We start from the raw sequence: 112059 nt of genomic DNA on the forward strand, positions 1-112059 counted from the left end.
AGTGCTCCGCTCTACGACGGCACCGTACTCGCCCGGGAGGGCGTGGTCCTCGTGACGGTCAACTACCGGCTCGGCGTCCAGGGTTTCCTCGACCTCCCCGGCGCGCCGCGCAACCGCGGGCTCCTCGACGTGGTCGCCGCGCTGCGTTGGGTACGGGAGAACATCGCGGCCTTCGGTGGGGACCCCGGGGCCGTCACCCTGTTCGGCCAGTCCGCAGGGGCCACGATCGTCTCCGCAGTGGCGGCCGCGCCCGAGGCCGATGGCTTGCTGCGGCGGGCGATCGTGCAGAGCGGTAGCGGGCTCGGCGCCTTCACCCCGGAGCAGGCCGCCCGGGTGACGCGGGCGGCGGCGCGGGAGTTGGGGGTCGAGGCGCATGCCGACGCCTTCGCCGCGGTGCCGGACGAGTCGCTCGTCGAGGTCGTCGATCGACTCGCCGGGATCGACTTGCGTACGCCGGGCGCGTACGACCCGCTGATGGGGCTGACCCCGTTCAGTGTGGTGCTGCCGGTGCAGCCCGCGCAGGCTCCGCCCGCCGCCGTCGACCTGCTTCTCGGGACGACGACGCAGGAGGGCAACCTCTATCCGGCCGCCGACGGCGAGGACGCGTTCGCCGAGGCCACGAGGGCGCACCCCGACCCGCACAGGCTCCTGGCCGCGTACCGGGCCGCCGCTCCACCCGGCACGACGGATGCCGAGCTGCGTTCGGCCGTGCTCGGCGACGCGCTGTTCGGCCGGGGGACATGGGCGCTGGCGGAGGCGTACGCGACCGCGGGGCGCCGCACCTTCCACTACGAGTTCGACGGGCGAGGCGCGATCGGTGCCGCGCACGCGGTGGAGGTCCCGTTCCTGTTCGGCCGGACGAACCTGCCCGAACTACGCGGCGCGCAAGGCCTGTTGGGGCTGGACCCGGTTCCGGGCGGCCTGGCGGAACGGCTCCGATCCGCGTGGGTGCGGTTCGCCCGTACCGGAGACCCGGGCTGGGACCCGTACGACACCGAACGCCGTACGACGATGCGGATCGCCGAGCAATGGGTCGCCCTGTCCGACCCGCGCGGAGCGGTACGCCGGGCGTGGACCAGCAGGGGCAACGCCGACTGACCTGCAGCTGCTCCTGCCCGCCCCTTCACGTTGTGATGGGCACCGTCGGATCCGAACTGGTACGGGAGTTGACCGGAACCACGACAGTGGACATCGTCGCGCTGCGATCGGGAGCCGTGGCTCAGCGCGGCCAGAGCTGGATCAGCCACTCCTCCGTGCCGTGGAAGAACATCTCGCCGGCCGCGTGCCGCTCCCGCGCGGCTTCGCGGCCCAGGCTCGCCGCGCGCAGCCGGTAGACGCCCGGGCCGCCGAGTTCGACCGGCTCGCCCGACGGGTAGCCGTCCCACTCGTTGAGCTGCACCTTCCCGTGCCGGAACAGCTCGAACTCCACCGTGTCCAGGGTGTCCCAGCTGCCCGGCGGCGCCGGCGGTTCGCCGGACCAGCTCTCCAACCGCACATGCGGGTGGAAGTCGGTGGTGGCGCACCGGAAGAGCGCGCCGCCGGGCCCGGCGAGCACCGTCCAGCGTTTCGGGGCGGTGCCGGCGGCCGCCTGCGGATCGGCACCGTCCTCCAGGCCGCGCAGGAAGAAGGTGAAGTACGAGATGCGGGGCTCGGCGGTGTTCGCGCCGAGGAGTTCGGCGGACGGGGGAGTGGCCGTCACCGGCTCACCTCCAGCGGTCAGCTGCGGATATGGACGTGGAACGCGTCGGAGTCGAGGATACGGTCGAGCTTGTAGAACTCGGCGATCCGTTCCCGGCCCTTCCTGTTGTCCTCCTCAGGAATGGGCTTGGCGGCGTAGTTCTGATGGGCTGGCTGCGCGCCCGCGCTCTGGTACGTCGACGCGAAGGGGTACTCGTCGCACTGCAGGCCGCGGGATCTCCTTGTCGTAGTAGTTGCGGGCCAGGGCCTGGCCGCTGGACGGCGCGCCGGGCACCTCCTTCGCCCCGTACACCGGCTTGGTGCGCTCGGGCCGGAACTGCGCGTCACGGATGTTGCGCGCGGTCTGGCGCACCTCGCGGTCCCGGATGCTGATGCTGCTCATCACCGGTACGACGACGTCGAACACGCACGCGCTGCTCCGCCCCGGAATGTAGGAGGCCGAGTCGCAGCGGAAGCCGCCGCGGCCGGTGGTCAGGGACTTGTGCCGGTCGCCCTGGATGCCGGTGAAGCGCTGGGTGATGTTGTAGTACGCCCGGTTCTCCGGCACGTCGCCCGAGTTCGGCGAGTTGAACCAGTGGTACGAGCCGCTGAGGTTCGCGCAGGCGATGCTGTGGCGGAGCTTGAGACCGGAGACGTCGCCCCTGACCTCGATCTTGTCGAGGAGCGTGCCGTAGTAGATCCGGCGCTGTCGTTCGTAGCCCTCACCGATGGTGGTGGCGCGGAACTTGAAGGAGCCAGCCGGAACGAACCTGCTGGAGCTACGTCACGGGCATGAACTCGGGCAGCGTGAGGGCCGAGTGGGCCGGGCGCCCCTCCGGGGAGGGCGGCATGGTGCTGAGCTGTCGCAGCATGGCGTTGCGCTGCTCCAGGGCCCGGGCGGTGGTGGGGAAGAGGGTGGCGTCGCCCTTGCCGACCTGGTCCTGGTTCGCGGTCACGAACCCGCGGGTGCTGTCTTCGTACGCGGCGAAGCCCGCGGTGTGGTCGCGGTCGGCCAGGGAAGCGGCGAGCATGTACGCACCGACGAGCGCCAGGCTGGAGCCCTGCCCGGTGAGGAACGACGGTGCGTACGCGGCGTCGCCCACCAGCGCGACCCTGCCGCTCGACCAGCGGGGCATACGGATCTGGCTGACCACGTCGAAGAACAGGTCGTCCGCGTCGCGCAGGGCGGCGACCATACCGGGGACCTCCCATCCCGCGTCGGCGAAGACCGCGGCGACCAGGTCCCGTTGGGCCTCCGGGTTCCGGAACGCGTCGAACGGCGGCTCCGGGTGGGCGAAGTTCAGGAAGGCGTGCACTTCGTCGTCGTCCCCCACGGCGTAGAGTGCCGCGGCTCTGCCCGGGGTGTTCCACAGCACGGTCTCGTGGGAGAGCCCGAAGGTGTTGCGCATCGTGAATCCGGCGAAGCAGTAGCCGAGGTACCGGTGGAACTGCTCTTCGGGGCCGAACAGGGCCTCCCGGGTACGTGAGTGCAGCCCGTCCGCACCGATCACCATGTCGAACGTACGCCTGCCGCCCCCGCGGAAGGCGACATCGACCCCATGGCCGCCCGACTGGTCGAGGGTGTCGATGGAGTCGTCGAACAAGAACTCCACGTCGTCACGGACCGCCGAGTGGAGAGCCTCGGTCAGATCCCCGCGCGGCACCTCCAGGTCCTCTCCCGCGACGCCGCCGGTGACGGTGTGCGGGTCGAGCGAGGCCACCTCGCCGCCGTCCGCGTCGAGGAAGGTCAGCCGGCGCAGGTCGATGTGCGCCTCCCGCAGCCGCGGCAGGATCCCCATCCTCCGGACGACCTCAAGTGCGGTGCCGCGCACGTCGATGGGGTAACCACCGCTCCGCGGTGCGCTCGCCTTCTCGACCACCGTGACCGCGAATCCGTGGCGGTTGAGCCAGAACGCGAGGGCGGGACCCGCGATGCCGGCCCCGGATATCAGGACCTTGCGCCTGGGCGTGGAACGGATGTCCCTCAACTGACGGATATCCCTCAACTGATCGGTGGGGGTCATTTCTTGGCTCCTTTGCTCATGGAACGGACGATAAGCAGGGACAGCGCCGCGACGACGCCGGCGATGAGGAAGCCGGCGACGAAGGCCGATTCGTCCGGGACCTTCGATCCGGAAGGGGTCCCCGAGGTAAGGAGCACGCCACCGAGCATCCCGCCCATGGCGGAGCCCAGCACGCGCGTCACCAGGATCAGGCTGGTGGCGATGCCGGTGTCACTTTCATCGACGGAAGAGACGATGCCGGTCACCATGGCCGTCACGCACAGGCCGTTGGCAAGCGCGATGAGCGCCTTGCCGGCGACGATGTGCCAGACCTCGGTGTGTGCGACTGACAGGGCGAGCATGGCGGTGGCCATGAGAACGACCGCGGTAGTGGCCACGGCACGCGAGCCGAAACGCCGCTCCCCGAGCCCACCGGCCGGCCCGGCCAGCGTCCCGGCCACGGCGCCGGGCAGGAGGATGAAGCCGATCATGGTGGCGTCGGCCCCGAAACCGTACCCGTCGCCGGACACGTCGAGCAGTTGCGGAATGAGGAAGACCCCCGTCGCGGTGCCGAGGCAGATCACGAACGTCAGCACACACGACTTCCAGATCACAGGCCGCGCCAGCATGCTCAGATCGATCAGCGGCGCGGCCGCACGACGTTCAACGGCTGTCCACCCGGCCACGAAGGCGGCCAGCAGCGCGAAGAGGGCGAGGAGCACGAGCGGCTGCGAGCCGGCGTCGGGCGCCACCGCGAGGGCGAGCATGAGCGTGACCAGTATCCCGCTCAAGAGAAGCATCCCCGGCCAGTCGATCCCGGCTCCGTCCGGCCGGCCCGGCTCATCAGTCGGCATCAGCCTGTTCACCAGCAGGGTGAACCCGATGACCGCGAACGTCGGCACCGCGAACATCCAGTGTCGGGAGAGCGCTTCCGCCACGGGCCCGGCCGCAAGGAGCCCCACCATCGAGCCACCCACGAACATCCCGCTGACCAGCCCGATGGCCACCTTCGACTCCCGCGCGGGGAGGTGTTTGCGCACCACGATGAACGACAGGGGCAGCGCGCCGATCATCGCCCCCTGCAGTACCTGGCCGAGCAGCAGCACGGGCAGGTTCGGCGCCACCGCGGAGACCAGGCCACCGACCGAGACCACCGCCATCAGCCGGACGAGGACCCGTTTTCCGCCGTAGCGGTCGCCGAGCTTGCCCGCGAGCGGTGTGACGAGCGCGCCGGTGATGGCGAGCACGATGTTGAGCACCGCCCCTGTGGACGGACTGATGTCCAGCTCGCGTTGCAGGAGCGGGAGCGTCGGCGCCACCACCGACTCCAGGGCCCCGGTGGCGACGGCCAGCATGCCGAGGGCCCAGATGGCGGCCTTTTCGACGCGGACCGGTGGAGCGAGCGTTGCGGTCATGGACGAGACGTCCTTTCCGGCATGGGCGGCGAGCAAGGACATGTGCCGAGTTCGATACTACACTACACCGTGCAGTGTAGGACGGTTAAGATGTGCCCATGCCGACCACGAAGACGCCGACCACCAAGACACTGCGCGAGGGGTCCACGCCGAAGCGGGCCGCCATCCTCACGGCGGCCCGGGAACTGTTCCTCGCCGACGGCTTCGACCGGTCGAGCGTCGACGCGGTCGCCGCCCGGGCCGAGGTGTCCAAGCGGACGGTCTACGACTACTTCGGCGACAAGCAGACGCTGCTGCGAGCAGTCGTCGACGCCGTCGGCCAATCACTGATCACCACGATCCGCCGCACCCTCGACGACACCCTCACCGACGTCACCGATGCCGCCGAACTCGAGGACGCCCTGGTCACGTTCTCCATGCGCATCGCGACCGACATGCTCGGCTCGGCGGAGTACGCGACGCTGCAACGACTGGTCCGTGCGGAATCCGGCAACCTGCCGCACCGGGGCTACAACGCCATGGCCGACACCCCCGACGAGGCGATCGCCGAGCGGTTCGCCGCCCTGGCCGCGGCCGGGCTGCTCGACGTCCCCGACCCCCGGCTCGCGGCCGACCAGTTCATCGCGCTGACCTTCGGCGTCGCCCTTGACAGGCTCGGTTCCGCGAACGCCGCGCAGGACACCCGCGTCCGGCCACTCGTCGTAGAGGGAGTGCGGACCTTTCTCCGGGCGTACCGGACCAGGTAACTGACGCCTGGGAGACCGCTACGCCCCGGCGTCGAAGGCCGGTTCACCCTCGATGAACGTCATTTTGACCTCGGTGGCGTGGACTTGAGTGACCGGCACTTCGAAGGGGTTCTGGCCGACGACGATGACGTCGGCGAGCATGCCCGGTTCGATGCGGCCGACGCGGTGCGCCATGCCCTCCTGGCGCGCGGAGTTGACCGTGAACAGGTCGAAGGCCTGTTCCAGCGTGATGGCTTGGGACGCGCCGAAGCTGTCGGAACCGCCCCCTGGCTGCTGCCGGGTGACGAGCGTTTCGATGGCGGACCACGGATTCACCGACGGCACGACGCACCAGTCCGACCCCGGCACGACCAGAGCGCGGGCTTCGAGCATCTCCCGTACCGGCCATACGCGTTCGACCGCTGCCGGGCCGACGGCGGCCGCGATGTCGGAGCAGATGGGGGAGGGCCGCCACAAGTAGGGAGAGACTTCGAACGTCGCGCCGATCCGCGCCGCGCGCTCGATGTCGGTCTTCGCCACGAACGTGCAGTGTCCTACGTTGTGCATGCACGGCCCGTGTCCATTGGCCGTGCGGGCGGCCTCGACGGCGTCAAGGGCAGCCCTGACCGCCGCATCGCCGGCCGCGTGGAACTTGACCGTGATGCCCATCCGATCGAACCGGGTCACCGCCTGATCGAGGACCGCAGGCGCGATGGCGAGCAGCCCGTGCCGGGCGGCCTCGTCGTCGCGTCCCTCCACCGTGCCCTGGTAGGGGTCGATCATCGCCGCCGTACGGCTGTCGGTCGGCACCCCGTCGAGGAAGACCTTCACGCAGTCGGGCGTGATGTGACCGCTCGCGTAGAGGTTCCGTGTCGCGATCACCTCTTCACACACAGGGTCGTTGGGGGACCACACGAGGCTGAGGCGCACGCGCTGCCTGACGGCTCCGCGCGCGGCGAGTCGGGTGTAGGCGCGCAGCTCGGCTCGCGGCCCGGCGGTGAACCCGACGGCGGCTTCGGTGAACGACGTGATGCCGTAGGAGAGCATTTCTCCGAGGGCCCACTCCAGGGCCGCCTCAACCTCTTCGTCGGACGGCTTGGGGGCCGAGGCGGCGAGCAGATCGGCGGCGGTCTCGCGCTGTATGCCGCTCGGGTTGCCCGCGCCGTCCCTCTCGAAGACGCCGCCCGCCGGGTCGGGTGTGCCGGGGCCGATTCCGGCGGCCCCGAGTGCCGCGCTGTTCGCCCATGAGCTGTGCCCGCTGGTGTCCTCAAGGAGGACCGGATTGACGGGGGCGACGGCGTCGAGCACGGTCCGATCCGGGACGGTGCCGAGCGCGGATGTGTCCCATTGCCCGCCGAGAACCCACGCGCCGGGGGCGGCCCGGGACACGTGCTCGGCCACGATGCGGAGGGTGTCGGCCAGGCTCGAACCCTGCGGGACCTTGCAGCGGCGTTCGCGGACTCCGGCGTAGATCGGGTGCACGTGCAGGTCGTGCAGGCCCGGTAGAACGGTGTCGCCGGCCAGCTCCACCACCCGCGTGTCCGGGCCGCGCCGACGCAGCACGTCCTCGCGGCCGCCGACCACGTCGATGACACCGGCGCGTACGGTGAGCCCCTCGACCCAGCCCGACGACGTCTTGACGTGCCCGCCCACCAGAACCGTGTCCGCGTACTGATCGGCCATGGCGCTCCCCCTCTCCACCGCCGCTTCTCCACATCCGGCTCGGCGACTCAGCGGCGGTTGATGAATCCGGCGTCGACGGGCAGCGTGACACCGGTGACGTAGCGGGCCTCGTCCGAGGCCAGCCACAGGATGGCGTTGGACACGTCGACCGGCTCAACTGTGTCCACCGGAAGGGCATTTGGCGCCCCCTCGGACAGCATCGGGTCCTGGGCGACGAACTCGACGACGGCGGGGTCGGTCACCATGCGGGTGGCCACGCCGGTGGGGTGCACGGAGTTCACCCTGATGCTGTGCGGGGCGAGGTTGTTGGCATACGTACGCATCAGACCGACCACACCGTGTTTGGAGGCGGCGTAGCCGAGGCCGCCGTTACTGGCCCCGCCGATGCCGACAAGCCCTGCGGTGGAGCTGACGATCACGATCGAGCCGCCCTGCTCGGCGGCGACCATCGACGGGACGGCCACTTCGACGGTGTGGAAGGTGCCGGTGAGGTTGACGTCGATGGCGTCGTGCCACGCCTGCACCCGGTCCTCCACAAGGAGCGGTGCGATCCCGGCGTTGGCCACGACGATGTCGATCTGCCCGAACTCGTCGAGCCCGGCGTCGTACGCCTCCTGGAGGGCGGCTCGATCGCGCACGTCCGTCTGCCGCGCCACGACACGGCGGCCCAGGGCCCGCACTTCCTCGACCGCGTCGCCCAGTTCCTCCGGTGTCGACTGCGGGTAGGGCACGGTGTCGACCGGCCGGCACATGTCCACGATGACCAGGTCGGCGCCTTCCTCCGCCATCCGTCGAACGTGGCTGCGGCCGAGTCCTCCGGCCGCGCCGGTGACGAAGGCCACCTTGCCGTCGAGTCGCCCCTTCATGGTTCCGGCGTACCGCAGGGATCAACGAACGTCATCACGCCGCAATGTTCCGGCGAGAACCGAGTGTGTTCGCCCTTCGCATCGTGGCTGATATCGCCGTCGACGCGTAACGTGAAGCGGCATGAAGATCCATGTCACCGCTGGGTGCTGTCGCGGACCGCTGTCGGTTGCGGCAAGGCGAGCCTCCGGCCTGCGACGGGACAGCTCGTCATGAAGATCCTCATCAGCGCCGACATGGAGGGCGCCACCGGAGTGACCTGGCCGGCCGATGTGCTGCCCGGTACGCCGCAGTGGGAGCGGTGCAGGGCGATGTTCACCTCGGACGTCAACGCCGCCGTGCTCGGCTTCTTCGACGGCGGGGCCGACGAGGTGCTCATCAACGAGGCCCACTGGACCATGCGCAATCTGCTGCTCGAGCAGCTGGACGAGCGGGCCCAGATGCTGACCGGGCGTCACAAGTCGCTCTCCATGGTCGAGGGCGTCCAGTACGACGACGTCGACGGCATAGCGTTCATCGGGTACCACGCGGGCGCGGGCATGGAGGGCGTGCTCGCGCACACCTACCTCGCCAACTCGATCACCGGCGTGTGGGTCAACGACGTACGCGCGAGCGAAGGGCTGCTCAACTCGCATGTGGTCGCCGAGTACGGCGTGCCCGTCGTGCTCGTCACCGGCGACGACCTGGCCTGTGAGGACGCGCTCGGCTATGCGCCGGGCGCGCTGAAGGTGGCCGTCAAGGACCATGTGTCGCGGTACGCCGCGGTCTGCCGGACGCCGGCGCGCACCGCCGCCGACATCCGGGCCGCGGCGAGGGAGGCGACGGCGCTCGCATCGCGCCACCAGCCGGTCCGGGGCGGCCCGTTCACCGTCGAGCTCGAGTTCGACGCCGAGCATCTGGCGATGGCGTCGACCGTCGTGCCGGGCGTGCGGCCAAGTGGCGAGCGGAAGGTCGCGTACACCAGCGAGACCATGTACGAGGGCATCCGCACCTTCAAGGCGGTCACGACGATCGCATCGGCAGCCGTGGAGGAGCAGTATGGCTGAGCAGCCGGCGGAGCAGCCGGGGGAGCAGGGGAGACCGCAGGTCGACGAGACGGCCCTCGACGAGGTCGTGCGGTTCACGTCCGATCTCATCCGCATAGACACCACCAACCGCGGCGGCGGCGACTGCCGGGAGCGGCCCGCCGCCGAGTACGCCGCCGAGTGTCTGGCCGGTGCCGGGCTCGAACCGACGCTCCTGGAGTGCTCACCGGGGCGTACGAACGTCGTCGCGCGGTTCGAGGGCACGGATCCGTCGGCCGACGCGCTCCTTGTCCACGGCCACTTGGACGTCGTGCCCGCGGAGGCCTCCGACTGGAGCGTGGCCCCGTTCTCCGGAGAGCTCCGCGACGGTGTTGTGTGGGGCCGGGGCGCCATCGACATGAAGAACATGGACGCGATGATCCTGTCCGTCGTGCGCGGCTGGGCCCGTGCGGGCGTGCGGCCCCGGCGGGACATCGTGATCGCGTTCACCGCGGACGAGGAGGCGAGCGCCGAGGACGGCTCGGGCTTCCTCGCCGACCGGCACGCTTCCCTCTTCGAGGGGTGCACGGAAGGCATCAGCGAGTCCGGTGCCTTCACCTTCCACGACGGGCGGGGCAACCAGCTCTACCCCATCGCGGCGGGGGAGCGCGGCACCGGCTGGCTCAAGCTCACCGCGCGCGGCAAGGCGGGCCACGGCTCGAAGGTGAACCACGCCAACGCGGTGACCAGGCTCGCGGAGGCGATCGCCCGCATCGGGGAGTACCGCTGGCCCGTGCGGCTCACGCCGACGGTCCGTGCGGCGCTGCTCGATCTGGCCGCGCTCTACGGAGTGGAGGCCGATCCGGACGCGCCCGGATTCGACGTGGACGCGCTCCTGGAGAAGATCGGCCCTGCCGCCTGCCTCGTCGAGCCGACGGTGCGGGGCAGCGCCAACCCGACGATGCTGCAGGCCGGTTACAAGGTCAATGTGATTCCGGGGGAAGCCGTCGCCTACGTGGACGGGCGATTCCTGCCAGGTGGCGAGGAAGAATTCGTCGCCACCCTTGACCGGCTCACCGGCACGGACGTCGACTGGGAGTTCCACCACAGAGAGGTGGCGCTGCAGGCGCCGGCGGACTCGTCGACGTACGCGAAGATGCGAGCCGCCGTGCAGGAGTTCGCGCCCGAAGGGCATGTGATGCCGTACTGCATGTCCGGCGGCACCGACGCCAAACAGTTCTCGCGCCTTGGGATCACCGGATACGGCTTCTCGCCGCTGAAGACCCCGGAGGGCTTCGACTACCAGGCCCTGTTCCACGGCGTGGACGAGCGGGTGCCGGTCGACGCCCTGCACTTCGGCGTCCGCGTTCTCGACCGCTATCTGCGAACGGCCTAGGGAACAAAGGGACATGGGGGAAGAGAGGGACATGAGAGAGACCCAGGCGTACGGATCGTGGCCGTCACCCATCGACGCCGCACTCGCGGCCGCCCACGACGGCTCTCCGGCCCAGGTGGGCTTCGTCGGGGCCGAGGCGTGGTGGACCGAGCCGCGGCCCGCGGAAGGCGGCAGGCGGGCGCTGGTGCGGCGGAGCACGGACGGGGTGGAGGAATCGGTACTGCCCGCTCCGTGGAACGTGCGCAGCCGGGTCATGGAGTACGGCGGGCAGGCCTGGGCGGGGGCCGAGGGCGCCGCGGGTCCGCTGCTCGTCTTCGCGAACTTCCCGGACCAGCGGCTGTACGCGTACGAGCCCGAACGCCCCGGCGACGGGCCGCGCCCGCTCACCCCGGTCTCCGACGTGGGCGGCGGGCTGCGCTACGTCGATCCGTGTGTGCACCTGGACCGGGGCGAAGTCTGGTGCGTCATGGAGGAGTTCACGGGCGAAGCGCCCACCGACGTACGCCGCGTCGCCGTCGCCGTGCCGCTCGACGGCTCGGCGGCACAGGACCGCGACGCGATCCGTGAACTCACCGACGAACGGCACCGGTTCATCACCGGGCCCCGGCTCTCGCCCGACGGCCGCCGCGTCGCGTGGATCGCCTGGGACCACCCCCGGATGCCGTGGGACGGCACGGAACTCCTGGTCGCCGACGTCCGCGCGGACGGCACGTTCGGCGCGCCGAGGGCGGTCGCCGGTGGCCCGCGGGAGTCGATCGCGCAGGTGGAGTGGAGCGTCGACGGGCAGCTTCTGTACGCCGGTGACCAGACCGGATGGTGGAACCTGTACCGCAAGGACCCGGCCGACGGCGGTCGCGGAACGCCCCTGTGTTCGCGCGACGAGGAGTTCGCGGGACCCCTGTGGCAGGTCGGCTCCGGCTGGTTCGCGCCGCTGGACAGCGGCCTTGTCGCCGTCGTGCACGGCAAGGGCGCCACCTCGCTCGGCGTGCTCGACCCGGAGACCGGCGAGGTCGTCGACGCGGCGGGCCCCTGGACCGAGTTCGCTTCGACCATCGCGGTGAGCGGCGCCCGGGTCGCCGGCGTCGCGGCGAGCCCCCGCAGCGCGTACGAGGTGGTGGAGCTGGACACGAGCACCGGCCGCGCCCGCGTCATCGGCGCCGCGCACGACGACCCGGTGGACACCGCGTACTACCCCGAGCCGCGCATCCGCACCTTCAGCGGCCCGGCAGGACGCGAGATCCACGCGCACATCTACCCGCCGCACCACCCCACCCGCATCGCCCCCGACGACGAACTGCCGCCCTACGTGGTGTGGGCGCACGGCGGCCCCACCGGCCGCTCGCCCCTCGTGCTCGACCTGGAGATCGCCTACTTCACCTCGCGCGGCATCGGCGTCGCCGAGGTCAACTACGGCGGCTCGACGGGCTACGGCCGCGCCTACCGCGAACGGCTGCGCGAGCAGTGGGGCGTGGTCGACGTCGAGGACTGCGCGGCCGTCGCGCTCGCCCTCGCCGACGAGGGCACGGCGGACAGGGACCGTCTCGCGATCCGCGGCGGCAGCGCGGGCGGCTGGACCACGGCGGCGTCGCTGACCACGACGGACGTGTACGCCTGCGGCACCATCATCTATCCGGTCCTGGACCTCACGGCGTGGGTCGACGGCGGGACGCACGACTTCGAGTCGCGCTACCTGGATTCGTTGATCGGGCCGTTCGACGAGGTGCGGGCACGGTACGTGGAACGCTCGCCCGCCGAGCACGCCGACCGGGTCACCGCGCCGTTCCTGCTGCTCCAGGGGCTCGACGACGTGATCTGCCCGCCCGCGCAGGCCGAGCGGTTCGTCGCCGAACTGGAGGGGCGCGGCGTGCCGTACGCATACATCGCCTTCGAGGGCGAGGGGCATGGATTCCGCCGCGCGGAGACGCTGGTCCGTGCCCTGGAGGCGGAACTCTCCCTGTACGCCCAGGTGTTCGGCCTGAACCTGACGGGGCCCGTCCCCACCCTGGAGCTCGTCAAGTGAAGCCGCTGACACGGCCCGCGCGTCTGATCCCCGGCGCGCGGGTCGCCGTCGTGGCCCCGAGCGGGCCGGTGGAGCAGGACCAGCTGGAGCGGGGGCTCGACATCCTGCGCGACTGGGACCTGGAACCGGTCATCGCGCCCCATGTCCTGGACCAACACCGGGAGTTCGGCTACCTGGCGGGCACCGACGTGGACCGGGCGCGGGACCTGGAGCGGGCGTGGTGCGACCCCACCGTGTCCGCGGTGTTCTGCGCGCGCGGTGGGTACGGCGCCGCGCGGATGGCGGACCTCGTCGACTGGACGGCGATGCGGGCCGCCGGACCCAAGGTGTTCGTCGGCTACAGCGACATCACCACGCTCCATGAGGCGTTCGCCGCGCGCCTCGGCCTCGCCACGCTGCACGGCCCGATGGTCGCGGTAGCCGACTTTCTCAAGAACACACGGGCCCAGGACCATCTGCGCGCGACGCTCTTCGAGCCGGAGAGCGTGCGGGTGATCGCCCCCGAAGGCGCGTCCGCGCTGGTGGCGGGGCGGGCCCGTGGTGTCACGCTCGGCGGCTGCGTGAGTCTGCTCGCCGCCGACCTGGGCACGGCCCACGGGCGGGCGTCCGCGCGCGGCGGGCTGCTCTGCGTGGAGGACACCGGCGAGGAGGCATACCGGCTCGACCGGATCCTCACGCAGTTGCTGCGGGCCGGGTGGCTGGAAGGCGTAGCCGGGATCGCGCTCGGATCCTGGGTGGACTGCGAGCCGGCGGGCGAAGTGCGGGCCCTCTTCGCCGACCGGCTCGGCGGGCTCGGCGTCCCGATCGTCGAAGACTTCGGATTCGGCCACTGCGAGGGCGCGTTGACGGTCCCGTTCGGGATTCCGGCCGAACTGGACGCGGCCGCGGGGACGCTGACGCTTGAGGTGCCTGCGCTGGTGTGAGGTCCGCCTGCCGGGCGCCGGTACTGGATCTCTGCCGAGATCCGGGGCGCTGGGCGTCCGTCAGGGTCTGCTGCCGGATCTCGGTCGGGGGCTGCGTGCCGACCCTCTGTCAGGGGCTGCGTGCCGACCCTCCGTCAAGATCCGCGCAGTGGGCCTTGGTCAGGGTTCGTGTGCCGGCCCTCTGTCAGGGGCCTCGTAGTGGACGCGCGTCAGGGCTTGCGTGCCGGGTCTCCGTCGAGATCCGCGTACTGGGTCTCCGTCAGGGTTCGCGTGCCGAGCCTCTGTCAGGGTCCTCGTGCTGGACGCGCGTCAGGGCTTGCGTGCCGGGCCTCCGTCAAGGTCCGCGTATTGGGCCTTCGTCAGGGGTCGCGTGCCGGCCCTCTGTCAGGGGCCTCGTACTGGACGCGCGTCAGGGCTCGCGTGCCGGGCCTCCGTCAAGATCCGCGCACTGGGTCTCCGTCAGGGTTCGCGTGCCGGCCCTCTGTCAGGGTCCGCGCACCGGACGCCCATTAGGGCTCGCGTGCTGACCCCCCGTCACATTCCGCGTGCCGACCCTCCGCCAAGACCTGCATACCGGGCCTTCGCCAAGACCTGCATACCGGGCCTTCGCCAAGGCCCCCGTACTGATTTCCGACAAGATCCGTCGAGAAACGCCCGTCACGAGCGTTGACCCCGGTGTGATGCGTGTCACAGCATGACCCTGGCCGGTTACTGACCGGTCGGTATTCGGCTGTCCTCAGCGTGGAGGTCTCGTGTCCCGTCGTACTGCACCGCTTCGTGCCGTCTCCCGGTCCCGCGCGCCGCTCGCCCTCGCCCTGGGTGCCGCGCTCGCCGTCGCGGCCCCCGCCCCGGCGAGCGCGACCGGAAAATACACCGTCACCGCACTGAAGTTCACGGTCGACGTGGGTGGCAGGAGATGCACCGTCGACGCCGATCTCTACCGGCCCGCCGGAGTGGACGCCGCGCACCCCGCGCCCGCCGTGCTCACCACCAACGGCTTCGGCGGCAGCAAGTCCGACGGGACCGCGGACAACGGCAAGGCCTTCGCCGAGCGCGGCTACGTCGGGCTCGTCTACTCCGGGCTCGGCTTCGGCAAGTCCGGGTGTCTGATCTCCCTCGACAACCCGAAGATTGACGGCAAGGCGGCCTCCGGGCTCATCGACTTCCTCGCGGGCAAGCGCGCCGCCGACGACGGCACGACCATCGACTACGTCACCAAGGACGCCGGGGCCGACCCCCGTGTCGGCATGATCGGCGGCTCCTACGGCGGGGCGATCCAGCTGGCGACGGCCGCCGTCGACCACCGGGTCGACGCTCTCGTACCGATGATCACCTGGAACGATCTGAGCTACTCGCTCGCCCCGAACAACGTCTCCGACCGCAGCGTCCCCGGCGCCGCCAAGTGGCAGTGGATGAACGGCTTCTATCTCATCGGCGAGGGCCAGCCGCTGCTCGTGCGGAGCCTGGACCGGTCCCGCGTCAACTCCGTGACCTGCCTGCACTTCGCCACGCAGGCCTGCGAGACGATCCGCACCCTCAACTCGGGCCGCTATCCGGCGGACAAGACGGCCGCAGTCCAGGAGTACGCGCGCAGCGTCTCGCCCGTCTCCTACCTGCCCCGGGTCAAGGCGCCCACCCTCCTCGTCCAGGGCCAGGCCGACAGCCTCTTCAACCTCAACGAGGCGCAGGCGACGTACGAGACGCTGAAGGCACAGGGCACCACGGCCAAGATGATCTGGCAGTCCTGGGGCCACAGCGGCGGCCTCACCGACCCGGCGTCCGGCGAACTCAACCTGTCCAAGGGCAACTTGGAGACCAGCTACGTCGGCAAGCGGATCCTGTCGTGGTTCGACCGCTACCTCCACCGGAAGAAGGGCGTCGACACCGGACCCGCCTTCGCCTACCACCAGGACTGGGTGTCGGGCGACAGCGGACCGAACGGCTCCTACGCCACCGCCCCGCAGGTGCCCGCGCTCAGCCGGCAGCTGTATCTGTCCGGCGACGGCAAGCTCGTCGACAACCGCGCGAAGGTCGCACGCGGCAGCCGCGAGTATCGGAACAGGCTGATCCCGACGAGTCACTCGGAGGGCTCCATCGCCGGGATGACCGGGCTTCCCGACCCCGCACCGCACGACACCAAGGGCACCCACCTCGACTGGACGAGCGAGCCGCTGACCGCCCCGGTGGACGTGGTGGGCGCCCCGAAGGCGACCCTCAAGGTCGCCTCGCCCCGGACGGAGAAGGTGCAGAACTCCGGCGACGCCGCCGACAAGCTGGTCCTCTTCGCGAAGCTGTACGACATCGCGCCCGACGGCAAGAAGACGCTGGTGCACCGGCTCGTGGCCCCCGTGCGCGTCCCGGACGTGACCAAGCCGTTCACCTTCTCGCTGCCGGGGATCGTGCACCGGTACGAAGCGGGCCACAAGCTGCGGTTCACCGTCGCGGCCAGCGACGATGCGTACGTCGGGAACAGGGGCGTCAAGCCGGTGACGGTCACCAGCACGCCCGAGGACACCGGGGTGCTCCAACTGCCCGTCGTCCGCTGAACCACGGACTCACCCGTACGGCCCATACCCCCACCCCGGAGCGGCACCCACCGCGCGCAAACCCTCCCCGGCGGCCCATGCTGGTCGCCAGGGGAGGGAGGCCGAAGCTCCGACGGAAGGGTCCACGCATGAGTCCCAGCACCTCCACGGGCGGCTCGAAGAAGAGCGGCTCGGATGGCGGAGCCCGTGGCGTCCGTGGCGTCATGACGCCCGCCAGGGTGGCCGTCCTCGCGCTCGCCGTCCTCGGCCTGATCTTCATCTTCGAGAACACCCGCCACACCAAGATCAGACTTCTGATCCCCGAAGTGACGATGCCCCTGTGGGTGGCACTGCTCGGGACGGGCCTGATCGGCGCCCTCTGCGGGGCGTACTTCATCCGGAGGCGCAAGTGATCGCAGGCTTCAAGCGCGTGGGAGTCGTCGCAGGCGCGGCGCTCGCGGCGGGCGTCATGACCGTGACGACGGCGGCCGCCGCGGGGCCGCCGATGCCGGACTTCCGGGGGAAGGGCCTCGTGCGGGTCTTCTCGGGCCTCGACTACCGCACCCGCGTCGACGTCCACGACACCAGCGGCCTCGACCGGCACGTGCTGTGGCCACCCAGCTGGAAGGTGTGCTCCCAGACCCCGGCCCCCGGCAGGGAGCTGACCGGGCAGCGGGTCACCATCGGCGTGGTGAAGAAGCACGAGAGCTGCCCGAAGTGAGTGGACCATCCATCTCGCCGAGGGGCCGCGCATCGGCATACGCCCCTACACCTACGCCGACGGCCCCGAATTCACCGCACGCGCGCGGGAGAGCCGCGAGCTGCACCGCCCCTGGCTGTTCCCGCCCGCTACCGACGAGGCCTGGGCCGCGTACGCGACGGCGCTGATCGAGGACGGCTCCAAGGCCGGGTTCCTGCTCTGCGAGCGTGCGGCCGGCGGCGCCGTCGCCGGGTTCGTCAACATCAACAACATCGTCGACGGCGGCTTCCGGTGCGGGGCGCTCGGCTACGGCGCCTTCGCGCACGCGGCGGGGCGCGGGCTGATGCGGGAGGGGCTCGGACTCGTCGTGCGGTACGCCTTCGACGTACTGAAACTGCACCGCCTGGAGATCAACGTCCAGCCCCGCAACGCCGCGTCCATCGCCCTCGCCCGCAGACCGCTGAGCGCTGGGCTTGATGCGGTGTAATCGCTGCGGGCGCTGTACCTGGCGCCTTTGCGTAATCCTGACCGGTGGAGACCCTGGTCGAGGCCGCCGTCAGCGTGTTCCATGGTGATCGTGACGACCACCGTGCGACGTGACGTGCTGACGCTGCCCGCCGCCCCCTTGGGCCCCGAGAACCCCCTGCCACCCCTGCGGTCGCTGCGCAGGGTGCACACGCTCGAAGAGCGGGGCAGAGAGGGGCTGCCGCCCGACATGGCACGGCAGTTGGGGTACGAGCCGCTGCGCGGCATCCTGCCGACCCGGGTGCTCGACGGGTACGGCCGTGAGCGCACCGAGACGACGCTCGACACGCTCGTCATCGAGAACGACCGGCTGCGCGCCACCGTCCTGCCGGGCCTCGGCGGCCGCGTCCACTCCCTCTTCCACAAGCCGACAGGCCGTGAACTCCTCTACCGCAACCCGGTGTTGCAGCCCGCCGACTTCGCGCTCAACGGCGCCTGGTTCTCCGGCGGCATCGAGTGGAACATCGGCGCCACCGGCCACACGACGCTGTCCTGCGCGCCCCTGCACGCCGCCCGCGTGACCGCGCCCGACGGCGGCGAGATGCTGCGTCTCTGGGAGTGGGAGCGCCTGCGCGACGTGCCCTTCCAGGTGGACCTGTGGCTGCCCGACGGCTCCGACTTCCTGCACGTCGGCGTGCGGATCCGCAATCCGCACGAGAAGCCGGTGCCGGTGTACTGGTGGTCCAACATCGCGGTGCCCCAGGAGCGCCGCGTCCTCGCTCCGGCCGACGAGGCCTGGCACTTCGGGTACGCGGGCGGCCTTCGCAAGGTGCCGGTGCCGGAGACCGACGGGGTGGACCGGACGTATCCGCCGCGCAGCGAGTACGCCTCCGACTACTTCTACGACGTACCGGAAGGGGCGCGGCGGTGGATAGCCGCGCTCGACGACGAAGGGCACGGGCTCGTCCAGACGTCGACCGATCTGCAGCGCGGCCGCAAGCTCTTCGTCTGGGGCACAGGCACCGGCGGGCGGCGCTGGCAGGAGTGGCTGTCCGAGCCGGGCACCGGCGGGTACGCGGAGATCCAGGCGGGCCTCGCGCGCACGCAGCTGGAGCACGTACGCCTGGACGCCGAGGCCGAGTTCGCCTGGCTGGAGTCGTACGGCCCGCTGTCGGCCGCGCCCGACGTGGTGCACGGCGACGACTGGCGGGCCGCGCGCGGCGAGGCCGAGCAGCGGCTCGACCGGGCGCTGCCTCGCGACGCGGTGGACGCGGCGTACGACGCCTGGCGGCCCTGCGCCGACGCCGAACCGGGCGAGATGCTCGCCACCGGGTCAGGATGGGGATCGCTCGAAGTCCTGCGCGCCGGCTACAAGTTGCCCGGCACGCCCTTCGACGAGTCCGGCCTCGGCCCCGAACAGGCCCCGTGGGTGGAGCTGCTGCACTCCGGCGCCGTCCCGGAGCCGCGCCGTGTCGCCCCGCCGGGACCGACCCTGGTCGCCCCGCACTGGCGGGACATGCTGGAGACGGCGCCCGCGCGGCCGGTCGCCGAGTATCACCTGGGCGTCGCCCAGTGGCATGCCGGTGACCTCGCCCAGGCGGTGCGCAGCTGGGAGCGCGGGCTCGAACTCGCCCCGTCCCGCTGGCCGTTGCTGCGCTGCCTCGCCGTCGCGGACCAGGAGTCGGGCCACATCGAAAGGGCCGCCGACCGGTACGCGGAGGCCTTCGACGACCTGTGCCAGGAGCGGCGCGACGACGGCGTCGTGTGGACGTCCGCGAGCGCCGCGCTCGGACGGGAGGCGATGGCTGTGCTGCTCGCGGCGGGGCGGCAAGGCGCGGCGCGCAGCATATGGGAACGTCTGCCCGCGGCCACCCGCGCCGAGGGCCGCTTCCGGCTCGTCGAGATCCAACTGCTCCTGGCCGAGGGCGAGAAGGCCGACGCGCGGGCGATATTCGACGAGGGCTTCGAGCCTGCCGATCTGCGCGAGGGCGCCGAGGTGCTCGGCGAGCTGTGGCGCGTGCTCACCGACGAGGAGCTGCCCGCGCGGTACGACTTCCGGATGCGGGCGTCGGCGTCGTCCGAGGAGTGAGAACCGGCCGTGCCGGGACCTGGGCAGCCCGGCACGGGCGGTGACTGACGGAGGCGTGCGGCCTCGCTACGCCAACTCGCCGTTCCTGGCCACCACTCGGCCCCCGTGCACGACCATGTCCCGCTGCGGCGCGCCTGCGCGCTCAACGACGTCCGCGACGCCTCTTCCTTGCTGCCCGCCACTGCACCGTCCTCCGTTCGGCCTGCCTGCCGTGGAGGATACGGCTCAGGTCGCGGCGCGCCGGTCCACGTACTCGAAGACCGCGCCGTCCGGGTGCATCGCGATGAGGTTGCGGCCCACCGGGGTCGGCACGGGGCCCGCGATGACACGGGCGCCGGACGCGTTCAGGACCGCGTACGCCTCGTCGACGTCCTGCACCGCGATGGTCGCGGAGACCTTCCGGAGGATCTCCAGCTCCCGCTCGGGTCCGCTCATCAGCAGAAAGCAGCCGACCGCCGCGACCGACACGCCCCCACGCTCGAAACGCTGCGCGGGGCCGCCCGCGAGACGTTCGTAGAAGGCGACCGAGGACTCCAGGTCCTCGACGCAGATACGCAGCGTGGCTCCCAGGATCTCCATACGGGCGAGCCTAGTTGGCCCCGCCCGCACGCGAGATCGTTTCCCGCGACTTTCCCGCCCTCACGCGACCCGGTATTCCTCCACGTCCTCCTCGTGCCGCAGTTCGAGGCCGTGGCCGACGCCGCCCTCCGGGCGCACGGTGCCGCCCGTCGGGTCGAGGGCCCCGTCGAAGAACATCGACTCGATCCGCACATGGTCGTGGAACCACTCGATGTGCCGCAGATTCGGTACGCAGGCGGCCGCCGCGGCATGCGCGTGCGGGGCGCCGTGGGCCGAGACCTCCAGGCCGTGGCCCTGCGCGAGGGCCGCGACGCGCAGCCACTCGGTGAGTCCGCCGCAGCGGGTCGCGTCCACCTGGAGGCAGTCGACGGAGGGGAGCATCCGTGCGAAGTACGGGAGGTGGTAGCCGTATTCACCGGCCGCCACGTCGCAGGGGAGCGCGTCCCGTACCAGGGCGAGTCCGTGCAGATCGTCCGACGGCACCGGTTCCTCGAAGAGGCCCACTCCGTGCTCGGCGAGCACCCGGCCGACCCGCACCGCCTGCTTGCGCGTGTAGCCGCCGCTCGCGTCGACGTACAACTCGGCCTGCGGGCCGATGACTTCACGCGCGGTGCGCACCCGCGCCACATCGCGGGCCGCCGCCCGCCCCCAGCTCTCACCGACCTTGATCTTGACGCGCGGGATGTGCTGGCCGTGCACCCAGCCGGTCAGCTGGGCCGCCAGATGCGTGTCGTGGTACGTCGTGAAGCCGCCGCTCCCATAGACGGGAACCTCGTCGCGGGCCGCGCCCAGGAGGCGTACGAGGGGGAGTTCGAGGAGGCGTGCCTTGAGGTCCCACAGGGCGATGTCGACCGCGGAGATCGCACACGAGGCGGCGCCGGGGCGGCCGGTGTTGCGGACCGCCTTGCTCATCGCGTCGTGCACCGCGGGGATGTCGACGGCGTCGAGCCCTGTGACGGCCGGCGCGAGCTGCTCGTCGAGCAGGGGCACGACGGCGGCGGGGGCGTAGGTCCAGCCCGTTCCCGTGGCGTCGCCCGCCGTCACCTCGACGATCACGATCGTCGTGGCTTCCCAGGCGAAGGTGCCGTCCTCCTCCGGGGCGTCCGCGGGCACGGAGTACGCGGACATGACGGGTCGTTCGATGGGCACTGAGTCCTTCATCGGGGGCGTCCTGGGTCGCGTGGGAGGGGTGGGGAATGGGGAGTGGGGACGGCGACGCCGCCGTTCAATGTGCGGGGCGGTACGGGTGCCCCCGGGCACGGCGGGCAAACGGGCCGGTGCGGGCCGTTCCTCGCGGTCCGGGCCCTCGCGGTCCGGGCGGATTTCGGCAGGTGGGCGATCGAAAAGCAGGCGGCGGCACGCAGGGGCACGCAGGAGGTCCCGCGGCCCCGGTCCCTCGCGGACCCATGGACCTGAACCGGCATCCGTCACGGAGCGGCCACCGCCTCGCGGCGATGCCCGGCAACCGCGTCCGCATGATGACGGCTTGCTCGTGGGCGCGCCCTGCCGCCGCGCCGGGCCGTCCTGCCGGGGCCGGTCCGCCGCCGGTCAGTGCCGCTTGCCGCGCGCGGTGCGGTGCGCCTCCCCGCGGAGCGGGCGGTGGTGCGGTGGCCTCGGTCAGCGGGTGCCGGACGGCCTCTCGGGCCGTGTGCCGGACTGCTCCTTGAACCAGGTGTTGGCCGCCGGCACGAACATCAGGACCAGCGCTCCGAGCACCGCGCTCAGATGCAGCACACGGCTCGCGCCGAACAGGGCGTCGACCACCCCCAGATCCCGGAAGGCGTCCAACGGTGAGTGCCCGTCGGCCAGCCACTGGACAGGGCCGACGACGAGGGACAGCGTGCCGAACCCGCCGAGTCCCACGGCGAGCACCCACCGCGCCCAGTTCCGGCCGCGCCGCAGCTGGACGGCGAGCAGGACGGCCACCGAGAACACGGTCATCCGCAGCAGCAGTCCGCCCGCCATCTCCCCGGCGGTCGTGTCCCCGTCGGCGATCAGACCGCCGACGGCGAGGACCATCTCGAAGACGCCCGCCGCGACCGCGGTGATCCACAGGGCGAAGGCGGTGTGGACGGGCGGGGGAGCGGACGGCTCGGCACCGCGCGCCGGCCGGGACCGCATCGGCTTCGGGTGCCCTGAATGCGTTTCGTACGCCATGGTGTGCCTCGCTCGCTTCCGTAGGACCGGGACCTCCCCCTGAATCCTTCCGGCGCAGGCGCCGCGAGGCACGCCCGTGAGCCCCCGTCCCGAGGTGTTGTCAGCACCCCTGCGAACCCTGCGGAAACCCCTATGACCAGCGGGCACGCACCCTTTCGGTACGGAGCGCGTCGTGCACGGCTACCACCGGTACCAGCGGGGCCTCGTCCCGCTGACGGTCGTGCCGCGCATCAGGAACCCGAGGAGCCAGATGACGAGCACGATGACGGCGATCCACCAGAGGGCCTGCACCGCGAATCCCGCCCCGAAGAGCAGCAGCGCCAGCAGCAGGACGAGCAGAATCGGAACCATGGTGTCTACCTCCTGCCGTCCGGGTATCCCCAACTGGCCGTCCTACGCGCCGTGTTGAGCCACCGGCACCCGGCGACAGGACCACGCCGCGGGCAGCCCTACTTCCGGCAGAGGATCTCCCCGTGCAGCACGGTGAACCAGCCGTCGTCCCGCTGACCCCACTCCCGCCACGCGTCGGCGATGGTCCGCAGCTCCCCGGCGTCGGCGTGCCCGGACTCCACCGCGCGGTCGGCGTACGACGATGCGACCGTGCGGTCCGCCCACAGGCCGCTCCACCAGTCGCGCTCCGGTGCCGAGGAGTAGCACCAGGTGCTCGCGGTCGCGGTGACGTCGACGAAACCGGCCTCCAGCGCCCAGGACTTGAGGCGCCGCCCCGCGTCCGGCTCCCCGCCGTTGGCGCGGGCCACCCGCCGGTACAGGTCGAGCCAGCCGTCCAGGACGGGGGACTGCGGATACCAGGTCATCGCCTCGTAGTCGGCGTCGCGGGCGGCGACGATGCCGCCCGGCGCGCAGACCCGCCGCATCTCGCTCAGGGCGCGCACCGGGTCGCCGACGTGCTGCAGCACCTGATGGGCGTGGACGACGCAGAACGAGTCGTCCGGGTACGGCAGGTCATGGATGTCGGCGACGGCGAACTCGACGTTCGTCAGGCCGCGCCCGGCGGCCGTCGCGCGTGCCTGGTCCAGGATGCCGGGCGCCCGGTCGACGCCCGTGACACGGCCGTCGGGGACGAGCTCGGCCAGATCGGCGGTGATGGTGCCGGGGCCGCAGCCGATGTCCAGGACCTTCATGTGCGGCTTGAGTGAACCGGCGAGATAGGCCGCCGAGTTGGCGACGGTCCGCCAGGTGTGGGAACGCAGTACGGACTCGTGGTGTCCGTGCGTGTAGACGGCGGTCTCCTCCGGGGTCTCCTCCGGCATGACGGGAACTCCTTCGCGTTCGCTGCCGCTTGCTGCGGTGGTCCGACCGTACGCCGCCATGTCGAATAATGAGACCCGTGTATCAGTATGTGGTCAGGGCCGGTTGGTGGGGCGGCGGCCGCAGGCAGGGAGCCCACCGGGAATTGATTTGCCCTCCCCGACCCCCGCCGCTGACAATGCGTGACCATGGGACATCTTGAGGCCGCGCACATCGAGTACTACCTGCCGGACGGGCGGGCGCTGCTCGGTGATGTCTCGTTCCGCGTGGGCGAGGGCGCCATCGTCGCCCTCGTCGGGGCGAACGGCGCGGGCAAGACCACCCTGCTGCGCCTGATCTCCGGAGAGCTTCAGCCGCACGGCGGCACCGTCACCGTCAGCGGCGGGCTCGGCGTGATGCCGCAGTTCGTGGGGTCGGTCCGGGACGAGACGACCGTGCGCGAGCTGCTCGTCTCCGTGTCCTCGCCCCGCATCCGCGAGGCCGCGAAGGCCGTGGACGTCGCCGAGCACGCGATCATGACCGTCGACGACGAGGCCGCCCAGCTCCAGTACGCACAGGCGCTCTCCGACTGGGCCGAAGTCCAGGGCTACGAGGCCGAGACGCTGTGGGACATGTGCACCACGGCCGCACTCGGCGTCCCCTACGACAAGGCCCAGTTCCGCGAGGTCCGCACGCTCTCCGGCGGCGAGCAGAAACGCCTCGTGCTCGAAGCGCTGCTGCGCGGCGGCGACGAGGTGCTGCTCCTCGACGAGCCGGACAACTACCTCGACGTACCCGGAAAGCGCTGGCTGGAGGAGCGGCTCAAGGAGACGCGCAAGACCGTCCTGTTCGTCTCGCACGACCGGGAGCTCCTCGCCCGCGCCGCCGAGAAGATCGTCAGCGTCGAACCGGGCCCCGCGGGCGCCGACGCCTGGGTGCACGGCGGCGGCTTCGCCACCTTCCACGAGGCGCGGCGCGAGCGGTTCGCGCGCTTCGAGGAGCTGCGCAGGCGCTGGGACGAGAAGCACGCCCAGCTGAAGAAGCTGGTCCTGAACCTGCGGCAGGCCGCGGCCGTCAGCCACGAGATGGCCTCGCGGTACGCCGCCGCGCAGACCAGGCTGCGCAAGTTCGAGGAGGCGGGGCCGCCGCCGGAGCCGCCGCGCGAGCAGGACATCACCATGCGGCTGCACGGCGGGCGCACCGGCATCCGGGCCATCACCTGCAAGGGCCTGGAGCTGACCGGCCTGATGAAACCCTTCGACCTGGAGGTCTTCTACGGCGAGCGGGTCGCCGTGCTCGGCTCGAACGGCTCAGGGAAGTCGCACTTCCTGCGGCTCCTCGCGGGGGGCGACGTCGCGCACGACGGCGAGTGGAAGCTCGGCGCGCGCGTCGTGGCGGGCCACTTCGCGCAGACCCACGCCCACCCCGAGCTCTTCGGCCGTACGCTCCTCGACATCCTGTGGCGCGAGCACGCCCAGGACAAGGGCCCCGCCATGTCGCGGCTGCGCAGGTACGAGCTGACCGGCCAGGCCGAGCAGCGCTTCGAGCGGCTCTCGGGCGGCCAGCAGGCGCGCTTCCAGATCCTGCTCCTGGAGCTCGAGGGCTCCACGGCGCTGCTGCTCGACGAGCCCACCGACAACCTCGACCTGGAATCGGCCGAGGCGCTCCAGGAGGGCCTTGAGGCATACGAGGGAACGGTGCTCGCGGTCACCCACGACCGCTGGTTCGCCCGCTCCTTCGACCGCTACCTGGTCTTCGGCAGCGATGGGCTCGTGCGCGAGACGCCTGAGCCGGTGTGGGATGAGCGGCGGGTGGAGCGCCAGCGCTGAGGGCGCCCGAAGGGGCGCGGGGCTGCGACATGTGCGGCTCCGCCGCGTGGGCGCGACCAGCCACGACGAAGCCGCAGACGAGTCGCAAGCGGTAGCGCCCCCGCGCCTCAGGAGGACAATGGCGGGTATGGCAGACACGACTGGCAAGGCCGCACACCCGCTCCTCGCCCGGCACGCCGCCGCCCTGGAACTCTTCACCGACCGGGTGCACGAGGTCGGGGCCGATCAGTGGGACGCGCCGACGCCGTGCACCGACTGGTCCGTGCGTGACCTCGTCAACCACCTCACCGCCGAGCAGCTGTGGGTGCCGTCGCTGGTCCGCGACGGCGCCACCATCGCCTCCGTCGGCGACGCCTTCGACGGCGACATGCTCGGCCCCGACCCGGTCGCCTCCTGGGACACCGCGGCCGCCGCCGCCCACGAGGCGTTCGCCGAGCCGGGCGCTTTCGACCGCACCGTCCACCTCTCCTTCGGCGAGACCTCCGCCGTCTTCTACTGCGGGCAGATGATCAGCGACCTCGTCGTGCACGCCTGGGACCTGTCCCGGGGAATCGGCGCGGACGAACGGCTCCCGGAGGACCTCGTCGCCTTCTCCGTACGCGAAATCACCCCGTACGCCGCCGACTTGGAGAAGAGCGGCCTCTTCGCCCCCGCGGTGGAACCGCCGGCGGAAGCCGATGTGCAGACCAAACTGCTGAGCCTGCTGGGCCGCCGGGTGTGAGGACGCCGACTCGTTCGGAGCACGGACGATCTTGCGGGGGCAAGGGTGGGCACGGGGGGCCGAGTTCGACGTCGGACAGCTCGGCGAGCTCACCCTCGGGGAGCTGAGCTGCGGCGCCGATGTACGGATGCGGCTCGGCGAACTCGGCTCGTACCACGTGAACATACTGCTCGGCGGGCAGATGCGCTTCCGGCAGGGCGGCGCCGCGGCCACCGTCGCGACGGCCGAGCGGGCCGGGGTGTTCCAGCCCGTCGGCGACACAGTGGTGGAGCGGTGGACCGGCGACTGCCGCGTCCTCGCGGTGAAGATGGACCGCGCCGCCCTCGAACAGTGCCTTGAACAGCTCCTCGGACGGTCCTTCCGCGCCCCGCTGACCTTCGCGCCCGAACTCGACACCACCCGTGGCCCGGGGCGCAGTTGGGCACGGCTCGTCGCGACCGTCGTGACGGACCTGCGCGACGACCCGGACACGCTCCTTGCGTCGCCGCTGGTCGCCGCGCCGCTGCAGGAGGCCGTCCTGAACGGGATGCTGCTCGCCGCCGATCACCCCTTCCGTGCCGAACTCGCCGCCCCGGCACAGCGGTTGCGCCCGGCCCCGGTCAAGCGCGCGATGGACGCCGTGCAGCAGCGCCCCGACCATCCCTTCACGCCCGCGGGACTCGCCGCCGAGGCGCGGGTCGGCGTGCGCTGGCTCCAGGAGGCGTTCCGCCGCTATGTGGGGATGTCGCCCATGGCGTACGTGCGGGACGTACGGCTGAACCGGGTGCACGACGAGCTGCGTGCGGCGGAGCCCGGCGCGGTGAACGTGAGCGACGTGGCGCACCGGTGGGGTTTCAGCCATCTGGGGCGGTTCGCCGAGCAGTACCGGGCCCGGTTCGGCGAGCTGCCGTCCCAGACGCTGCGCGGGTGAACGGCCGCTCGGGGGGTGCGTTATCCGGACAACGGACGCGCTCAGCGGATCGTGGCGGCGCCCGCACTGATTTATCGTTTCACCTGTCGCCGCCTTGCCCGGTCGCCGTCCGAGGGTCCATAGCCCGCCCCAAGGTCACGACCGTGACGGACCTCCGGCGATCCGGCCCGGCGTCACGCGCCGGGCCGGGCCCGTATGCCGCGGGTCCGGTCGCTCCCCCCGCGGGTTCGGTCGCTCCCCCCTGCGCCGCCCGTGCAGCCGGACCCGCACCATCCCCGCCCGCGCAGCCGGACCCGCACCCTACCCGGCCGGGCCGGGACCCCGCCCGGCCGGGTCAGACCGCGGGCGCCAGATCACCGAGGAACACCATCCCCACCGGCTGCCCGTCCTCCACGACCGGCAGTCTGCGCACGGCCATCTCGCGCATCAGGCTCACCGCCGCCGACACCGCGTCGTCCGGCGTGACCACCACCGGGTTCGGGGTGCACACGGCGTGCGCGCTGACCGTGAGCGGATCGGCGCCGTCGGCGACGGCGCGCAGCGCGATGTCGCGGTCGGTGAGCACACCAAGCACCTGGCCGTCCATGGCCACCAGGACATGCCCGATGTCCTGAGCGCGCATCACCTGCGCGGCTTCCACCAGCGAGGCGTCGGGGTGAACCGCCGCGACGCCCGGTGTCATGACGTCCCTGACGAAATCAGCCATGGCGAGCAGCCCTTCCCTGCGCGGATGCGTCGTTCCGCCCGCAGTACCCGCATGCGGCCGGTCCATTCGGGTTTGCCCGGCAGAAGTGGGGAGACCCGGCCGACGACACCCCCCACGGGCATGCCGGGGAAAGAAGGAATCATGGCGGTTCTCGCTGTGTTCATACCGGTGTTGATGCTGGGCATCGTCCTGGCGCTTGGCCGGTACGAGGAGTGGATGTTGCCGCCCGTCGAGAACGTCTCCGTCGGGAACGCCGCCGACACCGACGAGGCGGACGCCGTACGCCGCGCGTTGTGACGCGGCCGGGGCGGCGCCCACTCCCGCGGGGCGCCGCCCGCGGTGTTTGGCCCGCGGGGCGTGGGGCAGGCGAGAATCCACAGTGCTTCGGACCGGAGGCACGTCCGTGGGAGCGGCTCGCGCGCCCCGGGTGTGTCCCGACGCGGCTGCGCGCATCCCACGGTGACTCTTCAACCCAAGGCACCGACAAGGGAGTTGCGACGCATCATGCGATCCGACACACCGCAGGCGAAGGGCCACCCGCACGACGACGCCCCCGACACCGCGGCCGCCTTCCGCAGGCTCACCGAACTGCCGCACGGCCCCGAACGCGACGCGCTGCGCCAGGAGTTGGTCAGCGCCTGGCTCCCCATGGCCGAGCGGCTCGCAGGACGGTTCCGCAACCGCGGCGAATCCCTCGACGACCTGCGCCAGGTCGCGGCCCTCGGCCTGGTCAAGGCCGTCGACCGGTACGACCCGGAGCGCGGCAGCGCCTTCGAGAGCTATGCCGTACCGACCGTCACCGGTGAGATCAAGCGCCACTTCCGCGACCACATGTGGACGCTCCATGTGCCGCGCCGCGTACAGGACTTGCGCAACCGGGTGCGGTTCGCCCGGCAGGACCTGACCCAGACCGTCCGCGGACGCGCGCCGACCCTCGCCGAGATCGCCGAGCGGGCCCAGCTGTCCGAGGAGGACGCGGCCGCCGGACTCGAAGCGCTCGACAGCTTCACCGCGCTGTCCCTGGACGCCGAACTCCCGGGCGGCGAGGACGGATACGCGCTGCGGGACGCGCTCGGCGGACCCGACCCCGCCCTGGACGTCGTCGTCGACCGGGAGGCCGTCAAACCGCGCATCGCGGCGCTGCCGGAGCGCGAACGCGACATCCTCTACATGCGCTTCTTCGGCGACATGACGCAAAGCCGCATCGCGGAACAGCTCGGCATCTCCCAGATGCACGTCTCACGCCTGATCAGCCGTTGCTGCGACCGCCTGCGCGACCAGGTCATGCGCGACGCCGCCTGAGCGCTCCGCTGGAAGTCCGGTGAGGTGCCTTCGATCGTCTGCGGCGTCGTCGTGGCTGGTCGCTCCCCCAAGTTCTCGGCTTCGCTCGAACAGGGGGGACCCCCTTCGCGGCGGAGCCGCACATGTCGCAGCCCCGCGCCCCTTCGGGGCGCTCCTGAACCGCAGCGGACTTCGCTCGACCTGCTCAGGCGGAACGACGCAGGGCGAGAGCGATGTGACGTGACATCACATCGATGGCCTGCGCCTCCGCCATCGAGAAGGCGAGCCGCGCCCCGCTCCTGAAGAGCGTCAGGACGCCCTCCACCGGACCGTCCGTGCGCGCGCTCAGCGGCACGCACAGCAGGGACGTCACCTGGGCGCGTACGAGGACGGGGGCGCCGGACGCGTCCCGGCCGAAGGCGTCCGGGTCCTCCGGGCGGACCTGCAGCACGGGCGCCCCGCCGCGCGCCGCCTCGACCACCAGGGGGCACGCGGCGGGAGCCTGCGCCAGGACGTCGTCGACCGGGGCGCCGTTCGGCCCGAGCACGGTCGTACGCCGCTGGTGAGCGGCCCCTTCGTCGACGATCACCCAGTCGGCGAACCGCCCGTGCAGCACCGCGGCCGCCCGCCCCGGGACGGCCGCCCGGTCCCCGGCCGGGGCCGTCAGGAGCGTGGCGGTCATGGCGTCCGCGAGGTCGAAGAGGGCCGCGTGCCGGGTCGCCTCGCGCAGGTCGGGTGCGGCGCCCTGCAGGGCCGCATCCTGCGGGCGCGCGCCCATCGGATGCGTCTGCGGCTGGAGCACCACGAGGACCGCCGTGCGCGGCTCGGTGCCCGGCCGCAGCGCGGTGAGCGTCGCGCGGACCGGGGCGTGCGGCATCCGCTGGAGGTGGACGGTGAGGCTGCGGTCGCCCTCGCCGCGTGCGACCGCCGCGGTCTGCGAGCGGAACGCGACGCGGTCGGCGTGCAGCAGGAATCCGGTGAGCGGCCTGCCGGTCGCATAGCCCGCGCGTACGCCGGTGAAGCCGGTCGCCGCGAAGTTGAGCCGCCGGACCACCGATTCCCGGTCGACCAGCGCGACGGGCAGCGGGAGCCGTTGGAAGATCGCCCGAAGCAGCCGCTGTTCGTCGCGGTCGGGGGAGCGGCCGCCACCGAGGTGCCCGTCGGCCGCGAGCCGCTCGTAGGCGGGGCGCAACTGCTCGGCCACATGGTCGAGTTCGAAGATCGCCGCGTCGAGTACCGTGCCGAGGTCGCCTGCCGGGACGGAGCGGGCCGACTTCAACTCGGCCACACGGCGCACGAAATCCGCGAGCTCCTCGCCGAACTCATCCGTCTGGGACATGCGTCGAACGTAGTGGCTGCGGCGGTTTTCCGGAGGGGCGCGCGGGCAGTCGAAAAGGGAGAGAGAGGAGGAATCCGCCATGTCCCTCCTGCCCGAACCGGAACTGGAAGGACCGGAATCCGCTCTGCCCGGGCGCAGGCTCTCGGAGCTCGCAGAGCAGGCCGTGCGCTGTACGGCGGCATGTTGCGGGGCGGGTACGACGGTCGCCGACAGCGGTGGCGAGCAGCCCGGTGCGGTGACCCATCCCGACCTTGCCGGACTCGTCTCCGTCCAGTTGCGCTCCGGCGTCGGGCCCATACCGGCCGCGCGGGAGCGCGGGGCTCCGGTGGACTCCGGTGACCTCTTGTGGGACGAGCGGTGGCCCGAATATCGAGCCATGGCACTGGACTCCGGCGTACGCGCCAGTGTCACGCTGCCCTTCCACCGCTCGGGGCTCACGGTGACCCTGAGCCTGTTCAGCTTCCGGCCCGGCACGCTGGACGACGCGCGGCACGGGCCCACGCGGGCGCTCGGTGACCTCGCCACCGCGGGGCTCGTCCGCGACCGGCAGTATCGCGCGGCGCTGAGCGAGGTCGACCAACTGGGCGAGGCCCTGCGGACCCGGCCGGTGGTGGATCAGGCCTGCGGCATCGTGATGCACGTCCTCGACTGCGGGGCGGCTGACGCGTTCGACGTCCTCCGCAGGGTCTCGCAGGGCTCGAACCGGCGGGTGTCGGAGGTGGCGGCGGCGCTGGTGCGGACGCGGGGGCGGGGGGTGGAACGGAAACTGGAAGGGCTGGCTGCGGGCTGAGGTTCCGTTGCCCGTACCCCGCTCAAGACCGCCGCCCGATGGTCCCCGGCGCACCCCGTCCGGCGCAGCCGGAACTTTCGCGAAGGGGCAGGGTTGGGAAGGGAAATCTCACCCAGGCGGAGCCCACCGCCGGGCGAGGGACGGCGCCGCGCGCTCTGATGGACGTATGCGGACGGAAGCCGAGGGACATGGCCCAGTTCGGTACGGGCCGCCGCTGCCGGAGGCGGGGCTCCCCGTCCTGCCCGAGCTCGCCGCCGCGCTCGCGGCCGCCGCGGGCGACACCCACGCCGAACCTCCCGGCGGCGGCCCCGCCCTGCGGGACGCGGCAAGCGGTTACTGGGCCAGACGAGGCCTCGCCGCCGAGCGGGGCCACGTCGTCGCCGCCCCCGGCGCCCCGCCCCTCCTCCTCGCCCTGACCGCCGCACTCGGCCCCGGCGAGGTCCTGCTGCCCCGCCCCTGCCCCGCCTGGTGGGCCCCGCAGGCGCGGCTGCTCGACCGCGCGGTCTACCACGTGCCGACGCCCGCCGAGTGCGGCGGCGTCCCCGACCCGTACGCCCTCCTGGAGACCGTCCGCCGCATCCGCGACGAAGGCGGCACCCCACGCCTCCTGGTGCTTTCCGTCGCCGACGACCCGACCGCCACCGTGCCGCCCCCGGAAGTGCTGCACGAGGCCGTGGAAGCTGCCGTGGACGAGGGGCTGCACATCGTCAGCGACGAGACCTGGCGCGACACCCTGCACCGCCCGCACGACACCGTCCTCATCGGCCCCGCCGAGATGGCCCCCGACCGTGTGACGGTCCTGACCGACCTTTCGGGAGCGTTCCTGCCGCCCGCCCTGCCCGCCGCGATCGCCCGGTTCCCCGCCACCGCGCGCGGCAACGCGCTGTGCACCCGCACCCTCGACGTCCTCACCGCGCTCGGCGCGCTCCTCGCGGCGCCGGCCGCGGCGGCGGCGACGTACGCGATGGGCGAACCGGACGAGGTGTCCGAACGCCTCGTCCGCGCCAACCGCCTGCACGCGCGCGTGGCCGGCGCCGTGCTGCACCGGGTGGTCGTCGCGGGTGCGCTCGCCAGGCCCCCACGGGCGGGGCGTCACCTCTACGTGGACCTCGGCCCGCTGCGTTCCGCCCTCACCGCCCGCGGCGTCAGCGACTCGCAGGACCTGGAGGACTTCCTCGGCGAACGGCTCGGCATGCCCGCACCCGGCGGCCACCGCTTCGGCGACGACCTCGGGGCGCTCCGGGTACGGCTGTCCACCGGGCCGCTGCTCGGCTCGACCCAGCAGGAGCGCATGACGTCTCTCACCACACCGGACGCGCTGGAATTGCCGCATGTGGAACGGGCGTTGAGCATGTTGGGGTCGGCCTTCGACGATCTCCGCGCAGCCACACGGCGAATGGAGCCTCCTCGGTGACGCAACAGACGCAGCAGTCTGAGCAGACGCAGCAGGCAGAGCAGTCAAAGCAGGCAGGGCAGGCAGTACGGGTCACACAGAAGACGTGGGCGGCGGACGGGGCCGCCGCCGTTCCCGTCCCCGCCCCCGGCCCCCTCGCCCCGCCGCGCACCCCCGGCGGGGCGCGTCTGTGGCCGAAGTCGTTCGCGGACCGGCTGACCGCGCCGCTGCCGGGGCTGCGGGCCCTGGCCCGGTTCGCCCGCGAGGGCTCGCTGCGGCCCACCCCCGAAGGCCTCGCCGACATCCAGCGGCTGCCCTTCGAACCGGGGCCGCTGCCCCGCGTCGACACCCGCACCGTCGCCGTCACCTGGGTGGGGCACGCCAGTTGGGTCGTCCGGATCGGCGGGCTCACCGTCCTCACCGACCCCGTCTGGTCCCGCAAGATCCTCGGCACGCCGGCCCGCGTCACGCCCGCCGGCGTGGCCTGGAGCGCGCTGCCGCGCGTCGACGCGGTCGTCATCAGCCACAACCACTACGACCACCTGGACGCCCCGACCCTCGCCCGGCTGCCCAGGGACACCCCGGTGTTCGTGCCCGGCGGGCTCGGCCGCTGGTTCACCCGCCGCCGCTTCGGCCGGGTCACCGAGCTCGACTGGTGGGAGGCCGCCGAACTGGCCGGGGTGCGCTTCGACTTCGTGCCCGCGCACCACTGGTCCAAGCGGAGCCTCGTCGATACCTGCCGCACCCTCTGGGGCGGCTGGGTGCTCACCGACGCCGAAGGCCGGCGGATCTACTTCGCGGGCGACACCGGGTACGGGCACTGGTTCGAGCAGATCGGCACGCGGTATCCCGGAATCGACCTCGCGCTGCTTCCGATCGGCGCGTATCACCCCCGGTGGTGGCTCAAGGACGTCCACTGCGATCCGGAGGAGGCGGTGCGGGCAGCGGCCGATGTCGGCGCGCGGCGTCTTGCCCCGATGCACTGGGGGACGTTTCTGCTGTCCGGCGAGCCGGTGCTTGAGCCGCTGACGCGGGTGCGGGGGGCCTGGGAGGCCGCAGGGCGGGATCGTGCGGACCTGTGGGATCTGGCGGTGGGGGCGTCCCGTGTGCTTGATCGGGACCCCCGCTCTTAGCTTGCGGTGTACGCCTGCGGGTGCTTCGTGGCTTGTCGCGCAGTTCCCCGCGCCCCTTACGGGGCGCCTCGTCCGGGCCCGCAGTGCTCAAGCCGTCGAACGGCGCCGCGCCCTCCTCCACAGCCCCGGCGCCACGCTGATCAGCACCGTCACGCCGACCGCCACCGCCACGCCCTCCCACGGCTCCTTGAAGAGCGAGCCGCCGAGAATGCCGATCAGCTGGTACGTCACGGCCCAGGCCAGGCAGGCCGGCACGTCGCCGCGGGCGAACTCGCGCAGCGGCATCTTCGCCATCAGGCACGCCAGCATCACCGGGATCCGCCCCGCGGGGACGAGACGCGAGAGGACGAGGACGAGTACGCCGTGGGCGGCGAGCTTGGCCTGCGCCTGTTCGAGGCGGTCCTCGGGTGCGCGGTCGCGGATTGCCGCGAGCCAGCGCGAGCCGTTCTTCGACCGCATGCCGCGCTGGCCGAGCCAGTACAGGGCGAGGTCCCCGAGGAACGCGGCGAGCGCCGAGACCCCGAACACCATGAGGAGCGAGAACGGCGCCGTCTGGTGGAAGGCCACCACGGCGGCCGAGCTGACCAGGGCGCCCGTGGGCACCACGGGCACCAGCGCGCCGAGCACGATGAGCAGGAACAGCGACGGATAGCCCACCGCCTGCTGCGTCGACTCCGGCGGCACCTGCGCCGTCGCGGCGAGGATCACTGGGGCTCCCCCTTGGTGACCTCGGGCCGCACACTCTCGCCGTGCCCGAGCCGATGCACCGTCACCTCGGGCGCGAGCCGCTCCGCGTGGCGCACGAACTCCTCGCCCGGCGCGTGGAATTCATGCGGGCGCACGGCGTCCATGCCGATCGGCCAGTACGTTCCGTAGTGCACCGGCACCGCGCTGCGCGGCGCGATCCTGGCCAGCGCGACGGCCGCGCGCGCCGCGTCCAGATGGCCGTGGCCCAGATGCGGGCCCCAGCCGCCGACGGGCAGCAGCGCCACATCGACATCCCCCACCTCGTCGGCCATCGAGTCGAACAGACCGGTGTCCCCGGCGAAGTACGTCCGCGACTCACCGCCCACCACGAACCCGAGCGCGGGCGCACGGTGCGGTCCGACGGGCAGCCGCCGTCCGTCGTGCAGCGCGGACACAGCGCGGATGACGAGGTCGCCGATCCGCACCTCGTCGCCGGGCACGACCTCGACGAGGCGCAGGTGGGAGAGCTTGCGGGAGAGTCCGGGCACCGCGCCGGGGGCGCCGCGCGGCAGCAGGACGCGGGTGCCGGGCGCGATCCTCGCGAGGGAGGGCAGATGCAGATGGTCGGCGTGCAGATGGGAGAGGAGCACCGCGTCGGCGACGGCCGCTTCGGGGGGCGGCAGGGCGCCCCTGCGGCGGCGCAGATGGGCGAGGCGGCGGGCGAACAGCGGGTCCGTGAGCACGCGCAGGCCCGAGTCCTCGATCGTGCAGGTGGCGTGACCCCACCAGGTGATCTCCACCGGCACTCCGGTTCCTCCTCCGCGCGACTGTTTACGAGCCTACGGCCAGGAGTAGGGTCTTCGGCTGACGACAGCTGACGACAGAGGTGAGGGGGACGCGATGGGAGACACGGCAGGCGTGGGCGGCATGCGGGTCACGTCGATCGCGAGCCTGACGCCTCTGGAGGAGCTGGACGTCGACCCCTTCCTGGTGGACTCCCGCAGCCAGCACGCGATGTGCGCACGGTGGGCCGCCGCCCGCGGGTACGTCGTCACCCGCGAACTCGTCGTCCGCGGCCTGCCCGCCGACCACGCCGTCCTGTGGGCCGACATCGACGCGGGCCTCGTGGACCTCTTCGTCGTGCCCAGCCGGCGCGTCCTCGACCTCGCGCTGCGCTCCGCCGACGAGTTCACCGCGGAGTGCGGGCGGCGCGGGGTGCGGATCGAGACGGCGGGCCTCGCGGAGCCGGCGTACGACGCGGTGATGAAGGCGTGTGTCCACCGGCGGTTGTCCATGCCGACTGCGGGCTACGACGGCCGGTGAGCGCTCCGCGGGAGCCCCGCGCCCCTTCGGGGCGCCGCCCAACCGCCCCGCTGCGCAACCGCCCCGCTGGTCAGTGCCGTATGACACGCTGGTGTCCGGTTCTGTCATGAAACGTGAGGCGGCGCGGCGTGGGGAGAGGGCGATGGCGGGCGGTCGGGAGTGCGGTGTGGCGGTCCGTCGCCGTATGGGTCGTCAGTACGCTCACCATGCTCGCCCTTGCCGGCATCCTGCCCGACTTCCAGTTGCAGTCCGCGGACGGTGACAGCGCCACCCGCATCGCCGTCACCGCAGCCCTCGGCGCGGGTGCCTTCGGTCTGCTCTCCGCCCTTGTGTGGCCCGTCCTCGTGCGGGCGCTGCTGCTCGTCCCCGCCCTGGTGCTCGGTCTGCTCGCCTTCTTCCTCAACGGTTCGCTGCTGCTCCTTGCCCTGCGGCTGATCCCGGACGGCCGCGGTGAGGCCACCACCGAGACCGCCGTGGTCGTCGCCGCCGTCATGTCCGCCGTCGCCTCCGCCACCGGCGGTGCCCTCGCCGTCCGTGACGACGACGCCTACCGCCGGCGCCTCTACCGGCTCGCCGACCGCCGACGCCACCGTGTCGTCGAGGGGCTCACCGGGCCCACGGCGCCCGGCACCGTCTTCCTCCAGCTCGACGGGGTCGGCCACGACGTCCTGTGCGCCGCCGTCGAGAAGGGGCTCATGCCGACCGTCGCCGGCTGGCTGGGGCGGGACGGCGGGCGGGCCCGTCACCGGCTCACCCCCTGGCGCACCGACTGGTCGAGCCAGACCGGCGCAAGCCAGCTCGGCATCCTGCACGGCTCCAACGAAGACGTCCCCGCCTTCCGCTGGTACGAGAAGGACACGGGCGAGGTGATGGTCTCCAACCGCCCCGCGTCCGCCGCGGAACTGCAGCGCCGCGCCATCGAGCGCAGCGGCGACGGTGGGCTGCTCACCGTCGACGGGGCGAGCCGCGGCAACCTCTTCAGCGGCGGCGCGGAGCAGCTCGCGCTCGTGCTCTCCATGGCCGCCCGGCGCGGCAAGGAGAACCGCTCACGCTCCGGGTACTTCGCCTACTTCTCCGACCCCGCCAACGCGGTCCGCACCGCCCTGTCCTTCATCGCCGAGGTCTTCCGCGAGATCGCCGAGTCGACCGCGGCCCGGCTCAAGAGGCGCCGCCCGCGGGTGAACCGGGGCGGGCTCTATCCCTTCATCCGGGCCTTCGCGACCGTCGTCGAGCGTGACGTCGTGGTCGCCGCCGTCATAGGGGACATGCTCGCCGGGCGCAGGTCGGTCTACGCCGACCTCGTCGCGTACGACGAAGTGGCCCACCACTCCGGGCCCAACAGCGGCGACGCGGAGAAGGTCCTGCAGCGCCTCGACCGGTCCATCGCGCTGATCGCCAAGGTCGCCGAACACGCCCCGCGCGCCTACCGCATCGTGCTCCTCTCCGACCACGGCCAGAGCCCCGGCGAGACCTTCCGCGCCCGCTACGGCCTCACTCTCGGTGACCTGGTCAGGGCGGGCTGCGGGCTGCCCGTGCCGCGCAGGGCGCAGCGCACCCACAGCGGCGCCGAGGCCCGAGCTGCCGTGCGCGCCGCGCTGCGCCGCCCCGTCGAGGAGGGCGCGGGCGAGCACCTGCCCGCCCGCCGCGCCGAGCCCATCGTGCTCGCCTCCGGCAACCTCGGCCTTGTCTCCTTCCCCGACGTCCCACGTCGCATGACCCGCGAGGAGATCGACCTGCGCCACCCGGCGCTGCTTCCCACCCTCGCCAACCATCCGGGCATCGGCTTCGTCCTCGTACGCAGCGAAGGGCGGGGCCCCGTCGTGCTCGGCGCGCGCGGCAGCGAGGTGTACCTCGACGAGGAGCCGGACGACCTCGGGCCGCTCGCCGACTTCGGGCCCGGTGCCGCCGACGCCGTGCGCCGCACCGACGGCTTCCCGCACACCGCCGACATCATGGTCAACTCCTGGTACGACCCCCAGGAGGGCGAAGTGCTCGCGTTCGAGGAGCAGATCGGCTCGCACGGCGGACTCGGCGGCGCCCAGGGCCACCCCTTCCTGCTCTCGCCGCTCTCCCTGTCCGCGCCTCTGGAGGACGGCCGTGAACTCGTCGGGGCCGAGCGCGTCCACGACGTACTGCGACGCTGGCTTTCAGAGGCCCAAGGAGCGGAGATTCCGCTGGTGGGAGGGGTTGCAGGGGGTCCGGACGATTCCCGGCGCGAGGGCCCGGGAGGCACAGCTTTTGCGGCCACCGACGGTTCTGTACAGGACAAAACACACTGATTTTGAGCGCATCGCGTCGTGTCCGACCATGGGCTCGCGCCCGGCGATCCCGGGCCCCGGCACGACGAGAGGCACCACCCCATGCACGACACCGGAACCGCGGTCCTTTCGGCTCCGGCCCCCGACCAGGAAGAACAGCACGAGGAGCAGAGCAAGCACGCTCGGCGCTTCGGACTGCCGATCGCCACCTGCCTCGTCATGGGCAACATCATCGGCGGCGGCATCTTCCTGCTCCCGGCCTCCGTCGCTCCCTTCGGCACCATCAGCCTCGTCGCTTTCGCCGTCCTGACCGCGGGCGCCATCGCCCTCGCCCTCGTCTTCGGGCGGCTCGCCCGGCGCGATCCGCGGACCGGAGGACCGTACGTCTACGCCCGTGAGGCGTTCGGCGACTTCGCCGGATTCCTCTCGGCCTGGTCCTACTGGGCCACCGCCTGGGTGTCGAACGCGGCGCTCGCCGTCGCGGCCGTCGGCTATCTGGACGTCCTGATACCGGTCAACGACCACAAGTGGACCGCCTGCCTGGCCGCCCTGGTGCTTCAACTGCTCCCCGCGCTCGCGAACTTCGCGGGCACCCGGTACGTCGGTGCGGTCCAGGTCGTCGCCACCGTCCTGAAGTTCCTGCCGCTGCTCCTCGTCGCCGTCGGCGGACTCTTCTTCTTCGACAGCGGCAACCTCGGGCCCTTCCAGGCGAGCGACGACAGCCCCATCGGCGCCGTCTCCGCGTCCGCCGCGATCCTGCTCTTCTCGTACCTGGGCGTGGAGTCGGCCGCCGTCAGCGCCGGCGAGGTACGCGATCCGCGGCGCAACGTCGGGCGCGCCACGATCCTCGGCACGCTGGGCGCCGCCCTCGTCTATCTGCTCGGCACCCTCGCCGTCTTCGGCACCGTCGCCCACGACAAGCTCGTCGGTTCCACCGCGCCGTTCTCGGATGCCGTCAACGTCATGTTCGGCGGCTCCTGGGGCGGCATCGCGGTCGCCTGCGCGGCGGTCGTGTCGATCCTCGGCGCCCTCAACGGCTGGACGCTGCTGAGCGCCCAGACGCCGTACGCGGCCGCCAAGGACGGGCTCTTCCCGCCCGCCTTCGGCAAGAAGAAGCGCGGCGTGCCGACCGTCGGCGTCCTGGTCACCGTCGTCCTCGCCTCGCTGCTCACCGTCTACAACTACACGGCGGGTTCCAGCGGCGTCTTCGAGTCCCTCGTCCTGATCACCACGTTCACCGCGACCGTGCCCTACCTTCTGGCCACCGCCGCGCAGATCTTCTTCCTCGTCTCCGGTCAGGGCGAGCGCGTCAACCGCGGACGCCTGGTGCGGGACGGGATCCTCGCGGGCATCGCGTGCGGGTTCTCCATGTGGCTCGTCGCCGGGTCCGGGTACGCGGCCGTCTACCAGGGTGTGCTGTTCCTCTTCGCGGGCGTCATCGTCTACGCGTGGATGGCGGCCCGCAAGAAGCGGACCGCCACTCACTGATTCCCCGACCCCCGTCGGTCCGGCTTACCTGGCGAGAGGCGCGACCACCCAGCGGCGGGTGGTGAACATGCCGTCGGGCGGGCCGATCTCGATCAGCTTGCGGGCGGCCGGGTAGGCCTCGTTGCCCTCGATCTCATAGCCCACGTCGAACGTGCCCGGCACGTCCCTGACCTGGGGCTCCGGCTGAGCCTTGGCGCCCTTGCCGCCCGGCTCGTCGGCCGTGACGGTGGCGAGTTCGGCGAGCAGCTTCTGCTGGGCGGCGGCCAGCGCCTTGCGCGGGTCGCGCTCCAGCGGCGCCGCGGCCGCCTTGCCGCCCTGGGGCGGCGGAGAGATGTCCGTGCTCGGCTCGCGCGTCGTACCGGTGGTCTCACGGGTGGAGATCTGCGCCTGGACGACGGTGGCGTCGTTGTCCAGGGCCACCCGGATCAGACCGCGGTCCGGAGTGATGACCGGTATGCCGTCGAAGACCTGCCGGAACGTCACATGGGTCTCAAGCGACACCGGCTGCCCGAGCTCGGAGCCGTCCTTCGCCCCGGAGTTCTGCATCAGGTCGTGCACGCTGTCGACGACCAACTCGGCGCCGTCGGCGTGCTGTTCGGCGAACGCGCGCGCCGCCTCGACGGCCCGCTCGGTGGGCAGCTGCCGCAGATTGCGGTGGTTGGCCTCGGCGAGCTTGACCCACCTGTTCGCGTGCGGCGCGGTCGATACGGTCCGGTCGCCGGAGGTGGCGCTGAGCACGCCCTGCCGCTCGACCTGCACCTCTTGCAGCGCCGCCGACGGGAAGTTGGCGAGCTGCCCCATCCTGGTGAGCTCCTGGCCCGGGTCGCGCGGCGCGAGCTGCACGATCTGCGGGCTGGTGGGCGCCTGCGTCAGGGGCTCCCTGAGGGTGTCGCGCGCGTAGTACCAGCGCCACGCATACCAGTTGTCCGGCACGTGCTCGCGGTACAGGGTGCGCTCGCCGTTGAGGCGGGCGTTGGCGTCGGCCTGGGTGGCGCCGACCGCGCAGACCGAGGGCGCCTGGCCGTGGTAGATGTCCCAACTCGCGTTCAGCCAGGCGTCGGTGAAGGTCTGCCCGGCCCGCCACTTCTCCCAGAACTTCTTGCCGTAGTCCGGGCTGTCGATGCTGACCGTCTCGAACCCGAAGATCATCCGGAAGCCGATGTTGGGGCCCGCCCAGGTGCGGATCGGCGAGTGCCCGCCGAGGACCCGCAGCGAGGTGCAGGTGGACCAGAAGACGTAGTTCGCCTTCTCGTTGCCGAGCGCCATCCGGTTGGAGATCGCGTCGCTGCGGCCGTCCCAGACCGCGCCGAGTGGCGCGAAGAAGACCCCGTTCCCGTCCATGCCGCCGTGGCCCGAGTGGTAGACGGCCACCACCGCGTCCATGCCGTAGCGGTCCTGCCAGTTGTCGTACGTCTCTTCGTACGCCCACACCTGCGCGCCGCCGTCCGCGAACCAGAAGTTGCGGTCGTAGAACTGCTGGAGGTACGCCAGCCACCCGGAGGCATCGGCGTGCGTGTGGAAGAGAGGTGACTGGTTGACGAACTTCTGGATGCTGAACGCACCCCACCAGCCGAACGTCGAGTCCCGGTCGCCCGCGGCTCCGGGCTTCTCCGCCTTCTCCGCTTCCAGCGGAGACGGACCGCGGTCCGTGTAGTTCATGCGCATGGCCAAACCCCCTGAGGTGAATTCCTCGTCCCGTGCGCGAGGGGGCCTCAAAATGTCACCGCGCCGGAACCTTGCACAGTTGCCATTCCGGCCATAGCGGGCGCGTACCAGGGGTTACGCCCTGCCCCAGCCGCCCCGCTGGAGGGGGCGTGCGGGGTGGTACGCGGTGGGGCGCGATGGGCGTCCGTGGAGCGAAAAATGGTGTGCGTCCCGAGTCGCGCAGCGCACACACTGTTCGTACCGGACCTCGCGCACCTGCGCGCCCCACTCGAACACCCCCAAGGAGCCCCTGCGTGCAGGCTGCTGTCAGCGTCACCCCCGCCAGGATTCCCGAGCTGCTGCTCGGGCTCGCGACAGTGCGGCCCGTTTTCATCTGGGGCGCGCCCGGCATCGGAAAGTCGTCCCTGGTAAGGAAGTTCGCCGACTCCCTCGGCCTGGAATGCGTGAGCCTGCTGGGTACGCAGCTGGCTCCTGAGGACCTCATCGGCGTACCGCAGATCCGCGACGGCCGTTCGGTGTTCTGCCCGCCGGAGTCGATCGCGCGGGACGAGCCGTACTGCCTGTTCCTCGACGAGTTGAACGCGGCGACGCCGGACGTCCAGAAGGCGTTCTATTCCTTGATCCTGGACCGCCGCATAGGCAACTACGAACTCCCCGAGGGCTCGATCGTCATCGGCGCGGGCAATCGCGCCACGGACAACGCGCTCGCGCGTCCGATCTCCTCCGCACTGGTCAACCGACTCGCCCACGTGCACCTTTCGGCATCCGCGACGGACTGGCTGGGGTGGGCCGGGGAGCACGGCATCCACCCCTGGATCACGGACTACTTGACCGACCGGCCCGACCACCTGTGGTCGAAGCCGCCGAAGACGGAGGAGCCGTTCTCCACGCCCCGGTCCTGGCACATGCTGTCCGACGCGCTGCACTCCTTCGGGCCGACGCTGGACGAGGAGACCCTGAAGGTCGTCGCGCACGGGACGCTGACGCCGGGGCACGCGGTCGCCTTCTGCGGATACGTCAAGGTCGTGCGGAGCCGGTTCGGGCTCGACGCGATCCTGAAGGGCGACGCGCGGTGGCCGCATCGGCCGGAGGAGCGGGACCTTCTCTACTACCTCGCGGAGTCGTTCCGGGGCCGTCTGGCAAAGGAACTCCCGGCATCCAAGGAGCACGCCTCGCCGTCCGTCCGGCAGACGGCGTACCGGGCCAAGTCGCTGCTCGTGCAGTTGGCGGAGATCTCGGTGGAGGTCGCGCAGACGGTCATCGCGGACGACGCGGACGGCAATCCGCTGCTGCCGGCGTGGTTCCTGGTGGAGGCGGCGAGGGACATGCCGCGCTTGGTGGAGGCGCGGCGCTAGCTTCGAAGCCGCCGCTTCGCGGCGGATCTTTTCCCGCCCACCCACCCGATTACCCCGCAGCGGATCCCATCTTGGGGAAGGGGCGGGGTTGGGGAAAAGGAAAGCAGTGACGAACGACCAGGAGTCAGCTGAATGAGCCGGACGCGCCGTCAAGGCAAGAGCAAGAAGGACACCCGCCCCGACCCCGCAACAGAGGCCTACCTCAAGGGGCTTGCCATGGTGCGGAGCAACCCCGCGCTGGACTCCCTGGAAGCGGACTTCTGCCGGAACGGCTGCCGGGTCGCACCCGCGCACGGGTACGCCCTCGTCGACTCCGACGGCTGCGTACACGTCCACCCCACCCGAAGCGCGGAACCGGCCCAATGGGCCTGGGCTCTCTCCCACTGCCTCCTCCACCTCGGCTTCGGCCACGTCCCCGCCGCCAAGGGCAAGCGCGAGCAGCCCGACCGCTACGACCTCGCGGCGCGCTGCGTGGTCGTACACCGGTTCCAGCAGACGTTCCCCGTCGGCAGCCCGCCCGACGACCTGCCCACCGAATTCCCCGGCGGCGACGAGGAGCAGCTCGCCGCGCGCTGGCGGCGCGACGGCATCCCGGCCCAGTACGAGCACTGCGGCGCCGGCGGCACCGCCCCCGACCAGGTCCTCGAGCCCTGGCCCGCCTGGTACGGCCCGGTCAAGGACTGGCAGACCGCCTTCGCGCACGCCCTCACCCGGACGGTGTCCGCCGCCATGGACGTGGCGGGCGGGCGGCGTGACGAGCTGAAGGGCCGGCGCGTTCCCACCCGCCCCTGGGAGCGCGCGCTCAACTGGTTCGTTTCCTCCTACCCCCTGCTCGGCGGCATCGCGGCCGGCATGACGCTCGTCGCGGACGCCGAACTCGCCCGCGCCCACGACATCTCCGTCGCCGCGGTCAACGCCGAAGCGGGGGAGATCTACATCAACCCGCTTCTGCGGTACGCCGACGAGGAGTGGCGGTTCATCCTCGCCCACGAGATGCTGCACGCCGCCCTGCGGCACGGCGACCGCCGTGGCGCCCGCGACCCGCTTCTCTTCAATGTCGCCGCCGATTACGTCATCAATGGCTGGCTGCGTGAGATGGGTGTCGGCGAGATGCCCGAAGGGCTCCTGTACGACCCGGAGTTGGCGGGGCTCTCCGCCGAGGAGGTGTACGACAGGATCGTCGCCGATCAGCGCCGCATGCGTCGGATGGCGACCCTGCGCGGCAAGGGGCGCGGCGACATCCTCGGGGAGCCGCTCGGGCCGGTGGGGGACTATGTCGACCTCGACGAGTTCTACCGACGCGGACTCGTGCAGGGCTTCGACCTGCATCATCAGCAGGACCGGGGGCTGCTGCCCGGCGGTCTCATCGAGGAGATCCGCGCGCTCGCGCATCCGCCCGTGCCGTGGGACGCCCAACTGGCGCGCTGGTTCGACGAGTTCGTGCCCCGGCCCGAGCCCCTGCGCAGCTATGCCAGGCCATCGCGCCGCCAGGCGTCGACGCCGGACATCCCGCGCGCGGGCCGCCACCACCCGCCCGAGGAGATCGCCCGCTGCACCTTCGGTGTCGTCCTCGACACCTCCGGCTCCATGAGCCGTGTCCTGCTCGGCAAGGCGCTCGGCGCCATCGCCTCGTACGCCACCGCACGCGACGTACCGGCGGCCCGCGTCGTCTTCTGCGACGCGGCCCCGCACGACGCGGGCTATCTGCCGGTCACGGAGATCGCGGGAAGGGTACGGGTGCGCGGGCGCGGCGGCACCGTGCTGCAGCCCGGCATCGATCTGCTGCAGCGCGCGGACGACTTCCCGGCGGCCGCGCCGGTCCTGGTGATCACCGACGGGGAGTGCGATGTGCTGCGGGTCCGCAGGGAGCACGCCTATCTGCTGCCGTCCGGTGGCCGTCTGCCGTCCACCGCGCGTGGGCCGGTCTTCCGCGTGCGCTGAGTCCGGGTGTGATCGGATGGGTACACGAAGTTCCGTTACGCAGCACGGAACCGCACTGAAGGGATCTCCATCGTGGCTACCACGCGCTCCGCGCACACGGTCTGGGAAGGCAACCTGCTCCAGGGCACCGGCACCGTCACCTTCGACTCCTCCGGGATCGGGGAGCAGGCGGTGTCCTGGCCGGCCCGTGCCGAGCAGGCGAACGGCAAGACCAGCCCGGAAGAGCTGATCGCCGCCGCGCACTCCAGCTGCTTCTCCATGGCGTTCTCCAACGGCCTGGACAAGGCGGGCACCCCGCCGACCCGCCTCGTCACGTCGGCCGACGTGACGTTCCAGCCCGGCACCGGCATCACCGGCATCCACCTCACCGTCGAGGGCACCGTGCCCGGCATGGACGAGGCCGATTTCCTCGCGGCCGCCGAGGACGCCAAGGTCAACTGCCCGGTGAGCCAGGCGCTGAAGGCCACGCCGATCACGCTGACGGCGAAGCTGGCCTGACGCAGGGCCGCGCCTGCGCGAACCGACCGTGCCGCCGTCCCTTCGGGGGCGGCGGCACCGTCGTATCCGCAGACGCGGCATTGACAAGGCGACGCTCAAGTTTTGTGATGGAGGGCGGAATACGCCGGGAACGGGCTCGCGGTTGGAAGCGGTGGAAGGGGACTGGACATGGCACGTGCAGTCGGGATCGACCTCGGTACGACCAATTCGGTGGTGGCGGTTCTGGAGGGCGGCGATCCCACGGTCGTCGCCAACGCGGAGGGCGCGCGCACCACGCCCTCGGTCGTCGCCTTCGCGAAGAACGGCGACGTCCTGGTCGGAGAGGTCGCCAAGCGGCAGGCGGTCACGAATGTGGAGCGCACCGCACGCTCCGTCAAACGCCATATGGGTGACGGGAGTTGGCGCTTTCCCGAGAGCGGTGCCGTGGACGGCACCCGGTACACCGCGCAGGAGCTCTCCGCCCGCGTCCTGCAGAAGCTGAAGCGCGACGCCGAGTCCTATCTCGGCGAGGACGTCACCGACGCGGTCGTCACCGTCCCCGCGTACTTCGACGACGCCCAGCGCCAGGCCACCAAGGAGGCCGGGGAGATCGCGGGCCTGAAGGTCCTTCGCATCATCAACGAACCGACGGCGGCCGCCCTCGCGTACGGCCTCGACAAGGGCGACGACCAGACCGTCCTCGTCTTCGACCTGGGCGGCGGCACGTTCGACGTCTCGCTCCTGGAGATGGGCGACGGCGTCATCGAGGTGAAGGCCACCAACGGCGACACCCAACTGGGCGGCGACGACTGGGATCAGCGCATCGTCGAATACTTGGTGCGGCAGTTCAAGAACGCGCACGGCGTGGACCTCGGCAAGGACAAGATGGCGGTGCAACGGCTGCGCGAGGGCGCCGAGAAGGCGAAGATCGAACTCTCGTCTTCGAGTGAGACGGACATCAACCTTCCGTACGTGACGGCGTCGGCGGACGGCCCGCTGCATCTGGCGGAGAAACTGACCCGCGCTCAGTTCCAGGAACTGACAGCCGACTTGCTCGAACGCTGCCGTGGACCCTTCCACCAGGCGGTGAAGGACGCGGGCGTGAAGCTGTCCGCCGTCGACCATGTGATCCTGGTCGGTGGTTCGACGCGGATGCCGGCGGTGACGGAGCTGGTCAAGGAACTCACGGGGCGCGAGCCGCACAAGGGGGTCAACCCGGATGAGGTGGTGGCGCTCGGCGCGACGCTCCAGGCGGGGGTGATCCGCGGCGACGTCAAGGACGTACTCCTCCTGGACGTGACGCCGCTGTCCCTCGGCATCGAGACCAAGGGCGGCATCATGACGAAGCTCATCGAACGCAACACGACCATTCCCACCCGCCGTTCGGAGACCTTCTCCACCGCCGAGGACAATCAGCCGTCGGTCGGCATCCAGGTCTTCCAGGGGGAGCGGGAGATCGCCGCGTACAACAAGAAGCTGGGCGTCTTCGACCTGACGGGCCTGCCGCCCGCGCCGCGCGGTGTCCCCAAGATCGAGGTCACCTTCGACATCGACGCCAACGGAATCATGCATGTCTCCGCGAAGGACGAGGCGACGGGCCGCGAGCAGCGCATGACGGTGACCGGAGGCTCCGCCCTGCCCAAGGACGACATCAACCGCATGGTCAGGGAGGCGGAAGAACACGCGGAGGAGGACCGCAAGCGCCGGGAGTCGGCGGAGACCCGCAACCAGGCGGAGCAACTCGTGTACCAGACGGAGAGGTTCGTCAGGGAGAACGAGGAGCGGATTCCTGCGGAGGCTCGGACCGAAGTGGAATCGGCGGCAGCCGAGGTGAAGTCCGTACTCGACGGAGGCGACGCCGCCACGATCCGCACCGCAGCGGAGAAACTGGCCACCGTGAGCCAGAAGATGGGCCAGGCGATGTACGCGGGCGGGGGCGCCCAGGAGCAGGGGGGTGCAGGTTCCTCTGCCGAGGAGGGCGTGGTGGACGCGGAGATTGTGGACGAGGAAGGGAAGGAGAGCGGGCCGGAGCAAGGGAGCCGCTGATCACCGGGGAATCAAGAACCCGTCTTCTCCCAGCCCCGCCGCTCCGGCCGCGCCTCCACCCGCCGCGGATCCTTGCTCCGGTACACCACATACGGCCGGAACAGATACTGCACCGGCGCACTGAACATATGGATCAGCCGGGTGAAGGGGACCAAGGCGATCAGTGCCATCCCCACCACCGCATGGATCTGGTACAGCACCGGAACCCCCGCCATCAGGGCCGTGTCCGGCTGCAGCGTAGAGAGACTGCGTGCCCAAGGAGCAATCGACTCCCGGTAGTTGTAGCCGTCGCCCGACGAGTGCGTCAGTTTGGCCACCATGCCGAGCACGATCGCGCCGAGCAGCACCAGATACATCAGCTTGTCGTTGGAGGTGGTCGCCCGGAACACCGGAGCGTTGGTGCGCCGCCGGTACAGGAGCAGCAGGATGCCGAGCACCAGCATGATCCCGGCCGCCGTGCCCCCGTACAGCGAGAGCAGGTGGTACGTGTGCTCCTCGACGCCCAGGTTCTCCGTCCACGACTCGGGGACGAAGAGGCCGACCAGGTGGCCCACCAGCACGAAGAGGATGCCGTAGTGGAACATCGGCGACGCGATGTTCAGGAGCTTCGACTCGTACACCTGTGAAGAACGCGTCGTCCAGCCGAACTTGTCGTAGCGGTAGCGCCAGATGATCCCCGCGACGAGCAGGACGAAGGCGACGTAGGGGAGCACGCCCCACAGCAGGGTCTTCATGAGGGTCCCTCCCCGATGAGTGCGAAGGGTTCCAGGCCGACGTCCTCGCGCGGCGGTCCGGAGCGGGCGAGCGCCAGCGCCTCGGCGCGGTCCTTGGGCGAGGGCCCGGGCAGCGACGAGCACACCGCGTCGACGACCTCCGCGTACGGCGTGCCGAAGTCGCTCAGGGCCAGCCGCAGCAGCTCCAGGCCGCTGCGGTGGTCCTCCAGGAGGAGCGGGCCCGCGTGCGCGGAGAACTCCAGGACGGCGGGCAGGAAGTCCGGCAGCTCCTCGCCGGTGAACTCCATGCCGTGCTCGCGGTAGACCTGCTTGAAGCGCACCAGGGACATGCCGCGCCGCCGCGTGTCGCCGTCGCGCCACCAGCTCAGGTAGAGGCTGTGCCGGTTCTTGAAGTCGAAGACCTGGACGTAGTGCGCGGCGAGCTCGCGCGGGTCCGTGGCGGCCGCGTGGGCCAGGAAGCCGCCGAGCGCCGGGGGCGCGGCCGCCGTGAGGAGGGGCAGCCGCTCGTGGAAATCGGCGTCCGGATAGGCGAGGCAATGTGCCGCCGCCTGGTACAGCACGGCGTGGTCGTTCCTCACAGCTCGTCCTCCCGGGCGGCGGTGGGCTGCTCGTCGGCGGTCTGCCGGCTGCGCAGCGCGTGGAAGTTCTCGATGGTGACCAGCGGCAACTGCTTACGGCCCGAGTCCTGGCCGAACGGCCCGTCGCCGCCCATGCCGGGTCCTTCCTCGTAGTCGAGGCTGCAGGAGTCGGGAAGCCCAGGAAGAGCAGACTCCTCAAGGCGCTGGGCGTCCGCCACGGCCGCGGTCGGGATGACGTAGCGGTCCTCGTACTTGGCGATGGCGAGCAGCCGGTACATCTCCTCGATCTCCGGGCCCTTCATGCCCACCGCATCGGCGACCGAACTCTCCGGCCGTACACCGAGGTTGATGGCCCGCATATGCGCCCGCATCGCCGCGAGCTTCTCAAGGGACGCCCGCACCGGGCCGACGTCTCCGGCGGTGAAGATCTCCGCCAGGTATTCGAGCGGGATGCGCAGGGTGTCGATCGCCCCGAAGAGGTTGTCCAGGTCCTCGCCGTCGTGGCCGGTCTCGCTGAGCGCGTCCACCACCGGCGAGAGCGGCGGGATGTACCAGACCATCGGCATCGTCCGGTACTCCGGATGCAGCGGAAGCGCCACCTTGTACTTGCTGATCAGCGCGTGCACGGGGGAGCGGCGCGCCGCCTCGATCCAGTCGTACGAGATCCCGGACCGCTCCGCGTCGCGACGCACGTCCGGGTCTTCGGGGTCGAGGAAGACGCCCAACTGTGCCTCGTACAGCTTGTGTTCGTCGGGTTCGGAGGCCGCCGCCGTCACCCTGTCCGGGTCATACAGAATCACGCCGAGATAGCGGAGCCTGCCCACGCAGGTCTCCGAGCAGACGGTGGGCAGACCCACCTCCAGGCGCGGGTAGCACAGCGTGCACTTCTCGGCCTTGCCGGTCCGGTGGTTGAAGTACACCTTCTTGTACGGGCAGCCGGTCACGCACTTGCGCCAGCCCCGGCAGTGGTCCTGGTCGACGAGGACGATCCCGTCCTCCTCGCGCTTGTACATCGCGCCCGATGGGCAGGACGCCACGCACGCCGGGTTCAGGCAGTGCTCGCAGATGCGCGGCAGATAGAACATGAAGGTCTGCTCGAAGGCGAACTGCACCTTGTCGGCGGCCTGTTGGCGGGTCTTCTCCACCATCGGGTCGAGGTCGCCGTACTGCGTCGCGCCGCCGAGGTTGTCGTCCCAGTTCGACGACCACTCGATCTTCATGGGTTTGCCACTGATCAGGGAGCGCGGCTCGGCGACCGGGTAGTCGTCGCCCAGCGGGGCGTCGGTGAGGTTCTTGTACTCGTACGTCCAGGGCTCGTAGTAGTCCTTGATCTCCGGCAGCTTGGGGTTGGAGAAGATCTCCAGAAGGGACTTGATCCGGCCGCCGTTCTTGAGCTTCAGGGCGCCCCGCCTGTTCAGCTCCCAGCCGCCGCGCCACTTCTCCTGGTCCTCGTAGCGGCGCGGATAGCCCTGGCCAGGACGGGTCTCGACGTTGTTGAACCAGACGTACTCCATGCCGTCCCGGTTGGTCCACGCCTGCTTGCAGGTGACCGAGCAGGTGTGGCAGCCGATGCACTTGTCGAGGTTCATCACCATCGCGATCTGAGCCATGACCCTCACGAGTACTGAACCTCCTGGCTGCGGCGGCGGATGACCGTCACCTCGTCGCGCTGATTGCCCGTTGGGCCCAGGTAGTTGAACGCCCACGACAACTGGGCGTAGCCGCCGATGAGATGGGACGGCTTGAGGATGAGGCGGGTCAGGGAGTTGTGGATGCCGCCACGCTTGCCGGTGGTCTCCGTCTTGGGGACGTTCACCGTGCGCTCCTGCGCGTGGTGCATATAGACCGTGCCGGCCGGCATGCGGTGCGAGACGATCGCGCGCGCCACCACCACACCGTTCCGGTTGACCGCCTCGATCCAGTCGTTGTCCTTGACGCCGATCGCGTCCGCGTCCTGCGGGGCCATCCAGATGGACTGGCCGCCGCGCGAGAGCGACAGCATGAAGAGGTTGTCCTGGTACTCGGAGTGGATGGACCACTTGTTGTGCGGGGTGAGGTAGCGGACCGTCACCTCCTTCTCGCCGTCCGGGCCGAGGCGCGGCTCTCCGAAGAGCCGGTTCATGTCGAGCGGCGGCCGATAGACGGGCATCGCCTCGCCCAGTTCGTGCATCCAGTCGTGGTCGATGAAGAAGTGCTGGCGGCCGGTGAGGGTGTGCCAGGGCTTCAGGTGCTCGGTGTTGAGCGTGAAGGCCGTGTACCGGCGGCCGCCGGACTCGCTGCCGCTCCACTCCGGCGACGTGATCACCGGGACCGGCGCCGCCTGGGTGTCGGCGTACGTGATGCGCTTGCCCTCGTGCTCGGCGGCGAGGTGCGCCATCTCCTGCCCGGTACGCGCCTCCAGGGTGTGGAAGCCCTGGGTGGCCAGGCGCCCATTGGTCGTGCCGGACAGGGCGAGGATCGTGTTGGCCGCCTTGATCGCCGTGTCCAGGGCGGGGCGGCCGTCGGCGGGTCCGCCGCGCACGACGCCGCCCAGTTCCTTCAACTCCTGGACCTCCTGGTCGGGTTGGAACGCGATGCCCTTGACCGGAAGTCCCAGCTTCTCCACCAGCGGGCCGAGCGAGGCGAACTTGGCGCCGATCGCGGTGTAGTCGCGCTCCACCACCGCCAGGTTCGGCATCGTCCTGCCCGGCACCGGCTCGCACTCGCCCTTGTGCCAGTCCAGGACCACACCGCCGGGCTGGGCCGTCTCGCCCGGTGTGTCGTGCTGGAGCGCGGTGGCGACGACGTCCTTGCGTACGCCGAGATGGTCCGCGGACAGCTCGCTGAGCCGTTCCGAGATCGCCTTGAACGTGTCGAAGTCGGTGCGGGCCTGCCAGGGCGGGTCGACGGCCGGGGTGAAGGAGTGCACGTACGGGTGCATGTCGGTCGTCGACAGATCGTGCTTCTCGTACCAGGTGGCCGCGGGCAGGACCACGTCCGAGAGCAGCGTCGACGACGTCTGGCGGAAGTCGAGCGAGACGAGCAGGTCGAGCTTTCCCTCGGGGGCCTCGTCGCGCCAAGTGACCGTCGATGGACGCTCGTCGGGCGCGGCCTCCTCCGCACGCAGCGAGGAGTGCGTGCCGAGCAGATGCTTCGTGAAGTACTCGGCGCCCTTCGCCGAAGAGCCGAGCAGATTGGCGCGCCACAGGGTCAGGACGCGCGGCCAGTTCTCCGGTGCGTCCGGGTCCTCGCAGGCGAACTTGAGCGAGCCCGCCTTGAGCTCGTCGACCACGTTGGCCACCGGATCACCGGAACTGTCCGCCAGATCAAGGGAGTTGCGGTCGAACGTCGGGTACGACGGCATCCAGCCGGTGCGCGCCGAGAGCGCCAGGCAGTCCGCGCCCGTCATCCCCGCGAACCGGCCCTCGCCCAGCGGCGATGCGAGCACGTCCGCCGCGAACCTGTCGTAGCGCCATTGGTCGGTGTTCAGGAACCAGTACGCGGCGCCGATCATCTGCCGCGGCGGCCTGCTCCAGTCGTTGGCGCTCGCGAGCGTCGCCCAGCCGGTGGCCGGGCGGCACTTCTCCTGTCCTACGTAGTGCGCCCAGCCGCCGCCGTTGCGGCCCTGGCAGCCGGTCAGCTGGAGCAGCGCGAGGAACGCCCGGTAGATCGTCTCGGAGTGGAACCAGTGGTTGGTCCCCGCCCCCATCAGGATCATGCAGCGGCCGCGCGACTGCTCCGCCGTCCTCGCGAACTCCCGCGCGATCTTCACCGCCTTCGCGGCAGGCACCGAGGTGTGGACCTCCTGCCAGCCCGGGGTGCCGGGCGCGTCGGCATCCTCGTACGACGAAGGCCACTCACCCGGAAGACCCTCGCGCCCCACGCCGTACTGCGCGAGCAGCAGGTCGAAAACCGTTGTGACAAGGGGGCCGTCCTGCCCGCCGAGCCGGGTCGCGGGCACCCCTCGGCGGACGATCTCACCCCGCCCCTGGCCGTGCGTGCCGCCCTCGGTGTCGAAGCGGGGGAGCAGCACCTCGACGCCCGCCGCGACGTCCGAGCCGTGCAGGGAGAGCTGCGGCTCGATGGAGCCGAGCTCCAGGTTCCACTTGCCCTTGCCGGAGTCGGTCCAGCGGAAGCCGAGCGAGCCGTTGGGGACGGCGGGCTGCCCGGTGTTCTCGTCCAGGACGGCCGTCTTCCAGTCGCCGCCCTCACCGCTCTCGCCGAGGTCCGTGGCACGCAGGAACTTCGAAGGGACGAACGCCCCGTCGCGCTCGGTCAGCGTCACCAGGAACGGCAGGTCGGTGAACTTGCGGACGTAGTCGGTGAAGAAGTCCGTCCGCCGGTCGACGAAGAACTCCTTGAGGATCACGTGCCCCATCGCGATGGCGAGGGCGCCGTCCGTGCCGGGGTGCGGGTGCAGCCACTCGTCGGCGAACTTGGCGTTGTCGGCGTAGTCCGGCGCCACGACCACGACCTTCTGGCCCCGGTAGCGCGCCTCGGCCATCCAGTGCGCGTCGGGGGTGCGCGTGACGGGGACGTTCGAGCCCCACATCATCAGATACGCGGCGTCCCACCAGTCGCCCGACTCCGGCACGTCGGTTTGATCGCCAAACACCTGTGGCGAAGCCACCGGAAGGTCCGCGTACCAGTCGTAGAAGGAGAGCATCGGGGCGCCGATGAGGCTCATGAAACGGGCCCCCGCGGCGTGCGACACCATCGACATCGCCGGGATGGGCGAGAAGCCCGCGACGCGGTCGGGGCCGTACTTCTTGATGGTGTGGACGTGCGCGGCCGCGATGATCTCGACGGCCTCGTCCCAGGTCGCCCGCACCAACCCGCCCTTGCCGCGCGCCTGTTGGTACGTCCGGCGACGCTCCGGATCGCCCTGGACGTCCGCCCACGCCAGGACCGGATCCTTCAGCCGGGACTTCGCCTCGCGGTACATCTCCAGGAGGACGCCGCGCAGATACGGGTAGCGGACGCGGGTGGGAGAGTACGTGTACCAGGAGAAGGCCGCGCCACGGGGGCAGCCGCGCGGCTCGTACTCGGGGCGGTCGGGGCCGACGGACGGATAGTCGGTCTGCTGGGTCTCCCAGGTGATGATGCCGTCCTTGACGTACACCTTCCAGCGGCAGGAGCCGGTGCAGTTCACGCCGTGCGTCGAGTTCACGACCTTGTCGTGGCTCCACCGGTCGCGGTAGAAGGCGTCCGCGTCCCTGCCGCCGGTCAGCGAAACGCTGTGCAGATCGGGGGCGGCGGTGCCGCGGCGGAAGAACTTGCCCGCGCGCAGCAGCGCCGCGGCGGGCTCGGTCGTCTCGGTCACCGTTGAGCTCCCTAGGTCTGCCTTTCAACGAACCTAGGTGCGGGTGGTACGGCGCACCTGTCTGCCGCCGCCGTACGGGTTGTCCGACGCCGGGCCCCGGCCGCTAGGGCTGGTGGGACTGGAGATATTTGACCGTCGCCGGGTCGGCCGGGAGCAGCGTCTCGATGGCCAGCTCGGCGACCGTCACGTCCATGGGGGTGTTGAACGTGGAGATCGACGAGATGAAGGAGAGGACGTGTCCGTCGTGCTCGACCCGCAGGGGCAGCGCGAAGTAGGGCACGTCCGTGCCGGCCTCGAAGGCGTCCACGCCCGGATCCTCCACCGGGTACGCGGCCACCTCCTCGTACACCGCGCGCAGCGCGTCCGAGCGCTGCAGGGCGATCTGCCGCTCCATCTGGTGCAGCAGATGCCCACGCCACTCCCGCAGATTGCGGATCCGGGGCGCGAGGCCCTCGGGGTGGAGGGTGAGCCGCATCGCGTTCAGAGGCGGCGCCAGGAGGTGCTCCGGGACGCCTTCGAGGAGCATCGCCAGGCTGCGGTTGGCCGTGATCACGTCGTACGCCGCGTCGACGACCAGGGCCGGATAGGGCTCGTAGCCGGTCAGGAGCTGTTCGAGCCCCTCGCGCAGCGGGCCCATCGACGGGTCGTCGAGGGGGGTCTGCCGGAAACGGGGGGCGTAACCGGCCGCCAGGAGCAGGGAGTTGCGGTCCCGCATCGGTACGTCGAGGTGGTCGGCGAGACGCAGCAAGGTCTCCTCGCTCGGCCGTGACCTGCCCGTCTCGATGAAGCTGATGTGCCGCGCCGACGAGTCCGCGCGCAGGGCAAGGTCCAGCTGGCTGACCTTGCGCCGCTCGCGCCAGCCGCGCAGGAGGGGACCGACTCCGGAGGTGGGATTCGCCTGAGTGGGCGCGGCAGTTGTCATACTCAGACGGTAATCGATGGGTCCGGCACGTTCCGGGGGCGGCGCTAGGGCCTGTCCGATGGGTCGGGCCGGCTCTTCGCGCCGGGTGCCGATTCAGCAGGGCCCGCGACCCCGGCAGGACCCATCGGACAGGCCCTAGGGGCCAGGGCGGGCGGCCGCATGCTGTGGCAGGGTGAGAAACGTACGTACATTCGCCGGTCCTGCGGTCGTACACCGTACGCGGTACGACCTGGGGCCCGACCCGGAAGGAGCGTGGCCATGCCTGTCGAACCGCTGTCACAGAAGGAGGTCGAGGAACGGCTCGCCGAGCTTCCCGGCTGGTCCCTCGACGGCGACCGGATCACCCGCTCCTACCGCCTCGGCTCGCACTTCGCGGCCGCCGCGATGGTCGTGCACGTCGCGCAGGTCCAGGAGGAGCTCGGCCACCACTCCGACCTGACGCTCGGCTACAACTCCGTCGCCCTCTCCGTGAACACCCACAGCGTGGGCGGCGCCATCACCGACCTCGACTTCGAACTGGCCCGCAGGGTCGAGGAGTTGGCGCTGGGTCACGGGGCGGCCTGAATGCCGATGCTGGACTACGGCAAGGAAGCCGACCGCTATGACGCATCGCGCGGCGGCGAGCCGCGCGCCGCGGCAGCTGCCGCAGCCGTTCTGGGCCTGGTGCCTTCCCGGGCCCGCACCCTGCTGGACGTGGCCTGCGGCACGGGCCTGGTCACCCGGCGCCTTTCCCGCCCCGGCCTGCGGGTGACCGGCGTGGACGCGGCCGACGGCATGGCGCGGATGGCGGCGGCGCGGGTCCCGGGAGCCGTGGTGCTCGGGGACAGCCGTCAACTGCCCTTCCCCGACGCCTCATTCGACGCGGTGAGCACGGTCTGGCTGCTGCATCTGCTGCCCGGCGCCGACGAGACGGCGGCGGTCGTCGCCGAGTGCGCGCGCGTGCTGCGGCCCGGCGGTGTCTTCGTCACGACCGTCGACAAGGCCGCCTCGCACGACGTGGGCAGCGACATCGACGCCGTGCTCGCCGGACGTCCGGTGCGCACCGCCCCCGACCGCGCGGACACGGTGCGCTCGCACGCGGCGGCGCACGGCCTGACCGGGGAAGGGCGGGCACGGTTCCGCGGGCACGGCCAGGGGCGCTCGCCACGTGGCACCGTCGATGACCTCTACCGGGGCTGGTTCACCCTGCTGGCCCCGGACGCGCCCCTGACCGCACAGTTCGCGGCCCGCCTCGCGGAGCTGCCGGACCAGGAAGTGCCGCGCGCCGACCCGGAGTTCACGCTCCTGTCCTTCCGCAAGGAGCCGGCGCCCGCCGCCACATGAATCCGCAGATCGGTTTGCTGAAACGGCAAGGCTGTTTGGCGAGCGGCGCCCCGAAGCGCAGGCTGGGGACCGTCCCCACCCACCCCTGAGCACACCGAAGGCGGCGGCAGCGAAGATGGCCCACGACCACGACGACACTCACCAGCACGGCCACGGTCACCACCACCACGACGACATCGACTGGGCGGCGATGGGCCCGATGCTGGAGCGGCAGGCGGAGCTCGCCGCGCCGCAGAACCGCGAGATCGCCGCGTGGCTGCGCGACTGGCAGCCGGAGCCGTCCCTGATCGCGGACGTCGGCGGCGGCTCGGGCAGCGTCTCCTTCCTCCTCGCCGAGGCCTTCCCCAAGGCCGATGTGATCACCGTGGACCCGGCGGAGCCGCTCCTGGAGCGCGCCAGGGCACGCGCAGCCCGCGAGGGCCTGACGGACCGTGTAAGGACCCGCCGGGCGGAACTGCCCGAGGGCATCGGTGAACTGCCGCCCGCCGACCTCCTCTGGATCGGCCGTGCCCTGCACCACGTGGGCGACCAGCAGGCGGCGCTCGCCGCCCTCGCGGACCGCCTGGCGCCGGGCGGCGCACTGGCCCTCCTCGAAGGCGGCCTCACCCCCCGCAGCCTGCCCCGCGACATCGGCTTCGGCCGCCCCGGTCTGCAGACCCGCTTCGACCTGGCCGACGAGAAGTGGTTCACGCAGATGCGCGCGAGCCTGCCGGGCGCGAAGTCGGTCACGGAGGACTGGCCCGCACTCCTGACCGAGGCGGGCCTGCGCCACGCGGGCACCCGCTCCTTCCTCCTTGACCTCCCGGCCCCCCTGCCCGCCAACGCCCGCACCCACCTGATCGGCGAACTCACCCGCCGCCGGGAGATGCACGCGGACACCCTCGACCCCGACGACCTCACCACGGTCGACCGCCTCCTGGACGAGAAGGACGAACAGAGCCTGTATCACCGGCCCGATGTGTTCCTGCTGTCCGTGCAGACGGTGCATGTGGGGGTCAAGGGCTAGCGGGGCAGTGGCCGGGGCGGGCGTACAGGGTGACGCGCCAGCCCCGGTCGCTCCGGGTGTTGCATTGCTCGAAGCTGTCCTTCAAGACGTCGCGTTTCACGATCTCCCGCGGGATCCGGTCGACGGGATCGCGTGAGGGGTCGGTGACGAAGACGATCCGGGTCCGCTTGAGCATCCGGGCCCGGATGACATCGGCGCCGACCTCGGTGCCGTACAAGGTGTGCGAAGCGGCGGGACGCCGGTCGAGGGCGAGATCGTCGAGCCCCGCGACGGCCTGCGGGTGCGGCAGGGACCAGACCCGGCGGCGCGACGGCATGTACAGCACGGCGTCACCCTCGCTCCCGGCGTCCTGAATGGCCTGCGTGACCGCTGCCGTGTCGTCGAGGCGGCTCTCCGGAGTGCGCAGATGCACGCTGTAGGGGGCCAGAGCGATCACGGCGGCAGCGGCGGTGACCGCAGCGACGGCGGTCCGCCGGCGTCCGCCGCGTGACATCTGGTCGAGGAGCGCCCCGATGAGCAGCGCGAGCCCGGCGACGGCGTACAGGACGTAACGGTCCGCGTAGAGCGGCTTGACCGGGGCGATGAGCAGCAGCGCGAGCGTGGGGGTGACGAGCAGCGCCAGGGCGGGCCGACGCAGCCCGATCGGCCGCCCCGCATCCGCCGCCCGCCCGCCGAGCCTGCCGAGGAGCGCCGCGCAGACCACCCCGGCCACGCACAGACCGGTGGCCCCCGCGTACTGGCTCAGGTCGACGTGGAGCCACCCCACCTGATCCTTCTGCCGCTGGCTCAGCACGGCGAGCGGCGCAAGACCCGTGACCACGACCGCCGCGGCCCGGGCCCACGGCCGACGCGCGGTCCACGGCACCGTCAGAGCGTGCGCGGGCAGCGCGAACACCGCGAACTCGTGCAGCAGGCACGTCACCAGCATCAGCGCGCCGTACCAGCGCCACAGCCGGCGTGCCCGGCGTCCGTCGGCGGAGGCCGCGCGCACCAGTACGTACGTCGCCCAGACGACAAGGGCGCACACCATCGCGTACGAACGGCCCTCCTGTGCGAAACGCTGGATCGACGGGATCACTGCGAACACGATCCCGGCGAGCAGTCCGGCCCGCGGACCGGCGAGTTGCCGCCCGAGCATCGCCACACCGGCGGTGGCCACGCTCATCGCGAGCACGGACGGGATCCGCATCACGAGCAACGGGTCGGCACGGCCGAAGAGTTCACAGATCCCGTAGAGGCCGTACATCAGTAGGTAGTAGAGCCCGTGCACGGCGTCCGCGTTTCCCAGCGTGTGCCAGAGGTCGGACAGGCCGCGGTGCGCGACGTCGTACGTGACCGCTTCGTCCCGCCACATGTGACCTCCGCGGCGTACGCCCCAGAAGCCCAGGGCGAGTGTCAGCAGCACACCTGGCAGTACGGCGGGCAACCACCGTGTGCGATCCCTGAGTTGAACGGCGTGCTCGGCCTTGCGTTCGACCGCTTGTGGCGGGTCGGAAAGGCTGGAGCGAGTGGTGGTGGCGATGGCGGGCTCCCCGTGCGTGTGCGGTCGGCTGTGCGGATCCGGGGCCCAAGAGCGGGCCCGGAAAGCCGAGTTCAGCGACACGCGGATTGATAGGCAGCCCCGTTCCGCCACACCGATCAATTGCTAACGTGGTCACGGATCTTGACCAGAGGGGGCTGGAAGGGGCGGGCAGCGATGGGGCGCAGGGAGAAGCCGCTCGAGCCGACGGCAGGCCCGGTCCAGCGTTTCGCGCACGAACTCCGCAAGCTCCGCGTCGACGCGGGCAGCCCCACCTACCGGGCGATGGCGCAGCGCGTCGCGTACTCGGCTCCCACGCTCTCCGCGGCCGCCGCGGGAGAACGGCTCCCGACGCTGCCCGTGCTGCTCGCCTATGTGTCCGTGTGCGACGGGGAACCGGAGGAGTGGGAACGGCGCTGGTACGAAGCGGTCGCCGAGAGCGCCGAACGGGACATGGGCGACGGCGAGTCCCCCTATCCCGGGCTCGCCAGATTCGGCGCCGACGACCAGGCCCGCTTCCATGGCCGCGGCGACCTCGTGGACGAGCTGGTGCGGCTCACCTCGCGGCGACGCGTGGCGGCGGTGATCGGCGCCTCCGGCAGCGGCAAGTCGTCGCTGCTGAGGGCCGGGCTGATCCCGGCGTTACGGGAGTCCACCGATCAGTGGCGTCCCGCCGCGATCCGCATTCTCACTCCGGGCGACCGCCCGGCCCGAACACACAAGCACCTGTTGACGCCCGCCGACGGCGTCGGCGACACGCTCCTCGTGATCGACCAGTTCGAGGAGGTCTTCTCGCTCTGCCACTCCACGGCGGAACGGACGGAGTTCCTGGACCGGCTGCTCATGGCCCGCGCCTCCGGCAGCCGCCTGCGTGTGATCGTCGCCGTCCGCGCCGACTTCTACGGCCGTTGCGCCGAACACGGCCCTCTGGCCGACGCGCTGGGAGACGCCAACCTCCTCGTCGGCCCCATGTCGCCGAGTCGACTGCGCGAGGCCATCGTCAGGCCCGCGGCGGCCGAACAGCTCGTCGTGGAGCGGACGTTGACGGCCCGGATCGTGGCCGATGTGGCGGACGAGCCGGGTGGCCTCCCGCTGATGGCGCACGCGCTCCGCGAAGTGTGGCGGCGGCGCAACGGCAAGACCCTGACGGAGGCGGCGTACGAGGCGATCGGCGGCGTACGGGGCGCCATCGCGCACACCGCGGAGGAAGTCTTCGGGCGACTGACGGACGCGGAGGCCGCGACGGCCCGTCGGCTGCTCCTGCGCATGGTCGCGCCGGGCGACGGCACGCAGGACACCCGTCGCCCCGTCGACCGCGCCGAACTTCCGCCCGGCTGCGACGACGTACTGGAACGCCTGGTCGCCGCGCGGCTGCTCACCGTCGACGGAACGACGGTCGACCTCGCCCATGAAGCCCTGATCGGCGCGTGGCCGAGGCTCCGGGGGTGGGTCGACGCGGACCGCGACCGGCTGCGGCTGCACCGGGCGCTGACCGAGGCGGCCGTGACGTGGCAGGAGCTTGGGCGGGACGCGGGGGCCGTGTACCGGGGGACGAGGCTGACGGCGGCGCGGGAGGCGTTCGGTTCGGGAGCCTCCGACTCCTCCGACTCCCCGGAACTCGCCGCTCTCGAACTGACCGACCTGGAACGGGATTTCCTCCGCGCGGGTGTGGATGCCCACGACCATGACCTACGTGCGAAGGCACGCGCCGCGCGGCGGACGCGGGCGCTCGTCTCCGGCCTCGCCGTACTGCTCTGCCTCGCCGTGGTCGCGGGCGTGGCCGCCTGGCAGCAGAACCGGAACGGGGAGCGGCAGCGGGCCGAGGCCCAGGCGCGGCGGATCGTCGGCGTCGCGCAGACGCTGCGGCGTTCGGATCCGGTGACCGCGATGCGGCTGAGTGTGGCTGCCTGGCGCGTTGCGGATCTGCCGGAGACACGCGAGGCGGTGCGTGCCGCCGGCGCCTGGCGGGAGCAGGACTCGTTCGCCGCCCTCGACGACAGCACCGCGCCGAACGCGCCGCGCTGGCTGAGCGCGGACGGGCGCACGCTGACGGCGATCGACCGTGACCGTGTGATGCGGTGGGACGTGCGCGGCCATCGCCGCATCAGTACGACTTCCCGGCCCGGTATCCACGAGAACATCATGGCCGTCAGCGCCGACGGGCGCATGGTCGCGCAGCAGGGCAGGAGCGGCGTACTGGTGTGGGATCTGGTCCGGAACCGGGCGGCAGGACCGCGCTTGGGGACGGGGGATCGGTGGGACATGGACGGTTGGTTCGGGCCGAGCGGCCGGACCTTCGTCATCCGCACGAGGGTCGGCGACCGTGCCACGGTCCAGGTGTGGGACATACGAAGGCACAAGCTTCTCGACGAGATCCGGGGCCGGGACACGGAGAGTCCCGCTCCGGCGCTCAGCCCCGATGACCGGCTGCTCGCGACCTGTTCGGTGGGCGGCAGGCTCTCCGTGCGGGACGTCGCGAAGGGGCGGTACGTGCCCAGGACCTGGCCGCGCGATGTGGATGAACAGGTCTGCGGAGCACCTGAGTTGACGTTCACTCCCGACAGCCGGGCACTGTCCTTCTCCATGGGGAGCGGCATCCGCACCTGGGAGCCGACGACCGGCCGGGAGCGCCCGAAGATCAAACTGCCCGCCGGCTCCGAGGGGAGCGTGGCCTTCGACGATGACGGGACGGTCGCGGCGGTCCAGGCCGACGGGGACATCACGCTGCGGAAGACCGATTCACCCGGCACGCCGCTCCTTCGATATTCGGTGCGGGACCGCGGAGCCACCGAGTTGAGGGTGGATACGGCAGCGGGTGTGATCCGCTACCGGGCCAGCTCCGAAGTCGTACGCACCCTCGACATTCGTGCGGCCCTGACCGTGCACCGTCGCGGTCGACCGCTGACGGCCGCGCGCTTCAGCCCGGACGGGCGCACCCTCGCCACGGTCGAAGGCCGCGGCGCCGAAGGGAAGTTCAGGGTGCGCGACGCGCGGAGCGGTGCGGTGTCGGAGTCGCTGCCCGGCCCGGCTTGTGCGGACTGCGGGACGGACCAGCCGTGGGCCTTCTCCCCGGACAGCCGGGCTCTTGCCTACGGGTCCGTGGGCGAGAGCGGCACGACGGTGCGGCGGTGGAACATCAGGGGCGCCGAGGAGTCGTCCCGTACGCGCGTCCCGTCGTTGGTCGAGAGCCTGGCGGTCCCGTCGCGCGGCACGCGAGTGGTCGCCGCGGGCAGGCCGCCGGGCGAGCGGGACAACGACGAATGGCACTTCGAGGTCTGGAACATGACGGGGGACACGCTCACCAAGGCGTTGCGGCAGCGTACAGGTGGACTGCTGGGAACGCTGGCTCCCGACGGCCGATCCCTCCTCACATCGGACGGTGTGCTGACCGACCTCGAGACGGGGCGGTCGTCGCGGGCACTGCGCGGCGAGGACATGTTGAGCACCATGGTCCACAGCCCCGACGGCCGCCTTCTCGCCGTCGCCGACGACATCGGCAGGATCACCCTGTGGGACGCCCGTGGCCGCCGAGTCCTGGGCGTGCTCTCTCCGGGCTCGTACGAATGGGGCACGGGGGAGGATCCATTCGGCTCGGTCCTGTCCTTCTCCGAAGACGGCCGCTACCTCGCCGCGGGTGGACCGGACGGCACCGTACGCGTCTGGGAGACCGACACCCCCCGCCTCGCGGGCGCCGAGTACCCCAGCACGGACGGCCCCGTCCTGGCCCTCGGCTTCACCGGGGACGAACTCCGTGTGGCGACCGCGCACATCCCCAGCCGCTCAGTCCCGATCGGGGCGGGCAGCGCGGCGGACGCCGTGTGCGAGCGTGCCCGAGGCGGACTCAGCAGGGGGCAGTGGCGCACCTATCTGCCAACTGTCGAGTACCGAAAGACGTGTTGACGAAGAAGAGGACGCCCCGGGGTGACTTCAGACCACGTCGAACGTCGACGGATCCGGACCGAGCCGCCGGTCCTCGTTCAGGGCGCTGAACGCCGCCATGTCCTCGGGGTCCAGCTCGAAGCTGAAGACGTCGATGTTCTCCTTGATCCGCGACGGCGTCACGGACTTGGGGATCACCACGTTGCCCAGCTGGATGTGCCAGCGCAGGACGACCTGCGCAGGCGTGCGGCCGTGCTTCTGGGCGATGGCGATGATCGCCGGGACCTCCAGGAGGCCCTTGCCCTGGCCCAGCGGGGACCAGGCCTCCGTGGTGATGCCCTGCTCCGCGTGGTACTCGCGGGCGGCGCGCTGCTGGAGGTGTGGGTGGAGCTCGATCTGGTCGACCGCCGGGATGATCGACGTCTCGCCGAGCAGCCGCTCCAGGTGGTCGGGCTGGAAGTTCGAGACGCCGATGGACTTCGCGCGGCCGTCGGCCTGGATCTTCTCGAAGGCCTTGTACGTGTCCACGTAGAGGTTCTTGGAGGGCATCGGCCAGTGAATCAGGTACAGGTCCACATAGTCGAGGCCCAGCCTCTCCAGCGAGGCGTCGAAGGCGCGGAGCGTGGAGTCGTAGCCCTGGTCCGCGTTCCGGAGCTTCGTGGTGATGAAGAGCTTCTCGCGGGCGATGCCGGAAGCGGCGATCGCCTTGCCGGTGCCCTCTTCGTTGCCGTAGATGGCCGCGGTGTCGATGCTGCGGTACCCGGCCTCCAGCGCCGTCGCGACGGCCACCTCGGCCTCGTCGTCCGGTACCTGCCAGACGCCGAAGCCGAGCTGCGGCATCTCGACGCCATTGTTCAGGATGATCGGGGGGACCTTGCTCACGAGCTCTCGATCCTTAAGTCGTCGGGTGGTACTCCCATGGTCAACGATCAGGTGCGGTGCTGCATTACATGACCACTCCCGGGTGAAGTACGGGCGATTTTTGGTCCGCACCATTGACCGCGTTCCGTCATGCCGCGACTCTATTGCACATCACTGAACGCGGAACACTCATGTGAACGCCGGGTGAAATCCCCACGGCGCTCGGTGTTTCGCTCCTGCCCCCCCCAACCCTGAACCCCCACTTTTCAGGAAGGCAGCGACCACGCATGAATGACCACGAGACCCCCACGGCACTCCCGGCGGCAGAAGCCGTCACCGCATGGCAGACCCCCGAGTACGAGGTCGTGGAGACCGCGCTCGAAGTGACCGCGTACCGCCGCGCCGACCGGTAACCCCGCCGCCATGCTGCTGCAGGTGCTCGGCACCGCGGCGGGCGGCGGGCTGCCCCAGTGGAACTGCGCGTGCCCCGGGTGCACCGGGGCGCGCGCCCACCCGGAGCGTCGCCGCCGGCATGCCTCGCTCGCCGTTCGTGCGGCGGAGGGGCGCTGGTACGTCGTCAACGCCACCCCCGACATCGGCGAGCAGATCGAGGACTGCCCTGCCTTGCGTCCCGGCCCCGGAGCCCGGCAGACCCCCGTCGCCGGCGTCGTGCTCACCGACGCCGAACTCGACCACACCCTCGGCATCGCCCGCTTCCGGGAAGCTGCCGACGGCATCGAGGTCCTCGCCACCGCTCCCGTGCGGGACGCGGTGGGGGAGGGGCTGCGGCTCGACGCCGTCCTCGGGCCCTACACCCGGGTGCGCTGGCGGGAGTTGACCGCCGCCGGGCGTTCCCTGGGTGATGGTGATGACGGGGGTGTGCGTATCAGTGCTGTCCCCCTGTCCGGGAAGCGGCCCAGATACGCCGTCAATTCCGAGGGGGGTGGGGACAGTTGGTCTGTGGCATTGCGTCTGCACGACTCCGGTACCGGCCGGACCCTGCTGTACGCTCCCGCCCTCGCCGTCTGGTCCGACGCCTTCGACGAAGCTGTGCGCGACGCCGACCTCGTCATCGTCGACGGCACCTTCTGGGACGACGACGAGCCCCTGCGCGCCGGGTTCTCCACCCGCACCGCCACCGGCATGGGACATCTGCCCATCGCGGGCCCCGGCGGCAGCGCGCACCGGCTCGCCCGGCTGCCGGGGCGCTGCCTCTACACCCACCTCAACAACACCAATCCCCTGGGGAATCCGCACGCCGAGCAGCACAAGCTCCTCGCGGAGTGGGGCATCGAAGTCGCGGCGGAACGGATGGTGATCGAGCTATGACTGGGACGGCTCCCTGGACGGCCGACGAGTTCACGGAACGGCTGCGTGCCGTCTCCGCCGAGCGCTACCATGACCGGCACCCCTTCAACGTACGCATGCACGAAGGCACCCTGACCCGCGACGAGTTGCGCCGCTGGATCGTGAACCGCTTCCACTACCAGCGGTACATCCCCGTCAAGGACGCCCTGATTCTCGCCAAGTTCGACGATCCTGCGCTGCGGCGCGGCTGGGTGCGGCGGATCCAGGACCACGACGGGGAGAAGGACGGCGACGGCGGCATCGAGCGATGGCTGCGGCTCGGCGAGGCCGCAGGTATCGCGCGCGAGGTGCTGCTCGACGTCTCCAGCGTGCTGCCCGGCGTGCGGCTCGCGGTCGACGGGTACGTCAACTTCTGCCGCCTCAGGCCCGCCCTGGACGCCGTCGCCGCCTCGCTCACGGAGCTGTCCGCGCCGAACCTCATGCGGACCCGGATCGACGCGTTCGAGCGGCACTACCCGTGGATCGAGCCGGAGGGCCTCGCGTATTTCCGTACCCGGGTGGAACAGGGCAGCCGGGACGGGCAGGAAGCGCTCGGCCTCGTCCTGGAGTGGGCGCGCACGCGGCCGGAGCAGGAGCGCGCTGTCGCTGCGCTCGGCTTCAAGTGCGACGTCCTGTGGACGCTGCTCGACGCGGTCGACCGCGGGCCGGGGCACGGCCGATGAGTGATGCGGCGATGAGCGATGCGGCGATGAGCGATGCAGTGATGAGTGATGTAGCGATGAGTGATGCCGTACGTCTGCCCGGTGGTCGCCCGGAGGACGATGCCGCGCCGACCGGCTGGCGTCCGGTGCTCGCCCGCTCCGTCGTCCTGCGGCGCGACCGGGTGCGCGGCGTCGATTTGCTGGTGCTGCCCGAGCGGGTGGTCGTGCTGCGCGGGTCCGCGGGGAGTGTGGTGGGTCTGTGCGACGGCGAGCGTGAAGTCGACGAGATCGTGGGCGAGTTGGCGCGACTGCATCCGGATGCGCCGGTGGCCGAGGAGGTGCCGCGGTTCCTCGCCGCGCTGCGGGCGGAGGGGTGGCTCCGGTGACGGATCGTCCCCGGAGCACTGGCGCCGCTGTGTCTTCGGGTCGGGGTTTGGCTGGGGTCCCGGGTTTTGGGGCTGTTGTGTCTTCGAGTCGGGGTTCGGCTGCGGGCCCGAGCGCTGGTGCCGCCGTGTCTTCGGGTCGGGGTTCGGCTGCGGGCCCGAGTGCTGGTGCCGCCGTGCCCCCGAGTCCCGGAACAGCTGCGGGCCCGAGTCCTGGGGTCGCCGCGTCTTCGGGTCGGGGTTCGGCTGCGGGCCCGAGCGCTGGTGCCGCCGTGCCCCCGGGCCCCGGAACAGCTGCGGGCCAGAGCCCCGGCGCCACTGCGCCCCCGAGCCCCGGCATGACCGCGCTCCCGAGCCCCGGCATGACCGCACCCCCGAGCCCCGGCACGACCGCACCCCCCAGCCCTCGCCCCGTAGAGCCGCCTTGGGCCCTTCTCGCCGAGCTCACCCATGGGTGCCCTCTCAGGTGTGTCTACTGCTCCAATCCGACGGAACTAGTCGGGCGCAGAAGGGAGTTGAGCGGCGCAGAGTGGTGCGACGTGATGCGGGAGGCCGCCGATATCGGTGTCGTGCAGACGCATCTGTCCGGCGGGGAGCCGCTCCTGCGCCGTGACCTCGTGGAGATCGTGCGCGGTGCCGATGCGGCCGGGATCCATACACAGCTCGTGACCAGCGGGGTCGGCCTGCACGAGGGTCGGCTCGACGCGCTCGTCGGCGCGGGGCTGCGCAGCGTCCAGCTGTCCGTGCAGCACGCGGACCCCGGAGTCGCTCAACTCATCGCCGGAGCACGGGCTTTCACCGCCAAGGAGCGAGCGGCCCGGCTCGTCCGGTCGGCCGGACTCCCGCTCGGCCTCAACGCCGTGCTGCACCGCGCCAATCTGGACGCGCTCGACGGGCTCGTGGAGCTGGGGCTCGACTGGGGCGCCGACCGCATCGAGCTGGCCAACACCCAGTTCTACGGCTGGGCGCTGCGCAACCGCGACGCGCTGCTGCCGGGTCGCGAGCAGGTCGCCCGGGCCCGCGAACGCGTCGAGCGATGGCGGGAGCGGCTCGCGGGGCGGATGGAACTGGTGTGGGTGGCGCCCGACTACGTAGACGGGATCGCCAAGCCCTGCATGGGCGGCTGGGGCGCCGTCTCGCTGACGGTCGCCCCGGACGGGACGGTGCTTCCGTGCCCGGCATCCGCCGAACTCCTCGGACGCGGGGCGCCGAACGTCAAGGAGCACCGGCTGTCCTGGATCTGGCAGGAGTCGGACGCCTTCAACCGCTACCGCGGCCAGGCATGGATGCGTGACCCCTGCCGCAGCTGCGAGCTGCGCACCGTGGACTTCGGCGGCTGCCGCTGCCAGGCGTACGCCCTGACCGGCGACGCCACCCGCACCGACCCCGCCTGCCACCTCTCGCCGGACCACGCGGAGGTCCGCGCCCTCGTCGACAGCGCGGGCGGCCGCGCGACGGACTTCGCCTACCGGGCGTACCCGAAGACGTAACCCCCCTCCCGCGGGACCTGCACCCCGTCCTGCACCCTCAGACCGTTAGGAACCCTTCCTAACAACGTAAAGGAGAGCACACCCCCCATGTCCCCCACCCCCCGCAGAACCATCACCGCCGCGGCAGCCGCCGCGGCCCTCGCGGCGACCTCCCTCACCCTGGCCGCCCAGTCCTCGGCCGCGCCCCCGCAAGCGCGGCCGAAAGCCCCCGGCACCATCCACGCCGCCCCCTACGAGTACCTGGGCTGGGGCGACCCGCAGCAGCCCACCGACGTGATGGCCGCGACCGGCGTCAAGTGGTTCACGCTCGCCTTCATCCTGTCCGACGGCGGCTGCAACCCCGCCTGGGACGGCAGCCGTCCGCTGAAGGGCGGCTCCGACGAGGCCGCCGTCGACTCCATACGTGGTGCGGGTGGCGACATCGTCGTCTCCGTCGGCGGCTGGAGCGGCGCCAAGCTCGGCGAGAAGTGCAGCAACGCCGAGGCGCTCGCCGGCGCCTACCAGAAGGTCATCGACGCCTATGACCTCAAGGCGTTCGACATCGACATCGAGGACACCGAGTTCAACAACGCGACCGTGCGTCAGCGGGTCGTCGACGCCCTGAAGATCGTGAAGGAGAAGAACCCCGGGATCGTCACCTACGTGACGATGGGGACGACCCCGGAGGGTCCCGACGCCACCGGCAAGGACCTCATCGAGCGCGGCGCCGCCGCCGGGCTCGACAACGACGCCTGGGTGATCATGCCGTTCGACTTCGGCGGTCACAGCGGCTCCATGGGCGATGCGTCGGTCAGCGCCATGGAAGGCCTGCGGAGCGCGGTCAAGAGTGCATACGGCTACAGCGATGCCGACGCGTACAAGCACATCGGCGTCTCCTCCATGAACGGCAAGACCGACGTGCCCGACGAGACCGTCACCACGGGCGACTTCGAGACGATCCTCGCCTACGCCGAGGAGCACCACATCGCACGGTTCTCCTTCTGGTCGGTCAACCGTGACCGCGACTGCGGTTCGGGCGGCAGCCCCGGCGACTCGTGCAGCGGCGTGTCGCAACAGCCGTACGACTTCACCAAAATCGTTGCCCAGTACGGAGGTTGAGAGATGACCAGCGGCGAGAACAGCGGCAAGAACAGCGGCAAGAAGAGAGCGGCCCTGCTCGGGGCCGCCGCACTCGTGGCCGGGCTCACGCAGTACGTCCCCGCCGTGTCCGCCGCCCCCGCGCCACCGGCGTCGATGTCGGCGTCGGCGTCGACGTCGACGTCGGCCTCGGCGGTCGGCGAACCGACGGACATCGAGACGATTTCCACCGGCTGGACGATCCCCTGGGGCACCTCCTGGACGCCCGACGGCACGTCCGCGGTGGTCACCGAGCGCGACGACTTCCGCGTCTGGCTCGTCTCCAAGGACGGCAAGGAGAAGACGCGGATAGGCACCGTTCCCGAGTCGCAGACCACGGGCGGCGAGGGCGGGTTGATGGGTGTCGCCGTCGACCCGGACTGGGACACGAACCATTACGTGTACGTCATGCACACCTCGACCGAGGGCAATCGCATCGCCCGTATGACCTACGACGGCACACAGCTGACGGACTACAAGGTGCTGCTCAAGGGGATCAAGAAGAACAAGTACCACAACGGCGGCCGCCTGGCCTTCGGCCCCGACGGCCACCTCTACGCCACCACGGGCGACGCCCAGGACGGCGACCTCGCGCAGGACAAGAACTCCCTCAACGGCAAGATCCTGCGCCTGACGAAGGACGGCGAACCCGCCCCCGGCAACCCCTTCGGCAACTACGCCTACAGCATGGGGCACCGCAACCCGCAGGGCATCGCCTTCGACCCCCAAGGCCGCCTGTGGGAAGCCGAGTTGGGGCAGAGCGCCAAGGACGAGCTCAACCTCATCAAGCCCGGCGCGAACTATGGCTGGCCCACCTGCGAGGGCGAGTGCGACGTCTCCGGCATGACGAACCCCAAGAAGACCTGGGGCGTCGCGGAGGCCTCACCGAGCGGCGTCGCCATCGTGGACGGCGCCGTCTACATGGCGGCGCTGAAGGGCGAGCGGCTCTGGCGCATACCGATCAGCGCCGACAACGAGGACGTCGGCACGGCGAAGGCGTTCTACGTCGGTGAGTACGGGCGGCTGCGCGCCGTCACCGCCGTGCCGGGCGCCGATCAGCTCTGGCTCTCCACCACCAACGCGGACAACAACGGTGGCGAGCCCGACGGTTCGGACCGGATCTTCCGAGTGACGATCGGATAGTTCCTCATGCTGCCGCGGTGCCGAGGTAGGCGTCCCGCACCTTCGGGTCCGCGCGCACCTCGGCCGCCGTGCCCTGGGCGAGGACGCCACCCAGGTCGAGCACGACGACGCGGGCGCAGAGCTCCATCACGAACGCGACGTTGTGCTCGACCAGGAGCACGGCACAGCCCTCCTCGTCCGCGAGGTGCCGGATGACGGCCGACAGCTGACCCCGCTCGTCGGCCGTCATCCCGGACGCGGGCTCGTCGAGCAGCAGCACCCTCGGCGGGTCCGCCACCGCCCGCGCCAGCTCCACCATGCGGGCCCGGCCGACGGGGAGTGCACCCGCGTAGTCATCGCCGATGGCGTCAAGTCCGCACTCACGCAGCACAGTTGCGGCACGGGAACGCCGCCCCTTCTCCCGTGTACGCCGGGTGGGCGCCGCAAGGAGATCGGCGGCGAACCCGCCTCCGCCGCCCCGCCACTCCTGCGCCACAAGCAGATTGTCGGCGACGGTGAGCTGACCGAAGAGCTGCTGGCGCTGGAAGGTGCGGCGCATGCCGTGCCGGGCCCGCCAGACGGGGGAGCGGCGGGTGATGTCGGCCCCGTCGAGGAGGACCCGCCCCTCGTCGGGTCGGCGGATGCCGGAGACGACATCGAACAGGGTGGTCTTTCCCGCCCCGTTGGGCCCGATGAGGCCGCAGACCTCGCCCGGGCGCAGGCCGAGGTCCACCTGGTCGAGGGCGCGGATGCCGCCGAAGCGGACGCCGATGCCGCGGGCTTCGAGTATGCGGTCATCCACGCGGTCGTCGCTCATGGCCTGCCCACTCCTTCGGTGTGCCCCTGCGCGGCTATGCCCAGATAGGCCTCGGTGAGCTGATCCGCCCGGACTTCGGAGCGCGGGCCGCACCACGAGACACGGCCCTGCGCGAGGTACGCCACGGTGTCGGCGACGCCCAGGATCTCCGCCGCCTTCTCCTCCACCAGGAGCAACCCCGTCCCCGCGTCCCGGAGTTCGCCAAGCAGTCGGAACACCTCGTCGACGACGCGGGGAGCGAGGCCGAGGGACGGCTCGTCCGCGATGAGCACCGCGGGTGGGCGCTGGAGGAGGGGAGCGAGGGCGAGCATCTGCTGCTCGCCTCCGGAGAGGGAGCCCGCGGTGATCTTCCGCCGGGCGGCGAGGCTGCCGAACCGGTCGTAGACGGCTTCGCGGGCGGTCTTGTCCGGGAGGCGGAGGGTGAGGTTCTCCTCGATGGTGAGGGACGGGAAGATTCCCCTTCCCTCGGGGGCGAGGACGACGCCTGCCTTTGAGCGGGCGACGGCGCCTTCGCGGGTGGCTTCGCGTCCGGCGACGTGGATCGAGCCCTGGGTGGGTGCGATGAGTCCGGACGCGACCTTGCAAGTCGTCGACTTTCCCGCCCCGTTGGGGCCGAGGAGGGCGACGATTTCGCCCGGGTGGACGGTGAGGGTCACTCCGTGGAGGACGGGAGCGCCGTCGTATCCGGCATGCAGGTCGTGGAGGGTAAGGGCAAACGCCGGACGGGCTGAATGATTCTGGCCGGTGCTTGGGGGTTTCAGCCCGTCCGGCGTTTGAGGACGAACTCGGCGAAGCCGGTGATTGACGGCAACCGGTGGAGGCGAAGCCGTTTTCGGGAAGGGGTGCCCGCGCGCGGAGCGCGCTGATGAGGCACCGCGGGGAAATTCACCGCCGGAGGCAACCCCAGCCCCCACCTCCCGCACCCGCCGCCGATGCATCCGCACCGAAACCGCCGCACAGTACCCATCCGGATCATTGGCCAAGGCAAGCCCCGCAAGCCCGAACAGAATCACCGGCACCTGCACCGACTCCGTCACATAGTCCGCCAGGACATGCGGCATCACCGCGAACACCAGCCCCGCCACCACCGCGAACTGCGGCCTCCGCACCCCCGCCGCGACCACCACCGCCAGCCACACAAGCCCCGTCATCGCCGTGAAGTCCGTAGCCGTGATCCGCGTGTTGAACGACGCGTACATCACGCCCCCGAACCCCGCGAGCCCCGCCGACAGCGTGAAGAGGAGCAGCTTCGTGCGGACCACGGAGACGCCCGACGCCATCGCCGCCGCCGGAGCGGACCGCACCGCCAGCATCGCCCGCCCGGTCGCCGACCCGCGCAGCGCGCTGAGCGCCGCCACCGCCACCGTCACCAGGACGACCATCGCCACGCCCATCGCGCGGTCGTCCGTCAGGTCCACCGGGCCGAAGACCGGCCGGGGTATCTCCCACCCCGTGTCACCGTTCCTTAACCACCCCATCTGGAAGAGGACTTGATCGGCCAGGAACGCCAGCGCCAGCGTGGCAAGGGCCAGGGACCGGCCCCCGAGCCGCAGCGCCGGCAGCGCGACCAGCGCGCCGAGCACCGCCGCCCCGCACGTCCCCACCAGCGCCGCCGCGATGAACGGCCAGCCGTGGCTCATCAGCAGCCCGGCCACCAGCGCCGCCCCCGTCACGAAGGTCGCCTGCGCCAGGGACACCATCGCGCCGAGCCCCGTCACCACGGTGAACGAGATGAAGACGACCGAGATGGCGAGGCCCTGCGCGAGGATCCCGCTCCAGAAGGGCGTGGTCACCGTGTAGAACGAGACCGCGAGCACGACCGCACCCGCCGCCCACGGCCCCCACCGCCGCGCCCACGAACGCCCCGCCAGATAGTCGATCGGCGGTGCGTCCGCCGCCGCGGTGCCCGCCGTGCGCTGCCGCCGCGTCAGCAGAAGCAGCCCGGCGAAGAGGATCAGGAACGGGACCGCCGTACGGAACCCCGTGATCTTCTCCGCGAAGTCGGCGTACCCGGCGACCAGGTTCTGCAGCACCCCGAGCCCGAGCCCGCCCGCGAAGGCCAGCGGGATCGACATGAAGCGGCCGAGCACGGCCGCCGTCGCGGAGACGAACAGGAACAGCGTGAAGTCGTGCGACGAAAGACCGAGCAAGGGCGTCGCCAGCACACCCGCAAGCCCCGCGAGCCCCGACGACAGCATCCACGCCACCGACGAGAGCCGGTCCGCGCTCATGCCCCGCAGCTCCACCAGCGAACGGTTGTCGACCGCGGCCCGCAGCCGGAGCCCCAGCGGTGTGTGCCGCATCAGGACCCACAGGCCGACCGCAACCACGGCCGTCGCCACCCACGTGATCAGCTGGTCGGAGTCGATGCCGACGCCGTCCATCAGCTGCCAGGACTTGGCGGGGCTCGGCCCGACCCCCGGAAGACCGAACTGGTTCTCGGCGGGCTTCACGGAAGCGCCCGCGTCCTCCAGGAGTTCCACCACCCACAGGCCGAGCGCGGGCAGCGCGACGAGCAGACCGATCGTCGCCACGATCTGCGCGGTCTCGCCGACCCGCGCCAGTTTGCGGAACATCAGCCGGTCAAGGCCCCAGCCGAGGGACGGGGCCACCACGCAGACAAGGAGCAGGGCCGTCGGCACGGCCGGCCAGCCGAAGCCGGAATGGAGTTCGTAGAACGCGAGTGCGCAGAGGTAGGCGGTCGCGCCGTGCGCGAAGTTGAAGAGACCGGACGCGGAGTAGGACAGGACGAGGCCCGTGGCGAGCAGCGCGTAGAGCGCGCCCGAGACGAGACCGCTCAGGATGAAGCCGAGGAGGTCCGACATGAGGTGAGACGCCCCCGCTTGCTACTTGAAGGGGATGGGTTCGTAGCACTTGAAGGGCGCGGACACCGAGTACTTGCCACCCTTGAGTTGGACCAGTGCGCCGCAGCCGAACGACTCCTTCTGCCCCTTGGGCAGGGCGCGGTCGCCGACCATCGTGCCTTTGTCCGAGAAGCCGTTCGCCGCCTTCTGGAAGGAGGAGACCGTCAGATCCTTGCCCGCCTGCTCGGCGACGGCGAGGAAAAGGTCGGCCGACATATAGCCGGTCATCATGTGCATGTTGAGCGGGACGTCCTTGCCCGCCGCCTTCCTGATGTCGGTCTTGAACTGCCTCATGTCCGCCGTGTTCTGCTCGAACGGCTGGAAGGAGAGCAGGATGTGCACGCCGTCGAGCGCCTTCTTCGTCGCGCTCTTGGCGAGCAGGCCCGGGTCGTAGTCCGTCGGGTCGGTGATCACGCCCTTGAAGCCCGAGCGCTTGACGGCCGTGAACAGGCCGATGTTGTACGGCGTCTGCATCACGGAGACGACCACGTCGGGCGCCTTGCCGCCGTCCGAGCGCAGGATCTCCTTCGTGTACGCCGACCAGTCGCTGGGCACCGATGTCGCGGGCACCGTCGACTTGGCGAACGTCACCTTGTAACCGGCCGCGGCGAAGCTCTGCTTGTAGGTGCGGATGGCGAAGGTGCCCGCGTCGTTGTCGTTCGCGAGGATCGCCACCGACTTGCCCTTCGAACCGCCGGTGACTTTCTTCAGGCCCTCCGGCCAGCTCTGGGTGATGGTGCCGCCGGGCATCGGCACCATGCAGCCGCCGAAGCCATACATGTAACTGGGGCCGCAGAAGGGCGGGATGGTGCCCCAGCCGAACGTCGGCACCTTCTGCTTCTGGAGGAAGTCGGCTCCCGAGAAGGTGACCGAACTCATCGGCGAGATCGCGAACACCTTGTCCTGCTGGACGAGTTTGCGCGCCGCCGCGAGATTCTTCCCGGGATCCTGGCCGTCGTCCTCCGCGCCCAGGTAGTCGATCTTCCGTCCGTGTACGCCGCCGTCGGCGTTCGCACGGTCGAAGCGGGCCTTGGCGCCGAGGTCGGTGTCCTTCTTGCTGTAGCCGCTCGCGGTCGTCATGGAGACGATGCCGCCGACCTTGATGGAGTCGGCGGTCACACCGCGGGCGGAGCCACCGGCCTTGTCGCCCCCGCTCGAACCACTGCTGTTCGATGCGGAGTTGCAGGCGGTGGCGAGCAGCAGTGCGGCCACGGTGGCGGTGATGGTACGGGTACAGGTGCGGATCGATCGCGACACGGTCGAGCCCCCTCCGTCGAAGTGGGGCTGATTCTGTGCGTGACCTGATGAACCGTCAATAACTGACGCGTCGGTAATTGATGAACCGTCAGAAACCCCAAAGGGACTGTTACGTGCGGTAAAGCGCCTCGACCTCGGCCGAGTATGCGGTCTCGATGGCCTTCCGCTTCAACTTCAGCGAAGGCGTGAGCAACCCGTGCTCCTCGGAGAACTGGTGGGCCAGTATCCGGAACGTACGAATCGACTCGGCCTGTGAGACAAGGGTGTTGGCGGCCACGACGGCCCGCCGTACCTCCGTCTCCAGATCCGGATCGCGCACCAGATCCGTGGGGGACATCGGCGGCTTGCGGCGCATGTTCAGCCAGTGCTCGACGGCTTCCCCGTCCAGCGTGACGAGCGCCGCGATGTAGGGGCGGTCGTTGCCCACGACGATGCACTGCGCGACCAGCGGATGGTCGCGCACCCGCTCCTCCAGCTGCCCCGGCGACACGCTCTTGCCGCCGGAGGTCACCAGGATCTCCTTCTTGCGCCCGGTGATCGTGAGGTAGCCGTCCTCGTCGAGCGCGCCCAGGTCGCCGGTGGCGAGCCAGCCCTCGTGCAGCGTCGCGTCGGTGGCCTTGGAGTCGTTGAGGTACCCCTGGAAGACATTGCCGCCGTTGAGCCAGACCTCCCCGTCGTCCGCGATGTGCACGGTGGTGCCGGGGATGGGCTGGCCGACCGTGCCGTAGCGGGTGCGCTCGGGCGGGTTGGCGGTCGCCGCCGCCGTCGACTCGGTGAGGCCGTACCCCTCGTAGATCGTCACGCCCGCGCCCGCGAAGAACAGGCCGAGCCGCCGGTCCATCCCGGAGCCGCCGGACATCGCGTGCCGTACCCGGCCGCCCATCGCCTCGCGCACCTTGGAGTAGACGAGCTTGTCGAAGAGCTGGTGCTGCATGCGCAGGGCCGCCGAAGGTCCCGGTCCTGTGCCGAAGGCCTTGGCCTCCATGGCGTCCGCGTACCGCACGGCGCACTCCACGGCTTTGTCGAAGGGGCCCGACTTGCCGCCCTTCTCGGCCTTGCGCCGCGCGGCGTTGAAGACCTTCTCGAAGATGTACGGCACGGCCAGGATGAACGAGGGCCGGAACGCGGCCAGATCGGGGATGAGCGCCGCCGCGTTCAGGCTCGGCTGGTGGCCCAGCTTGACCCGGCCGCGGACCGCCGCGACCTGCACCATCCGCCCGAAGACATGGGCCAGTGGCAGGAAGAGCAACGTTGTCGCCTCGTCGCCGCGCCGGGAGTGGAAGACCGGCTCCCAGCGCTGGATGACCGTGTCCGCCTCGAACATGAAGTTCGCGTGGGAGATCAGACAGCCCTTGGGGCGGCCCGTGGTGCCCGAGGTGTAGATGATCGTGGCGATCGAGTCGGGGGTGACCGCGCGCCGGTGGCGGTTGACCACCTCGTCGTCGATGTCGATGCCCGCCCGGCTCAGCTCGCCCACGGCGTCGGCGTCCAGCTGCCACAGCCGGCGCAGCTGCGGCAGCCGGTCGATCACCGAGCCGATCGTCATTGCGTGGTCCTCGTGCTCGACCATGGCGGCCGACACCTGCGCGTCGTGCATCATCCAGAAGACCTGCTCGGCCGATGAGGTCGGATAGATGGGCACCACTTGGGCGCCGACCGTCCACAGCGCGTAGTCGAAGAGCGTCCACTCGTAGCGGGTGCGGCACATGATGGCGACGCGGTCGCCGAAACGGACCCCCTGGGCGAGCAGCCCCTTGGCGAGCGTCATCACCTGATCGCGGAACTCGGCTGATGTGACGTCGCGCCACACGCCGTCGGTCTTGATGCCGAGGGCGACGTGGAGCGGATCCTCAAGGGCATGGTCGAACACGACGTCGGCAAGGCCGCCCACCAGCGGCGCCGACGCCATCGGAGGGTTCGTGAACTCGCGCAATGATGCTCCTTGTGGCGCTCCGCACAGCGCCGGTGACGGTACCCCACCGCGCTGCCCGGCGGGAGGGGGTGACCGACCCGTCGGTACGTACCGTCCACGCTGGTCAGCCGGTGAAATGCGGCCACAAGGGGAGAGGCGGGACAGATTACTTACGGTTGAGTAAGTTTCGGTGGCGTAATCTCCACCGAATCTGTACGCAGCGGTTACTGCTGCGACCGTCCTGCGGGGATGCGGGTTTCGGCCACTGGAATCTCGTCCTCCGGTGCCTTGCGCGCGGACCGCACCATGACGAGGACCAGTACTCCGGCGACCAGACCGACGGCGCCCGCGACGACCGCCGCCGCGTTCAGGCCGGAGGCGAACGCGGCCCGCACGGTGTGCTCGGAGAGGGTCCCACGGAGTGCCGCTGCTCCGCCGCCCGCGAGGGTGTGAGCCGCGTCATGGCCGAGCGTGTCCTGCATGCGCGAGGTGAGCACCGTGCCGAAGACGGCGACCCCGAGCGCGTACCCGAGCTGGCGGAACGTGTTGACCGCGCCGCCCGCCATCCCCGAGTTCGCGGCGGGCACCGCGGCGAGCGCGGCGCCCGCGAGGCCCGGCGCGACCAGGCCCGTGCCGACCCCGGCGACCGTGAGCCCCGGGATGAGCGCGCCCCACGACGACCCGGCGTCGAGCACCGCGAGGGCGATCCCGCCGGCGCCGATCAGGAGCAGGCCCACGCCGATGGTCAGCCGTGCGGGCACCCCGTGCAGCATCCGCCCGCCGACCGCGGCCACCACGAACGACATCGCGGCCAGCGGCAGCATCACGAGGCTGCCGGTCACCGGGCTCATGCCGAGCACGGTCTGCAGCCAGATCGAGAGATAGGGCATCAGGCCGAACGCGGCGGCGTTGTAGCCGATCGCGCCGAGCAGTACGCCCGTGAACGCGGGCGTACGCAGCAGCCTCAGGTCGAGCAGCGGGTGCGCGACACGGCGTTCGACGGCCACGAAACCGACGAGTGCGAGCACCGCGACGGCCAGGGTCACCGTGGTGGCCGCCGACGTCCAGCCCTCCGATCCGGCCCGCACCACCCCGTACGTCAGGGCACCCGCGAACAGCGCGAACGTCGCCGTACCCGCCCAGTCGACCCGGCGCCCCGCCTGGCCCTTCGACTCGGGCACCACCCGCAGCGTCATCCATATCGACGCCACGCTCACCGGCAGATTCACGAAGAAGATCCACCGCCAGCCAGGACCCTCGGTGAGCAGCCCGCCGACGATCGGCCCCATCGCCGCCGCGGCCCCGCTCACCGCGCCCCAGACGCCGAGCGCCACGGACCGGTCGCGGCCCTGGTACGCGGCGCCGAGGAGCGGCAGCGTCGTCGCGAACATCGCGGCGGCGCCGAGTCCCTGCAGGGCGCGGGCGGCCACCAGGACGTCCGCGTTCGATGCAAGGCCGCAGCCGAGCGAGGCCAGCGCGAAGAGCGCGGTGCCCACGACGTTGAGCCGCCGCCTCCCCAGTACGTCCGCCGCGGCCCCCACTCCGAGCAGCAGCGCGGCGAGCGCAAGCGCGTAGCCGTCGATCACCCATTGCAGATCGCTCAACGAGGCGTTCAGCGCCCGCGCCATGTCGGGCAGCGCCACGACCACGATCGTCACGTCCAGCAACAGCATGAACGTCCCCAGGCTCACCGCTGTGAGCGGCCCCCATGTACGCATCCTCAACTCCTTGTACGACGGATCTGCGTGCCTCGTACGATGGAATGCGGACGGACGATCCCGGCCATCACCAGCGGCAGACCGAAGGAAACCGACACTGATGGACATCAGGCCGAGGGAATCCTCCACACCTCGTGTGCCCGACTCGTTCGACGCCCAGTTGCTGCAGGCCCTGGAGATCGACGGGCGCGCGCCCTTCAGCCGGATCGCGGCCGTCCTCGGGGTCTCGGACCAGACGGTCGCCCGCCGCTACCGCAAGCTGGTCTCCGAGGGCGGTCTGCGGGTCGTCGCCGTACGGGACCACGAGCGGCTCGGCCAGGAGCAGTGGATGCTGCGCCTGCGCTGCGCCCCCGACGGCGCCGAGGCCATCGCGGCCGCCCTGGCCCGCCGCCCCGACACCTCATGGATCGGCCTCACGTCCGGCGGCACCGAAGTCGTCTGCTGTACCCGGCCGCGCAGCCGGAGCGACCAGGACGAGCTGCTGCTCGGCAAGCTCCCGCGCACCCCGCACATCGTCGACATCCGTGCCCAGCAGATGCTGCACCGCTTCTTCGGCGGCCCCAACGGCTGGCTGATCAAGCACGGGCCGCTCAGCGAGGAGCAGGCCGCAGCCCTGCGCCCCGCCGGGCCCGGCACCGATCGCGCGGAAGAGCCATTGCACATCGACCCGGAGGACGAGCCGCTGGTCGCCGCGCTCGAACGGGACGGCCGCGCGACCTACCCCGAGCTCCAACAGGCCACCGGACGCTCGGAGTCCGCGGTCAAGCGCCGCCTCGCCGCGCTGCTCGCGTCCGGCGCGCTCTACATCGACATCGAGTACGACTCCGCCCTGGTCGGTTTCCACGTCGGGTCGATGCTCTGGATCACCGCGGCTCCCTGGGCCCTGGACACGGTGGGCAAGACCCTCGCCACCCACGCGGAGATCGCCCACGCGAGCGCCGTGGCGGGGGCGTCCAACATCATGGCGACCGCCGTGGCCCGCGACATCCCCTCGCTCTACCGCTACCTCAGCGGGCGCCTCGGCCACCTCGACGGCGTCCAGCACGTCGAGACGGCACCCTTCATCCGCCGCGTCAAGCAGCTCACGTACCGGCCGTTCCCGCGCTGAGCGCCCGAAGGGGCGCGGGACTGTGACACATGCGGCTCCGCCGCGCGGGCGCGACCAGCCACGAAGCGCCCGCAGACGAGTACCGCGCTCCCCGCGGAGCGTTCAGGGGCGCAGCCTGTCCCCGCCGCCCAGAATCGCCGCCGCCAGAGCCGCCGCAGCGCCCTGCGCCGAAGCCCGCCGCTCCCCGTGCAGCAGCACGAAGTCGACCGCGCCCAGCTCGGGGAGGCCCGCGCGCTCCGGGACGCGGACCAGGCCCGGTGGGATGAGTCCGTGGGAGTGCGCCATCACGCCGAGTCCCGCGCGGGCGGCGGCGACCAGGCCGTTGAGGCTGCCGCTAGTGCAGGCGATCCGCCAGGCGCGGCCGCGTCGCTCCAGGGCTTCGAGGGCCAGGGCGCGTGTGATGCCCGGCGGCGGGAAGACGATCAGCGGCACCGGAAGAGCCGGGTCGAGCCGCAGCCGCTCCGCGCCGATCCAGACGAGTTTGTCGTGCCAGACCAGCTCGCCGCGCGGATCCTCCGGGCGCCGCTTGGCGAGGACGAGGTCGAGTTTGCCCGCGTCGAGGCGTTCGTGCAGCGTGCCTGACAGCTCGACCGTCAGCTCCAGATCGACCTCGGGATGGTCGTGCCGGAACGACTCCAGGATGTCGGTGAGCCGCGTCAGGACGAAGTCCTCCGAAGCCCCGAACCGCAGCCGCCCGCCGAGCCGCGTCCCGGTGAAGAACGCCGACGCCTGCTCATGCACCTCCAGGATCCGCCGCGCGAATCCCAGCATCGCCTCGCCGTCCTCGGTCAGCTCCACGGAGTGCGTGTCGCGGGCGAAGAGCTGGCGCCCGGTGGCGTCCTCCAGGCGGCGCACATGCTGGCTGACCGTGGACTGGCGCAGATTCAGGCGCCGGGCGGCCTGCGTGAAGCTCAGCGTCTGGGCCACGGCAAGGAACGTACGGAGCTGCGCGGGGTCGTACATGCTCCCGAGTTTAGCCCCGCCTATCGCGATCCGTGATGACAGTCAGAGCGGTGTACGGGATTCCCGATCGCGACGATCAGGAGGATCATCAAGAGGGCACGATCTGAACCGAAACCGATGGAGCGAAGTGAAACGCCCGAGCCGGCCCTCCTGGATGCCGATCGACCCGTACATCCTGGCGTTGCTCGGGACAGTGGGCGTCGCCGCGCTGATCCCCGCCCGCGGCACCGGCGCCGACATCGCATCCGGAGCCTCCACCGCGGCGGTCTCGCTGCTCTTCTTCCTCTACGGGGCCCGGCTCTCCACCCGCGAGGCGCTCGACGGACTCAAGCACTGGCGGCTGCATGTCACCGTCCTCGCCTGTACGTTCGTCGCCTTTCCGCTGCTCGGGCTCGCGGCCAAGGGACTCGTCCCGTACGTGCTGACCCCCGCCCTCTACAGCGGGTTCCTCTTCCTGACGCTCGTGCCGTCCACGGTCCAGTCGTCGATCGCCTTCACCTCCATGGCACGCGGCAACGTGCCGGCGGCGATCTGCGCGGGCTCCTTCTCCTCGCTCGCCGGCATCGTCCTCACCCCGCTGCTCGCGGCCGCGCTGCTCGGCAACAGCGGGGCCGGGTTCTCCGCGGACTCGCTGATGAAGATCGTGCTCCAGTTGCTCGCGCCGTTCCTCGCGGGGCAGTTCCTGCGCCGCTGGATCGGGGGATTCATCGCCCGGAACAAGAAGGTCCTGGGCCTCGTCGACCGCGGCTCGATCCTGCTCGTCGTCTACACCGCGTTCAGCGAGGGCATGGTGCAGGGCATCTGGCACCAGGTGACCCCGCTGCGGCTCGGCGCGCTGCTCGCCGTCGAGGCGGTGCTGCTCGCCGTGATGCTCGCCCTGACCTGGTACGGGGCCAAGCGGCTAGGCTTCGGCCGCGGGGACCGGATCGCCATCCAGTTCGCCGGGTCGAAGAAGTCCCTGGCCGCCGGACTACCCATGGCGAGCGTCCTGTTCGGGGCCCACGCCTCCCTCGCCGTGCTGCCCCTGATGCTCTTCCACCAGATGCAGCTGATGGTCTGCGCGGTGATCGCCAAGCGGCGTTCGCGCGATCTGGAGGACTTCGTCAGCGAGCCGTCGCGAGCCGAAGAGACACGAACCGCGGTCGGTACAGGGACACGTTCCGGCTGACGTTCGCCTGCGCGCTCGCGGGCGTCGCGTCGAGCCAGTTGACGTCGTAACTGAGCAGCAGCCGCCCGTTCCCGCTGAGCGCCGGATGGGCCTGCGGGTTGTACGCGGCCACGTCCTGCTCGGCCGCGCCGTCCTTCGGCAGGGGCGGCGCGAAGCTCTTCGTGGGGCCGCGCCAAGGACCGGTGGGCGAGCAGGCCCAGTAGGAGGTCACGGTGGTCAGGCCCTCGGTGCCCGCGGCCATCGTGAACAGGACGTACGTCCCCTTGACGCGCACCACGGTGAACGCGCTGCCCACACCCTTGCGCTCACCGTCACCCAGCACCGACCGGGGCTTCCCGTCCTTCGTCCAGCCCTTGCCGTCCCAGTATCGCCACGCGCCCGGCTCGGCCAGCCTGCCCTGCGGCACCCGCGCGACGTACGCGTGCGAGGCAGGCCGCGCGGCCGCCTGCCCGTCATTGCCGCCGAACACATACGTCCAGCCGTCGTCGTCGATCGCGGTGGTGCCGTAGAGCACGCGCTTGTCCGGGTCCGGCACCGACTGCTGGTCGGAGACCTTGACGATGCCCTCGACGCGCAGATCGGGCAGCGAGAGCGTGGCGACCTCGGTGCCGGTGGGCACGCCGTAGATCCACGGCCCGGTCCCGGTGGCGCGGGTCCACAGCAGGACGCGTACGACGTCGTCCGACGAGCCGGGGGAGCGCGGCTCCACCTGCGCCGCCACCGGCCAGCGCCACTGGTTCGGCGCCGGGTCGGGGAAGAGTGGGGCCGGCAGGGTGCGCTGCAGGGTGCCCGAGCGGGACATCACCACGGCCGAGTTGCGCACCATCGGCGCGGTCGTGTCCCGCCAGGTGTGCGGCTGGCCCACCGGGTTGGGCGGCGCGTGCACCTGGCCGAGGAAGGTGTCGGAGAAGAGCCACAGCAGGCGCCCGTCCGGGAGGCGCACCGAATGGGTGCCGTCGCCGCCGGTCCAGTCGTCGGCGCGCGCCGTGTCGTCCCCGTAGCGGGCGAACATGCCCGTGGTCTCCTCGTCGGCGGACCACGACGAGACGGTGCGTGCCTCGCATGCCGCACCGCCCTCCCGGTCGTCCGGGAGGGCGGTGAGCAGCACGGCCGCGCAGACCAGGGCGAGCAGCAGGACCAGCGTGGTCCTGCGCGCGCCCCAGCCTGTGCGTGGAGCTCGGTCGGCGGGCACGAGCGGGACGTTAGTTGCTCGCGCGGATGTGGTCCATGGGAAGCCATGCGACGGTGTCCCGCGTCACAGGGGTCTTCGCAGCCCCGTCCGTTCCCAGTTCCGTCAGCTCGGCATCGCTCAGCGCCCGGTCGTAGACCCGTACCTCGTCGATGGATCCGGCGAAGTGGGCGCGGCTGTCGACCCGCTGGCCGACATGGAAGCCGTACCCCGAGTTGCGGGTGACCGTGCCCGGCACATCGGCGGCACTGATCCGCGTACCGTCGATGGAGAGCGTCAGCTGACCGCCGCCCCGACGCAGCGCGATGTGATGCCACTGCCCGTCGTTGTACGCGCCCGTGGTGCGCACGGAGGCCGACCTCGGCGGGGTGGCCCCGTCGCGCGTGGTGATCAGGCCCGTGACGCGGTTGCTCGCGGGCTCGCCGCGCAGCCACACCTGGGGCTGATTGGTGCCGACACCACCCATCCAGAGCAGCGGCTGCTCACCGCTGGTCGCGGAGTAGCGGAACCACAGCGATGCGGTGAAGTCCTTTGTGCCGAGCGGGAGTTGGCTTCGGTACGGCAGTCGGACGGCGTCGTCCGTGCCGTCGAAGGCGACCGCCCTGCCGAACCGTCCTTCGGTCGACGCCGCCCCGCCGAGCACGGCGGCGGCCTTCGCGTGCGGCGCACGGTCGGCGGTCGTCGGGTCCGGGCCGCGGCGCGGCTGCAGCCAGTCCTCGGTGAAGCGCGCGAAGCGGATCTCGTCGCGGGCGTCGACCGCCCCGCCCTCGTACATCAGACCCACGTGCCCGCCGTCTGCCCGCACCATGTCCGAGTAGCCGGACCAGTCCGTGGTGACCGTCGTGCCGCGGTCCACGCTGTCCCAGGTGCGGCCGCCGTCGTACGAGGAGCGGATCTGCATCGTGCGGCGGCGGTCCGGGTCGCCCGGGCAGGCGAGCAGCATCCGCTTGCCGAACTGGAGCGTGGAGCCCTGCACTTGGGGCGTGTAGAGGTCGGGGATGGTCTTGAACGGCGCGGCGAAGGAGTCCCCGCCGTCGCGGCTGACCGTGTGCGTGCGATGCCCGAGATCGGTGCCGTCCTGCTCGCGCCCGCTGACGTAGACCGCCCCGTCGGGGCGTTCCGTGATCGTCATCTCGGACGGCTTCTGGCGGAACGTGCCGTCGAGAGGTATCCGGTACGAGTCCTTGGCGCCGATCTTCCAGTTCTTGCCGCCGTCGTCGCTGACGATCAGCGCCGCGTGATTGGCGGTGACCCGACTGCCGTCCCAGGTCTCGGTGTTGGCGGTGAAGACGAGCCGGCCCGCGTGCTTGCCGCGGGTCAGCTGGAGGCCGTGCACGGGCCCGGTCGCGTACCAGGAGTTCCAGTCCTTGGGCAGTATCTGGTCGCTCAGGTCGCGCGGCGCCGACCAGCTGCGGCCGTCGTCGTCGCTGTACTGCAGATGGGGGGTGCGGTCGCAGGGCACGGCACAGTTCTGCCCGTCCGTGCGGCCCGTGTTGTACGTCTCCGCCAGGACGATGCGGCCGGTCCTGCGGTCGACGATCGGGGCGGGGTTGCCGTGGGTGTCGCCCGCGCCCTCATTGACGACCTGGAGCGGACTCCAGGTGCGGCCGCCGTCGTGCGACCGCTTGACGACGATGTCTATGTCGCCCGCGTCGCTGCAGTCGTTGACCCGCCCCTCGGCGAACGCGAGGAGCGTGCCCTTCACCGTCTTCACGACGGCGGGGATGCGATAGCAGGCGTACCCGGAGTCCTGCGAGGCCTTGAACAGGACCTGCTGCTCGAAATCCGTCGCGGGGGCGTCGGGGGCGGCCTGCGCCGACGGCGCGGGCAGCAGCGCCCCGAAGGCGACGAGGGTTAACGCGGTCGCGGCCGTTCGGAGTGATCTGAGGCGTACACGGAGACCTGATGGCATGGTGCGGCCCACCCTCCAAGGTGACTGGACATCCTGACATCCCACGTCCAACGTGCGCGCCACAGACGCTACTTGGGGCGTTCGGCACCCCACAAGAAGCATGCGGAGGGTGAATGCGCGCCGCCTGGTCAGGGCCCGCCTCACATTCCGAGCGCCTGTGTGGTCGGACTGGTGAGACACCGTCCGGCACGCAGGAAGGAAGACCTCGCCATGGTCACGCAAGCGACGACCGACACGACGGCCGACACGACGACGGACCCGACGACCGTCACAACGGCGGAGCAGGACGGCACCCAGTCGCGTCTGCCCGGTTCGGGGATCCCCGGCAGGCCCATCGGGAAGAACTACAGCAGGTAGCCGGGAGCGGGGCCGGGACCCCGCCGGCGCAGGGGGCGCTCCCCGCCGGGCGGGGTCCCGCCGCCGTGCAGCGGGGAGCCGCCGGTCAGCCCTGGGAGGCCGCGGCCCGCACGGCGATCCGGTGCTCGCCCGCGTACACGTTCATGGAGGAGCCGCGCAGGAAGCCGACCAGGGTGAGACCGGTCTCGGCGGCGAGATCGACGGCCAGGGAGGAGGGCGCGGAGACGGCCGCGAGCACCGGAATGCCTGCCATCACCGCCTTCTGCGCCAGCTCGAAGGAGGCACGGCCCGAGACGAGCAGCACGGCACGCGACAGCGGAAGACGGCCGTCCTGCAGGGCCCGCCCGACGAGCTTGTCGACCGCGTTGTGCCGGCCCACGTCCTCCCGGATGTCGAGGAGTTCCCCCTCCTCGGAGAAGAGCGCCGCCGCGTGCAGCCCCCCGGTCCGGTCGAAGACGCGCTGCGCCGCGCGCAGCCGGTCGGGGAGGCCGGCGAGCAGCTCGGTCCCGAGCCGGACCGGGGGAGCGTCGGAGATCGGGAAGCGCGCCGTGGTGCGCACGGCGTCCAGGCTCGCCTTGCCGCACAGGCCGCAGGACGAGGTGGTGTACACGTTGCGTTCGAGGGTGATGTCGGGCAGGACGAGCCCCGGAGCGGTCTTCACGTCGACCACGTTGTACGTGTTCGAACCGTCGGCAGTCGCCCCCGCGCAGTAGACGATGGACTGCAGCTCGTCCGCCGAGCCGAGCACCCCCTCGCTCACCAGGAAACCCGCCGCCAGCGCGAAGTCGTCACCGGGCGTGCGCATGGTGATGGCAAGCGGCTTCCCGTTGAGCCGGATCTCCAGCGGCTCCTCCGCGACCAGGGTGTCGGGCCGCTCGCTGACGGCGCCGTCCCGGATGCGGAGGACGCGGCGGCGCTCCGTGACTCGTCCCATGTCGATCAGTCCCGGTTCTGTACGTGCTGGTAGCCGAAGCGGCCCTTGATGCAGAGGTTGCCGTGGGTCACCGGATTGTCGTGCGGAGAGGTGACTTTCACAATGTCATTGTCCTGTACGTGCAGGGTCAGGTTGCAGCCGACTCCGCAGTACGCGCACACCGTCGTCGTCTCGGTCTGCGCCGCCTCGTCCCACGTACCGGCGGCCCGCATGTCGAACTCCGACTTGAAGCTCAGGGCGCCCGTCGGGCAGACCTCGATGCAGTTCCCGCAGTACACGCACGCCGAGTCGGTCAGCGGCGCGTCGTGCTCGACGGCGATCCGGGCGTCGAAGCCGCGGCCGGCCACGGAGATCGCGAAGGTGTTCTGCCACTGCTCGCCGCAGGCGTCGACGCACTTGTAGCAGAGGATGCACTTGTCGTAGTCGCGGACGTAGAGGTCGTTGTCGACCTTCGGTTCCTCGTTCAGGCGGGCCGCGTCCGGGCCGAAGCGTTCGGGCTTCGCCTCGTACTCCTTGAGCAAGGCCGCGACCTTCGGCGTCATCGACAAGTCGACCGACGATGCGAGGAGTTCGAGGACGACCTTGCGGCTGTGCCGGGTGCGTTCGGTGTCGGTGCGCACGCTCATGCCGGGTTCGGCCTTGCGCGAGCAGGCAGGGGCGAGCGTCCGTGCCCCCTCCACCTCCACGACGCACACCCGGCAGGCGTTCTTCGGGGTGAGGGTGTCGCCCTCGCAGAGGGTCGGCACGTCCTTGCCCGCGGCCCGGCAGGCGTCGAGGAGGGTCGCCCCCTCCGGCACGCGGGCGTCCTGCCCGTCGAGGGTGAATTCGACGAGGCGGCGCGGGATTCCCAGCGGTACGGCGGTCACTTGTACGCCCCCAGGCGGTCGATGGCGGATTCCACGGCGTTCCACGCGGTCTGGCCGAGCCCGCAGATGGAGGCGTCCCGCATCGTCCGCCCCACCTCGCGCAGGAGCGCGATGTCGCCTGCGGCATCGGCCCCCGTCCGCTCGACGATCCGATGCAGGGCCTCCTCCTGGCGGACGGTGCCGACCCGGCAGGGCACGCACTGGCCGCAGGACTCGTCGCGGAAGAACTCGGCGATGCGGAGCAGGACGCGGGGGAGCGGAACGGTGTCGTCCAGGACGAGCACGACGCCCGACCCGAGGGTCGTACCGGCGTTCCTCGTCCCCTCGAAGGTGAGCGGAATGTCGAGCTCGTCCGGGCGTACGAAGCCGCCGGCCGCGCCTCCCAGGAGGACCGCCCTGAGGTTGTCCGGCTTCCCGGCGATGGCCAGGAGCTCGCCGAGGGTGGCGCCGAAGGGGAGCTCGTAGATGCCGGGCCGTTCGACGCTGCCGGAGACGCAGAAGAGCTTGGGCCCGGTGGACTTCGCCGTCCCTATGGCGGCGTACGCCTGCGCGCCCATGGTGAGGACGGGGAGGACGTTGACGAGGGTCTCGACGTTGTTCTCGGCGGTGGGTTTGCCGAAGAGCCCCTTCTCCACGGGGAAGGGCGGCTTGGAGCGAGGCTCTCCTCTGTATCCCTCAATGGAGTTGAAGAGGGCGGTTTCCTCGCCACAGATGTACGCGCCCGCCCCGCGCCGGATCTCGATGTCGAAGGCATACCCCTGGCCGAGGACGTCGTCGCCGAGGAGGCCGCGTGCGCGGGCCTGGGTGATGGCGTGCTCGAGCCGGTGGAGGGCGCGGGGGTATTCGCCGCGGAGGTAGAGGTAGCCCCGGTGGGCGCCGATCGCGTACCCGGCGATGGTCATCGCCTCGATGAGCGAGTACGGGTCGCCCTCCATGATCACCCGGTCCTTGAAGGTGCCGGGCTCGGACTCGTCCGCGTTGCAGACGAGGTAGTGGGGGTGATCCGGCTGGGACGCCGTGGCCTGCCACTTCCTTCCCGTGGGGAAGGCGGCGCCGCCCCGTCCGAGGAGGCCGGAGTCGGTGACTTCGCGGATGACTGCGGCGGGGCCGATGCTGAAGGCGTGGCGGAGGGCGGTGTAGCCGCCGTGGGAGCGGTAGTCGTCCAGCGAGGCTGGATCGGCCTTGCCTATGCGGCGGAGCAGTACGAGGCCTTCTTGTCCGGCTTGGGGGACGGCGAGGGCGGCGGGGGGCTCTGCGGGGGCGGTGTCGGGGGTGAGGGCGGCTTGGGCGAGAGTGTCGGGTGCGGCTGGGGCGATGGTTGCGGTGGCGTGGGTCTTCTCCCCGCTCCCGCCCCTACCCGAATCCTGCGGCTCCGCCGCCTCGGGCGCACCGTCCCTGGGGCTCCGCCCCCGGACCCCCGATCGCGCTCCGCGCTCGTCCTCAAACGCCGGACTGGCTGAAAAATCCAGCCCGTCCGGCGTTTGAGGACGAACTCGGCGGAGCCGGTGATCTGCGGTCACCCCGTGGGCCGGAGGCCCCGCCCGCACCACCAACGCAGCCGGCGCCCGCTCGCAGAGGCCAAGGCATGGCGAAGGCTCGACGGTCACCCCGGACTCCGGGCCGAGCCGCGCCTCCACCTCCCGGCACAACGAAGTTCCCCCGCAGGCGAGATCCGTACAGACCCGCACGACAGTGCGAGGCCGCGGCCGCACCGAGAACATCGAGTAGAACGTGGCGACCCCGTACCCCTCCGCCGGCGGCACCATCAGCCGCCGGCAGAGGTAGTCCAGGCCCCCCTCGCTCACCCACCCCACGCGATCGTTCAGCGCGTGCAACCCCGGCAACAGCTCATCCCGCCGCTCCCGAGCCGCACGACCGCCCCGCGCCCACCGCAGATCCGCGTCGCTACGGTCATCAGCCCCCTCCCACGCGGACTCCGCAGGACCGAGCACCGCGTCGACGGCCGCCCGCTCCTCGTCCGTCGGCTTGCTGTCACCGAAGTGCAGATCCATCCGTCACCCCACCTCACTGGCGACCGGCGACGCGGTCAGCTTGTCGATCCGTATCGCCGACGCCTTGAACTCCGCCGTGCCCGCGATCGGGCAGTTCGCCTCGATCGTGAGCTGGTTGGTGTCGACCTCGTCGGGAAAGTGCATGGTCATGAAGGCGAGACCGGGGCGGAGACCGGGGTCCACCCACACGGGCGCCACGACGACCCCGCGCCGCGAGGAGATCCGCACCTCCTCGCCGACCACGACCCCGTACCGCTCCGCGTCCTCCGGGCACAGCTCGACGTACTCGCCGCGCCGCAGCGGTGAGGCGAAACTCCCGCTCTGCACACCGGTGTTGTAGGAGTCGAGCCGCCGCCCGGTCGTCAGCCGGATCGGGAACGCCTCGTCCGTCAGGTCGACCGGCGGGTCGTGTGCGACGAGGCCGAACGGTGCGGGCGTGCCGCGACGTTCGGGGGCGGGCTCCCACAACCGGCCGTGCAGGTAGGAAGGTTCGATCCGTTCCTCCGAAGGGCACGGCCACTGGATGCCCTGCAGGGACTCCAGACGTTCGTACGTCATGCCGTAGTGGTCCGGCGACACCGACCGCAGTTCGTCCCAGACGGCCCGCGCGTCCGCGTACTTCCAGTCGTGGCCGAGCAGCCCGGCGAGCTCGCAGATGATGTCGATGTCCTCGCGCGCCTCACCGGGCGGCCGCACGGCCTTGCGGACCCGCTGGACACGCCGCTCGCTGTTGGTCGTCGTGCCGTCGGTCTCCGCCCAGGCGGCCGTCGCGGGCAGCACGACGTCCGCCAACTCGGCCGTCTTCGTAAGGAAGATGTCCTGTACGACGAGGAAGTCCAGGGCACGGAGGCGTCGCATCGCCTGCTCGCTGTCCGCCTCCGACTGCGCCGGGTTCTCCCCGATGCAGTAGACGGCCTTCAGCGACCCCTCCTCCATCGCCTCGAACATCTCCGTCAGATTCAGGCCGTAGCGCGGCTGGATGGCCGTGTCCCACGCCGTCTCGAACTTCAGGCGTGTGTCCGGGTCGAGGATGTCCTGGAAGCCCGGCAGGCGATTCGGGATCGCGCCCATGTCGCCGCCGCCCTGGACGTTGTTCTGGCCGCGCAGGGGCTGCAGGCCCGAGCCGTAGCGGCCCACGTGCCCGGTCAGCAGGGAGAGATTGATCAGGGCGCGCACGTTGTCCGTGCCGTTGTGGTGCTCGGTGATGCCGAGCGTCCAGCACAGCTGCGCCCGCTCGGCCCGCGCGTAGGCGTGCGCCAACTCCCTGATGGCGGCGGCCGGTACGCCTGTCACCTTCTCGGCGAGGGAGAGCGTCCATGGCTCGACCAGGGCCGCGTACTCCTCGTAGTCGGACGTGGCCCGGTCGATGAACGCCCGGTTGGCCAGGCCCGCGTGGATGATCTCGCGGCCGATGGCGTGCGCCATCGGGATGTCCGTGCCGACGTTCAGACCGAGCCAGCTCTCCGCCCACTCGGCGGTCTTGGTGCGGCGCGGGTCGACCGCGTACATGCGGGCGCCGTTCCTGATCCCCTTCAGGACGTGCTGGAAGAAGATCGGGTGGGCGAAGCGCGCGTTGGAGCCCCACATCACGATCAGATCCGTGTGTTCGACCTCTTCATAAGAAGAGGTGCCGCCGCCCGAGCCGAAGGCGGCCGACAGGCCCGCGACGCTCGGCGCGTGGCAGGTGCGGTTGCAGGAGTCGACGTTGTTCGTGCCCATGACCACGCGGGCGAACTTCTGTGCCACGTAGTTCATTTCGTTCGTGGCACGGGCGCAGGAGAACATCCCGAACGCGCCGCGGGCCTCCTGGAGTCCTGCCGCCACCCGGGTCAGGGCCTCCTCCCAGGTGGCCCGCCGGAAGGGCGCGTCGCGTGCGTCGCGTACGAGGGGATGGGTGAGCCGGGTGTACGTCTTGGGCACCCGGTCCCGTTTCTTGCTCATGCCGCGCTCCTCATGCGGTCGGCCAGCAGGTCCGAGATGGCGTGGACGGTGCGGAGCGTCGGCACCGGAACCCCGGTGATCTCGGCGAGTTCCACGACGGCCGCGAGCAGCACGTCGAGTTCGAGCGGTTTGCCGCGCTCCAGGTCCTGGAGGGTGGAGGTGCGGTGGTCGCCGACGCGTTCGGCGCCGGCCAGGCGCCGCTCGACGGAGATGTCGGGGCGGCAGCCGAGGGCGGCGGCGACGGCGAGCGTCTCGTTCATCATGATCTCGATGACGCGGCGGGTGCCGCCGTGCAGGCACATCTCCCGCATCGTGGCGCGGGCTAGCGCGCTGATCGGGTTGAAGGAGATGTTGCCGAGCAGCTTGATCCAGATGTCGAGGCGCAGTTCGGGCTCGACGGGACACTTCAGGCCGCCCGCCTGCATGGCCTCGCCGAAGGCGAGACAGCGCTGTGAGCGCGAGCGGTCCGGCTCCCCGATGGAGAACCGGGTGCCTTCCAGGTGCCGGACAACTCCCGGGCCCTCCAGCTCCGTTGCCGCGTACACCACACACCCGATGGCCCGCTCGGGCGCGATCACCGCACTGACCGCGCCGTCGGGGTCCACGCTCTCGACGCGGTGGCCGTCGTGCGGGCCGCCGTGCCGGTGGAAGTACCACCAGGGGATGCCGTTCTGCGCCGCGACGACCGCGGTGCCTTTGTGCAGCAGCGGCTCGATCAGCGGCCCGCACGCCGCGTACGAGTTGGCCTTCAGGCCCAGGAAGACGAAGTCGACGGGGCCGATCTCGGCCGGGTCGTCGGTGGCGTGGGCCCGTGCGGTGAAGTCGCCGCGCGGGCTGTGGATACGTACTCCGTGCTGCCTCATGGCCGCCAAATGCGGTCCACGGGCGACGAGATGGACGTCGGCACCGGCGCGGTGCAGCGCGGCTCCGACGTAGGCGCCGATCGCACCGGCGCCGAGGACTGCGACTTTCACGGTGGCGCGCTCCGTTCGGTTGAGGGATCCGAAGAAGACTGAGCTCATGAACTGTCGATGGAATATTGTCTACAGTATGGAAGTTGGGCCAGCAAGGGGTTGCGCGGCACATTGCATACCGTCGACGGAATAGTGCATGTCCTCTTCCCAACTGCCCGCCTGATTCCTACTGTTCGGGATCATGAGGCCCCCCGTCGCACCCCCGGGATGGAGCCGCTGGCTAGTGCCGCCCGCCGCCCTCTCCGTGCACCTCTCCATCGGCCAGGCCTACGCCTGGAGTGTCTTCAAGCCCCCACTGGAATCCGCCCTCCACCTCAGCGGCACCCAGAGCGCGCTGCCCTTCCAGCTCGGCATCGTGATGCTCGGCCTCTCGGCGGCCTTCGGCGGCACCCTTGTCGAGCGCAACGGACCGCGCTGGGCGATGGCGGTCGCCCTCACCTGTTTCTCGTCCGGCTTCCTGGTCGCCGCGCTCGGTGCGGCGATCAGCCAGTACTGGCTGATCGTCTTCGGGTACGGCTTCGTCGGCGGGATCGGCCTCGGCATCGGCTACATCTCGCCCGTGTCGACACTGATCAAGTGGTTCCCGGATCGCCCCGGAATGGCGACCGGCATCGCGATCATGGGCTTCGGCGGCGGCGCGCTGATCGCCTCGCCCTGGTCGGCCCAGATGCTGGAGTCCTTCGGCTCGGACTCGTCGGGCATCGCGCTCGCCTTCCTGGTGCACGGTCTGACGTACGCCGTCTTCATGTCGCTCGGCGTGCTCCTGGTGCGGGTGCCGCGTACGGAAGGGGCGCGGGCGCCGGGCACCCCCGGCACGCTCGACGGGCCGCAGGTCTCCGCGCGGGCCGCCGTGCGGACTCCCCAGTTCTGGTGCCTGTGGATCGTGCTCTGCATGAACGTGACCGCGGGCATCGGCATCCTGGAGAAGGCCGCGCCGATGATCATCGACTTCTTCTCCGACACCGGGACACCGGTCTCGGTCTCCGCCGCCGCGGGCTTCGTCGCCCTGCTCTCGGCCGCCAACATGGCCGGGCGCATGGGCTGGTCATCGGCGTCCGACCTGATCGGCCGCAAGAACGTCTACCGCGTCTACCTGGGCGTGGGCGCGCTGATGTATCTGCTGATCGCCCAGTTCGGAGACGCGTCGAAGCCGCTGTTCATCGGCTGCGCGCTGGTGATCCTCTCCTTCTACGGAGGCGGCTTCGCGACGATCCCCGCGTACCTGAAGGACCTCTTCGGGACGTACCAGGTCGGCGCGATCCACGGCAGGCTGCTCACCGCCTGGTCCACGGCCGGTGTCCTCGGGCCGTTGATCGTCAACTGGGTCGCCGACCGCCAGGATGAGGCCGGCAAGCACGGCTCCGGGCTCTACGGCATGTCCCTCACGATCATGATCGGCCTGCTGATCGTGGGCTTCGTGGCGAACGAATGCGTCCGCCCCGTCCACTCCCGCCACCACATTCCCGCCCCGAGGGAGGCCACCCATGACGGCGCCGACCAGCCCGCCGCCCAGTAGTCCGCCGCGCCGCCGTGGCCTTGTCGCCGCCGCCTGGCTGTGGGTGGTGCTGCCGCTCGGCTACGGTCTGTACGAACTCGCACACAAGGCCACCCAGCTCTTCACCGGGTGACGCGATGATGAGAAGCATCCAAAGCCCACGCCCGATTCCTGTTGCTTCACGTGCCCCGTTACTGGTGAGTCGCTGAGCAGACTGGACGGTCCCGCATCTCCGGCAACAAGGGGGACCCGTTCATGCACGGCTCACGCATCGCCGCCGTCGGCCACTACCAGCCCGCCAAGATCCTCACCAACGAGGATCTGGCGGGCATGGTCGACACCAGCGACGAGTGGATCCGCTCCCGCGTGGGCATCCGCACCCGCCACATCGCGGGACCCGATGAGCCGGTCGACGAGCTCGCCGCGCACGCCGGGGCCAAGGCCGTCGCCGCCGCGGGCCTCGCGCCCGACGCCATCGACCTCGTCCTGGTCGCCACCTCCACCGCGATCGACCGCTCGCCGAACATGGCGGCCCGCGTCGCCGCCCGCCTCGGCATCCCCTCCCCGGCCGCCATGGACGTGAACGTGGTCTGTGCGGGCTTCACGCATGCGCTCGCCACCGCCGACCACGCCGTACGGGCCGGGGCCGCCACCCGTGCCCTGGTGATCGGCGCGGACAAGATGTCCGAGGTGGCCGACTGGACGGACCGCACCGCGTGCGTCCTGGTCGGGGACGGCGCGGGCGCGGCCGTCGTCGAGGCGTGCGGCCCTGGCGATGAGCCCGGCATCGGTCCCGTGCTGTGGGGCTCGGTGCCGGAGATGGGCAACGCGGTACGGATCGAGGGCACGCCGCCTCGGTTCGCGCAGGAGGGCCAGAGCGTCTACCGCTGGGCGACGACCCAGCTGCCGCCGCTCGCCCGCAAGGCCTGCGAGCGGGCCGGCCTCACCCCGGAGGACCTCGCTGCTGTCGTGCTGCACCAGGCCAACCTGCGGATCATTGAGCCGCTCGCCGAGCGGATCGGCGCGGTCAACGCGGTCGTCGCGCGCGACGTCGTGAACTCGGGCAACACCTCGGCGGGCAGCATTCCGCTCGCCCTGTCCAAGCTCGTGGAGCGCGGCGAGATCGTCCACGGGGACCCGGTGCTGCTCTTCGGCTTCGGCGGGAACCTGTCGTACGCGGGACAGGTCGTCCGCTGCCCGTAGTTCGGGTGTGACCGGCTCAACTCCCCCTGGTGCTGGCCATTGTGCTCAGTAGACTGTAGACAAAAGGCAATTGTCGAGGAGGGGACCGCGATGTTGTCCACAGGACTGCCGCAGGGGGCGGTGCCCAGGCTCGAACGTCCCGGTCCGCTCCGGGAGCGGGTCTACGAAGCACTGCTTGAACTCATCACGACGCGCGCGCTCCAGCCGGGGCAGCACCTCGTGGAGAGCGAACTGGCGGGGCATCTGGGGGTGTCGAGGCAGCCGGTGCGCGAGGCGTTGCAGCGGCTCAACACCGAGGGCTGGGTCGATCTGCGCCCCGCGCAGGGCGCGTTCGTGCACGAGCCCACCGAGGAGGAGGCGGACCAACTGCTCACGGTCCGTACGCTCCTGGAGGCGGAGGCCGCCAGGCTCGCCGCCGCGAACACGGGCACCGCCGGGATCACCGCGCTCGAAGAGCTGTGCGCCAAGGGCGAACAGGCCGTCGCGGACGGCGACGTGGACCTGGTGGTGACCACCAACGCGGCCTTTCACGCCAAGGTCATGGAGCTCGCGGGCAATGTCGTCCTCGCCGAACTCGCCGGGCAGGTGGACCGCCGGGTGCGCTGGTACTACACACCGGTGGCCCGCCAGCGCGGCAAGCAGTCCTGGATCGAGCACCGCCAGCTGATCGCGGCGATCGCGGAGCGCGACGAGCGCCGCGCCACGGACATCATGCGTGCGCACACGGAGCACACAAGGCAGACGTACCACCAGCGCAACGACGGCTAGTCAGGTGCGGCGCTGGCGAGTCGGCGTTCGAGGGGAGTTCGGTAGGCGGGCGTGACGGGGGTGGTCGAGAGGAACTCGGTCAGGCGGCCGATCTCCTCGTCCACGGCCGCGCGGGCGGCGGCGGGCGCATCCGTGAGCAGGTGGTGGTTGATGTGTCCGTCGGAGTGCTGGGCCCAGGCGCCGATGATGCGGCCGTCCCACCAGACGGTGGGGCCGATGTTGCCGTTGCGGTCGAACAGCGCGGCGGTGTGGGCGGGTTCGAGATACCAGTCGCGGTGGCGCCAGCCCATCGGGGTGGGGTCGAGGCCGGGCAGCAGGACCGCGCCGGATGCGTGGCGCGCGACGGGGCCGGGGCCATCCAGGTCCTCCAACTCCTCCAAGTCCTCCAGGTCTTCGGGCAAGAGGTACCCCGTGCCTTCGTCGAGTTCGACGGCCTGCGCGCCCGTGGCGGCGATGGCCTTGCGGGTGTCGGTGAGGTTCCAGCCGGTCCACCACTTCACGTCGTCGGCCGTCGCGGGACCGTAGGCCGCGAGGTAGTGGCGCGCCAGGGTGGCTCTCGCCTCGGCGACGGGTACGGCGGGCAGCGGCCGGGCGGGCGTCCAGCGGAACTGTGCCGAGGTCCAGGAACCGGTCGGTCTGGCCCGGCGGATGTGCCCTTCGGCCGCGAGGACACCGAGGACCGTCGAGCCGGCGCGCTGCCGGGACTCGTAGGACTTGCCGGGGAAGACGACCAGTTGCTCGCGCAGGGCGGGCACATCGGCGGCCAGCTGCGCGGCCGTCGCCGCACCGCGATCCGCAAGGGCGGCGAGCGTGTCCCGCCGCACGGCGGCGTAGTACCGCTCGTCCCAGCCGAGGGCCTGGTTCAGCTTGGCCATGCCCTCGGTGCGCAGGCGGTCCGTGTTCTGCGCGGTCGCGGAGAGCACGGCGGGCGCGAGGCGGGCGGGGACGACGAACATCGTGCGGCGCATGCACCGTATGCGCTCAAGGACGGGTACGCCGGCCGGCCCCTCGTAGAGGGACTGGTCGATGGCGTCGGGCGTGGGGGCGCGCATACGTGCGGCCGCGGCGAGGAAGACGGTCGCCGGGTCGGTGGCGTGCAGGCCGATGAGGGCGTCGGCCACCTCGTGCGCGCCCTCCACGCGGGCGGCGGTCGTGAGCAGGTGCCGCCGGACCAGGCGGGCGCGTCGCTGGTCCGCGGTGATGCGGGGCAGGTGGGTCATCGCGGCCGCGGTCAGTGGGTCTGGTGGATGCAGAACGGCTGCCCGGAGGGGTCGAGCAGGATCGTCCAGTACGTTCCGCCCGGCTGGTGGTCGGGTTTCGTGGCGCCCATCCCCAGCAGCCGCTCCTCCGCGGCGCGTACGTCGGTGAACGTCAGGTCCATGTGGAAGGGCAGGTCCTCCTCGGGCCACTTCGGGGCGCTGAAGTTCTCGGAGGAGTAGAAGAGGTACATCGAGGGGCCGACGTCGAACGCGAAGGCGGAGGGTTCGCCCTGCGGGCCGGGGTAGGCCCGGGTCACTTCCGTGCCCAGCGCGGCGGCGTAGAAGTCGGCAAGCTCGCGGCCGTCGCGGGCCCACATCGCATGGCAGAGGATCTTCCCGTCCAGGGCGGGTGCCGAAGTGCTGCTCGTGCCCGTCATGTCAGCGCACGACCTTGATGCCGAAGTGGCCGCCGAACTGCTGGCCGAGGCCGAAGCCGATGGCGGAGTGCATATGGGCGTACATCTCCATGCCGCGGGAGCACACCAGGGGGCCGAGGTCCAGGATGTCGCTCCAGCCGTACTCCTTGAGCAGCCCGGTGGTCTGCTGCTTGGCGTCGGCGTGGTCACCGGCGACGAACATGGTGTGGTCGCCCTGGCCGACGGACCCCGGGGCGACGACGGTGGTCTGTTCCTGGGTGACGAAGCTCTTGACGACCTTGGTTGCGGGCAGCGCGCGCTGGATCTGCTCGCCGAGGCTGTCGGTGTCGCACGGGTCGAGCTTGGGCATGACGCCCCACGGCGTGGGCCAGGGGTGCTCGCTCTCGTGCTGGTAGACGAACGGGACGGCGTAGTCGATGAGCGTCTTGCCGTCGAGGCGGTCCGCGATGGCGGTCAGCGCTGCGACGGCGTTGTGGCCGTCGATGCCGCTGATGACCAGGCCGTCGGCCGCGCCCGCCGCGTCGCCGAAGGACAGCAGGGTGATGCCGGGGTGGTCGGCGAGCCACTGGCGGTAGGGCACGTTGCCCATCATGTCGGGCTCGGTGCGGGCGAGGGTGGCCTCGGGGTCGCGGGTGCCGACGAACACCTCGTGCCCGAGTTCGACGAGCTTGGCCGTGTGCGCGCGGGCGCCGCCGCCCGTGCCGAGAACGGTGATTTTCATGGGGTACCTCCTGGTTTGCTCTGGTTGGACAGATCCACCGTAGGACCATTTCAGGACAGGGGGTGTCCTCTGACCCGGCCATAGTGGAGATCATGACCAGCGACATGACGGCCCGGATGCTGCGCCTGCTCTCCCTGCTGCAGACCCGCCGGGAGTGGTCGGGCTCCGACCTGGCCGACCGGCTCGCGGTGACCGTCCGTACCGTCCGCCGCGACATCGACCGGCTCCGCGACCTGGGCTACCCCGTCGACAGCGCCCGCGGCCACGCGGGTGGCTACCGCCTCGCCCCCGGCACCGACCTGCCCCCGCTGCTCCTCGACGACGACGAGGCAGTTGCCATCGCCGTCGCCCTGCGCACCGCCGCCGGTGGCCTGACCGGCATCGAGGAGACGGCGCTGCGGGCCCTGGCCAAGCTGGAGCTGGTGCTGCCCCGTCGGCTGCGCGGCCAGGTCACCGCCCTCCAGGGGGCGGTCGCCGGCATCGCCTGGGAGGACCGCGGGCCGCGCGCCGACCCCGCTCTCCTCGCCGCCCTCGCTGTGGCCTGCCGCGACCACGAGGTCCTCACCTTCGACTACACCACCCGTACGGGCGCGACAAGGCCGCGCCGGGTCGAGCCGCAGCACCTGGTCGCCTCCGGCCCCCTCTGGTATCTCCTCGCGCACGACACCGCGAAGAACGACTGGCGCGTCTTCCGCCTCGACCGCATCACAGGACCCACACTCACCGGCCGACGCGTTCCCGCCCGCGAGCTGCCCGGCGACGACCCCGCGGCCTTCGTCGCCGACCGGCTGTCGGCCGCCCCCACCCGCCACCGCGCCGTCGCCACCGTCCACGCCCCGGCCGACCATGTGCGCGCCCACACCCGGGGCCTGGCCACCCGCATCCGCCCCGTCGACGAGACCAGGTGTCTCGTCGACGTGTCCGACGACTCCCTCACGCGCATCGCCCAGACCCTGGTCGGCCTCCCCGCCGACTACACCCTCGACGCGGACCCGGACGTCCTCGACCACTTCCGGGCCGCCGCCCGGCGCGCCCTGCACGCCACGGGCTGACCGCGCCGCGAGCCGTACAGTCGCTTGCCGCGTCTCTCTTTGTCCTGTGACTGGAGAAAGTCGTGGGTAATTCGCGCGCAACTTCTTCCCACTCCCGGCAGGCGCTGCTACGTTCCCCTCGAAAGCCCGGCGAGAAGAACGAAAGCCGGGCGTGATGACGTGAGTTGCCCGAGAGGCGGGGAGGGGCGCGTGAGACGTATGACGGCTCGACCCGCCAATGCGCATCAGGCGCGTCTGCTGCGGCTGTTGCGTGACGGAGGGCCCAACTCCCGTGCGCAGCTGGGCGATCAGGTCGACCTCTCGCGGTCGAAGCTGGCCGTCGAGGTGGACCGGCTCCTGGAGACCGGACTCGTGGTCGCCGACGGACTCGCCGCCTCGCGCGGCGGCCGCCGCTCCCACAACATCCGCCTGGCCCCCGCCCTCCGCTTCCTCGGCGTGGACATCGGCGCGACCTCGGTCGACGTCGCGGTGACCAATGCCGAGCTGGAGGTGCTCGGCCACATCAACCAGCCCATGGACGTGCGCGAAGGCCCCGTCGCGGTCTTCGAGCAAGTCCTCGCCATGGCCGCCAAGTTGAAGGCCTCCGGGCTCGCGGAAGGGTTCGACGGCGCCGGTATCGGCGTCCCGGGACCCGTCCGCTTCCCCGAGGGCGTCCCGGTCGCCCCGCCGATCATGCCGGGGTGGGACGGCTTCCCCGTGCGGGAGGCCATCAGCCAGGATCTGGGCTGCCCGGTCATGGTCGACAACGACGTGAACCTGATGGCGATGGGGGAACAGCACGCGGGCGTCGCACGCTCCGTGGGCGATTTCCTCTGCGTCAAGATCGGCACCGGTATCGGCTGCGGCATCGTCGTCGGCGGTGAGGTCTACCGCGGTACGACGGGCAGTGCCGGCGACATCGGCCACATCCAGGTCGAACCGGAAGGACGCCCCTGCGCCTGTGGCAACAGGGGCTGCCTGGAGGCGTACTTCAGCGGCGCGGCGCTCGCCCGTGACGCCGAGGACGCCGTCGGTCAGGGGCTCTCCCCAGAGCTCGCGACGCGCCTGGAAGCGGCGGGGAAGCTCAGCGCGGTCGACGTCGCAGCGGCGGCCGCGGCCGGTGACGCCACCGCGCTCGACCTCATCCGCGACGGCGGCAACCGCACCGGCCAGGTCATCGCGGGTCTCGTCAGCTTCTTCAACCCGGGTCTCGTGGTGATCGGCGGCGGTGTGACCGGTCTCGGTCATACGCTGCTCGCCGCCATCCGCACCCAGGTCTACCGCCAGTCGCTGCCCCTGGCGACCGGCAATCTCCCCATCGTCCTGGGCGAGTTGGGGCCGACCGCCGGAGTCATCGGCGGCGCCCGGCTCATCAGCGACCACCTGTTCTCACCGGCCTGACCGGCACGTACGACCAGTACGACCCATGCGTACGACCCATGCGTACGACCCATGCGTACGGCCCATACGTACGGCCCATACGTACGACCCGCACCACACCTCACCCAGTACAGCGCGCTGCTTCGCCCTGCTCCGAAACGGGCTCAGCCTGCTCCGAAACAGGCTCAGCCCCGCACGAGCCCCGCCCTGCCCTGAAACCGGCCCATTCGCCCAAGGGAACCGTCATGGCACCAGAACCACCGCTGCTCACCATGTCCGGCATCACCAAGTCGTTCCCCGGCGTCCGCGCCCTCGACGGCGTCGACCTCCAGGTCCAGGCCGGCGAAGTGCACTGCCTCCTCGGTCAGAACGGCGCCGGGAAGTCCACCCTCATCAAGGTCCTCGCCGGGGCCCACCAGCCCGACGACGGTGAGATCACCTGGCGCGGCAAGCGCACCACGCTCAAGTCGCCCATCGCCGCCATGCGCCTCGGCATCGCCACCATCTACCAGGAACTCGACCTGGTGGAGGGCCTGTCCGTCGCGGAGAACGTCCACCTCGGGCATGAGCCGACCGCGGCCGGCTTCGTCGTGAAGGGGCGCGCGGCGAAGACATCAACTGCCGTGCTGCTCAAGCGACTTGGACATGGCGAGATCGACCCGGGCACGCTCGTCGGCGACCTCTCCGCCGCCCAGCAGCAGATCGTGTCCATGGCCCGCGCGCTCTCCCACGAAGTACGCCTCATCGTCATGGACGAGCCCTCGGCCGCCCTCGACCCGGACGAGGTCGACAACCTCTTCCGCATCGTCGGCGATCTCACGGCGGACGGCGTCGCCGTCGTCTACATCTCCCACCGCCTCGAAGAGATCCGCCGCATCGGCGACCGTGTCACCGTCCTCAAGGACGGCCGCGCGGTGGCGGGCGGACTCCCCGCGAAGGAGACCCCGACCCGCGAGGTCGTCGCGCTGATGACAGGCCGCAACGTCGAGTACGTCTTCCCGGACCGGCCCACCGAACCACCCGCCACCGACGCCGTGTTGACGGTGCGTGGGCTCGCCCGCGAGGGCGAGTTCGAACCCGTCGACCTCGAACTGCGCCCCGGCGAGATCGTCGGCCTCGCCGGACTCGTCGGCTCCGGGCGCTCCGAGATCCTGGAGACCATCTACGGCGCCCGCAAGCCGACCGCCGGTCATGTCATCGTGGGCGGCCGGGCGTTGAAGCCCGGAAGCGTGCGAGCCGCCGTCCGTGCGGGGCTCGGGCTCGCCCCCGAGGAGCGCAAGGCGCAGGCCCTGCTGATGCTCGAGTCCGTCACCAACAATGTGTCGGTCTCCTCCATGTCCCGCTTCTCGCGGGGTGGTTGGCTCGACCGGGGTGCTGAGAAGAGGGCAGCGCAGAACGCGACCCGCGAGCTGTCGCTGCGCCCCGACAACCCCGGCGCCCCCGTGCGCACCCTCTCCGGCGGCAACCAGCAGAAGGCCGTCCTGGCCCGCTGGCTGCTCCGCGGCTGCCGCGTCCTGCTGCTCGACGAGCCGACCCGCGGCGTGGACATCGGCGCCCGCGCCGAGCTGTACGCCGTGATCCGCCGCCTCGCCGACGACGGCCTCGCCGTCCTGCTCGTCTCCAGCGAAGTACCCGAAGTCCTCGGCCTCGCCGACCGTGTCCTGGTCCTCCGCGAGGGCCGCGTCGTCCATACGGCGCCCGCCCGCGATCTCGACGAACACCGCGTACTCGACCTCGTACTCGAAGGGAGCCCGGCGTCATGACGCAGCCCGCATCGCCGCCACGGCCCGCCGCATCGAAGAGTGAACCGGCGGACGGCGAAAGCCCGTTGCGGACACTCGCCGCACGTGTCGACGTGCGGACGCTGTCCCTGCTCGGTGTGCTCGCCGTCCTGGTCCTGATCGGCGGCATCACCCAGCCCGACTCGTTCCTGGACACGGACAACGTCCAGCTGATCCTCACCCAGGCGTCCGTCATCGGTGTCGTCACGGTCGGCATGACCTTCGTGATCATCTCCGGCGGCATCGACCTGTCGGTCGGCGCGATCGTCGCGCTCGCCTCCGTGTGGGCGACGACGGTGGCCACCCAGGAGTACGGCTTCGCGGGCATTCTCTTCACCGCGGTGATCGTCGGCCTGGCCTGCGGCCTCGTCAACGGAATGCTCATCGCGTACGGCGGGATGGTGCCGTTCATCGCAACGCTCGCGATGCTGGCGTCGGGCCGGGGCCTTGCCCTGCAGATCACCGACGGCAAGACCCAAATGGTCACCGTGGACGGGGTGTTGAAGCTCGGCGAGCGCGACTCCTACATCCTCGGCATACCGCCGCTTGTGCTCGTCTTCGCGGCCGTCACCGTCGTCGGCTGGCTGCTCCTGAACCGCACGACCTTCGGGCGGCGCTCGGTCGCGGTCGGCGGAAACGCGGAAGCCGCGCGCCTCGCCGGCATCGACGTACGCAGGCAGCGCCTCTATCTCTACCTGCTCTCCGGCCTCTGCTGCGGGATCGCGGCCTTCCTGCTGATCGTCCTCTCCGGGTCGGGCCAGAACACCAACGGCAACCTCTACGAGCTCGACGCCATCGCCGCCGCGATCATCGGCGGCACCCTGCTGAGCGGCGGACGGGGCACCATCACCGGCTCCGTGCTCGGCGTCCTGATCTTCATGACCATCCAGAACATCTTCGCGTTGAACAACCTCCAGAGCGACGTCCAGCAGATCGCCAAGGGGGCGATCATCGTCGCCGCGGTCCTTGTCCAGCGACGTACGGCCTCAACTCCCTGACCCGAAGGGCTGATTGCCATGCCAGAAATCACGAGCCGCAGAGGACTGCTCTTCGGAGCCGCGGCCCTGTCCACCGGGGCCCTGATCACGGGGTGCACCAGCAACGAGCCCAAGGATGAGGGGTCGGACGACAAGGACCAGCCGGTCGCCGACGACAAGCCCGGCAAGAAGGTCACCATCGGCTTCGCGGGCCCGCAGGCCGACCACGGCTGGCTCAACGCGATCAACGACAACGCCAAGGAGCGGGCCAAGAAGTACTCGGACGTGACGCTGGAGTCCACCGAGGGCTCCAACGACACCGCCGCCCAGATCGGCCAGGTCGAGACGCTGATCAACAAGAAGGTCGACGTCCTGGTGATCCTGCCGGCCGACGGCAAGGCCCTCACCCAGGTCGGCCTGAAGGCGATGAAGGCGGGCATCCCCGTCGTCAACCTCGACCGGGTCTTCGCATCCCCGCAGGCCTACCGCTGCTGGATCGGCGGCGACAACTACGGCATGGGTCTGAGCGCCGGGCACTACATCGGCGAGAAGCTCAAGGACAAGAAGGGCGCCACGGTCATCGAGCTCGCGGGACTCGACAACCTGGAGCTCACCAAGCAGCGCACCAAGGGCTTCGACGACGCCCTCAAGAACTACCCCAACATCGAGAAGGTCGCCCGGCAGGCCGCCGAGTTCACCGTCGAGTCGGGACAGCAGAAGATGTCCCAACTCCTGCAGGCACAGAAGAACTTCGACGCCCTGTGGAACCACGACGACGACCAGGGCGTGGGCGCCCTGCGCGCCATCAAGCAGGCGGGCCGCGACGACTTCCTGATGGTCGGCGGCGCGGGCGCGCTCTCCGCCTTCCAGGCCATCGAGTCCGACGACAGCGTGCTCAAGGCCACCGTCCTCTACCCGCCGACGATGGCGGCGTCGGCGATCGACCTCGCCCGCGCGCTCGGCCAGGGCAAGGGCGTCAGCGGCATGGCCGAGTTCGAGATCCCGGCCTTCATCACCCTGTACTCGGCGGTGGTCGACAAGGACAACGTCGGCCAGTACATGTCCACCGGCTTCAAGTGATGCGCGCGTCCGCACCCCCACCGGGCACCGACGAGGAGGAGTACCGCATGCGTGACACGGAACACGAGGCAGGGACGGGGAAGCGGCCGCTGGGTGTGGGCATGGTCGGATACGCCTTCATGGGCGCCGCCCACTCCCAGGGCTGGCGCACCGTCGGGCGCGTCTTCGATCTCCCGCTGCGGCCGGTCCTCTCGGCGGTCTGCGGGCGTGACGGCGGCGCCGTGCGCGCCGCCGCCGACCGGCTCGGCTGGGCGGCGGCGGAGACCGACTGGCGCGCACTCGTGGCCCGTGACGACGTCGACGTCGTCGACATCTGCACCCCCGGCGACAGCCACGCGGAGATCGCGATCGCGGCGCTCGACGCGGGCAAGCACGTGCTGTGCGAGAAGCCGCTCGCCAATACCGTCGAGGAGGCCGAGGCGATGGCCGAGGCCGCCGAACGGGCCCGCGCGCGGGGCCAGGTGGCCATGGTCGGCTTCAACTACCGCCGGGTGCCCGCGCTCGCGCTCGCCCGGCAGATGGTCGCGGATGGGCGGCTCGGAACGCTGCGGCACGTGCGTCTGACGTACCTTCAGGACTGGCTCGTGAACACGGAGTTCCCGCTCACCTGGCGGCTGCGCAAGGACCGTGCGGGTTCGGGCGCGCTCGGTGACCTGGGGGCGCACATCGTGGACCTCGCGCAGTATCTGGCGGGGGAGCCGGTGACGGGGGTCTCCGCGCTCACCGAGACGTTCGTACGGGAGCGGCCGCTTCTGGAGGGTGCGTCCAGCGGGCTCACCGCCGAGGGCGGCGCCCGGCGGGGCACGGTGACGGTGGACGACGCGGCCGTCTTCACGGGGCGGTTCCCGTCCGGCGCGCTCGCCGCCTTCGAGGCAACCCGTTTCGCGGCGGGCCGCAAGAACGCGCTGCGGCTCGAACTCAACGGCTCCGAAGGGTCTTTGGCCTTCGACCTCGAGCGCCTGAACGAGCTCTCCTTCCATGACCACACGGAGCCCGCCACCTCCTCCGGCTTCCGCCGCATCCTGGTGACCGAGCCGGGACACCCGTATCTGGAGGCCTGGTGGCCGCCCGGCCACGGACTCGGCTACGAGCACACCTTCGTGCACCAGGCGCGCGATCTGGTGCACGCCATCGTCGAAGGCGGCGTCGCCGAACCGTCCTTCGCCGACGGACTCGGCGTCCAGCGGGTCCTCGCCGCCGTGGAGGAGAGCGCGGCCAAGAACTCCGTCTTCACCCCGATCCAGCACACCCCCGTCCCGCACACCCCCGTCCAGGTTTGAGGAGGCCGTCATGCCACGTCCGTTCACCCTGTTCACCGGCCAGTGGGCCGACCTGCCGCTCGAAGAGGTCTGCGGGCTCGCCCGCGACTTCGGCTACGACGGGCTCGAACTCGCCTGTTGGGGCGACCACTTCGAGGTCGACAAGGCCCTGAACGACACCTCCTATCTGGACTCCCGCCGCCAGCTCCTGGACAAGTACGGCCTCAAGTGCTGGGCCATCTCCAACCACCTGGTCGGCCAGGCGGTCTGCGACGCGATCATCGACGAGCGGCACCAGGCGATCCTGCCCGCGCGGATCTGGGGCGACGGCGACGCGGAGGGCGTGCGGCGGCGGGCCGCCCGCGAGATCGAGGACACGGCGCGCGCGGCGGCGGCGTTCGGCGTCGGCACGGTGATCGGCTTCACGGGCTCATCGATCTGGCATCTGGTGGCGATGTTCCCGCCGGCGCCCGAGTCGATGATCGAGCGGGGTTACGACGACTTCGCCGAGCGCTGGAACCCGATCCTCGACGTCTTCGACGTACAGGGCGTGCGCTTCGCCCACGAGGTGCACCCCTCCGAGATCGCCTATGACTACTGGACAACACACCGTGCCCTGGAGGCAGTTGACCACCGCGTCGCCTTCGGCCTGAACTTCGACCCCTCGCATTTCGTCTGGCAGGACCTGGACCCGGTCGGCTTCCTCTACGACTTCCGGGACCGCATCTACCACGTCGACTGCAAGGAGGCGCGGCGCCGCCTCGACGGCCGCAACGGCCGCCTCGGCTCCCACCTCCCGTGGGGCGATCCGCGCCGCGGCTGGGACTTCGTGTCCGCGGGCCACGGTGACGTCCCCTGGGAGGACGTGTTCCGCATGCTGCGCTCGATCCGCTACGAGGGCCCGATCTCGGTGGAGTGGGAGGACGCGGGCATGGACCGGCTCCAGGGGGCTCCCGAGGCGCTGAGCCGCCTGAAGGCGTATGACTTCGAGCCGCCTACCGCGTCCTTCGACGCGGCGTTCGGCGGCAACTGATGACCCCCGGAGCGAGTTCGGCTTTCGGCTGCGGGTGCACTGTGGCTGGTCGCGCAGTTCCCCGCGCCCCTTCGGGGCCCAGACTTTGTCCTGCCCAAGGAAAAAGCTGAAGTCCGGTAATGCACAAGGGCTTTCGGCCACAGACAAAGCTCGCTACCGTCCCTGATGTGTACAGGACATGAACCTTCCGGGGTGACGGCGCACCCCGGCGCCCGGCGCCAAGTCACCACCACCCGCGTACGACCGTCCCCCTTCCGGAGGAACCCGTGCACAGGAAACGCCTGAGACTCCGCAAGACCCTCGCGCTCTTCACCGGCACCGTTTTGGCCGGCGCCACCCTCAGCCTCACCGCCCCCAGCGCGAACGCCGCCGACCCCGAGGCGCTGCGCGCCGCCCGCGCGCAGGCCGACAAGGCAGCCGCGGCCCCCGTCGCCGAAGACTTCCAGCAAGTGACGCTCGCCAAGGGCGAGCCGGAGACGGGTGAGCCGATGACGCTCTCCGTGCTCCCCGACCGCTCGGTCCTGCACACATCGCGCGACGGCACGCTGCGCCTCACCGACGCGGCGGGCAACACCAAGATCGCGGGCAAGATCCCGGTCTACACGCACGACGAGGAAGGCCTCCAAGGCGTCGCCCTCGACCCGAAGTTCAGCGAGAACCGCGCGATCTACCTCTACTACGCGCCCCCGCTGGACACTCCGGCAGGCGACGCCCCGGAGACCGGTACGGCCGATGACTTCAAGAAGTTCGACGGCGTCAACCGCCTCTCCCGCTTCGTCCTGAAGGCCGACGGCACCCTCGACAACGCCAGCGAGAAGAAGGTCCTCGACGTCCCAGCGAGCCGCGGCATCTGCTGCCACGTCGGCGGCGACATCGACTTCGACAAGGACGGCAACCTCTACCTCTCGACGGGCGACGACTCCAACCCCTTCGCATCGGACGGCTTCACGCCCATCGACGAGCGCGCGGACCGCAACCCCGCCTTCGACGCCCGCCGCAGCGCCGGCAACAGCAACGACCTGCGCGGCAAGATCCTGCGCATCAAGGTCGCCGACGACGGCACGTACACCGTCCCGGACGGCAACCTCTTCGCGCCGGGCACCGAGAAGACCCGCCCCGAGATCTACGCGATGGGCTTCCGCAACCCCTTCCGGATGAGCGTCGACAAGCCCACCGGCACGGTCTACGTCGGCGACTACGGCCCCGACGCGGGCGCGGCCGACCCCAAGCGCGGCCCTGCGGGACAGGTCGAGTTCGCCCGCGTGACCGAGCCGGGCAACTTCGGCTGGCCGTACTGCACCGGCAAGAACGACGCGTACATCGACTACGACTTCGCGACGCAGACCTCCGGCGCCGCCTTCGACTGCGCCGCACCGAAGAACACTTCCGTGCACAACACCGGCCTGACCGATCTGCCGGCCGCGCAGGAAGCGTGGATTCCGTACGACGGCGGATCCGTCCCCGAGTTCGGGACGGGCTCCGAGTCCCCGATGGGCGGCCCCGTCTACCGTTATGACGCGGCGAACACCTCCCCGGTGAAGTTCCCGGAGGCGTACGACGGCGACTTCTTCGCCGGTGAGTTCGGACGGCGCTGGATCAAGCGCATCGAGCAGGGCGCCGACGGCACCGTCTCGAAGATCAACCCGTTCCCGTGGACGGGCACCCAGGTGATGGACATGGAGTTCGGCCCCGACGGCGCGCTGTACGTCCTCGACTACGGCACCGCCTGGTTCGGCGGCGACGAGAACTCCGGCCTCTTCCGCATCGAGAACGCCACCGAGGGCCACTCCCCGGTCGTCGAGGCGAGCTCATCCGTGACCAGCGGCCAGGCCCCGCTCAAGACCAAGTTCACCGCGAAGGCCACGGACGCCGACGGCGGCACGCTGACCTACGCCTGGGACTTCGGCGACGGCGGCAAGTCGACCCAGCAGAACCCCTCGTACACGTACAAGAAGAACGGCGTCTACACCGCGACCGTGACCGTCAAGGACTCGACGGGGCGCACCGGTTCGGCCAGCGCGCACCTCACCGTCGGCAACACCGCGCCCAAGGTGACCCTGGAACTCCCGGGTGACGGGCAGCTGTTCACCTTCGGCGACAAGGTGCCCTTCAAGGTGAAGGTGACCGACAAGGAAGACGGCCCGATCGACTGCACGAAGGTCAAGGTCACCCACATCCTCGGCCATGACAGCCACGGCCACCCGGTGACATCGGCCAACGGCTGCGAGGGCACCCTGCAGACCTCGGCGGACGGCGAGCACGACCCGAACGCCAACATCTTCGGGGTCTTCGACGCCGAGTACACCGACAAGGGCGCAGGCGGCCAGCCCGCGCTGACCACGCACGACCAGAACGTCGTCCAGCCCAAGCACCGCCAGGGCGAGCACTACAACGACTCCAAGGGCGTGTCCGTGGTCAACCACACCCCGGCGCACGGCGGCAAGACGGTCGGTGACATCAACAACGGCGACTGGATCGCCTTCAAGCCGTACATCCTGGGCAACGCCACCAAGCTGACCGCGCGCGTCGCTTCGGGCGGAAGCGGCGGCACGCTGGAGGTCCGCAGCGGCTCGGCCACCGGCAAGCTCCTGGGCAGCACGAAGGTCGCGCCGACCGGCGGGTGGGAGACGTACACCGACGTGAGCACCGCGATCGCCGGAGCGCCCACCAAGACGACCACGCTCTTCCTGGTCTTCAAGGGCGAGGGCACCGGAGCCCTGTACGACGTCGACGACTTCACCTTCACCACGAGCTGAGGAAGGGGCATCACATGCGCGCATCCGCACGGATAGCCACTGCTACGGCCGCGGCCGCCTTGCTCATCGGCTGTGTGTCGGGGCCTGCGGCGTCGAAGCCGGAGCCCTCGCAGGCGGAGGGCGAAAAGGTCCTGGTGTTCTCCAAGACCGCCGGGTTCCGGCACGACTCCATCCCCGACGGCATCGCGGCCGTCAAGGACCTCGGCGCGGCGAACGGCTTCACCGTCGACGCGACCGAGGACGCCGGAGCCTTCACGGCCTCGAATCTCGCGCAGTACGACGCCGTGATCTGGCTCTCCACGACCGGCGACGTGCTCAACGCCGAGCAGCAGACGGCGTTCGAGGGCTACATCAAGAAGGGCGGCGGGTACGTGGGCGTGCACGCCGCCGCCGACACCGAGTACGACTGGCCCTTCTACGGAGGCCTCGCGGGCGCCTACTTCCAGTCGCATCCCGCGATCCAGCCCGCGAAGGTCGAGGTCGAGGACCACGCGCACCCGTCCACCGAGCATCTGCCGGGGATCTGGGACCGCACCGACGAGTGGTACAACTACCGCTCGAATCCACGGGACCGGGCCCGCGTCCTCGCCTCGCTCGACGAGTCGTCGTACACCGGCGGCACGATGTCGGGCGACCATCCCATTGCCTGGTGCCAGGACTACCAGGGTGGCCGCTCCTTCTACACGGGCGGCGGCCACACCAAGGAGTCCTTCGCCGACCCCGCATATCGCACGCATCTGCTCGGCGGGATCCGCTGGGCGACGGGCGCCGCCCAGGCCGACTGCCGTGCGGAGAAGGGCTACACGCCGATCTTCGACGGGACGGCGGCATCGCTGGACGGCTGGAAGCAGGCGGGCCCGGGGTCCTTCGAGTTGAACGAGGCCGACGGGACGCTCACGACGGTCGGCGGCATGGGGATGCTCTGGTACGACGGGGCGAAGGAGCTCGGCTCCTACTCCCTCAAGCTGGACTGGCGCATGGACGGCGACGACAACTCGGGGATCTTCGTGGGCTTCCCGGCCTCCGACGACCCCTGGTCGGCCGTGAACAACGGTTATGAGATCCAGATCGACGCCACCGACGTCCCGGAGAAGACCACGGGCTCCGTCTACGGCTTCAAGTCCGCCGACCTGAAGAAGCGCGACAAGGCGCTGAACCCGCCGGGGGAGTGGAACACGTACGAACTCCGTGTCGAGGGCGAACGCCTTCGGGTCTATCTCAACGGAGTGAAGATCAACGACTTCACCAACAAGGATCCGGCGAGGAGCCTGAAGGACGGTCACATCGGCATCCAGAACCACGGTGCCGATGACCAGGTCTCCTTCCGCGACATCCGGGTGAAGGACCTGCCGGCCCGCACCGCTTCCGGCGTGGGCCGCTAGACGGCGGCGGGCGGAGGACGCCGGACCTCCGCCCGCCGTCTTTTCTTCGACAGGAGGCAGCCGTGCCCTTTCCGTCTTCGACTGGTTCTTCTAGATCCTCTGGTTCTGGTTCCTCTGGTTCTTCGGGTGGCGGGCTGACCGGGGTGTGGCTGATCGGCGCGCGAGGTTCGGTCGCCACGACGGCTGTCGCGGGGTGTGCGGCCGTGACGGCCGGTCTCCACCCGCCCACCGGCATGGTCACGGAGACCCCGCCGTTCGCGGACTGCGGCCTGCCAACGTTGTCGTCGCTCGTCTTCGGCGGCCACGACACGGTGGAGTGCCCGCTGCCGAAGCGGGCGGAGCAGCTGGCCGCCGGGGGAGTGCTGCCGCACGGCGTCCCGGCGGCGGTGCGCTCCGAACTGGCGGCGGCGGACGCGGAGATACGCATGGGCGGGCCGCGCCCCGGTGACACCGATGCAGACGGCCACGGCCACGGCCACGGCCGCTCGGACGAGGAGCTGGTCGCCTCCTTCGCCGCCGACCTCCGCGATTTCGTACGTCGCCGTGGTCTTGCCCGGGCTGTGGTGGTGAACGTGGCTTCGACAGAACCGTTGCCGGCGGAGGGCGTCGAACGCCTCCCCGCCAGCTCCCTCTATGCGGCGGCGTCGCTGCGCGAGGGCTGCCCGTACGTGAACTTCACCCCGTCGACGGGCCTGCACCACCCGGCACTCGCCGCGGAGGCCGCTTCGTCCGGCCTCCCCTACGCGGGCCGGGACGGCAAGACGGGCCAGACCCTGCTCCGCTCGGTACTCGGCCCGATGTTCGCCCAGCGCGCGCTCGCGGTCCGCGCCTGGTCCGGCACGAACCTCCTGGGCGGCGGCGACGGCGCGGCCCTCGCCGATCCGGCCGCGGCGGCAGCAAAGAACGCGGGCAAGGAACGGGTCCTGGCCGACACATTGGGCTCCGCCCCGGAGGGTGAGGTCCACATCGACGACGTCCCGTCACTCGGCGACTGGAAGACCGCCTGGGACCACATCGCCTTCGACGGTTTCCTCGGCGCGCGCATGGTCCTCCAGACCACCTGGCAGGGCTGCGACTCGGCCTTGGCGGCTCCCTTGATCCTGGACCTGGCCCGCCTCCTGGCCCGCTCCCACGAACTTGGCCTCACCGGCCCCTCCCCTTCCCTCGGCTTCTATTTCAAGGACCCGGACCCGGGCTCTTCATCGGCCTTGGGCGAGCAGTACGCGGCGCTGGTTGCCTTCGCGGGGCGGTTGAAGGGGGCGGGGGCGTGAGGGGGGTTTGTGGTGGTCGGAGGGGTGGTCAGCGGGGTGGAGGTGTGGGCTTGGCCTTTGGTGTTGAGCGGGGTGGGGGCGTGGGTGTGGTCTGTGGTGGTCGGTGGGGTGGGGGCGTGGGCGCGACCTGTGAGGTTCGGCGGGGCGGGGGTGTGAGCGTGTCCTGTGAGGTTCGGCGGGGCGGGGGTGTGAGCGTGTCCTGTGAGGTTCGGCGAGGTGAGGGTGTGAGCGTGACCGGTGGTGGTCGGCAGGGTGGCGGCGTTGGTGCGGTCCGCGATGGTGTGCGAGGTGCCGCATGAGTGCTGCTCGCGACTGGGCCGAACTCCTGCGTGTCCCGGCCCTGTTCACTGTCCCCGGCGACGCGCTCGCCGGAGCCGCGGCGACCGGACTGCGCCCGAACCCCCGCACCCTGCTCGCCATGGCCGCATCCCTCTCCCTGTACGAAGCGGGCATGGCCCTCAACGACTGGGCGGACCGCGAGGACGACGCGGTCGAACGCCCGCACCGCCCGCTGCCGTCCGGCCGCATCGCCCCCGCTGCGGCCCTGGGCGCGGCCGCCGCTTTCACCGCCGGCGGCCTGGCCCTCGCCTCCCGTGCGGGACGGCCCGCCCTGACGGTGGCGAGTGCCTTGGCGGGCACGGTCTGGGCCTACGACCTGGGCCTGAAACACACCCCGGCGGGCCCCGCCGCCATGGCAGCGGCACGCGGCCTCGACCTGCTCCTGGGCGCGGCGGCGACAGGCAAGGGCCACCCGGCGGGCAACCAACTCCGTGCCGCTATGCCCTCCGCCCTCGTACTAAGCGCCCACACCCTCGCGGTGACCGCCGTCTCACGCCGCGAGGCACAGGGCGGCTCCACGGTGGCACCGCTGGCAGCGCTGGCCGCGACGGCGGCGCTGACCCGCCTGCTCGCACGAGGCGGCAGCGGTGGCGGGCGTGGTGAGCGTGCCGGACACGGCGGCGGAGGCAGCGACGGCGCCCCTCAACTCCCGGCAGGCCGACGGGCAGCAGCCACCCGCGGCCTGCCGGGCTCCACGGCGGAGCGGGCGACCCCCGGCTCCATGGCGGAGCAGGCGACCCCCGGTGCCTGGCGCGGGGGCGCCGGCGCCCCCCCCCCCCCGGCGGGGCGCCGCGGGCCCCCCCGCGCCGTTCGGCCCTCGCCGACCTCACCGACGACTGGCTGACCGGGCTCTTCACGGCCGCGGGCGCGCCGAAGGGGACGTCCCTGGTCGCCGT

Annotated in this window: 93 protein-coding genes and 1 pseudogene (1 of these 94 running past the window's edge); 55 read left to right on the plus strand and 39 right to left on the minus strand. The window is 71.0% G+C overall.

Going from position 1 to position 112059, the window contains the following annotated elements:
- Positions 1-1098, plus strand: the 3' portion of a protein-coding gene (locus tag AB0O76_RS26885) for a carboxylesterase family protein (RefSeq protein ID WP_365496165.1). The gene continues 381 nt to the left of window position 1, outside the view; only the last 1098 of its 1479 coding nucleotides appear in the window; its start codon lies off the left edge, out of view; it ends in the stop codon at positions 1096-1098.
- Between the two features lie 121 nt (positions 1099-1219).
- Here the strand turns inward: AB0O76_RS26885 and AB0O76_RS26890 are convergent, their stop codons facing one another.
- The 4 genes from AB0O76_RS26890 to AB0O76_RS26905 form a co-directional block, all read right to left on the minus strand.
- On the minus strand, positions 1220-1699 hold the full coding sequence (locus AB0O76_RS26890; protein ID WP_365496167.1) for a hypothetical protein: 480 nt from the start codon (positions 1697-1699) through the stop codon (positions 1220-1222).
- A 114-nt stretch (positions 1700-1813) separates the two neighbouring features.
- Positions 1814-2245, minus strand: a complete 432-nt coding sequence (locus AB0O76_RS26895; RefSeq protein WP_365496169.1) for a hypothetical protein — start codon at positions 2243-2245, stop codon at positions 1814-1816.
- Between the two features lie 211 nt (positions 2246-2456).
- Complete coding sequence (locus AB0O76_RS26900) at positions 2457-3701, minus strand: FAD-dependent monooxygenase (RefSeq protein ID WP_365496171.1); 1245 nt, start codon at positions 3699-3701, stop codon at positions 2457-2459.
- Positions 3698-5095: an MFS transporter gene (locus AB0O76_RS26905; RefSeq protein WP_365496173.1), complete on the minus strand. Its 1398-nt coding sequence runs from the start codon at positions 5093-5095 to the stop codon at positions 3698-3700. The genes AB0O76_RS26900 and AB0O76_RS26905 overlap by 4 nt, the downstream gene beginning before the upstream one ends.
- A 98-nt stretch (positions 5096-5193) precedes the next feature.
- On the opposite strand from AB0O76_RS26905, the gene AB0O76_RS26910 reads away from it, so the two are divergent.
- Positions 5194-5841, plus strand: a complete 648-nt coding sequence (locus AB0O76_RS26910; RefSeq protein WP_365496175.1) for a TetR/AcrR family transcriptional regulator — start codon at positions 5194-5196, stop codon at positions 5839-5841.
- 18 nt (positions 5842-5859) lie between these two features.
- Here the strand turns inward: AB0O76_RS26910 and AB0O76_RS26915 are convergent, their stop codons facing one another.
- Positions 5860-7503 carry an amidohydrolase gene (locus tag AB0O76_RS26915; protein ID WP_365496177.1) on the minus strand — a complete coding sequence of 548 codons (1644 nt, stop codon included), beginning with the start codon at positions 7501-7503 and terminating at the stop codon, positions 5860-5862.
- Positions 7504-7550: 47 nt separating this feature from the next.
- Positions 7551-8369 carry a mycofactocin-coupled SDR family oxidoreductase gene (locus tag AB0O76_RS26920; protein WP_365496179.1) on the minus strand — a complete coding sequence of 273 codons (819 nt, stop codon included), beginning with the start codon at positions 8367-8369 and terminating at the stop codon, positions 7551-7553.
- A 210-nt stretch (positions 8370-8579) separates the two neighbouring features.
- Here AB0O76_RS26920 and AB0O76_RS26925 point away from each other — a divergent pair, with 210 nt between their 5' ends.
- The 9 genes and pseudogenes from AB0O76_RS26925 to AB0O76_RS26965 all read left to right on the plus strand — a co-directional run bounded on the left by AB0O76_RS26925 (position 8580) and on the right by AB0O76_RS26965 (position 19489).
- On the plus strand, positions 8580-9413 hold the full coding sequence (locus tag AB0O76_RS26925) for a M55 family metallopeptidase (protein WP_365496181.1): 834 nt from the start codon (positions 8580-8582) through the stop codon (positions 9411-9413).
- Positions 9406-10767 (plus strand): M20/M25/M40 family metallo-hydrolase, encoded by a 1362-nt coding sequence (locus tag AB0O76_RS26930; protein ID WP_365496183.1) that lies wholly within the window; start codon positions 9406-9408, stop codon positions 10765-10767. The genes AB0O76_RS26925 and AB0O76_RS26930 overlap by 8 nt, the downstream gene beginning before the upstream one ends.
- Before the next feature lie 31 nt (positions 10768-10798).
- Complete coding sequence (locus tag AB0O76_RS26935; protein WP_365496185.1) at positions 10799-12787, plus strand: prolyl oligopeptidase family serine peptidase; 1989 nt, start codon at positions 10799-10801, stop codon at positions 12785-12787.
- Complete coding sequence (locus AB0O76_RS26940; RefSeq protein WP_365496187.1) at positions 12784-13710, plus strand: LD-carboxypeptidase; 927 nt, start codon at positions 12784-12786, stop codon at positions 13708-13710. Before AB0O76_RS26935 ends, AB0O76_RS26940 begins: the two co-directional genes overlap by 4 nt.
- An 815-nt stretch (positions 13711-14525) precedes the next feature.
- On the plus strand, positions 14526-16256 hold the full coding sequence (locus tag AB0O76_RS26945) for a CocE/NonD family hydrolase (RefSeq protein WP_365496342.1): 1731 nt from the start codon (positions 14526-14528) through the stop codon (positions 16254-16256).
- A 128-nt stretch (positions 16257-16384) separates the two neighbouring features.
- On the plus strand, positions 16385-16648 hold the full coding sequence (locus tag AB0O76_RS26950; protein ID WP_365496189.1) for a DUF1049 domain-containing protein: 264 nt from the start codon (positions 16385-16387) through the stop codon (positions 16646-16648).
- Positions 16645-16956 carry a hypothetical protein gene (locus AB0O76_RS26955; protein WP_365496191.1) on the plus strand — a complete coding sequence of 104 codons (312 nt, stop codon included), beginning with the start codon at positions 16645-16647 and terminating at the stop codon, positions 16954-16956. Before AB0O76_RS26950 ends, AB0O76_RS26955 begins: the two co-directional genes overlap by 4 nt.
- Before the next feature lie 7 nt (positions 16957-16963).
- Positions 16964-17389 (plus strand): annotated as a pseudogene (locus AB0O76_RS26960) (GNAT family N-acetyltransferase); the annotation flags it as partial.
- A gap of 114 nt (positions 17390-17503) precedes the next feature.
- The gene (locus tag AB0O76_RS26965) at positions 17504-19489 is read left to right on the plus strand and encodes a DUF5107 domain-containing protein (RefSeq protein ID WP_365496192.1); all 1986 of its coding nucleotides are present in this window, start codon (positions 17504-17506) and stop codon (positions 19487-19489) included.
- 225 nt (positions 19490-19714) lie between these two features.
- On the opposite strand, the gene AB0O76_RS26970 is transcribed toward AB0O76_RS26965, so the two are convergent.
- The 5 genes from AB0O76_RS26970 to AB0O76_RS26990 form a co-directional block, all read right to left on the minus strand.
- On the minus strand, positions 19715-20068 hold the full coding sequence (locus AB0O76_RS26970; RefSeq protein WP_135333505.1) for a VOC family protein: 354 nt from the start codon (positions 20066-20068) through the stop codon (positions 19715-19717).
- Positions 20069-20128: 60 nt separating this feature from the next.
- Positions 20129-21217, minus strand: a complete 1089-nt coding sequence (locus tag AB0O76_RS26975; RefSeq protein WP_365496195.1) for an enolase C-terminal domain-like protein — start codon at positions 21215-21217, stop codon at positions 20129-20131.
- Between the two features lie 468 nt (positions 21218-21685).
- Positions 21686-22225, minus strand: a complete 540-nt coding sequence (locus AB0O76_RS26980; protein ID WP_365496197.1) for a hypothetical protein — start codon at positions 22223-22225, stop codon at positions 21686-21688.
- 180 nt (positions 22226-22405) lie between these two features.
- Positions 22406-22576 carry a hydrophobic protein gene (locus AB0O76_RS26985; protein ID WP_365496199.1) on the minus strand — a complete coding sequence of 57 codons (171 nt, stop codon included), beginning with the start codon at positions 22574-22576 and terminating at the stop codon, positions 22406-22408.
- 98 nt (positions 22577-22674) lie between these two features.
- Positions 22675-23496: a methyltransferase domain-containing protein gene (locus AB0O76_RS26990; RefSeq protein ID WP_365496201.1), complete on the minus strand. Its 822-nt coding sequence runs from the start codon at positions 23494-23496 to the stop codon at positions 22675-22677.
- Between the two features lie 186 nt (positions 23497-23682).
- Here AB0O76_RS26990 and AB0O76_RS26995 point away from each other — a divergent pair, with 186 nt between their 5' ends.
- From AB0O76_RS26995 to AB0O76_RS27005, 3 genes are all read left to right on the plus strand, one after another.
- Positions 23683-25302 carry an ATP-binding cassette domain-containing protein gene (locus tag AB0O76_RS26995; protein ID WP_365496203.1) on the plus strand — a complete coding sequence of 540 codons (1620 nt, stop codon included), beginning with the start codon at positions 23683-23685 and terminating at the stop codon, positions 25300-25302.
- 127 nt (positions 25303-25429) lie between these two features.
- A complete protein-coding gene (locus AB0O76_RS27000) occupies positions 25430-26023 on the plus strand; it encodes a TIGR03086 family metal-binding protein (protein WP_365496205.1) in 594 nt (197 codons plus the stop codon).
- Positions 26024-26054: 31 nt separating this feature from the next.
- On the plus strand, positions 26055-26933 hold the full coding sequence (locus AB0O76_RS27005) for an AraC family transcriptional regulator (protein WP_365496207.1): 879 nt from the start codon (positions 26055-26057) through the stop codon (positions 26931-26933).
- Between the two features lie 334 nt (positions 26934-27267).
- Here the strand turns inward: AB0O76_RS27005 and AB0O76_RS27010 are convergent, their stop codons facing one another.
- On the minus strand, positions 27268-27639 hold the full coding sequence (locus AB0O76_RS27010; protein ID WP_365496209.1) for a CBS domain-containing protein: 372 nt from the start codon (positions 27637-27639) through the stop codon (positions 27268-27270).
- A gap of 141 nt (positions 27640-27780) precedes the next feature.
- On the opposite strand from AB0O76_RS27010, the gene AB0O76_RS27015 reads away from it, so the two are divergent.
- A complete protein-coding gene (locus AB0O76_RS27015) occupies positions 27781-27936 on the plus strand; it encodes a hypothetical protein (protein WP_365496211.1) in 156 nt (51 codons plus the stop codon).
- Positions 27937-28143: 207 nt separating this feature from the next.
- Entirely contained in the window at positions 28144-28941 is a 798-nt protein-coding gene (locus AB0O76_RS27020; RefSeq protein ID WP_365496213.1) for an RNA polymerase sigma factor SigF, read from the plus strand.
- A 184-nt stretch (positions 28942-29125) separates the two neighbouring features.
- On the opposite strand, the gene AB0O76_RS27025 is transcribed toward AB0O76_RS27020, so the two are convergent.
- Positions 29126-30259, minus strand: coding sequence for a PAS domain-containing protein (locus AB0O76_RS27025; protein ID WP_365496215.1), 1134 nt, complete (start codon positions 30257-30259; stop codon positions 29126-29128).
- 79 nt (positions 30260-30338) lie between these two features.
- Here AB0O76_RS27025 and AB0O76_RS27030 point away from each other — a divergent pair, with 79 nt between their 5' ends.
- From AB0O76_RS27030 to AB0O76_RS27040, 3 genes are all read left to right on the plus strand, one after another.
- The gene (locus AB0O76_RS27030) at positions 30339-31049 is read left to right on the plus strand and encodes an ANTAR domain-containing protein (protein ID WP_365496217.1); all 711 of its coding nucleotides are present in this window, start codon (positions 30339-30341) and stop codon (positions 31047-31049) included.
- A 166-nt stretch (positions 31050-31215) separates the two neighbouring features.
- Positions 31216-32463 (plus strand): aminotransferase class I/II-fold pyridoxal phosphate-dependent enzyme, encoded by a 1248-nt coding sequence (locus tag AB0O76_RS27035; protein ID WP_365496219.1) that lies wholly within the window; start codon positions 31216-31218, stop codon positions 32461-32463.
- The gene (locus AB0O76_RS27040; RefSeq protein ID WP_365496221.1) at positions 32460-33575 is read left to right on the plus strand and encodes an MBL fold metallo-hydrolase; all 1116 of its coding nucleotides are present in this window, start codon (positions 32460-32462) and stop codon (positions 33573-33575) included. The genes AB0O76_RS27035 and AB0O76_RS27040 overlap by 4 nt, the downstream gene beginning before the upstream one ends.
- A gap of 87 nt (positions 33576-33662) precedes the next feature.
- On the opposite strand, the gene AB0O76_RS27045 is transcribed toward AB0O76_RS27040, so the two are convergent.
- Positions 33663-34280 (minus strand): VTT domain-containing protein, encoded by a 618-nt coding sequence (locus tag AB0O76_RS27045; protein WP_365496344.1) that lies wholly within the window; start codon positions 34278-34280, stop codon positions 33663-33665.
- A complete protein-coding gene (locus AB0O76_RS27050) occupies positions 34280-35068 on the minus strand; it encodes an MBL fold metallo-hydrolase (protein WP_365496223.1) in 789 nt (262 codons plus the stop codon). The genes AB0O76_RS27045 and AB0O76_RS27050 overlap by 1 nt, the downstream gene beginning before the upstream one ends.
- Before the next feature lie 94 nt (positions 35069-35162).
- On the opposite strand from AB0O76_RS27050, the gene AB0O76_RS27055 reads away from it, so the two are divergent.
- The 3 genes from AB0O76_RS27055 to AB0O76_RS27065 all read left to right on the plus strand — a co-directional run bounded on the left by AB0O76_RS27055 (position 35163) and on the right by AB0O76_RS27065 (position 39331).
- Complete coding sequence (locus tag AB0O76_RS27055) at positions 35163-35585, plus strand: hypothetical protein (RefSeq protein WP_365496225.1); 423 nt, start codon at positions 35163-35165, stop codon at positions 35583-35585.
- Between the two features lie 128 nt (positions 35586-35713).
- Positions 35714-37864 (plus strand): phage holin family protein, encoded by a 2151-nt coding sequence (locus tag AB0O76_RS27060; protein WP_365496227.1) that lies wholly within the window; start codon positions 35714-35716, stop codon positions 37862-37864.
- 81 nt (positions 37865-37945) lie between these two features.
- The gene (locus tag AB0O76_RS27065) at positions 37946-39331 is read left to right on the plus strand and encodes an amino acid permease (RefSeq protein ID WP_365496229.1); all 1386 of its coding nucleotides are present in this window, start codon (positions 37946-37948) and stop codon (positions 39329-39331) included.
- A 24-nt stretch (positions 39332-39355) separates the two neighbouring features.
- Here AB0O76_RS27065 and AB0O76_RS27070 read toward each other — a convergent pair whose 3' ends face one another.
- Positions 39356-40996 (minus strand): DUF6345 domain-containing protein, encoded by a 1641-nt coding sequence (locus tag AB0O76_RS27070; RefSeq protein ID WP_365496231.1) that lies wholly within the window; start codon positions 40994-40996, stop codon positions 39356-39358.
- Between the two features lie 293 nt (positions 40997-41289).
- Here AB0O76_RS27070 and AB0O76_RS27075 point away from each other — a divergent pair, with 293 nt between their 5' ends.
- The 4 genes from AB0O76_RS27075 to dnaK all read left to right on the plus strand — a co-directional run bounded on the left by AB0O76_RS27075 (position 41290) and on the right by dnaK (position 46815).
- Positions 41290-42351, plus strand: a complete 1062-nt coding sequence (locus tag AB0O76_RS27075; protein WP_365496233.1) for a MoxR family ATPase — start codon at positions 41290-41292, stop codon at positions 42349-42351.
- 132 nt (positions 42352-42483) lie between these two features.
- Positions 42484-44292 carry a hypothetical protein gene (locus AB0O76_RS27080; RefSeq protein WP_365496235.1) on the plus strand — a complete coding sequence of 603 codons (1809 nt, stop codon included), beginning with the start codon at positions 42484-42486 and terminating at the stop codon, positions 44290-44292.
- Positions 44293-44364: 72 nt separating this feature from the next.
- Positions 44365-44790: an OsmC family protein gene (locus AB0O76_RS27085; RefSeq protein WP_365496237.1), complete on the plus strand. Its 426-nt coding sequence runs from the start codon at positions 44365-44367 to the stop codon at positions 44788-44790.
- A 168-nt stretch (positions 44791-44958) separates the two neighbouring features.
- Complete coding sequence (dnaK, locus tag AB0O76_RS27090; protein WP_365496239.1) at positions 44959-46815, plus strand: molecular chaperone DnaK; 1857 nt, start codon at positions 44959-44961, stop codon at positions 46813-46815.
- A gap of 11 nt (positions 46816-46826) precedes the next feature.
- On the opposite strand, the gene narI is transcribed toward dnaK, so the two are convergent.
- The 5 genes from narI to AB0O76_RS27115 form a co-directional block, all read right to left on the minus strand.
- Positions 46827-47549, minus strand: coding sequence for a respiratory nitrate reductase subunit gamma (gene narI, locus AB0O76_RS27095; protein WP_365496241.1), 723 nt, complete (start codon positions 47547-47549; stop codon positions 46827-46829).
- The gene (gene narJ / locus AB0O76_RS27100; RefSeq protein WP_365496243.1) at positions 47546-48127 is read right to left on the minus strand and encodes a nitrate reductase molybdenum cofactor assembly chaperone; all 582 of its coding nucleotides are present in this window, start codon (positions 48125-48127) and stop codon (positions 47546-47548) included. The genes narI and narJ overlap by 4 nt, the downstream gene beginning before the upstream one ends.
- Positions 48124-49746 (minus strand): nitrate reductase subunit beta, encoded by a 1623-nt coding sequence (gene narH, locus AB0O76_RS27105; RefSeq protein WP_365496245.1) that lies wholly within the window; start codon positions 49744-49746, stop codon positions 48124-48126. The genes narJ and narH overlap by 4 nt, the downstream gene beginning before the upstream one ends.
- Positions 49743-53429, minus strand: coding sequence for a nitrate reductase subunit alpha (locus AB0O76_RS27110; protein WP_365496247.1), 3687 nt, complete (start codon positions 53427-53429; stop codon positions 49743-49745). The genes narH and AB0O76_RS27110 overlap by 4 nt, the downstream gene beginning before the upstream one ends.
- A 103-nt stretch (positions 53430-53532) precedes the next feature.
- Complete coding sequence (locus AB0O76_RS27115) at positions 53533-54351, minus strand: helix-turn-helix transcriptional regulator (RefSeq protein ID WP_365496249.1); 819 nt, start codon at positions 54349-54351, stop codon at positions 53533-53535.
- 258 nt (positions 54352-54609) lie between these two features.
- Between AB0O76_RS27115 and AB0O76_RS27120 the strand changes: the two genes are divergently transcribed.
- From AB0O76_RS27120 to AB0O76_RS27130, 3 genes are all read left to right on the plus strand, one after another.
- Positions 54610-54915 carry a 4a-hydroxytetrahydrobiopterin dehydratase gene (locus AB0O76_RS27120; protein ID WP_365496251.1) on the plus strand — a complete coding sequence of 102 codons (306 nt, stop codon included), beginning with the start codon at positions 54610-54612 and terminating at the stop codon, positions 54913-54915.
- Positions 54916-54921: 6 nt separating this feature from the next.
- On the plus strand, positions 54922-55674 hold the full coding sequence (locus AB0O76_RS27125; protein WP_365496346.1) for a class I SAM-dependent methyltransferase: 753 nt from the start codon (positions 54922-54924) through the stop codon (positions 55672-55674).
- Between the two features lie 115 nt (positions 55675-55789).
- The gene (locus AB0O76_RS27130; RefSeq protein WP_365496253.1) at positions 55790-56680 is read left to right on the plus strand and encodes a class I SAM-dependent methyltransferase; all 891 of its coding nucleotides are present in this window, start codon (positions 55790-55792) and stop codon (positions 56678-56680) included.
- On the opposite strand, the gene AB0O76_RS27135 is transcribed toward AB0O76_RS27130, so the two are convergent.
- Positions 56670-58106 carry a glycosyltransferase family 39 protein gene (locus AB0O76_RS27135; protein ID WP_365496255.1) on the minus strand — a complete coding sequence of 479 codons (1437 nt, stop codon included), beginning with the start codon at positions 58104-58106 and terminating at the stop codon, positions 56670-56672. The two genes, AB0O76_RS27130 and AB0O76_RS27135, sit on opposite strands and share 11 nt — an antisense overlap.
- A 270-nt stretch (positions 58107-58376) precedes the next feature.
- Here AB0O76_RS27135 and AB0O76_RS27140 point away from each other — a divergent pair, with 270 nt between their 5' ends.
- Positions 58377-62099, plus strand: a complete 3723-nt coding sequence (locus AB0O76_RS27140; protein WP_365496257.1) for a WD40 repeat domain-containing protein — start codon at positions 58377-58379, stop codon at positions 62097-62099.
- 27 nt (positions 62100-62126) lie between these two features.
- Here the strand turns inward: AB0O76_RS27140 and AB0O76_RS27145 are convergent, their stop codons facing one another.
- Positions 62127-62918 carry an aldo/keto reductase gene (locus tag AB0O76_RS27145; RefSeq protein WP_365496348.1) on the minus strand — a complete coding sequence of 264 codons (792 nt, stop codon included), beginning with the start codon at positions 62916-62918 and terminating at the stop codon, positions 62127-62129.
- A gap of 308 nt (positions 62919-63226) precedes the next feature.
- Between AB0O76_RS27145 and pqqA the strand changes: the two genes are divergently transcribed.
- From pqqA to AB0O76_RS27180, 7 genes are all read left to right on the plus strand, one after another.
- Complete coding sequence (pqqA, locus tag AB0O76_RS27150; protein ID WP_365496259.1) at positions 63227-63352, plus strand: pyrroloquinoline quinone precursor peptide PqqA; 126 nt, start codon at positions 63227-63229, stop codon at positions 63350-63352.
- A 10-nt stretch (positions 63353-63362) separates the two neighbouring features.
- Positions 63363-64268 (plus strand): MBL fold metallo-hydrolase, encoded by a 906-nt coding sequence (locus tag AB0O76_RS27155; protein WP_365496261.1) that lies wholly within the window; start codon positions 63363-63365, stop codon positions 64266-64268.
- Positions 64265-64969 carry a pyrroloquinoline-quinone synthase PqqC gene (gene pqqC / locus AB0O76_RS27160; RefSeq protein WP_365496263.1) on the plus strand — a complete coding sequence of 235 codons (705 nt, stop codon included), beginning with the start codon at positions 64265-64267 and terminating at the stop codon, positions 64967-64969. Before AB0O76_RS27155 ends, pqqC begins: the two co-directional genes overlap by 4 nt.
- Positions 64970-65025: 56 nt before the next feature.
- On the plus strand, positions 65026-65334 hold the full coding sequence (gene pqqD / locus AB0O76_RS27165) for a pyrroloquinoline quinone biosynthesis peptide chaperone PqqD (protein ID WP_365496350.1): 309 nt from the start codon (positions 65026-65028) through the stop codon (positions 65332-65334).
- Positions 65335-65693: 359 nt separating this feature from the next.
- Entirely contained in the window at positions 65694-66821 is a 1128-nt protein-coding gene (gene pqqE / locus AB0O76_RS27170) for a pyrroloquinoline quinone biosynthesis protein PqqE (RefSeq protein ID WP_365496352.1), read from the plus strand.
- Between the two features lie 87 nt (positions 66822-66908).
- Positions 66909-67919 carry a chitinase gene (locus AB0O76_RS27175; RefSeq protein ID WP_365496265.1) on the plus strand — a complete coding sequence of 337 codons (1011 nt, stop codon included), beginning with the start codon at positions 66909-66911 and terminating at the stop codon, positions 67917-67919.
- A 3-nt stretch (positions 67920-67922) separates the two neighbouring features.
- A complete protein-coding gene (locus AB0O76_RS27180; protein WP_365496266.1) occupies positions 67923-69080 on the plus strand; it encodes a PQQ-dependent sugar dehydrogenase in 1158 nt (385 codons plus the stop codon).
- A gap of 4 nt (positions 69081-69084) precedes the next feature.
- Here AB0O76_RS27180 and AB0O76_RS27185 read toward each other — a convergent pair whose 3' ends face one another.
- The 5 genes from AB0O76_RS27185 to AB0O76_RS27205 form a co-directional block, all read right to left on the minus strand.
- On the minus strand, positions 69085-69876 hold the full coding sequence (locus AB0O76_RS27185; RefSeq protein ID WP_365496267.1) for an ABC transporter ATP-binding protein: 792 nt from the start codon (positions 69874-69876) through the stop codon (positions 69085-69087).
- On the minus strand, positions 69873-72701 hold the full coding sequence (locus AB0O76_RS27190; protein ID WP_365496269.1) for an ATP-binding cassette domain-containing protein: 2829 nt from the start codon (positions 72699-72701) through the stop codon (positions 69873-69875). Before AB0O76_RS27190 ends, AB0O76_RS27185 begins: the two co-directional genes overlap by 4 nt.
- 21 nt (positions 72702-72722) lie before the next feature.
- Positions 72723-73997 (minus strand): ABC transporter substrate-binding protein, encoded by a 1275-nt coding sequence (locus tag AB0O76_RS27195; RefSeq protein WP_365496271.1) that lies wholly within the window; start codon positions 73995-73997, stop codon positions 72723-72725.
- Positions 73998-74106: 109 nt separating this feature from the next.
- The gene (locus AB0O76_RS27200) at positions 74107-75930 is read right to left on the minus strand and encodes an AMP-binding protein (RefSeq protein ID WP_365496273.1); all 1824 of its coding nucleotides are present in this window, start codon (positions 75928-75930) and stop codon (positions 74107-74109) included.
- Positions 75931-76133: 203 nt separating this feature from the next.
- On the minus strand, positions 76134-77627 hold the full coding sequence (locus AB0O76_RS27205; RefSeq protein ID WP_365496275.1) for an MFS transporter: 1494 nt from the start codon (positions 77625-77627) through the stop codon (positions 76134-76136).
- 100 nt (positions 77628-77727) lie between these two features.
- Between AB0O76_RS27205 and AB0O76_RS27210 the strand changes: the two genes are divergently transcribed.
- Entirely contained in the window at positions 77728-78735 is a 1008-nt protein-coding gene (locus AB0O76_RS27210; RefSeq protein WP_365496277.1) for an AsnC family transcriptional regulator, read from the plus strand.
- A gap of 102 nt (positions 78736-78837) precedes the next feature.
- On the opposite strand, the gene AB0O76_RS27215 is transcribed toward AB0O76_RS27210, so the two are convergent.
- Positions 78838-79698, minus strand: coding sequence for a LysR substrate-binding domain-containing protein (locus AB0O76_RS27215; protein ID WP_365496279.1), 861 nt, complete (start codon positions 79696-79698; stop codon positions 78838-78840).
- Positions 79699-79852: 154 nt separating this feature from the next.
- Here AB0O76_RS27215 and AB0O76_RS27220 point away from each other — a divergent pair, with 154 nt between their 5' ends.
- A complete protein-coding gene (locus AB0O76_RS27220; RefSeq protein WP_365496354.1) occupies positions 79853-80866 on the plus strand; it encodes a bile acid:sodium symporter family protein in 1014 nt (337 codons plus the stop codon).
- On the opposite strand, the gene AB0O76_RS27225 is transcribed toward AB0O76_RS27220, so the two are convergent.
- Together AB0O76_RS27225 and AB0O76_RS27230 are read right to left on the minus strand one after the other, a co-directional pair.
- On the minus strand, positions 80802-82058 hold the full coding sequence (locus AB0O76_RS27225) for a DUF4185 domain-containing protein (protein WP_365496281.1): 1257 nt from the start codon (positions 82056-82058) through the stop codon (positions 80802-80804). The two genes, AB0O76_RS27220 and AB0O76_RS27225, sit on opposite strands and share 65 nt — an antisense overlap.
- A gap of 10 nt (positions 82059-82068) precedes the next feature.
- Positions 82069-83967 carry a sialidase family protein gene (locus AB0O76_RS27230; protein WP_365496283.1) on the minus strand — a complete coding sequence of 633 codons (1899 nt, stop codon included), beginning with the start codon at positions 83965-83967 and terminating at the stop codon, positions 82069-82071.
- A 210-nt stretch (positions 83968-84177) separates the two neighbouring features.
- Between AB0O76_RS27230 and AB0O76_RS27235 the strand changes: the two genes are divergently transcribed.
- Entirely contained in the window at positions 84178-84324 is a 147-nt protein-coding gene (locus tag AB0O76_RS27235; RefSeq protein WP_365496285.1) for a hypothetical protein, read from the plus strand.
- Between the two features lie 85 nt (positions 84325-84409).
- Here the strand turns inward: AB0O76_RS27235 and fdhD are convergent, their stop codons facing one another.
- The 5 genes from fdhD to AB0O76_RS27260 are packed head-to-tail and all read right to left on the minus strand — an operon-like array spanning position 84410 to position 91051.
- A complete protein-coding gene (gene fdhD, locus AB0O76_RS27240) occupies positions 84410-85258 on the minus strand; it encodes a formate dehydrogenase accessory sulfurtransferase FdhD (RefSeq protein WP_266872171.1) in 849 nt (282 codons plus the stop codon).
- A 5-nt stretch (positions 85259-85263) separates the two neighbouring features.
- Entirely contained in the window at positions 85264-86124 is an 861-nt protein-coding gene (locus AB0O76_RS27245) for a 2Fe-2S iron-sulfur cluster-binding protein (protein ID WP_365496287.1), read from the minus strand.
- Positions 86121-88136 carry an NADH-ubiquinone oxidoreductase-F iron-sulfur binding region domain-containing protein gene (locus AB0O76_RS27250; RefSeq protein ID WP_365496289.1) on the minus strand — a complete coding sequence of 672 codons (2016 nt, stop codon included), beginning with the start codon at positions 88134-88136 and terminating at the stop codon, positions 86121-86123. Before AB0O76_RS27250 ends, AB0O76_RS27245 begins: the two co-directional genes overlap by 4 nt.
- 3 nt (positions 88137-88139) lie before the next feature.
- Entirely contained in the window at positions 88140-90077 is a 1938-nt protein-coding gene (locus AB0O76_RS27255) for a molybdopterin-dependent oxidoreductase (protein ID WP_365496291.1), read from the minus strand.
- A complete protein-coding gene (locus AB0O76_RS27260) occupies positions 90074-91051 on the minus strand; it encodes a 2-dehydropantoate 2-reductase (protein ID WP_365496293.1) in 978 nt (325 codons plus the stop codon). Before AB0O76_RS27260 ends, AB0O76_RS27255 begins: the two co-directional genes overlap by 4 nt.
- Before the next feature lie 181 nt (positions 91052-91232).
- On the opposite strand from AB0O76_RS27260, the gene AB0O76_RS27265 reads away from it, so the two are divergent.
- The 4 genes from AB0O76_RS27265 (at position 91233) to AB0O76_RS27280 (ending at position 94517) form a co-directional block, all read left to right on the plus strand.
- The gene (locus tag AB0O76_RS27265; protein ID WP_365496295.1) at positions 91233-92567 is read left to right on the plus strand and encodes an OFA family MFS transporter; all 1335 of its coding nucleotides are present in this window, start codon (positions 91233-91235) and stop codon (positions 92565-92567) included.
- Positions 92536-92679: a hypothetical protein gene (locus AB0O76_RS27270; RefSeq protein WP_365496297.1), complete on the plus strand. Its 144-nt coding sequence runs from the start codon at positions 92536-92538 to the stop codon at positions 92677-92679. Before AB0O76_RS27265 ends, AB0O76_RS27270 begins: the two co-directional genes overlap by 32 nt.
- A 122-nt stretch (positions 92680-92801) precedes the next feature.
- The gene (locus tag AB0O76_RS27275) at positions 92802-93749 is read left to right on the plus strand and encodes a beta-ketoacyl-ACP synthase III (protein WP_365496299.1); all 948 of its coding nucleotides are present in this window, start codon (positions 92802-92804) and stop codon (positions 93747-93749) included.
- 90 nt (positions 93750-93839) lie between these two features.
- Entirely contained in the window at positions 93840-94517 is a 678-nt protein-coding gene (locus tag AB0O76_RS27280; RefSeq protein WP_365496301.1) for a GntR family transcriptional regulator, read from the plus strand.
- Here AB0O76_RS27280 and AB0O76_RS27285 read toward each other — a convergent pair.
- The 3 genes from AB0O76_RS27285 to AB0O76_RS27295 are packed head-to-tail and all read right to left on the minus strand — an operon-like array spanning position 94514 to position 96874.
- Entirely contained in the window at positions 94514-95737 is a 1224-nt protein-coding gene (locus tag AB0O76_RS27285) for a winged helix DNA-binding domain-containing protein (RefSeq protein WP_365496303.1), read from the minus strand. The two genes, AB0O76_RS27280 and AB0O76_RS27285, sit on opposite strands and share 4 nt — an antisense overlap.
- A gap of 11 nt (positions 95738-95748) precedes the next feature.
- On the minus strand, positions 95749-96153 hold the full coding sequence (locus tag AB0O76_RS27290) for a VOC family protein (RefSeq protein ID WP_365496305.1): 405 nt from the start codon (positions 96151-96153) through the stop codon (positions 95749-95751).
- A gap of 1 nt (position 96154) precedes the next feature.
- Entirely contained in the window at positions 96155-96874 is a 720-nt protein-coding gene (locus AB0O76_RS27295) for an NAD(P)-binding domain-containing protein (RefSeq protein WP_365496307.1), read from the minus strand.
- Positions 96875-96966: 92 nt separating this feature from the next.
- Here AB0O76_RS27295 and AB0O76_RS27300 point away from each other — a divergent pair, with 92 nt between their 5' ends.
- The 11 genes from AB0O76_RS27300 to AB0O76_RS27350 all read left to right on the plus strand — a co-directional run bounded on the left by AB0O76_RS27300 (position 96967) and on the right by AB0O76_RS27350 (position 112007).
- Entirely contained in the window at positions 96967-97926 is a 960-nt protein-coding gene (locus AB0O76_RS27300) for a WYL domain-containing protein (protein WP_365496309.1), read from the plus strand.
- Positions 97927-98124: 198 nt separating this feature from the next.
- Positions 98125-99306, plus strand: coding sequence for an ROK family transcriptional regulator (locus AB0O76_RS27305; protein ID WP_365496356.1), 1182 nt, complete (start codon positions 98125-98127; stop codon positions 99304-99306).
- A 224-nt stretch (positions 99307-99530) separates the two neighbouring features.
- Positions 99531-101048 carry a sugar ABC transporter ATP-binding protein gene (locus AB0O76_RS27310; RefSeq protein WP_365496311.1) on the plus strand — a complete coding sequence of 506 codons (1518 nt, stop codon included), beginning with the start codon at positions 99531-99533 and terminating at the stop codon, positions 101046-101048.
- Positions 101045-102064, plus strand: coding sequence for an ABC transporter permease (locus AB0O76_RS27315; RefSeq protein ID WP_365496313.1), 1020 nt, complete (start codon positions 101045-101047; stop codon positions 102062-102064). Before AB0O76_RS27310 ends, AB0O76_RS27315 begins: the two co-directional genes overlap by 4 nt.
- Positions 102065-102082: 18 nt before the next feature.
- Positions 102083-103123 carry a substrate-binding domain-containing protein gene (locus AB0O76_RS27320; protein ID WP_365496315.1) on the plus strand — a complete coding sequence of 347 codons (1041 nt, stop codon included), beginning with the start codon at positions 102083-102085 and terminating at the stop codon, positions 103121-103123.
- A 47-nt stretch (positions 103124-103170) separates the two neighbouring features.
- Positions 103171-104403: a Gfo/Idh/MocA family oxidoreductase gene (locus AB0O76_RS27325; RefSeq protein WP_365496317.1), complete on the plus strand. Its 1233-nt coding sequence runs from the start codon at positions 103171-103173 to the stop codon at positions 104401-104403.
- Between the two features lie 10 nt (positions 104404-104413).
- Complete coding sequence (locus AB0O76_RS27330) at positions 104414-105415, plus strand: sugar phosphate isomerase/epimerase family protein (protein WP_365496319.1); 1002 nt, start codon at positions 104414-104416, stop codon at positions 105413-105415.
- 266 nt (positions 105416-105681) lie between these two features.
- Positions 105682-108171: a PQQ-dependent sugar dehydrogenase gene (locus AB0O76_RS27335; protein WP_365496321.1), complete on the plus strand. Its 2490-nt coding sequence runs from the start codon at positions 105682-105684 to the stop codon at positions 108169-108171.
- 14 nt (positions 108172-108185) lie between these two features.
- Positions 108186-109553 (plus strand): ThuA domain-containing protein, encoded by a 1368-nt coding sequence (locus tag AB0O76_RS27340; RefSeq protein WP_365496323.1) that lies wholly within the window; start codon positions 108186-108188, stop codon positions 109551-109553.
- Positions 109554-109687: 134 nt separating this feature from the next.
- Positions 109688-110824, plus strand: a complete 1137-nt coding sequence (locus AB0O76_RS27345; RefSeq protein WP_365496358.1) for an inositol-3-phosphate synthase — start codon at positions 109688-109690, stop codon at positions 110822-110824.
- Between the two features lie 295 nt (positions 110825-111119).
- Positions 111120-112007 carry an SCO3242 family prenyltransferase gene (locus AB0O76_RS27350; RefSeq protein ID WP_365496325.1) on the plus strand — a complete coding sequence of 296 codons (888 nt, stop codon included), beginning with the start codon at positions 111120-111122 and terminating at the stop codon, positions 112005-112007.
- Positions 112008-112059 lie beyond the last annotated feature (52 nt).

Source organism: Streptomyces sp. NPDC086554 (assembly GCF_040686095.1).
GTDB lineage: Bacteria > Actinomycetota > Actinomycetes > Streptomycetales > Streptomycetaceae > Streptomyces.

What these genes read in the sequence shown, in the direction of transcription:
- AB0O76_RS27025 (WP_365496215.1), bottom strand. Translation starts at nt 30,259, where the DNA reads ATGTCCCAGACGGATGAGTTCGGCGAGGAGCTCGCGGATTTCGTGCGC.
- AB0O76_RS27175 (WP_365496265.1), top strand. Translation starts at nt 66,909, where the DNA reads ATGTCCCCCACCCCCCGCAGAACCATCACCGCCGCGGCAGCCGCCGCG.
- AB0O76_RS26950 (WP_365496189.1), top strand. Translation starts at nt 16,385, where the DNA reads ATGAGTCCCAGCACCTCCACGGGCGGCTCGAAGAAGAGCGGCTCGGAT.
- AB0O76_RS27020 (WP_365496213.1), top strand. Translation starts at nt 28,144, where the DNA reads ATGCGATCCGACACACCGCAGGCGAAGGGCCACCCGCACGACGACGCC.
- AB0O76_RS27330 (WP_365496319.1), top strand. Translation starts at nt 104,414, where the DNA reads ATGCCACGTCCGTTCACCCTGTTCACCGGCCAGTGGGCCGACCTGCCG.
- AB0O76_RS27230 (WP_365496283.1), bottom strand. Translation starts at nt 83,967, where the DNA reads ATGCCATCAGGTCTCCGTGTACGCCTCAGATCACTCCGAACGGCCGCG.
- AB0O76_RS27300 (WP_365496309.1), top strand. Translation starts at nt 96,967, where the DNA reads ATGACCAGCGACATGACGGCCCGGATGCTGCGCCTGCTCTCCCTGCTG.
- AB0O76_RS27010 (WP_365496209.1), bottom strand. Translation starts at nt 27,639, where the DNA reads ATGGCTGATTTCGTCAGGGACGTCATGACACCGGGCGTCGCGGCGGTT.
- AB0O76_RS27295 (WP_365496307.1), bottom strand. Translation starts at nt 96,874, where the DNA reads ATGAAAATCACCGTTCTCGGCACGGGCGGCGGCGCCCGCGCGCACACG.
- AB0O76_RS26980 (WP_365496197.1), bottom strand. Translation starts at nt 22,225, where the DNA reads ATGGCGTACGAAACGCATTCAGGGCACCCGAAGCCGATGCGGTCCCGG.
- AB0O76_RS27275 (WP_365496299.1), top strand. Translation starts at nt 92,802, where the DNA reads ATGCACGGCTCACGCATCGCCGCCGTCGGCCACTACCAGCCCGCCAAG.
- AB0O76_RS26970 (WP_135333505.1), bottom strand. Translation starts at nt 20,068, where the DNA reads ATGGAGATCCTGGGAGCCACGCTGCGTATCTGCGTCGAGGACCTGGAG.
- AB0O76_RS27000 (WP_365496205.1), top strand. Translation starts at nt 25,430, where the DNA reads ATGGCAGACACGACTGGCAAGGCCGCACACCCGCTCCTCGCCCGGCAC.
- AB0O76_RS27015 (WP_365496211.1), top strand. Translation starts at nt 27,781, where the DNA reads ATGGCGGTTCTCGCTGTGTTCATACCGGTGTTGATGCTGGGCATCGTC.
- AB0O76_RS27305 (WP_365496356.1), top strand. Translation starts at nt 98,125, where the DNA reads ATGACGGCTCGACCCGCCAATGCGCATCAGGCGCGTCTGCTGCGGCTG.
- AB0O76_RS27210 (WP_365496277.1), top strand. Translation starts at nt 77,728, where the DNA reads ATGGACATCAGGCCGAGGGAATCCTCCACACCTCGTGTGCCCGACTCG.
- AB0O76_RS27125 (WP_365496346.1), top strand. Translation starts at nt 54,922, where the DNA reads ATGCTGGACTACGGCAAGGAAGCCGACCGCTATGACGCATCGCGCGGC.
- AB0O76_RS27280 (WP_365496301.1), top strand. Translation starts at nt 93,840, where the DNA reads ATGTTGTCCACAGGACTGCCGCAGGGGGCGGTGCCCAGGCTCGAACGT.
- AB0O76_RS27340 (WP_365496323.1), top strand. Translation starts at nt 108,186, where the DNA reads ATGCGCGCATCCGCACGGATAGCCACTGCTACGGCCGCGGCCGCCTTG.
- pqqD (WP_365496350.1), top strand. Translation starts at nt 65,026, where the DNA reads ATGAGTGATGCCGTACGTCTGCCCGGTGGTCGCCCGGAGGACGATGCC.
- dnaK (WP_365496239.1), top strand. Translation starts at nt 44,959, where the DNA reads ATGGCACGTGCAGTCGGGATCGACCTCGGTACGACCAATTCGGTGGTG.
- AB0O76_RS26930 (WP_365496183.1), top strand. Translation starts at nt 9,406, where the DNA reads ATGGCTGAGCAGCCGGCGGAGCAGCCGGGGGAGCAGGGGAGACCGCAG.
- AB0O76_RS26995 (WP_365496203.1), top strand. Translation starts at nt 23,683, where the DNA reads ATGGGACATCTTGAGGCCGCGCACATCGAGTACTACCTGCCGGACGGG.
- narI (WP_365496241.1), bottom strand. Translation starts at nt 47,549, where the DNA reads ATGAAGACCCTGCTGTGGGGCGTGCTCCCCTACGTCGCCTTCGTCCTG.
- AB0O76_RS27220 (WP_365496354.1), top strand. Translation starts at nt 79,853, where the DNA reads ATGCCGATCGACCCGTACATCCTGGCGTTGCTCGGGACAGTGGGCGTC.
- AB0O76_RS27205 (WP_365496275.1), bottom strand. Translation starts at nt 77,627, where the DNA reads ATGCGTACATGGGGGCCGCTCACAGCGGTGAGCCTGGGGACGTTCATG.
- AB0O76_RS27035 (WP_365496219.1), top strand. Translation starts at nt 31,216, where the DNA reads ATGCGGACGGAAGCCGAGGGACATGGCCCAGTTCGGTACGGGCCGCCG.
- AB0O76_RS27320 (WP_365496315.1), top strand. Translation starts at nt 102,083, where the DNA reads ATGCCAGAAATCACGAGCCGCAGAGGACTGCTCTTCGGAGCCGCGGCC.
- AB0O76_RS27350 (WP_365496325.1), top strand. Translation starts at nt 111,120, where the DNA reads ATGAGTGCTGCTCGCGACTGGGCCGAACTCCTGCGTGTCCCGGCCCTG.
- pqqC (WP_365496263.1), top strand. Translation starts at nt 64,265, where the DNA reads ATGACTGGGACGGCTCCCTGGACGGCCGACGAGTTCACGGAACGGCTG.
- AB0O76_RS27315 (WP_365496313.1), top strand. Translation starts at nt 101,045, where the DNA reads ATGACGCAGCCCGCATCGCCGCCACGGCCCGCCGCATCGAAGAGTGAA.
- AB0O76_RS26915 (WP_365496177.1), bottom strand. Translation starts at nt 7,503, where the DNA reads ATGGCCGATCAGTACGCGGACACGGTTCTGGTGGGCGGGCACGTCAAG.
- AB0O76_RS27190 (WP_365496269.1), bottom strand. Translation starts at nt 72,701, where the DNA reads ATGTCGGACCTCCTCGGCTTCATCCTGAGCGGTCTCGTCTCGGGCGCG.
- AB0O76_RS27235 (WP_365496285.1), top strand. Translation starts at nt 84,178, where the DNA reads ATGGTCACGCAAGCGACGACCGACACGACGGCCGACACGACGACGGAC.
- AB0O76_RS27325 (WP_365496317.1), top strand. Translation starts at nt 103,171, where the DNA reads ATGCGTGACACGGAACACGAGGCAGGGACGGGGAAGCGGCCGCTGGGT.
- AB0O76_RS26905 (WP_365496173.1), bottom strand. Translation starts at nt 5,095, where the DNA reads ATGACCGCAACGCTCGCTCCACCGGTCCGCGTCGAAAAGGCCGCCATC.
- AB0O76_RS27155 (WP_365496261.1), top strand. Translation starts at nt 63,363, where the DNA reads ATGCTGCTGCAGGTGCTCGGCACCGCGGCGGGCGGCGGGCTGCCCCAG.
- AB0O76_RS27265 (WP_365496295.1), top strand. Translation starts at nt 91,233, where the DNA reads ATGAGGCCCCCCGTCGCACCCCCGGGATGGAGCCGCTGGCTAGTGCCG.
- AB0O76_RS27120 (WP_365496251.1), top strand. Translation starts at nt 54,610, where the DNA reads ATGCCTGTCGAACCGCTGTCACAGAAGGAGGTCGAGGAACGGCTCGCC.
- AB0O76_RS27030 (WP_365496217.1), top strand. Translation starts at nt 30,339, where the DNA reads ATGTCCCTCCTGCCCGAACCGGAACTGGAAGGACCGGAATCCGCTCTG.
- AB0O76_RS27255 (WP_365496291.1), bottom strand. Translation starts at nt 90,077, where the DNA reads ATGAGCAAGAAACGGGACCGGGTGCCCAAGACGTACACCCGGCTCACC.
- AB0O76_RS27140 (WP_365496257.1), top strand. Translation starts at nt 58,377, where the DNA reads ATGGGGCGCAGGGAGAAGCCGCTCGAGCCGACGGCAGGCCCGGTCCAG.
- AB0O76_RS27180 (WP_365496266.1), top strand. Translation starts at nt 67,923, where the DNA reads ATGACCAGCGGCGAGAACAGCGGCAAGAACAGCGGCAAGAAGAGAGCG.
- AB0O76_RS27070 (WP_365496231.1), bottom strand. Translation starts at nt 40,996, where the DNA reads ATGCGCATGAACTACACGGACCGCGGTCCGTCTCCGCTGGAAGCGGAG.
- AB0O76_RS27285 (WP_365496303.1), bottom strand. Translation starts at nt 95,737, where the DNA reads ATGACCCACCTGCCCCGCATCACCGCGGACCAGCGACGCGCCCGCCTG.
- pqqA (WP_365496259.1), top strand. Translation starts at nt 63,227, where the DNA reads ATGAATGACCACGAGACCCCCACGGCACTCCCGGCGGCAGAAGCCGTC.
- AB0O76_RS27145 (WP_365496348.1), bottom strand. Translation starts at nt 62,918, where the DNA reads ATGCCGCAGCTCGGCTTCGGCGTCTGGCAGGTACCGGACGACGAGGCC.
- AB0O76_RS27250 (WP_365496289.1), bottom strand. Translation starts at nt 88,136, where the DNA reads ATGGATCTGCACTTCGGTGACAGCAAGCCGACGGACGAGGAGCGGGCG.
- AB0O76_RS26965 (WP_365496192.1), top strand. Translation starts at nt 17,504, where the DNA reads ATGGTGATCGTGACGACCACCGTGCGACGTGACGTGCTGACGCTGCCC.
- AB0O76_RS27290 (WP_365496305.1), bottom strand. Translation starts at nt 96,153, where the DNA reads ATGACGGGCACGAGCAGCACTTCGGCACCCGCCCTGGACGGGAAGATC.
- AB0O76_RS26925 (WP_365496181.1), top strand. Translation starts at nt 8,580, where the DNA reads ATGAAGATCCTCATCAGCGCCGACATGGAGGGCGCCACCGGAGTGACC.
- AB0O76_RS26920 (WP_365496179.1), bottom strand. Translation starts at nt 8,369, where the DNA reads ATGAAGGGGCGACTCGACGGCAAGGTGGCCTTCGTCACCGGCGCGGCC.
- AB0O76_RS27130 (WP_365496253.1), top strand. Translation starts at nt 55,790, where the DNA reads ATGGCCCACGACCACGACGACACTCACCAGCACGGCCACGGTCACCAC.
- AB0O76_RS26985 (WP_365496199.1), bottom strand. Translation starts at nt 22,576, where the DNA reads ATGGTTCCGATTCTGCTCGTCCTGCTGCTGGCGCTGCTGCTCTTCGGG.
- pqqE (WP_365496352.1), top strand. Translation starts at nt 65,694, where the DNA reads ATGACCGCACCCCCGAGCCCCGGCACGACCGCACCCCCCAGCCCTCGC.
- AB0O76_RS27065 (WP_365496229.1), top strand. Translation starts at nt 37,946, where the DNA reads ATGCACGACACCGGAACCGCGGTCCTTTCGGCTCCGGCCCCCGACCAG.
- AB0O76_RS27310 (WP_365496311.1), top strand. Translation starts at nt 99,531, where the DNA reads ATGGCACCAGAACCACCGCTGCTCACCATGTCCGGCATCACCAAGTCG.
- AB0O76_RS26935 (WP_365496185.1), top strand. Translation starts at nt 10,799, where the DNA reads ATGAGAGAGACCCAGGCGTACGGATCGTGGCCGTCACCCATCGACGCC.
- AB0O76_RS27115 (WP_365496249.1), bottom strand. Translation starts at nt 54,351, where the DNA reads ATGACAACTGCCGCGCCCACTCAGGCGAATCCCACCTCCGGAGTCGGT.
- AB0O76_RS26910 (WP_365496175.1), top strand. Translation starts at nt 5,194, where the DNA reads ATGCCGACCACGAAGACGCCGACCACCAAGACACTGCGCGAGGGGTCC.
- fdhD (WP_266872171.1), bottom strand. Translation starts at nt 85,258, where the DNA reads ATGGGACGAGTCACGGAGCGCCGCCGCGTCCTCCGCATCCGGGACGGC.
- AB0O76_RS27080 (WP_365496235.1), top strand. Translation starts at nt 42,484, where the DNA reads ATGAGCCGGACGCGCCGTCAAGGCAAGAGCAAGAAGGACACCCGCCCC.
- AB0O76_RS27055 (WP_365496225.1), top strand. Translation starts at nt 35,163, where the DNA reads ATGGGAGACACGGCAGGCGTGGGCGGCATGCGGGTCACGTCGATCGCG.
- AB0O76_RS27270 (WP_365496297.1), top strand. Translation starts at nt 92,536, where the DNA reads ATGACGGCGCCGACCAGCCCGCCGCCCAGTAGTCCGCCGCGCCGCCGT.
- AB0O76_RS26900 (WP_365496171.1), bottom strand. Translation starts at nt 3,701, where the DNA reads ATGACCCCCACCGATCAGTTGAGGGATATCCGTCAGTTGAGGGACATC.
- AB0O76_RS27215 (WP_365496279.1), bottom strand. Translation starts at nt 79,698, where the DNA reads ATGTACGACCCCGCGCAGCTCCGTACGTTCCTTGCCGTGGCCCAGACG.
- AB0O76_RS26990 (WP_365496201.1), bottom strand. Translation starts at nt 23,496, where the DNA reads ATGCCGGAGGAGACCCCGGAGGAGACCGCCGTCTACACGCACGGACAC.
- AB0O76_RS27185 (WP_365496267.1), bottom strand. Translation starts at nt 69,876, where the DNA reads ATGAGCGACGACCGCGTGGATGACCGCATACTCGAAGCCCGCGGCATC.